Origin of the sequence: Pseudomonas sp. B23(2017), assembly GCF_002113725.1 — a bacterium.
Taxonomy (GTDB): domain Bacteria; phylum Pseudomonadota; class Gammaproteobacteria; order Pseudomonadales; family Pseudomonadaceae; genus Aquipseudomonas; species Aquipseudomonas putida_Z.
Window position 1 is genome coordinate 284,937 of record NZ_NEJM01000003.1, and the last position, 113,797, is coordinate 398,733.

Sequence of the window (113,797 nt, forward strand, 5' to 3'; positions counted from 1 at the left end):
TCGATAATTTGCGCGTGCGTGGTTTGCCCTGCGACTGACGCGACCCTTTCAACCGGATATGGACATTGCCTAGCCCATGACCTTGCGCCAACGCCTGGAAAACCTCCCGGTCGGGCAGAAGCTGCTGGCGGCCCTGCTGGTGTTGCTGGTGACCATCCTGCTGGTGGCCAACCTCACCTTCATCAGCGCCGCCTACTGGATCACCCAGGAAAGCATGGCGCCACAGGCGCTGCACACCATCGGCCGGCTGGTGGCCAACCCGCAACTGGCGGCCCGCGCCGGCGACAGCCCGGACACCGCCAGCGCCCTGCTCAAGGAACTGGACAGCTACACGCCGCTGCGCGCCGCCGCTGTCTACGGTGGCGATGGCCGCATACTGGCGCAACTGCAGCACGGCGAGCCGCTGGCGTTGCCCAGGCGTTTTCGCGACATCGACGGCTGGCGCCTGATGGAGTTTCGCAGCACCCAGCTGATCCGCATGCCACGTGACGCCAACCCGCCCGCGCACCTGCTGCTGGTAGCCAGCAGCGAACTGCCCACGGCTTTCTACACCGGCACCCTCAGCGCCAGCCTGGGCATCCTGGTGTTCAGCATCCTGCTGTGGATCGTCATCGCCCGGCAGATCAAGCGCCTGATCACCCAGCCGATCAACCAGCTCGAAGAGCTCAGCCGCCAGGTCACCCGCGAAGAAAGCTATGCCCTGCGTGCGCATCGCGGCAACGACGACGAAATCGGCAGCCTGGCCGAAGCGTTCAACACCATGCTTTCGCGCATCGAGGCCCGCGAACAGCAGCTCAAGCGCACCCGCGACGAGTTCCAGGAGGCCTATGACCAGGCCCAGGGCCTGGCCGAGGAAACCCGCCATACCAACCGCAAGCTGGAGCTGGAAGTCCAGGTGCGCAGCAAGATCGAGAAGAAACTCACCGGCTTCCAGAATTACCTCAACAGCATCATCGACTCGATGCCTTCGGCGCTGATCGCCCTCGACGAACAGCTCTACGTGACCCAGTGGAATCACGAAGCCACGGTGCTTTCCGGCACGCCATTGGACGAAGCGCTGAACCAGCCGATCTTCATCGCCTTCGAACCGCTCAAGCCGTTCCTGCCACAGCTGAAGGAAACCGTGGAAAAGCACCGGGTGGCGAAGATCGAGCGAGTCACCTGGCCCAAGGGCGACGACCTGCGCCACTACGCCCTGACCTTCTACCCGCTGACCGGTGGCGGCGGCCGTGGCGTAGTCATCCGTATCGACGACATCACCCAGCGCCTGTCGCTGGAGGAAATGATGGTGCAATCGGAGAAGATGCTTTCGGTCGGCGGCCTGGCCGCCGGCATGGCCCACGAGATCAACAACCCGCTAGGCGCGATCCTGCATAACGTGCAGAACATCCGCCGGCGCCTGTCACCCGAGCTGCCGCGCAACCAGGAGCAGGCCGAGGAACTGGGCATCGACCTGCCCACGGTCAACCGTTACCTGGAGAGCCGCGAAGTGCCGCTATTGCTCGACGGCATCCAGCAGGCCGGTGCGCGGGCGGCGAAGATCGTCACCCACATGCTCAGTTTCAGCCGCCGCAGCAACCGCCAGTTGGCGCCGTGCGACCTGCCGGCGCTGATCGATCAGGCGGTGGAGATTGCCGGCAACGACTTCGACCTGGCGATCGGCTTCGACTTCAAGGGCCAGGCCATCGTGCGCCAGTTCGACCCCGAACTGGGGCAGGTGCCGTGCACCGCCAACGAATTGGAACAGGTGCTGCTGAACCTGCTGAAAAACGCCGCCCAGGCCATCCACCAGCGGCCGCAGCCGAGCGAGCCCGGGCGCATCACCCTGCGCACCCGCTTGAGCCCGCCATGGGCGGAAATCCAGGTCGAGGACAACGGCGTCGGCATGCCCGAGGGGGTGCGCAAACGCACCTTCGAGCCGTTCTTCACCACCAAGGAAATCGGCCAGGGCACCGGGCTGGGCCTGTCGGTCTCGTACTTCATCATCACCAACAACCACAAGGGGCAGATGGAAGTGCAATCCACGCCCGGCCAGGGTACCTGCTTCACCCTGCGCCTGCCCCTCGGCCAGCCGGCAGCGGCGGCGCCGGCCAAAACGGAGAAATGACATGGGTTACCGCCTGTCGAAGATCTACACCCGCACCGGCGACAAAGGCGAAACCGGCCTGGGCGACGGGCGCCGGGTGCCCAAGGACCACCCACGGATCGAAGCGATTGGCGAGGTGGACAGCCTGAACAGCCAACTGGGTTTGCTGCTGGCGGGGCTGGCCGAACAAGGGTTGGATGAAGTGAGCGCGGTGTTGGCGCCATGTCAGCACCGCCTGTTCGACCTGGGCGGTGAGTTGGCGATGCCCAGTTATCAGGCGTTGAACCTGGCGGAAGTGGAACGCCTGGAGGCGGCGATCGATGTGTGGAATGAAGAGCTGGGGCCGTTGAAGAACTTCATCTTGCCCAGTGGCTCGGCGCTGGTGGCGCAGGCGCATGTGTGCCGGAGCCTGGCGCGCAGTGCGGAGCGGCGGTGCCAGCAGCTGAATGCGCTGGAGCCGTTGGCGGGGGTTGGGTTGGCGTATATCAACCGGCTTTCGGATCTGCTGTTCGTGGCGGCGCGGATCATTGGGCGGCGGCAGGGGGTGGCTGAGGTTTTGTGGCAGCCTGCTGAAAAGCCGCAGGGCTGATATTTTTGGGGCTGCTGCGCAGCCCATCGCGACACAAGGCCGCTCCCACATGGGGCGGTGTACGCAGATCCTTGTGGGAGCGGCCTTGTGTCGCGATGGGCCGCAAAGCGGCCCCAATTACAGGCGACTCAGATCTCAGGCCAGAACGCCCGGATCCCGGCCACACCCTGTGCCCCCGCTTCCCAGGCCTGCTCACGCTCACCCGGCCCTACCCCACCCAGCAGGTAGACCGGCTTGTTGAACCCGGCAATCAACCGCTGTGCCTCGTCCCAGCCCAGCGGCACCGCCTCAGGGTGTGTCCGGGTTGCCTGCACCGGCGACAAGGTGACGAAGTCCACGCCCATCTGCTCTGCCAGCGCCAGCTCTTCGGCACTGTGGCAGGACGCCGCCAGCCAGCGCTCCTTGGGGAACGGCCGGCCGTTGGCGGCATACTTGCGCAGTTGTGCAGCCGTCAGGTGCCAACCCGCGGCTGGGAAGTCACCCAGCCACTCCAGCGGCCCCTTGAGCATCAACTGCGCCTTGCCCGCGCACAGGCCGACCGCATCCACCGCCACATCGCGGTACTTGGGGTCGTACATGTCCGGGGCACGCAACTGGATCAGGCGAATGCCGCTGGCCACCGCCTTCTGGATGCCCTTGAGCATCTGCGGCACTTCCAGGCCATCGGGGGTGATCAGGTACTGGTCCGGCAGGCGCGCGGCTGCAACGATCGGTTTATTGGCCTCGGGGAATTCGTACTGGGGCAAATCACGTGGGGCAACCCATTCCAGCGGCTGACCCTCGGCGCCATGCGGCTCGCCGGTGAACGCCTCGACTTCGCGCACGTCCAGCAGCACCTGCTTGTCCGGGTAGTCGTGGCTGACCTTGATCAGCGCGCGCGAACGGCTTACCTCGATGCCCAGCTCCTCGCGCAGCTCGCGGGCCAGCGCCGCCTCGACGCCCTCACCCTCTTCCACCTTGCCGCCCGGGAATTCCCACAGGCCGCCCTGGTGCTGGGTATCGGCACGCCGTGCGATCAGAATGCGGCCGTCAGTACCACGAATGACAGCGGCTACAACATGAATCCGTTTCACCCTTCACGCTCCGCCAGGCCAGCCTGCTGCCAGGCCTGGAAGGCCGGCCACTGGTAAATGGTTTCGATATAGGCCGCCGCCTCCGCAGGCACTTCCACGCGGTAGGTGCGCAGGCGTACGGCCACCGGGGCGAAGAAGGCATCGGCCAGGCTCGGCTTGCCGAACAGGAACGGGCCGCTGTCCTTGGCCACCAGGCGGCATTCGGACCACAGTGCAACGATACGGTCGATATCGATTTGAACCTCCAGCGGCACGCTGTCCAGCGCCTGGTCGCGCGACAGGTCGAACGGCATGGCACCGCGCAGGGCGAAGAAGCCGCTGTGCATCTGCGCGCAGGCCGAACGGGCCTGGGCCCGGGCCGCCACGTCGGCAGGCCACAGCTGGGCGTCGGGGTGGCGTTCGTTGAGGTATTCGGCAATGGCCAGCGAGTCGGCGATGACACCGTGCTCGGTCTTGAGCAGCGGAACCTTGCCGGTAGCAGAGAAGGCGAGGATGCGCTGACGGGTGTCAGGCTGGTTGAGTTTGATCAGTGTTTCTTCGTAAGGCACGCCAGCCAGCTCGAGGGCCAGGGCGCCACGCAGCGACCAGGAGGAATACAGCTTGTCGCCGATGATCAGGTGATAGCTCATGGTTCGGCTCCATCGTTTGGGAATTTTGGGGCTGCTCTGCAGCCCTTTCGCGACACAAGGCCGCTCCCACATGGGGCGGTGTACGCAGGTCCTTGTGGGAGCGGCCTTGTGTCGCGATGGGCCGCAACGCGGCCCCAACTACATCAGGTACGGTACTCGGCGTTGATCTTCACGTACTCGTGGGACAGGTCGGTGGTCCAGATGGTTTCGCTGCACTGGCCACGGCCCAGCTCGATGCGGATGGTGATCTCTTCCTGGGCCATTACCTTGGCGCCCTGGTCTTCGGTGTAGCTCGGGCTGCGGCCGCCTTTGCTGGCAATGCACACGCTGTCCAGGTACACATCGATCAGGCTCACATCCAGCTCCGGTACACCGGCACGGCCAACGGCAGCGAGGATACGGCCCCAGTTGGGGTCGGAAGCGAACAGCGCAGTCTTGATCAGCGGCGAGTGGGCCACGGCGTAGCCGACGTCCAGGCACTCCTGGTGGTTGCCACCGCCGTTGACCTGCACGGTAACGAACTTGGTGGCGCCTTCGCCGTCACGGACGATGGCCTGGGCCACTTCCATGCACACTTCGAACACCGCCTTCTTCAGCGCTTCGAACAATGCGCCGCTGGCTTCGGTGACTTCCGGCAGGTTGGCCTTGCCGGTGGCGATCAGCATGCAGCAGTCGTTGGTCGAGGTGTCGCCATCGATGGTGATGCGGTTGAACGACTTGTTGGCGCCGTCCAGCATCAGGTCCTTTAGTACCGCCGGGGCAACCTTGGCGTCGGTGGCGATGTAGCCGAGCATGGTGGCCATGTTCGGGCGAATCATGCCTGCCCCCTTGCTGATGCCGGTGACGGTAACGGTCACGCCATCGTGCTGGAACTGGCGGCTGGCACCCTTGGGCAGGGTGTCGGTGGTCATGATGCCGGTGGCGGCTTCGGCCCAGTGGTTTTCCGACAGGTTGTCGAGGGCAGCCTGCAGCGCGCCTTCGATCTTCTCGACCGGCAGCGGCTCGCCGATTACGCCGGTGGAGAACGGCAGTACCGACTCGGCCGGTACGCCGGCCAGCTCGGCCAGCTTGGCGCAGGTGCGTTCGGCGGCGGCCAGGCCTGGCGCGCCGGTGCCGGCGTTGGCGTTACCGGTGTTGGTCAGCAGGTAGCGCACGGTGCCCTGCACACGCTGCTTGGACAGGATCACCGGCGCTGCGCAGAAGGCGTTGAGGGTGAACACGCCAGCCACGCTGGAGCCTTCGGCGCAGCGCATGACCACCACATCCTTGCGCCCCGGGCGCTTGATGCCGGCAGAAGCGATGCCGAGTTCAAAACCCGGAACCGGGTGCAGGGTGGGCAAAGGACCAAGACCAACAGCCATTAGAGCGCTCCTAGAAAATACGGTTGATATCGAAAAACGGGGCCGCTTCGCGCCCCATCGCGACACAAGGCCGCTCCCACATAGGACGGCGCAGCGTTGCGGCTGTGCGCTATCCCTGTGGGAGCGGCCTTGTGTCGCGATAGGGCCGCACCGCGGCCCCAATTCAGGTCAGATCACTCGATCTGCCCGTGGCAATGCTTGAACTTCTTGCCCGAACCACACCAGCACGGCTCGTTGCGGCCCAGCTTCTGCTCGTTGCGCACCGGTGCCGAGGCAACGGCCACTTCGGCGCCCTCCTCGTTCAGTTGCTCGCTTTCCAGGCCCGGGGCAGCGGCATGCTGGAACTGCATGCGGCTGGCCAGTTCCTCGGCCTCGCGGCGCAGGCGGGCTTCCTCTTCGACCGGGTCTTCGCGGCGTACCTGAACGTGCGACAGCACACGGATGGTGTCGCGCTTGATCGACTCGAGCAGCTCCTGGAACAGGCTGAAGGATTCGCGCTTGTACTCCTGCTTCGGGTTCTTCTGCGCATAACCACGAAGGTGAATACCGTGACGCAGGTGGTCCATGGTCGACAGGTGGTCTTTCCACAGGTCATCCAGCACGCGCAGCAGGATCTGCTTCTCGAAGGTACGCAGGGCTTCCATACCGGCCTGGTCTTCCTTCTCGGTGTACGCGGTGGTGATTTCGTTCAGCAGCTTCTCGCGCAGGGTCTCTTCGTAGAGGTGATCGTCCTCGTCGAGCCACTGCTGGATCGGCAGCTTCATGGCGAAATCGCTGGCAAGCGAAGCTTCCAGACCGGCCACGTCCCACTGCTCTGGCAGCGACTGCGGCGGAATGTGCTGGCTGATGGTAGCGTCCAGTACTTCCTTGCGGAATTCGACGATGGTGTCGCCAATGTTCTCGGCGGCCAGCAGGCTGTTGCGCATGTGGTAGATCACCTTGCGCTGCTCGTTGGCCACGTCGTCGTATTCCAGCAACTGCTTGCGGATGTCGAAGTTGCGGCCTTCGACCTTGCGCTGGGCCTTCTCGATGGCGTTGGTGACCATGCGGTGCTCGATGGCCTCGCCGGACTGCATGCCCAGCGCCTTCATGAAGTTCTTCACCCGGTCAGAGGCGAAGATACGCATCAGGCTGTCTTCCAACGACAGGTAGAAGCGGCTGGAGCCCGGGTCGCCCTGACGGCCGGAACGGCCACGCAGCTGGTTGTCGATACGGCGCGATTCGTGGCGCTCGGAAGCGATCACGTGCAGGCCACCCGTCTCGATCACCTGCTGGTGACGCTTCTGCCAGTCGGCCTTGATCTGGGCGATCTGCTCGGCGGTCGGGTTTTCCAGGGCAGCCACTTCGGCTTCCCAGTTACCGCCCAGCAGGATGTCGGTACCACGGCCGGCCATGTTGGTGGCGATGGTCAGGGCACCTGGCGCACCTGCTTGCGCGATGATCTCGGCTTCCTTCTCGTGGTACTTGGCGTTGAGCACCTTGTGGTCGATACCTTCCTTCTTCAGGAGGTTGGACATGTGCTCGGAGGTTTCGATGGTCGCAGTACCCACCAGCACCGGGCGGCCCTGCTTCATGCTTTCCTTGATGTCGGCGATGATCGCGGCGTATTTCTCGTCGGCGGTCAGGTACACCAGGTCGTTGAAGTCTTTACGCGCCAACGGCTTGTTCGGCGGAATGACCATCACGTTGAGCCCGTAGATCGACTGGAACTCGAACGCTTCGGTGTCGGCGGTACCGGTCATGCCGGACAGCTTGGTGTAGAGGCGGAAGTAGTTCTGGAAGGTGGTCGAAGCCAGGGTCTGGCTCTCGGCCTGGATGTTCAGGTTCTCTTTGGCTTCGATGGCCTGGTGCAGGCCTTCGGACAGACGACGGCCCGGCATGGTACGGCCGGTGTGCTCGTCGATCAGCAGGACCTGGCCGTCCTGGACGATGTATTCGATGTTGCGGTGGAACAGCTTGTGCGCACGCAGGCCGGCGTAGACGTGGGTCAGCAGGCTCAGGTTATGCGCCGAGTACAGGCTCTCGCCCTCGGCCAGCAGGCCGGACTGGGTGAGCATCTCTTCGATGAACTGGTGACCGGCTTCGTTCAGCTCGACCTGACGGCTCTTCTCGTCGATGGTGAAGTGGCCTTCCTGGGTGACCTGGCCTTCGACCTCTTCGATGTGCTGGGTAAGGCGCGGGATCAGACGGTTGATCTCGATGTACAGCTTGGAGCTGTCCTCGGCCTGACCGGAGATGATCAGCGGGGTACGCGCTTCGTCGATGAGGATGGAGTCGACTTCGTCGATAACGGCGAAGTTCAGTTCACGCTGGAACTTCTCGTCCTGGCTGAACGCCATGTTGTCGCGCAGGTAGTCGAAACCGAATTCGTTGTTGGTGCCGTAGGTGATGTCGGACGCGTAGGCGGCGCGCTTTTCTTCCGGCGGCTGGAAGGCCGAGACGATGCCGACCGACAGGCCGAGGAACTCGTACAGCGGGCGCATCCAGTTGGCGTCGCGGCGGGCCAGGTAGTCGTTGACGGTGACCACGTGCACGCCCTTGCCGGACAATGCGTTGAGGTACACGGCCAGGGTACCGACCAAGGTCTTGCCTTCACCGGTACGCATTTCTGCGATCATGCCCTCGTGCAGGGTCATGCCACCGATCAGCTGCACGTCGAAGTGGCGCATGCCCATCACGCGCTTGCCGGCCTCACGGGCCACGGCGAAGGCTTCAGGCAGCAACTGGTCCAGTGTCTCGCCTTTGGCCAGGCGCTCCTTGAACTCTGCGGTCTTGCCCCGCAGTTGCTCGTCGGAGAGGGCCACCATCTTCTCTTCGAGAGCATTGACGATGTTCACCGTCTTGAGCATGCGTTTGACTTCACGCTCGTTCTTGCTTCCAAAAAGTTTCTTTAACAAAGGCGCAAACATATCGGCAGGATCTTCCACACGTAGGGATGGAGGGCGGCCCCATGAGTCGCCCGTGCAGCCCTGAGGCCGCATGCGAACGAGCATTCTACCCGGAAACGATGGTGAGGAAAGTGGTGGATTTCCACGATGCTTGTACAGCGTTTTGGCGGGGGCTTGTTTTAGATAGGGGCATTTTCCCTGAGTTCAAGGTTCGGGAAGATGAAACGTATCGAGAATGAGTCTTGTCCTTGGTTGCCTGCACGGGCCTCTTCGCGGGCTTGCCCGCTCCCACAGGTATTTCGCAACACTTGAGACCTGTGGTGATCCTGTGGGAGCGGGCAAGCCCGCGAAGAGGCCGGTGCAGGCTACAAGAGGTGTTAAACTGCCGATCTTGTAACCTCATGCACATACCCATGGCCTACAAACCCTCCCCCGCCCAGCCGCCCTCGGCCCTGCTCCGCCAGGTCCGCCCGCTACGCCTGCTGCTGAACCAGGCCGAACGCCTGGAGCACCTGCAGCGCCTGCTGGAAAGCCAGCTGCAACCAGCCGCCCGTGAGCATTGCCATGTGGCGTCGTGGCGCGATGGCACATTGTTGCTGGTGGTAACCGACGGCCACTGGGCAACCCGCCTGCGCTATCAGCAGAAACGCCTGATGTCGGCATTACAGGCCATGGAGGCGTTCGCCAACCTCAGGCGCATCCTGTACAAGGTCCAGCCCCCGCTGGTGCCAGCCAAGCGTGGTGGCCATGCTGCGGAACTGTCCAATAACGCAGCCGAGAGCCTGCGCGATACCGCCGAGGGCATCACTGACCCCAAGCTGCGCGCAGCACTGGAAAGGCTGGCAGCTCACGCCCAGGACAAGCGCTGACACCTTCGGGACTGCTACGCAGTCCATTCGCGGGCACGCCCGCTCCCACAGGTACTGCGCCGCTCCAGAGGCAGTGAGCACCTTGTGGGAGCGGGCGTGCCCGCGAATGGCCGGACCTGCCCGGCAAAATGCGTCAGCCATAAAAAAGGCCACCCGAAGGTGGCCTTAATGAACTAGAGAGTGTTCGAACTTACACGGCCGCAACAGGGCGCATGTACGAGATCGGTGCCGTGCTGGCATCTTCGAAGGTGACCACTTCCCAGGCATCGGTTTCGGCAATCAGCTTGCGCAACAGCTGGTTGTTCAGCGCGTGGCCGGACTTGTAGCCCTTGAACTCGCCGATCAGGCTGTTGCCCAGCAGGTAAAGGTCGCCAATGGCGTCGAGGATCTTGTGCTTGACGAATTCGTCATCGGAACGAAGGCCGTCTTCGTTGAGCACACCGGTCTCGTCGACCACGATGGCGTTCTCGACACTGCCACCCAGCGCAAGGTTGTGCTTGCGCAGGTACTCGATGTCACGCATGAAACCGAAGGTACGGGCGCGGCTGACTTCCTTCACGAACGAGGTGCTGGAGAAGTCGACGACCGCACTCTGGGTCTGGCCCTTGAGGACCGGATGATCGAAGTCGATCTCGAAGCTCACCTTGAAACCGTCGAAAGGCAGGAAAGTGGCGCGCTTGTCGCCCTCTTCCACGGTTACCTCACGCAGGATGCGGATGAACTTCTTGGCTGCGTCCTGTTCTTCCAGGCCGGCAGACTGAATCAGAAATACAAAGGGTCCGGCGCTGCCATCCATGATCGGCACTTCCGAGGCGGAGAGCTCGACGTAGGCGTTATCGATGCCCAGGCCCGCCATGGCGGAGAGCAGGTGCTCGACCGTATCGACCTTGACGTCACCGTTGACCAGCGTCGTCGACATGGTTGTCTCGCCGACGTTGGCCGCGCGCGCCGGGATTTCGACCACAGGGTCGAGGTCGGCGCGGCGGAAGACGATGCCGGTGTCAACAGGTGCAGGCTTGAGGGTCAGGTAAACCTTCTCCCCGGAGTGCAGACCGACACCTGTGGCACGGATGGTATTCTTCAGGGTGCGTTGTTTAATCATGGCATTGGCCGCTTCAGCGCAAATTGCGAACAGGTATCAACAAAGGCTGGGGATGATAACAGACCCAACCTTTGATGAATACCAATCACCTTTATACCCCTGATAAATTCCATTAATCAGCCTGACGACGCAGGAATGCCGGGATATCGAGGTAGTCCAGGTCATCCTGAGGGTTCAGTTTAGCGGCTGCAGCAGCACCTGCATGGGCCTGGTTGCGCATTACGGTCGGGCGCTCCAGGTCACGGTAGTTGACCGCAGGCTGCTCCTGGCGAACCGGCGCCGGGTTGGAAGCCTCGTACACCTGCTGGGCAGTCTGCAGGGTGTTGTCGACCACCTTCACAGGCTTCTCGATGCGCGCGCCCAGGCCGGTGGCCACTACGGTCACGTGCAGTTCGTCGCGCATGTCCGGGTCGATCACGGTGCCAACCTTGACCATGGCGTGGTCGGAGGCGAAGGCTTCGATGATGCTACCCACGTCGGAGTACTCGCCCAGCGACAGGTCAGGGCCTGCGGTGATGTTCACCAGGATGCCGCGGGCGCCCTGCAGGTTGACGTCTTCCAGCAGCGGGTTGCGGATCGCTGCCTCGGTGGCTTCACGCGCACGGTTCGGGCCGCTGGCGCAGCCAGTACCCATCATGGCCATGCCCATTTCACCCATCACGGTACGCACGTCGGCGAAGTCGACGTTGATCATGCCCGGGCGCTTGATGATATCGGAGATACCGCGCACGGCACCGGCCAGTACGTCGTCAGCCTTGGCGAAGGCGGACAGCAGGCTGGCATCCTTGCCCAGGATGGTCAGCAGCTTCTCGTTGGGGATGGTGATCAACGAGTCGACGCTTTCGGCCAGCATGCGGATGCCTTCATCGGCGATCTGCATGCGCTTGCGGCCTTCGAACGGGAACGGACGGGTCACCACGGCAACGGTGAGAATGCCCATTTCCTTGGCCACTTCGGCGATGATCGGCGCTGCACCGGTACCGGTACCGCCGCCCATGCCAGTGGTGATGAACACCATGTTGGTGCCCTGCAGCACTTCAGCGATGCGCTCACGGTCTTCCAGCGCGGCCTGGCGGCCGACTTCCGGATTGGCACCGGCACCCAGGCCCTTGGTCACGCCAGTGCCCAATTGCAGGATGGTGCGCGCGCCGATGTTCTTCAGCGCCTGAGCATCGGTGTTGGCGCAGATGAACTCCACGCCTTCGATGCTGCTCTTGACCATGTGGTTGACGGCGTTGCCGCCACCACCGCCAACACCGATCACTTTGATGACCGGGCTTTGCGGGACGTTGTCTACGAGCTCGAACATTTTCCCTCTCCTTACAGTTCTCTAGTTGTCGCGCCTACCACTACTGCTTTGAAACTTAGAAATTGCCCTGGACCCAGCGCTTGAAGCGTTCAAGCACTGGAGCCTTCGGTTCATCGCCATAGCTGTTGTTGCTGCTGTTACCGGTCAGGGGCAGGTCTTCGGTCTGCTTCTGCAGGCCGTAGGTGAGCAAGCCCACGCCGGTGGAATAGATCGGGTTGCGAACCACGTCGCTAAGCCCCCGAACGCTGTGCGGCACGCCCAGGCGTACCGGCATGTGGAAGATTTCCTCGGCCAGTTCCACGGCGCCTTCCATCTTCGCGGTGCCGCCGGTGAGGACGATGCCGGCCGGCACCAGGTCCTCGTAGCCGCTGCGGCGCAGTTCGGCCTGGATCAGGGTGAAGAGCTCGTCGTAACGTGGCTCCACCACCTCGGCCAGGGCCTGGCGCGACAGCTCGCGCGGTGGGCGATCACCCACGCTTGGCACCTTGATGGTCTCGCCAGCGCCAGCCAGTTTGGCCAGGGCGCAGGCGTAGCGGATCTTGATTTCTTCGGCGTACTGGGTCGGGGTACGCAGGGCCATGGCGATGTCGTTGGTCACCTGGTCGCCGGCAATCGGGATCACCGCAGTGTGACGGATCGCGCCCTCGGTGAAGATGGCGATGTCGGTGGTGCCACCACCGATGTCCACCAGGCACACGCCCAGCTCTTTTTCATCGTCGGTCAGCACCGAGTAGGCCGAGGCCAACTGCTCGAGGATGATGTCGTCGATTTCCAGGCCGCAGCGGCGTACGCATTTTTCGATGTTCTGCGCCGCGTTGACCGCGCAGGTGACCACGTGGACCTTGGCTTCCAGACGTACGCCAGACATGCCCAGCGGCTCGCGCACGCCTTCCTGGTTGTCGATCACGTAGTCCTGCGGCAGGGTGTGCAGCACGCGCTGGTCGGCCGGGATGGCAACGGCCTGGGCGGCGTCGAGTACGCGCTCCAGGTCGGCCAGGCTGACCTCGCGGTCGCGGATGGCGACGATGCCGTGGGAATTCAGGCTGCGGATGTGGTTGCCGGCCACGCCGACGAAGGCCGAGTGGATGCGGCAGCCGGCCATCAGCTGCGCTTCTTCCACGGCGCGCTGGATCGACTGCACGGTGGACTCGATGTTCACCACCACGCCTTTTTTCAGGCCGCGGGACGGATGGGTACCGATCCCGACGATTTCCAGGGTGCCGTCCTCGCCCACTTCACCCACCAGCGCCACCACCTTGGAGGTGCCGATGTCCAGCCCGACGATCATTTTGCCGCTATGCGCGTTTGCCATGGTCCTGCCTCTCTCTAATTCTTCGCAACGGCGGGTTGGGCCGTCGTCGGTGCAATCGGTTCCCGCCAACCAACGGCAAGTCCGTTGGAGTAACGCAGATCAATGCGGGCGATAGTGCTGATCTGGTCTTTGAGTGTCTTGTCGTAAATGGCAATGAAACGGCGCATCTTCTCCACCAGATGGTCGCGCCCCAACAGCAGCTCGATGCCCGGCCCGGCGCTGCTCGCGCCCGTGGTCAGGAACCAGCTGCCTCGCTCGCGCAGCTCCAGGCGAGCGATGGAAAAGCCCAGGGGGCGCAGCATCTGGCTCAATACCTGATACTGCTGCATCACTTGTTGCTGAGCACGCTGCGGCCCGGCCAGCTGCGGCAGGTGCTCGTAGTTGGCCAGTTCGCGCGGGGTGAAGGCCTGGCCCTGGTTGTTGAGCAAGGCTTCGTCACCCCAGCGCGCCACCGGCAACTGTTCTTCCAGGCGGATCACCACCTCGTCGGGCCACACCCGGCGCACTTCGGCGTGGGCGATCCACGGCATCTGCTCGAGCTCTGCGCGCATCGCCGGCAGGTCGACGCTGAAGAAGCTCGCTGCCACGTAGGGCGCGATACGCTGCTGCACCGACTGCTGGCTGATGTAGCTGAGGTCGCCCTGCACGTCGATCTTGGTGATCGGCCGGTCGGCGTACGGCATCAGGCGAATGGCGCCCTCGTAGGCGCCAAAACCGGCCGCCACAAGCAGCACCGGCCACAGCAGGCGCTTGAGACCACCCAGGCTTGGCCGAGGCAGGCGCGCCGATACGGGCTCGTCGGCCACCAGCCGGCTGGCACCACGCGGCACCGGCTTGCTACGGCCGGTAACGGGTTGCTGCTGACGTATCATCGCGCCTTGCATGGTTGTTAACCTCGCGTCGCCACGCTTTCGGCCAGGATCGCCAGCACCAGTTGCTGGAAGTCCAGGCCGGCCGCGCGGGCCGCCATGGGCACCAGGCTATGGTCGGTCATGCCGGGTGCGGTGTTGACTTCGAGCAGCCAGAACCGGCCCTGCTCGTCCTGCATCACGTCCAGCCGCCCCCAGCCTTCGATGCCGATGGCATCGCAGGCACGTGCGGTCAGGTCGATCAGTTCCTGTTCCTTGACGCTGTCCAGGCCGCACGGAATGCGGTACTGGGTATCGTTGGCGATGTACTTGGCGTCGTAGTCGTAGAACACGTGCGGCGTACCCAGGGCGATCGGCGGCAGCACCTGGCCGCGCAATACCGCAACGGTGAACTCCGGCCCGTGGATCCACTGCTCCACCAGTACCTGGGAATCGTATCGGGCGGCATCCTGCCAGGCGGCGACCAGTTCCTGGGCGCTGTTCACCTTGGCCATGCCGATGCTGGAACCTTCATGGGCGGGTTTGACGATAAGCGGGAAGCCCAGTTCCGTGCTGGCCTGCAAACAATCGCTTTCGCTCGCCAGCACCGCATGGCGCGGGGTCGGAATACCCAGGCTCTGCCACACCTGCTTGGTGCGCAGCTTGTCCATCGCCAGTGCCGAGGCAAGGATGCCACTACCGGTGTAGGGGATGCCCAGGCACTCGAGCAGGCCTTGCATGCTGCCGTCTTCACCGCCACGACCGTGGAGGATGATGAAGGCGCGGTCGATCTTCTCGCTTTGCAGGCGGTCGAGCAGGTCGTCACCCACGTCGATGGCGACCACGTCGACACCGGCAGTGGTCAGCGCGTCGATCACTGCGGCACCGGACTTGAGCGACACTTCGCGCTCGGCGCTCTTGCCACCGTACAGCACCGCGACGCGGCCGAACGCCTTGACGTCCAGGGTCGAGTGCAGCTTGTCGTAGGCGCTGGTCATTTCGACTTCTCCTGCTTGGCGCCAGCGAACAGCGGGCTTTTCATCAATTGAGGGGCCAGGCCGCCGACATCACCGGCACCCTGGCAGATCAGGATGTCGCCAGCGCGCAGCAGTGGCTTGACCAGCGGCGCCAGGTCGACGCCACGCTCGATGTAGATCGGGTCCAGCTTGCCGCGCTGGCGGATGCTGTGGCACAGCTGGCGGCTGTCAGCGCCGGGGATCGGCTCTTCGCCGGCCGGGTAGACCTCCATCAGCAGCAGCACGTTGGCATCGCCCAGCACCTGGACGAAATCGTCGTACAGGTCGCGGGTACGGCTGTAGCGGTGCGGCTGGTAGACGATCACCAGGCGACGGCTTGGCCAACCGCCGCGCACGGCCTGGATCACCGCAGCCACTTCGGTCGGGTGGTGGCCGTAGTCGTCGACCAGCATCACGCTGCCGCCTTCGACCGGCAGTTCGCCGTACACCTGGAAGCGGCGGCCGACGCCCTGGAAGCCGGACAGGCCCTGGACGATGGCTTCGTCGGTGATGCCTTCGTCGGTGGCGATGGCGATGGTGGCCAAGGCGTTGAGCACGTTGTGGTTGCCGGGCATGTTCACCGACACCTCCAGCGGCTCGCGGTCGCGGCGCAGCACGGTGAAGTGGGTCTGCATGCCCATCTGGCGCACGTTGATGGCGCGGATGTCGGCCTCGTCGCTGAAGCCATAGGTCACGGTCGGGCGCTTGACCTGTGGCAGGATCTCGCGCACTACCGGGTCGTCCAGGCACATCACGGCCAGGCCGTAGAACGGCAGGTTGTGCAGGAACTCGACGAAGGTTTTCTTCAGTTTGTTGAAGTCACCTTCGTAGGTCGCCATGTGGTCGGCGTCGATGTTGGTGACCACGGCAACCATTGGCTGCAGGTGCAGGAAGCTGGCATCGCTCTCGTCAGCTTCGGCAATCAGGTAGCGGCTGGTACCCAGCTGGGCATTGGTGCCGGCCGCGGTCAGGCGGCCACCGATGACGAAGGTCGGGTCCAGGCCGCCAGCGGCGAACACCGAGGCCAGCAGGCTGGTAGTGGTGGTCTTGCCGTGGGTGCCGGCAACGGCCACGCCATGGCGATAGCGCATCAGCTCGGCGAGCATCTCGGCACGCGGCACCACCGGAATGCGCCGCTCGAGGGCGGTGGCGACTTCCGGGTTGGCCGGGTTGATGGCGCTGGACACCACCAGCACATCGGCGGTGGCGGCGTTCTCGGCGCGGTGGCCGACGAAGATCTCGGCGCCGAACGATTCCAGGCGTTCGGTGACCGGCGAGGCCTTCAGGTCGGAACCGGACACTTCATAGCCCAGGTTCAGCAACACTTCGGCAATGCCGCACATGCCCACGCCGCCGATACCGACGAAGTGGATACGGCGGATACGGCCCATCTTCGGCTGGGGCATGGCTTTCTGGCTCTCAACCATGGGCCACCTCCAGGCAGATATCGACCACGGTGCTGGTTGCGGCAGGTTTGGCCAGGCGCCGTGCGGTGCCTGCCATGACGTTGAGTTTCTCGGGTTGCATCAGCACCTCGTTCAGGCGTTCAGCGAGCTGCGCTGCGCCAGTTGTCGCTTGTGGCATCAGGAAGGCTGCGCCTTCCCGGGCCAGATATTGGGCGTTGTGGGTCTGGTGGTCGTCGATCGCATGGGGCAATGGCACCAGCATCGAAGGCAGGCCCGCTGCCGCCAGCTCGCTGACGGTCAGGGCGCCGGCCCGGCACACCACAATGTCGGCCCAGCCATAGGCTTGGGCCATGTCCTTGATGAAGGGCTCTACCTGAGCCTCGACACCCGCCTCGTGATAACGCTCGGCGGTGGCCGGCGCGTGTTGCTTGCCGGCCTGGTGGAATACCTCTGGCCGCAGTGCAGCGGGCACTTCGGACAGGGCCTTAGGCAACAATTTGTTCAATGGTTCCGCACCCAGGCTGCCGCCCATCACCAGCAGGCGCGCACGGCGCTCGGTCAGGGGCGCGCGCAGGGCGTCCATGAACAGTTCCGGGCGCACCGGGTTGCCGGTGGTGCGCAGTTTGTCGCTGGCCGCGAAGGTGGCCGGGAAGGCTTCGCAAACACGCGCAGCCAGCGGCAGCAGCAGGCGGTTGGTGGTACCGGCGCGGGCGTTCTGCTCGTGGATCACCAGCGGTACGCCGCACAGGCGTGCGGCCACGCCGCCGGGGCCAGTCACATAACCACCGAAGCCGACCACGCATACCGGCTTGAGCTCGCGCACGATACGCCGCGCCTGCAGCACGGCCTTGACCAGGGTGAACGGCGCCTTGAGCAACGACAGCTTGCTCTTGCCGCGCAGGCCACTGACCTGGATCAGGTGCAGCGGCAGGCCGGCCTGGGGCACCAGTTCGTTCTCGATGCCACGCGGGGTGCCCAGCCAGTGCACGCTGTAGCCGCGCGCCTGGAATTCACGGGCGCAGGCCAGGGCCGGGAACACGTGGCCCCCGGTGCCGCCCGCCATGATCAGTACGTTCTTGCCGTCAGCGGCCATGATTGGTCTCCTCGGCAAAATCGCTTTCGCTGAATTCGTGTTCCTCACTGCCCAGGTGCGTGCGGCTTTCCCACTCGATACGCAGCAACAGGCCCACACAGGCACAGCAGATCACCAGCGAACTGCCCCCGTAACTGAGGAACGGCAGGGTCAGGCCCTTGGTCGGCAGCAGGCCGACGTTCACACCGATGTTGATCAGGAACTGGCCGATCCACAGGAAGGCCAGGCCGAAGGCAACATAAGCGGCAAAGAACTGCTTGGCTTTTTCCGCCCACAGGCCGATATACAGGGCACGCACAGTCACGAATACGAACAGCGCGATAGTCAGCAGCGAGCCGACCACGCCGAGTTCTTCGGCCAGTACCGAGAACACGAAGTCGGTGTGCGCTTCAGGCAGGTAGAACTGCTTCTGCACGCTGTTGCCCAGGCCAACGCCCAGCCACTCGCCACGGCCGAAGGCAATCAGCGCCTGGGTCAGCTGGTAGCCCGAGCCGAACTGGTCGGACCACGGGTCGGTAAAGGTAATCAGGCGCGCCATCCGGTAAGGCTGCGCCTGTACCAGTACGAACACCGCGACCACCGCCAACACCACCATCAGGCTGAAGCGGAACAGCCCCACCCCGCCGAGGAACAGCATGGCCGCCGCCGCGCCCATCATCACCACGGTGGCGCCGAAGTCCGGCTCCATCAGCAGCAGGGCAGCCATGGGCAGCAGCACGATGAACGGCTTGAAGAAGCCCATCCAGGTTTCGCGTACCTCGGTCTGCCGGCGCACCAGGTAGCCGGCCAGATAGACGACCACGAACACCTTGGCAATTTCCGAAGGCTGCACGTTGAAGAAGCTGAAGCCGATCCAGCGCATGGAGCCGTTCACTTCGCGGCCGATACCCGGCACCAGCACCAGTACCAGCAGGCCGAAGGCACCCAGCAGCATCAGGAAGCCCATGCGTTGCCAGGTGGCGATCGGTACCAGCATGGTGGCGCCACAGGCGACCAGGCCGAGGAACACGTACACCAGGTGGCGGAACATGTGGTAAAGCGGGTTGCCCGACTGCACCGCAGCCACTTCCGAGGACGCCGAGGTGATCATCACCAGGCCCAGGCCCAGCAATGCCAGGCAGCCGGCGAGCATCGCGAAGTCCAGGTCGATGCCACGGCCGCTGATCAGCGGCGACGGATAGGGCTTGAGGATGCCGAAGATCATGCAAGGCCTCCCGCTGCCTGGGCGAACAGGCGCCCGCGTTCTTCGAAGTTCTTGAACATGTCGAGGCTGGCGCACGCCGGCGACAGCAGCACGGCATCACCCGCCTGGGCCAGTTCGGCGCATTGCTGCACGGCGTCGTCGAGGGTCTTGACGCGGACCAGTTGCACGCCATCGCCCAGGGCTTCGGCCAGCCGCTCGGCATCACGGCCAAGCAGTACCACGGCACGGCAGAAGCGCTTGACCGGCTCGCGCAGCGCGGCGAAGTCGGCGCCCTTGCCATCGCCACCGGCGATCAGCACCAGCTTGCCTTCGATGTCGGCACCCAGGCCTTCGATGGCGGCCAGGGCAGCACCGACGTTGGTGGCCTTGGAATCGTCGTACCAGTTAACGCCGTTGCGCTCGCGCACCCACTGGCAACGGTGGGCCAGGCCGCCGAACTCGCGCAGTGCCTCGAGCATCGGTTCGAACGGCAGGCCGGCAGCATGCCCCAGGGCCAGTGCCGCCAGGGCGTTGCTCTGGTTGTGGGCGCCGCGAATCTTCAGCTCACGCGCCGGCATCAGTGCCTGGAATTCGAAAGCCAGGTATTTCTCGCCGTCCACTTCGCGCAGGCCGAAGGCCTTGAAATCCGGCTGGTTGAGGCCGAAGGTCCAGCATGGGCGGCCTTCCACCGGCAGCGGCCGGCTCAGGGCGTCCTGGCGGTTGACCACGACCTGGCGGGCACCACGGAAGATCCGGTGCTTGGCCAGGTGATAGGCCGGCAGGCCGCTGTAGCGGTCCATGTGGTCTTCGCTGATGTTCAGCACGGTGGCCACTTCGGCGTTGAGCTGGTCGGTGGTTTCCAGCTGGAAGCTGGACAGTTCCAGCACGTACAGCTCGACGTCATCGGCCAGCAGGTCCAGCGCCGGGGTACCGAGGTTGCCGCCCACCGCCACGCGCTTGCCCGCCTTGGCGGCCATTTCGCCGACCAGGGTGGTGACGGTGCTCTTGGCGTTGGAGCCGCTGATGGCAATGATCGGGGCCTTGGCGTGGCGGGCGAACAGTTCGATGTCACCGGACAGCTTCACGCCACGCGCGGCCGCCTGCTGCAGGGCCGGGGTGGCCAGGGCCAGGCCGGGGCTGACGTACAGCTCGTTGGCGCGGCACAGGAAGTCCACGTCCAGCTCACCACAGCGCACTTCCACCTGCGGGTAATCACGGCGCAGGGTGTCCAGTTCCGGCGGTTGCTCGCGGGTGTCGGCGACCGCAAAGGCAATGCCCCGGCTCGCCAGGAAGCGAACCAGGGACATGCCGCTCTTGCCGAGGCCGACAACGATGCGGAATTGGTCGGAAGCGATCAGGGACACGCTCATCTACCTCAGTTTCAGGGTTGCAAGGCCGACCAGCACCAGGATCACGGTGATGATCCAGAAGCGGACGATCACCCGTGGCTCTGGCCAGCCCTTGAGTTCAAAGTGGTGGTGGATCGGCGCCATGCGGAACACGCGCTTGCCGGTCAGCTTGAAGGAGGCAACCTGGATCACCACCGACAGGGTTTCCATGACGAACACGCCGCCCATGATGAACAGCACGATTTCCTGGCGGACGATCACGGCGATGGTGCCCAGCGCGGCGCCCAGCGCCAGCGCGCCGACGTCACCCATGAAGACCTGCGCCGGGTAGGTGTTGAACCACAGGAAGCCCAGGCCGGCACCGATCAGCGCGCCGCAGAACACGATCAGCTCGCCCGAGCCCGGCACGTAGGGGATCAGCAGGTATTCGGCGAACTTCACGTTGCCCGACAGGTAGCAGAAGATGCCCAGGGCACCGCCGACCATCACCGTCGGCATGATCGCCAGGCCGTCGAGGCCGTCGGTGAGGTTGACCGCGTTGCTCGAACCGACAATGACGAAGTAGGTCAGCACGACGAAGCCGATGCCCAGCGGAATGGTGACATCCTTGATGAACGGCAGGATCAGCGTGGTTTCGACGCTGGTCGGCGCGGTCTTGTACAGGAAGATGGCGGCAGCCAGGCCGAACACCGACTGCCAGAAGTACTTCCAGCGGCTTGGCAGGCCACGCGAGTTCTTTTCGATCACCTTGCGGTAGTCGTCGACCCAGCCGATGGCACCGAATGCCAGGGTAACGATCAGCACCACCCACACGTAGCGGTTGGTCAGGTCGGCCCACAGCAGGGTGCTGACGGCGATGGCGGACAGGATCAGCGCCCCACCCATGGTCGGGGTGCCGGACTTGGACAGGTGCGATTGCGGGCCGTCGTTACGCACGGCCTGGCCGATCTGGCGGATTTGCAGGGTACGGATCATCCACGGCCCCAGCCACAGCGCCAGGGACAACGCGGTCAGCACACCCAGAATCCCGCGCAGGGACAGGTACTGGAAGACCGCGAAGCCTTTGTGGAACTGTTGCAGATACTCGGCCAACAGCAGCAGCATTAATGTTTCTCCCCGCTGGCACCGCACAATGCCGCCACGACGTTTTCCATCGCAGCGCTGCGCGAGCCCTTGATCAAGATAGTGGTGTCGCTGGCATTCTCGGCGCCAACCGCGTCGATCAGCTCAGCTTGAGTAGCGAAATGGCGGCCATTGGCGCCGAACGCCTTGACCGCGTGTGTCATGTTGGAACCCACTGCGTACAGGGCGTTGACCTTGCCACGCGCGTAGTCACCCACCTGACGGTGGCCTTCTTCCGCCCATTGCCCCAGTTCGCCGATATCTCCAAGCACCAGGACGGTGCGTCCGGAAAAGCCGGCGAGTATATCAATGGCCGCGCACATGGAGGTGGGATTTGCGTTGTAACTGTCGTCGATCACGCGCACACCGTTCGGCGCGATCTGCGCCACGGTACGGCCCTTGACCGGCTGCACGGCAGCCAGGCCGGCGGCGATGCCGCTCAGGCTCAGACCAACGGCATGGGCAGCGGCGGCGGCGGCCAGGGCGTTGCTGACGTTGTGCTCACCAAGCACATTGAGTTGCACGTCTACCACGTCACCAGCGCCGTGCAGCTTGAACGACGGGCAACCACGGGCATCACGACCGATGTCCGTGGCATGGAAATCGGCCTTTGCATTGCTGCGGGCGAAGCTGAAGACCTTGTGCGCGCCGGCGCGTGCCTTCCAGATATCAAAGGCCTTGTCGTCCAGGTTGAGGATGGCGATACCGCCCTCGCCCAGGCCTTCGAGGATCTCGCCCTTGGCTTCGACGATCTTTTCCGGGCCGCCGAACTCGCCAACGTGGGCGGTACCGGCGTTGTTGATGATGACCACCTGGGGCTGGGTCAGGCCGACGGTGTAGCGGATCTCGCCAATGCGCGAGGCGCCCAGTTCGATTACCGCGGCACTGTGCTCGGGGGCGATCTCCAGCAGGGTCAGCGGCGCGCCGAGGTCGTTGTTCAGGTTGCCGCGGGTGGCGTGCACCAGGCCACGGGTGCGCAGGATGCTGGCCAGCATCTCCTTGACCGTGGTCTTGCCGCTGGAACCGGTGATGGCCACCACCGGTTTGTCGAAGGGAGCACGGTTCAGCGCGCCAAGCTGGCCGAGGGCCAGGCGGCAATCGGCGACCAGCAGCTGCGGCAGGTCGACATCGGCTACTTCACGCTCGACCAGGGCCGCGACAGCGCCTTTGGCCTTCACATCGGCCAGGTAGTCGTGGCCATCGAAGCGCGGGCCGGCCAGGGCGACGAACAGTTGCCCGGCGCCAACACTGCGGCTGTCGATGCTGACGCCGGTGAAGGTGGCGTCGGCACCGATTTGTTGACCACTCAGTGCTGTGGTCAGCTGGCTGAGTGACATCGGCTTAAGCATGTGGAGCCTCCCAGGCTGCAAGTGCCTTTTCGGCCTCGGTCAAATCGGAGAAATCATGGCGCTCGCCATTGATCTCCTGGTAATCCTCGTGCCCCTTGCCGGCCAGCACGATCACATCGTCGGCAGCGGCAGTGGCGATCAGGTGTGCGATGGCTTCGCCACGACCGGCAACGAACTCGACCTCGGCAGCACTGGCGAAACCGGGGCGGATGTCATCGAAAATGCGCAGCGGGTCTTCAGTACGCGGGTTGTCGTCGGTGACCAGCACGCGGTCTGCCAGGCGTTCGGCCACTTCGGCCATCAGCGGACGCTTGCCGCGGTCTCGGTCGCCGCCGCAGCCGAACAGGCACAGCAGCTTGCCGTGCGCGTGCGGGCGCAGGGCTTCGAGCACTTTCTCCAGGGCGTCCGGGGTGTGTGCGTAGTCGACCACCACCAGCGGCTTGTCGCCCCCGCCCAGGCGCTGCATGCGGCCGATCGGCCCCTGCAGCTGCGGGGTGACCTCGAGGATTTCGTCCAGCGCATAGTCCAGCGCCAACAGGGTCGCCACGGCGGCGAGCATGTTGCTCAGGTTGAAGCGGCCCAGCAACTGGCTGCGCAGGGTACGTTCGCCCTGGGCGGTGACCAGGGTGGCGCGCACGCCATCGTCATTGAACACGGCTTCGCGGCAGAACAGCGAGGCCTCCGGCTTCTCCAGGCTGTAGCTGAGCAACCGGGTCTCGATATGGTCGACACTCGGGCGGCGGGCAAAATCGGCGGCCAGGCGACGGCCGAAGTCGTCATCCAGGTTGACCACCTGGCAGCGCAGGCTCGGCCAGGCGAACAGCTTGGCCTTGGCGGCCTCGTAGGCCTCCATGCTGCCGTGATAGTCCAGGTGGTCGCGGGACAGGTTGGTCATGACCGCGATGTCGAATTCCAGCGCGGCGACCCGGCCCTGCTCCAGGGCGTGGGAGGAAACCTCCATGGCCACGGCCTTGGCGCCACCTTTCTTGAGGTCGTTGAGGGTCGACTGCACGGCGATCGGGTCGGGCGTGGTCAGGCGGCCACTCTGCAGCTCACCATAGAAGCCGGTACCCAGGGTGCCGATCAGGCCGCAACGCTGGCCAAGCAAGTCCAGCGCCTGGGCCACCAGCTGGGTGACGCTGGTCTTGCCGTTGGTACCGGTCACACCCACCAGGTTCAGCTGGCGGCTCGGTTCGCCATAGAAGCGCCCTGCGATATCCGAAAGCTGGGCGATCAGGCCCTTGACCGGGATGAGTGGCGCGTCGGTGATTGGCAGGACGTTCGCGCCCTGCTCTTCATAGGCCACGGCGGCAGCGCCACGCGCCAGGGCATCGGCGATATGCTCGCGGCCATCGACCTTGGCGCCCGGCACGGCCAGGAACAGATCGCCCGGGCGCACATTGCGGCTGTCCAGGGTCAGTTCACGGATCAGCGGGTCACGGCTGGCGTGAGCGAAAAGCTTGCTCAATGGCATTGTCATCATCCACGCCCTCCCTTGGCGGTTGCTGCTGCATTGACTTGCGATTGTTCGACGGGTGCTGGCGGCGGCAGGTTGTCTGGCGGCACGTTCATCAGGCGCAGGGTGCCGGACATGACCTTGCTGAACACCGGCGCCGAAACCAGGCCGCCGAAGTAGCCGCCCTTGCCTGGTTCGTCGATGACCACGACGATGGCGTAGCGCGGGTCGCTCATCGGACCGAAGCCAGCGAACAGCGAGCGGTAGGCGTTTTCGGTGTAGCCCTTGGAGCCCACGGTGGCTTTACGCGCGGTACCGGACTTGCCGGCCACGTGGTAGAACGGCACCTGGGCGCGGAACACGCCGCGCGGTGCTTCAATCACCTGCTGCAGCATGCCCTGAACGGTTTCGGCGGTTTCCTTCGGAATGGCCTGCACGGCTTCCGGGGCCTTGTCGACCTTGAGGATCGACAGCGGCACCATCTTGCCGTCGTTGGCCAGCGCCGCGTAGGCATGCACCAGTTGCAGGGCGGTGACCGACACGCCATAGCCATAGGACAGGGTCGCGGTCTCTGCCTTGCGCCACTCGCGGTGGTTGGGCAGGTTGCCGACGCGCTCGCCGGGGAAGCCAAGGCCGGTGTACTGGCCCAGGCCGACCTGGGACATGACCCGGTAGATGGCCTCGCCGCCGATGTCGAAGGCGATCTTGCTCATGCCGACGTTACTGGAGTTGATCAGGATGCCGGTCAGGTCGAGGATCGGGCCCTCGCTCCTGGACACGTCCTTGATGGTGTAGCGGCCGATCTGCAGGCTGCCCGGGTACACCTCGACCTTGTCGGTCGGCTTCCAGCGGCCACTTTCCAGTGCCGCGCTCATGGAGATCGGCTTGACCGTGGAGCCCGGCTCGAACACGTCGATGATCGCGCGGTTACGCATGGCGGCCGGGAACATGCTGCGGCGGTTGTTGGGGTTGTAGGTCGGCTGGTTGACCATGGCCAGGACCTCACCGGTCTTGACGTCCATGATCACCAGGCTGCCGGCCTTGGCGTCCTGTTCGGCAATGGCGTTGCGCAGCTCGCGGGTAGCCAGGTACTGCAGGCGCAGGTCTATCGACAACGCCAAGGTCTTCCCGGCCTTGGCGTTTTTGGTTACCTGAATGTCCTTGATCAGCCGGCCGCGCCGGTCCTTGATCACCTGCCGTTTGCCGGGTACGCCGGCCAGCCACTCGTCATAGGCCAGTTCCACCCCTTCGCGACCGTGGTCGTCGAGGTCGGTGAAGCCGACCATGTGCGCGGTGACATCACCGGCCGGGTAGAAGCGGCGGAATTCTTCCAGGCCGTAAACGCCCGGCACTTTCAGGTCGAGTACATGCTGGCCCTGCTCCGGGGTAAGGCCGCGGACCAGATAGATGAACTCTTTGCTGGCCTGCTGGGTCAGGCGCTCAGTCAGTTGCTGCGGGTTCTGCCCCAGCGCTGCCGCCAGCTGTGGCCAGCGGTCCTTGGAGGCCTGCATTTCCTTGGGGTTGGCCCACAGGGTGGTGACCGGGGTACTGACCGCCAGCGGTTCACCGTTACGGTCGGTGATCAGGCCGCGGTGAGCCGGGATAGGGATGTGACGCAGGCTGCGCGCATCGCCCTGGCCCTTGAGGAAGTCACGGTCGACCACCTGCAGGTCGATGATGCGCCAGCAGATGGCACCGACCATCAGCGCCAGCAAGCCGATCACCACGCGGAAGCGCCATGGGTAGAGTGCGCCTTCGAGCTTCATCATGGCGCCACCATCCGTACTTCGTCAGCCGAAGGTACGCGCATCTTCAGTTGCTCGGAAGCCAGGTTTTCGATGCGGCTGGCGGCGGTCCAGGTGCTTTGCTCGAGGATCAGCCGGCCCCACTCGGCCTGGGCCTTGTCGCGTTCGTTCAACTCGCCGTACAGGGTGTTGAGCAACTGACGGTTCCAGTGCGCGCTGTAGGACACGGCGATGGCCGAAATCAGCACGGCAACGAACAGCAGAAGCATCAGGAAGCTTCCGCCTGGCAAGGGTTTGGCAAACAGCCTGCTCACCGCAGCTTCTCCGCCACCCGCATCACGGCGCTGCGCGCCCGCGGGTTGGCCTTGAGCTCGGCTTCGGAGGCGAACTGGGCCTTGCCGATGAGCTTGATTTTCGGCTCGAAGGCCTTGTGCTGAACCGGCAGGTTGCGTGGCAGGTTGTCGGCCTCGCCCTTGACCAGCTTGCGCATGAACAGCTTGACGATACGGTCTTCCAGCGAGTGGAAACTGATGACTGCCAGGCGACCGCCGACTTCAAGCGCTTCGAGCGCTGCCTCCAGACCGCTCTCTAGGTCGCCCAGTTCGTTGTTGACGTGGATGCGCAGGCCCTGGAAGGCACGGGTAGCCGGGTTCTTGCCCTTTTCCCAAGCCGGGTTGGCCACCTTGAGCACTTCCGCCAGATCGGCGGTACGGGTGAACGGCTGCTTTTCGCGGCGCTCCACCACAGCACGCGCCATGCGCCCGGCAAAGCGCTCCTCGCCGTATTCCTTGAATACGCGGGCGATCTCTTCCACCGGCGCAGTGGCGATGAACTCGGCGGCGCTGATGCCCTGGTCCGGGTTCATGCGCATGTCCAGCGGGCCATCATTGAGGAAGCTGAAGCCACGCTCGGGGTCATCCAGCTGCGGCGAGGAAACGCCCAGGTCCAGCAATACGCCGCTGACCTTGCCATCCAGGCCGCGCTCGGCCACTTCCGCGCCCAGCTCGGCAAAGCTGCGCTGCACAATGACAAAGCGGCCGTCTTCGGCCGCCAGCGCTTGCCCCGTGGCAATCGCCTGTGGATCTTTGTCGAAACCCAGCAGCCGCCCTTGCGGCCCGAGCTTGCTGAGAATCAGCCGGCTGTGCCCGCCACGGCCGAAAGTGCCGTCCAGATAGCAACCGTCGGCGCGCAAGGCCAATGCCTCGACAGCTTCGTCGAGCAGGACGGTAATGTGGTTGAAGCCGCTATCTATGGTCACAGGATCAGGTCACGCAATTCGTCGGGCATGGCGCCCGGTTGTTGAATAGCTGCAAGGTCGGCTGCCGAAACCGCGTTCCAGGCATCTTCATCCCACAGCTGGAATTTGTTCAGTTGCCCCACCAGCATCGCCTTCTTGTCGAGCTTGGCGTACTCACGCAGACGGGGCGGTACCAGGAAACGCCCGCTGCCATCGAGCTCCAGGTCAACCGCATTACCGATCAGCAAACGCTGCAGGCGGCGGTTTTCCTCACGCAACGATGGCAAGGCACGCAACTTGGCTTCTATCTGTTCCCACTCATCGAGGGGATAAACACACAAGCAGGGGTCAACGGCGTCGATGGTCACGATCAGTTGACCATTGCAACGCGAATCGAGCTCGTCACGGTACCGGCTCGGCATGGCGAGACGGCCCTTGGCATCGAGGCTGACGGCGTTGGCTCCGCGGAACACGGCTGCGATTCCCCACAATGTTAGCTTTTTTGTGCCAGAAAACCCACTTCATCCCACTTTCTGCCACTTGCGCACACTATAGGAATCCGCCCGCAGCACCGTCAAGGCACGTTCGGAAGGAAAAGCCTTACAGGACCGAGATTTAGCGCAATAAAGGAATGCGGAAGGACTACCGAGGAGAAAAAAACACGAGAAAAATCAAACCCACGCAGGCGAATGGAGTTCGAAGTTAAAGTGATTTATTAAGAGTAAGATTTTTTCGGTATTACCAGAGGGCATCTGCTATCGAATAAAGCAGGGAGGGAAAGGTGGAGAGTCGATCTGTAAGCCGGGTTTTGTCGAGGACAGTCATTCCTCTACGACGGCCATCGCTGGACGCCTCTAGCAACCTACCCGGTTCCGACGCGGGCCACGCCTGATGGAACCCTATTTGGTCTTGCTCCGAGTGGGGTTTACCTAGCCACGAACTGTTGCCAGCCGTGCGGTGCGCTCTTACCGCACCTTTTCACCCTTACCGGCACCGAAGTGCTTAGGCGGTTATTTTCTGTGGCACTTTCCGTAGGCTCGCGCCTCCCAGGCGTTACCTGGCACTCTGCCCTATGGAGCCCGGACTTTCCTCCCCCTGCTGTTGCGGAACAAAAGCAGGCAGCGACTGTCCGATCGACTCTCCGCCGCCAAGATTAACGGCACGCGCGCCCGAGAACAAGCAATACCGACATCTATATCAATTTGCCACTACTCGGCTTTCTGCTTTTCCAGGGCCAGTTGGTACAGCAGGTTCTTGCGCACCCCGGTAATTTCCGCGGCCAGCGCCGCCGCCCGCTTGAGTGGCAACTCGGCCAGCAGCAGGTCGAGCACCCGCTGCGCCTCGGCACTGATCGCCTGCTCGCCCTCCGGCGCACTCCAGCCACCGACCAGCACCACGCACTCACCGCGCTGCTGGTTGCTGTCGCCGGCAACGAACGCGCGCAGCTCGGCCAGGGGCAGGCCCTTGAGGGTCTCGAAGGTCTTGGTCAGCTCGCGCGCCAAAAGCGCCGGGCGCTCGCCACCGAACACCGCCTCCATGTCCTCGAGGCATTCCAGGATACGGTGCGGGGCCTCATAGAAGATCAGCGTGCGCGGCTCTTCCTTTACCTGCTCCAGGCGCGCCCGGCGCCCCGCTGCCTTGGCCGGCAGGAAGCCTTCGAAGATGAAGCGGTCCGAAGGCAGGCCGGCCGCCGACAGCGCGGCGATCAGAGCGCAGGCGCCCGGCACCGGCACCACGTTCACACCCGCAGCCCGCGCCTGGCGCACCAGGTGGTACCCCGGGTCGGAAATCAGCGGCGTGCCGGCATCGGAGACCAACGCCACATTCTCACCCGCCAGCAGCTTGGTGAGAAAACGCCCGCCCTCGTCACGCTCGTTGTGCTCATGGCAGGCCGCCAGCGGCGTGTCGATGCCGAAGTGCTGCAGCAGGCGGATCGAATGACGGGTATCTTCCGCCGCGATCAGGGCCACGTCCGCCAGCACCTTCAGCGCCCGGGCGCTCATGTCGTCGAGGTTGCCGATGGGGGTTGCGACCACATACAGCGTCCCCACGGTGGATTTCGAAGCCCCTGCCACATCAGTCACTGCGCACACCTGTCGTTCGGATCAAAGGCGCCATTGTAGCCCGAGCGCCTGCAACAGGGCGCAAAGAACTTCGCCGACGACCGATGGCAGGCCTCCTATAGTGAAGGATCGATACGGCAACATCGCGCCCCGGCCAGCGCTTGGGTACAATTGCCGGCCACCTTGATCGAGTAACAGGACCTTTACATGATCGCTTGCCTGCGGCTGTTCACAGCCCTCTGCCTTGCTGCCTTGCTGGCAGCCTGCGCCAGCTCGCCCTCATCCAGCCTGGGCGAACTGCCACGCACCCCGGACGCCAGCATCGAGCAACTGCTCGAGAAGGCTGCTTCCAGCAAGTCCGCGGAAGACGCCGCCCTGCTGCGCCTGAGCGCAGCCGACCTGGCCTACAAGCAGAAGGATTTCCCACGCGCCGCACGCATCCTCGAGCAGGTGCCGCTGGACACCCTCAAGCCGGCGCAGCAAGTGTTCGCCAGCACCCTCGGTGCCGAGCTGGCCATGAGCCGCAACCAGCCCAAGGCTGCCCTGACCGCCCTGGCCCACCCGAGCCTGCAGCGCGTCGCCGAACTGCCGGAAGAACAGCAAGCGCGCACCTACAGCGTGCACGCGGCCGCCCTCGAAGCCGATGGCCAGGCCCTGGCCGCCGCGCAACAGCGCGTGCTGCTGACCCCGCTGCTCAGCGGCCAGGCCGCCAGCGCCAACAATGACGCCATCTGGGCACTGGTCGCCTCGCTGCCGGCAGAGCAACTGCAGCAGCCTGGCAACGACCAGACCCTGGCCGGCTGGACCAGCCTGGCCTTCGCGGTAAAAAGCGCCGGCACCCTGGAACAGCAGCAAGCGGCTATCGACGCCTGGGTCAAGCAGCACCCGGACCACCCGGCTGCCCAGCAACTGCCGCTGGCACTGACCAAGCTCAAGGAGCTGGCCAGCCAGCCGCTGACCAAGATTGCCCTGCTGCTGCCTCAGGAAGGCCCGCTGGCCGGTGTTGCCCGCGCCCTGCGTGACGGCTTCATGGCTGCGCACTTCCAGGCCCAGCAAGCCGGCCAGCAGGCGCCAGCCGTGCAGGTATTCGACAGCTCGCGCATCGGTTCGCTCGACGACTTCTATCGTCAGGCCCAGGCCGCAGGCGTACAGCTGGTCATCGGCCCGCTGGAAAAACCGCTGGTCAAGCAACTGGCTGCCAAGCCACAACTGCCGATCACCACCCTGGCCCTGAACTACGCCGACGCCGGCCAGAAATCGCCGCCGCAGCTGTTCCAGTTCGGCCTGGCTGCCGAAGACGAAGCCCGTGAAGTGGCCCGCCGCGCCCGCGCCGATGGCATGGTCCGCGCCGTGGCCCTGGTGCCGAGCGGCGAATGGGGCGACCGCGTGCTTGCCGCCTTCCGCCAGGACTGGGAAGGCAACGGTGGCACCCTGCTCGCCGCCGAGCGCATCGCCCAGCCGGTCGCACTGGCCCAGCAGATTGCCGACCTGTTCCAGCTGCGCCAGAGCGAAGGCCGCGCCAAGAGCCTGCAGAGCACGGTAGGTGGCAGCATCGCCGCGCAGCCGTCGCGCCGCCAGGACATCGACTTCATCTTCCTCGCCTCGACCCCGCAACAGGCCCAGCAGATCAAGCCGACCCTGAACTTCCAGTACGCCGGTGACGTACCGGTCTACGCCACCTCGAACCTGTACAGCGCCAGTGGTGACGTCAACCAGTACAACGACATGAACGGTATCCGCTTCTGCGAAACCCCGTGGCTGCTCGATACCAGCAACAGCCTGCGCCAGCAGGTCGTGCAGCAGTGGCCGCAAGCCGCCGGCAGCCTGGGCCGCCTGTATGCCATGGGCGTCGACGCCTACAGCCTGGCGCCGCGCCTGGGCCAACTGAAAGCGCTGCCGGACAACCGCGTACTGGGCCTTTCGGGCAGCCTGAGCATGAACGCCAACCAGCGTGTCGAGCGCCAGCTGCCTTGGGCCGAGTTCGTCGGCGGCCAGGTCCAGCGCCTGCCTGACACCGCCCGCTGATGGCAGCAGCGTCACCCACCAGCGCCGGGCAGGCAGCGGAAACCCAGGCCCTTGAATACCTTCAAGGGCAGGGCCTGCAACTGCTGGCGCGCAACTGGCGATGCAAAGGCGGTGAGCTTGATCTGGTCATGCTCGACGCCGATACAGTAGTATTCGTCGAAGTCCGCTACCGGTTGCACGCGGGCTTCGGTGGCGCCCTCGGCAGTATCGACGGGCGCAAGCAGAAACGGTTGGTGCTCGCCGCCAGCCTGTTCCTGCAGAAGGAGCCCCGCTGGGGCAACCACCCCTGCCGCTTCGACGTAGTCGCCCTGCAGGGCAGCCACCATGCAGGCAGACCGCTTCAATGGCTGAAAAACGCCTTCGAATGCTGAACCCACTCCGATTTTTTTGCTCTATGTTTCGCGGGCTGGTCGTTGTTGCGCGTAGCAAAGGCCACCGCCCCACTTAAGGTCACCAGATGGACATGCAATCCCGAATTCGCCGGCTGTTCCAGGCCAGCATCGATACCAAGCAACAGGCAATGGACATCCTGGCACCGCACATCGAGCAGGCCAGCCTGGTCATGGTCAATGCACTGCTCAACGAGGGCAAGATGCTCGCCTGCGGCAACGGCGGCTCGGCCGGCGATGCCCAGCACTTTTCCTCGGAGCTGCTCAACCGCTTCGAGCGCGAACGCCCGAGCCTGCCGGCCATCGCGCTGACCACCGACAGCTCGACCCTGACCTCGATCGCCAACGACTACAGCTACAACGAAGTCTTTTCCAAGCAGATCCGCGCGCTGGGCCAGCCCGGTGACGTTCTGCTGGCGATCTCCACCAGCGGCAACTCGGCCAACGTGATCCAGGCGATCCAGGCCGCACATGACCGCGAAATGATTGTCGTAGCATTGACGGGTCGCGATGGCGGCGGCATGGCTTCGTTGCTGCTGCCCGAAGACGTGGAAATCCGCGTACCTTCGACGGTTACCGCGCGCATCCAGGAAGTCCACCTGCTGGCGATCCACTGCCTGTGTGATCTGATCGACAGCCAACTGTTCGGGAGTGAAGAATGACCCCTATGCGCCTCGGCCTTATGGCCCTGACCCTGTGCCTGAGCGTCACTGGTTGCAGCTCGGTACTGACCTCTACCCGCAATTCGCCGATCGAGGACGATCGCGGCACGCGCACCATCGGCAGCAAGATCGACGATTCGCTGATCGAAACCAAGGCCTCGGTCAACATTGCCAAGGCCAGCCCTGACCTGGACAAAGGTTCGCACATCGTTGTCAGCAGCTACAACGGCATCGTCCTGCTGGCCGGCCAGACCCCGCGCGCCGACCTCAAGAGCCTTGCCGAGCAGACTGCCAGCCAGGTACAGCGGGTCAAGAAAGTGCACAACGAGCTGCAGGTGATGCAGCCCTCCTCCATCCTGGCGCGCAACAACGACGCCTGGCTGACCACCAAGATCAAGACCCAGATGCTGACCGACAATGCCGTGCCCAGCTCGCGCATCAAGGTGATTACCGAGAACGGCATCGTCTACCTGCTCGGCCTGGTGACCCAGCAGGAGGCCAACTCGGCCACTGCCGTGGTACAGGGCGTTTCGGGTGTGCAGAAGATCGTCAAACTGTTCGAGTACATCGACTGATTCACTGATTGTCTGCGCCGGCCTCTTCGCGGGTAAACCCGCTCCCACAGGGATCTCACAGCCTTCGAGGCTTGTTGTGTTCCTGTGGGAGCGGGTTTACCCGCGAAAAGGCCAGCACAGGCGACAACACTGCCCCACCTTTCAGAAATCCAGGAAACACCGCATGAAAAAGCTTCTGCTGCCTGCCCTGCTGTTCGGCACTTTCGCCACCTTGGCCGGCTGCTCCACACCAAGCCTGATCACCCTAAACGATGGTCGTGAAATCCAGGCAGTCGACGCACCGGAATTCGACCGCGACGCCGGCTTCTACGAGTTCCAGCAACTCGACGGCAAGCGTACCCGCATCAACAAGGACCAGGTACGCACCATCAGCGACCTGTAAGCCAGGGCTGGTAAAGAAAAAGGCGATCCGGTTGGATCGCCTTTTTTGTTACTTGACCACTTTCAGGCTTGGCCGGCCAGTCGGGCGTGGCGGCTGGCCACCACCTTCTGGTGGGCCATTGTCATCCGGCTGTACATCATCATCTTCCGGCTCATCGTCATCCATCACGGGCGGCTCCAGCTCGAAGACCATACCCTGGCCATTTTCGCGGGCATAGATACCCAGGATGGCGCCAACCGGCACGTACAGCGAGTGAGCCACGCCACCGAAGCGGCCCTCGAAGCTGACCGCGTCGTTGTCCATGTGCAGGCTGCGCACGGCACTTGGCGAGATGTTCAACACGATCTGGCCATCACTGGCGAAACCATCCGGCACCTGGACCTTCGGAAATTCGGCATTGACCAGCATATGGGGCGTGCAATCGTTGTCGACGATCCACTCGTACAGTGCTCGAACCAGATAGGGGCGACTGGAGTTCATCAACGGCTCCTTAAAGCTTGCGCATTTCACGTTCTACAGAGGACAGGCTCGCCTGGAAAGGCTCGCGGGCGAACTGCCGCTCCATGTAATCCAGCAGCGGCTTGGCTTGCCGCGGCAACTCGATACCCAACACCGGCAGACGCCAGAGTATGGGCAGTAGACAACAATCGACCAGGCTTTGCTCCTCACTCATGAAGCAGGCGAACTCGCCGAACAACGGCGAGACTCCGGTCAGGCTTTCACGCAACGCCTTGCGCGCTTCGGCTCGGGCAGCCTCGCTGCTGCGCGGGTCGAGCACGGTATCGGCCAGGGAGCACCAGTCGCGCTGGATGCGATGCATCAGCAAGCGGCTGTTGCCCCGCGCAACCGGGTACACCGGCATCAGCGGCGGATGCGGATAACGCTCCTCGAGGTATTCCATCACCACGGTCGATTCATACAGCGCCAGGTCACGGTCGACCAGGGTCGGCACGCTGCCGTAAGGGTTCACCTCGACCAGCTTGGGCGGCAGGCGGCCGGGGTCGACATCGATGACCTGCACGCTGATACCCTTCTCGGCCAGCACGAGGCGTACCCGATGAGAATAGTGATCAGCGGGGTCGGAATAGCAGGCTAACCTGTTGGTTGCGCCCATGTAGCGCCTCCTCGCACGGGATGCTTGTGAAACTGTAAATGAAAACGCGCCCGTGGTGACCTGGCAGATCTGCCAGGCCACCACGGGCGCGTTCAACAACCAGAAACTACTGCGTGATCAGTGCACGTCCTTCCAGTATTCACGCTTGAGCAAGTAGGCGAATACGAAGAAGAAAGCCAGGTACAGCAACACGTAGGTACCGATGCGCTGGCTTTCCAGTTTGACCGGGTTGGCCGAATAGGCCAGGAAGGTCACCAGGTTCTTGACCTTCTCGTCGAACTGCTCGGTCGTCAGGGTACCGGAATTCGGCGTAATGGTCAGCTGGTCGCAGGCTTCATGGGTGATCGGGGCGCCGGTCAACGGGTCGAATTGCTTCTTGCCATCGGTCACGGTCTGCACCTGTTTGCAGCCGACGTACTGGTTGCCCTGCAGGCCAACCAGCACGTTTGGCATGCCAACGTTCGGGAACACCTTGTTGTTCACCCCATAAGGCCGCGACGGGTCTTCATAGAAGCTGCGCAGGTAGGTGTACAGCCAGTCGGTGCCACGCACCCGCGCCACCAGGGTCAGGTCTGGCGGTGCGGCGCCGAACCAGGTCTTGGCGTCACTGGGCTTCATGCCGATCTGCATGTGGTCACCGATCTTGGCACCGGTGAACACCAGCTTCTCGAGCATCAGCTCGTGGGGGATGCCAAGGTCATCGGCCACCCGCTCGTAACGCTGGAACTTGGCACTGTGGCAACCCATGCAATAGTTGGCAAAGGTACGCGCACCGTCCTGCATGGCGGCCTTGTCGCCCAGGTCGATGTCGACCTTGTCCAGCTCCAGGCCCGTTTCGGCCGCGAAGGAAAAGGCAGGCATCACTGCCAGCAAAAATACTGCAATCAACTTTTTCATCAGCCAGTCACCCTTTCCGGAACCGGTTTGGTCTTCTCGAGCCTTGTGTAGAACGGCATCAGCAGGAAGTAGGCGAAGTACAACACCGTGCACACCTGCGACAGCAAGGTACGCCCAGGTGTCGGCGCCAGTACGCCCAGCACGCCGAGGATGACGAAGGCCACGCAGAACACCAGCAGGAAGAGCTTGCTGATCCAGCCCTTGTAGCGCATGGAGCGCACCGGGCTGCGGTCGAGCCAGGGCAGCACGAACAGCACGGCAATGGCCGCACCCATGGCGATGACGCCCATCAGTTTGTCAGGCACCGCACGCAGGATCGCGTAGAACGGCGTGAAGTACCACACAGGCGCAATGTGCTCGGGGGTCTTGAAGGCGTTCGCCTGCTCGAAGTTAGGTTTCTCCAGGAAGTAACCGCCCATTTCCGGGAAGAAGAACACCACGGCGCAGAACACGAACAGGAACACCACCACGCCGACAATGTCCTTGACGGTGTAGTACGGGTGGAACGGGATACCATCCAGCGGGATACCGTTCTCGTCCTTTTTCTTCTTGATGTCGACGCCATCGGGGTTGTTCGAACCCACTTCGTGAAGGGCGAGGATGTGCAGCACCACCAGGCCGAGAATCACGATCGGCAGGGCGACCACGTGCAGGGCGAAGAAGCGGTTCAGGGTGATACCCGAGATCAGGTAGTCACCGCGGATCCACTGGGTGAGGTCGCCACCGATCACCGGAATGGCACCGAACAGCGAGATGATCACCTGGGCACCCCAGTACGACATCTGACCCCACGGCAGCAGATAGCCCATGAAGGCTTCGGCCATCAGCGCCAGGTAGATCAGCATGCCGAACAGCCACACCAGTTCACGCGGCTTCTGGTAGGAGCCGTAGAGCAGGCCGCGGAACATGTGCAGGTAGACCACGATGAAGAACGCCGATGCACCGGTGGAGTGCAGATAGCGCAGGATCCAGCCGTATTCCACGTCACGCATGATGTACTCGACCGAGGCGAACGCCTCTTCCGCCGAGGGCGTGAAGCTCATGGTCAGCCACACACCGGTGACGATCTGGTTGACCAGCACCAGCAGCGCCAGGGAGCCGAAGAAGTACAGGAAGTTGAAGTTCTTGGGCGCGTAATACTTGCTCAGGTGGTCTTCCCACATCTTGGTGGCGGGGAAGCGAGCATCAATCCAGTCCATGAACTTGCTCATCATGCGTTCTCCTGGTCAACGCCGATGACGACGATCTCGTCCGACTCGTAAGAGTGCGGTGGCACGGGCAGGTTGAGAGGTGCCGGCTGCGACTTGTAGACACGGCCGGCCAGGTCGTAGTGGGAGCCGTGGCACGGGCAGAAATAGCCACCGACCCATTTCGGGCCAAGGTCGGCGGGCGCGACTTCCGGACGGAAGGTGGGCGAGCAGCCCAGGTGTGTGCACAGGCCGACAAGGATGAGGATTTCCGGCTTGATCGAACGAACCTGCGGGTCGACGTAGGTGGGCTGTACCGAGGCCTTGGACTCGGGGTCAGCCAGGTCACCGACGACCTTTTTCAGGTTACCGAGGATCTCGTCCGTTCGCCGCACGATGAACACCGGCTGGCCACGCCACTCGGCCACCATCTGCTGCCCGGCCTCGACCTTGGCGATATTGACCTTCACCGGTGCACCCGCGGCTTTCGCCTTGGCACTGGGAAACCATGACCCCACGAACGGTACCGCAGCCCCCACTGCCCCCGCTGCCCCGACTACAGATGTCGCGGCTACGAGGAAGCGGCGCCGGCCTGCGTTGACGCCGTCATTGCTCATTCAGTCCTCTCCCATCAGCTTGCTTGGCCAGTTGGACCTGGCCTGTACTTAGGTAATGTCTGTGGCACTAAAAATTGGCCGCCATGGTAAGAAACAAATCCACACACTGACAAGGTGATTACCCGGGGAACGGGCTACAACCCTCGCTTTGCTTGATCTGCGTCTATGCGGCAAGTCGTCACCGACATGCTGACAGGTTAGTTCAAGACATAAAAAAAGCCCGGTTCCAAGGAACCGGGCTTTTTCGACTGCCGAAGCGGTATTAACGCTTGGAGTACTGAGGACGCTTACGCGCTTTACGCAGACCCACTTTCTTACGCTCAACTTCACGAGCGTCGCGGGTGACGTAGCCAGCACGACGCAGAGCGCCACGCAGGGTTTCGTCGTATTCCATCAGAGCGCGGGTGATACCGTGACGGATCGCACCGGCTTGACCGCTGACACCACCACCGGAAACGGTGACGTAGATGTCGAACTTCTCGACGGTTTCGGTCAGCTCGAGCGGCTGACGAACAACCATGCGAGCGGTTTCGCGACCGAAGAACACGTCCAGAGAACGGTTGTTGATGGAAATGTTACCAGTACCCGGACGCAGGAATACGCGAGCGGTTGCGGTCTTGCGACGGCCAGTGCCGTAGTTTTGAGTCGCCGACATAATGAACTATCCCGTTAGATCTTCAGTTCTTGAGGCTGCTGAGCAGTGTGTGGGTGAGCAGCACCCGCGTACACTTTCAGCTTGCGGTACATGTCGCGACCCAGCGGGTTCTTCGGCAGCATGCCTTTGACCGCAGTTTCGATAACACGCTCAGGGGCCTTGGCGATCAACTTCTCGAAGTTGATTTCCTTGATACCGCCCGGGAAACCGGAGTGGGAGTAGTACATCTTGTCGGAAGACTTGGCACCAGTCACACGAACCTGCTCGGCGTTGATGACGACGATGTAGTCGCCGGTGTCAACGTGAGGGGTGTATTCTGGTTTGTGTTTGCCACGCAGACGGCTAGCGATTTCGGTAGCCAGACGACCCAGGGTCTGGCCAGCGGCGTCGACTACGAACCACTCGCGCTTTACTGTTTCCGGTTTAGCAGTAAAAGTTTTCATTCTCTAAAGCCTCAGAGGCCGCCCAGCGAAAAATAGACGGCGAATCTTACTGGATAGTGCACAGCTTGCCAAGGGCAAGCGCGCAGCCGAACGCTGACGCTTTTGGGGGCTCGGGTCAGGCACGCCAATGTTCGACGGGGTTCTTCCTGCGTGGTGGTGCATCACTTCCGCCACACGGAGAGGGGCCGAATTATCCAGATTGCGCGAAAAATTTCAACCTGCTTTGATGGGCTTCTTTGTCAAGGAGTGTCTACCCGATGGAATACCGCCAGCTCGGCCGTACCGACCTCAATGTCAGCGCCCTGTGCCTGGGCACCATGACCTGGGGCGAGCAGAACGTCCAGGCCGAGGCCTTCGAGCAGATTGCCCGGGCCAAGGCCGCCGGGGTCAACTTCATCGACACCGCCGAGATGTACCCGGTGCCGCCCCGCCCCGAAACCTACGCCGCCACCGAGCGCATCATCGGCAACTGGTTCCGCGCCAATGGCGATCGCGACGACTGGGTGCTGGCCAGCAAGGTCGCCGGCCCCGGCAACGGCATCAGCCACATCCGCGACGGCCAGCTCAAGCACAACCGCCAGCACATCGTCGCCGCGCTGGACGAGAGCCTCAAGCGCCTGCAGACCGACCGCATCGACCTGTACCAGCTGCACTGGCCCGAGCGCAGCACCAACTTCTTCGGCAAGCTGGGCTACCAGCACCTGCCACAGGACCACTTCACCCCGCTGGAAGAAACCCTCGAAGTGCTCGACGAGCAGGTGCGCGCGGGCAAGATCCGCCACGTCGGCCTGTCCAACGAAACGCCGTGGGGCACCATGAAGTTCCTGCAACTGGCCGAAAGCCGCGGCTGGCCGCGAGCGGTGTCGATCCAGAACCCGTACAACCTGCTCAACCGCAGCTTCGAGGTGGGCCTGGCGGAAGTGGCCATCCGCGAGCAGTGCGGCCTGCTGGCCTATTCGCCGCTGGCGTTCGGCATGCTTTCCGGCAAATACGAGAACGGCGCACGCCCGGAAAACGCACGCCTGACCCTGTTCAGCCGCTTTGCCCGCTACTCCAACCCACAGACCGTGGCGGCCTGCAGCCGCTATGTGCAGCTGGCCCGCGAGCACGGCCTGGACCCCGCGCAGATGGCCCTGGCATTCGTCACTCGGCAGCCGTTCGTGACCAGCAACATCATTGGCGCGACCAGCCTCGAGCAGCTGGACAGCAACCTTGCCAGCCTCGAGCTGAGCCTGAGTGATGAACTGCTGGCGGCGATCGAGGCGATTCACCAGGAGCAACCGAACCCGGCGCCTTGAGCCGAGAGGGGCCGCTTCGCGACCCAATCGCCGGCAAGCCAGCTCCCACAAGGTCCGGCGCGAGCCTGAGGCCTGTGGAGTGCCTGTGGGAGCTGGCTTGCCGGCGATTGGGCTGCAAAGCAGCCCCTGCTTCACGGGCTAGACACAATCGCCAAAAAATAAGACGATCCAGCCGGTGATTGACCACTCTACCCTATAAGAACAATGACAATGATGTTTACCCAACCCTCCGCGTCGCTGCGGCGCGTCAGCATCCTGGCCATTGACAAGGTGTTCGCTTCGACCTTGATGCAGGCCAAGGATTTCTTCCACCTCGCCAGCTTGCGCTACAGCAAGCAGCTGGGCCTGGGCCTTCAGCCCATGTTCGAGATCCGCCTGGTGAGCCCGGACGGCCAGCCCGTGGACAGCTTCAGCAATGTGCAGCTGCCGGTCGAAGGCGGCCTGGACGACGCCGATGTGATCATCCTCCCGGCCTTCTGGGACGACTTCGACAACCTGCTGCAACGTTATCCACAGGTGCTGCCGTGGCTGCGTGAACAGCATGCCCGTGGCGCTGTGCTGTGCGCCGAGGCCAGTGGCGTGTTCTGGCTGGCCGAGTCCGGCCTGCTCGACGGCAAGGAAGCGACCACCTACTGGCGCTTCTTCAACAGCTTTGCCGAACGCTTCCCGAAGATCCGGCTGAACCAGGACAAGCACCTGACCGACGCCGACAACCTGTACTGCGCCGGCGGCACCACCTCGGCCTGCGACCTGTACATCTACCTGATCGAACGCTTCTGTGGCGCCAACGTGGCCCGCGCCGTGTCCCGCGACATCCTCTACGAGGTGCAGCGCAACTACACCCCCGGGCGCATGGGCTTTGGCGGGCAGAAGCTGCACCAGGACCTGATCATCCTGCAGATCCAGCACTGGCTGGAAGAACACTTCGCCGACAAGTTCCGCTTCGAGGACGTGGCCCGCAACCACGGCATGAGCATTCGCAATTTCATGCGCCGCTTCCAGGGCGCGACGGGTGACAAGCCGCTGCACTACCTGCAACGGCTACGGATCGAGACGGCCAAGGGGTTGTTGTCGAGTACGCGCAAGAGCATCAAGACCATCAGCTATGAGGTCGGATATGACGATGCCAGTTTCTTTGCGCGGCTGTTCCGTCAGCACACCGAGTTGTCGCCGAACCAGTATCGGCAACAGTTCATGCAGGAGGCTTGAGGCCAATGGGGCTGCCTTGCAGCCCATCGCGACACAAGGCCGCTCCTACAGGGAATCGTGTAATCCTGTAGGAGCGGCCTTGTGTCGCGAAAGGGCCGCAAAGCGGCCCCGGATTCTCAGGGCTTGTGCGCCCGCGCCAGAAACTCGTGCGACTGCATCTCCAGCAAGCGGCTCAGGGTACGCTGGAACTCGAAGGCCAAGCGCCCACCGGTATACAAGTCCTTCAGCTCCACCTCGGCCGAGATGATCAGCTTGACGTTGCGGTCGTAGAACTCGTCCACCATGTTGATGAAGCGGCGGGCGATGTCGTCGGTGGTGACACCCATCTGCTCCACGTTGCTCAACAGCACGGCATGGAAGATCTTGCCCAGTTCGATGTAGTCGTTCTGGCTGCGGGGGCCGTCGCACAGGGCGCGGAAGTCGAACCAGGCCACGTCGTCACAGGTAAGCAGGGCATTGATCGGGCGATTCTCGATCATCAGCACGTCGTTCTCGACCGCCTGGGTGCATTCAGGGGTCAGCGCCTTGAAGCTGGCGCGCAGGCTCTGGTGCGCCGCCTCATCGAGCGGGTAGTGGTACAGCTCGGCCTGCTCCAGGTGACGCAGGCGGTAGTCGACCCCGCTGTCGACGTTCACCACCTCGGTGTACTGCTTGATCATGGCGATGGCGGGCAGGAAGCGCGCGCGCTGCAGGCCGTCCTTGTACAGGCCGTCCGGCACGATGTTGGAAGTAGCCACCAGCGATACGCCGTTCTTGAACAACTCTTCCATCAGGGTGCCGAGGATCATCGCGTCGGTAATGTCCGATACGAAGAACTCGTCGAAACAGATGACCTTGGCTTCTTCGCTGAAGCGCTTGGCAATGATGGTCAGCGGGTTCTTCTCGCCCTTGAGGGTTTTCATTTCCTCGTGCACACGCTTCATGAAGCGGTGGAAGTGCGTGCGCATCTTCTGCTTGAACGGCAGCGCCTCGAAGAAGGTATCGACCAGGTAGGTCTTGCCGCGCCCTACCCCACCCCAGAAGTACAGGCCCTTGACCGGGGTCTGCTCCTTCTTGCCGAACAGCTTGCCGAACACGCCCGGCTTGTTGTTCTGCGCGTGCACCAGGTCGTCGTACAGGCGCTGCAGGTGACGCACCGCAGTTTCCTGCGCCGCGTCATGGAAGAAGTCGGGACGTTTCAGATCTGCTTGATATCGTTCTAGGGGCGTCATGATTCGTTAGCGAGGCAACAAAAAACGGGCCGTCACTGTAGCGACAGGCCCGCTTAATGGCAATGCGACTTGCGTCAATATGCCTCATCCAGACCAACTAAGTGCTGGATGGCACCGGCTTTGCCGGTGTTCGCGGGTAAACCCGCTCCTACAGGCGAAATGCCTCAGTCCGGTTGAGGCGCAAGCGCTGCACGCAGGCTTTCAATGGCCGAATCACGGGCTTCGGCGCTGTCGAACTGCGGCCCGTCGGCAACCTGTTCGCCGTTCAGCCACAGGCCGAAGCCCAGGCCTTCGACGCGCACATCCGCCTCGCCACCTTGCTGCAGCTGCTTACTCACGGCGCCGGCGCTCTTGCCGTCGGCAAAGCTGCGCGACAGCAGCAGTTGTTCGCCGTCAGCGGCCAGCAGGCGGAAGCGGAAGCTGCCGTCTTCATCGCGGAAGCTGAGGAAACGCGCGCTCTTGGCGGCCTTCTTCTTCACTTCGGTGCTGGCCTGCACGCTGCTGCGGAACGAACGCAGGCCAACGGCCTCGCGCAGTTGCTCGAGGAATGGCGTGGCGATCTTGCGAGCCTTGGCGGCACCGGCCAACAGGATGTCTTCCAGGTCCGCCGGGCGGGCGATCAGCTGGTGGTAGTACTCGCGCTTCTCGGCCAACTGGCCGTCCAGCAGCTGGAACAGGCGCTGCTTGGCCTCGCCCCAGCCCAGGCCCTGCAGCAGCTCTTCACGGAACTCGGCGCACTGCGCCGGCGTCGAGAAGGCCTGGAACAGGGTGAACAGGTGAGCGTTGTCCGGGTCTTTCGCTTCGCCAGGCGCACGCGAGTCGGTGACGATGCGCGAGATGGCGTCTTTCATCTCCTTGGCGCTGGTGAACAGCGGGATGGTGTTGTCGTAGCTCTTGGACATCTTGCGCCCGTCCAGGCCCGGCAGGGTCGCCACGCTCTCTTCGATCACCGCTTCCGGCAGGGCGAAGAAGTCCTTGCCCTGGCCGAACAGGTGGTTGAAGCGTTGGCCGATGTCGCGGGCCATTTCCACGTGCTGGATCTGGTCACGGCCGACCGGCACCTTGTTGGCGTTGAACATCAGGATGTCCGCGGCCATCAGCACCGGGTAGCTGTACAGGCCCATGGTCACGCCGGCATCCGGGTCTTCGCCGTTTTCCAGGTTCTTGTCCACCGAGGCCTTGTAGGCGTGCGCGCGGTTGAGCAGGCCCTTGGCGCTGACGCAGGTCAGCAGCCAGGTCAGCTCGGGGATTTCCGGGATATCGGACTGGCGGTAGAAGGTCACCTTGTCCGGATCGAGGCCACCGGCCAGCCAGGTGGCGGCGATTTCCAGGCGCGAACGCTGGATACGCAGCGGGTCGTCGCACTTGATCAGAGCGTGGTAGTCGGCCAGGAAATAGAACGAGTCGACACCGGGCTGCTGGCTGGCACGGATCGCCGGGCGGATGGCGCCGGCGTAGTTGCCCAGGTGCGGAGTGCCGGTGGTGGTGATACCGGTAAGAATGCGCGTGGTCATGGGTGTTCGCTTATTCAGGCTTGGCTCAGTTCGAAAGGCGCGGCAGCAGCAGATCCTTCAGATCGGTCAGCTTGCCATGGAAGAAGTGTCCGCATTCTGCCACTTTCAGCAGCTCATGGGGGCGCGACAGGCTGTCGGACCATTCGTAAACCAGCTGCGGGGCGACGACTTCGTCGGCGTCCGGCTGCACCACGGTGATCGGGCAGCGCTGCGGCAGCGGGAAATCCGCCGTCAGGCGCATGACCGCTGGGGCGATCATGAACAACTGCTGCAGCTCTACCCCGGCGGCCTCCAGGCGGCCGGCCAGGCTGGTGGCGACGAAGCCACCGAACGAGAAGCCCATCAGCACCAGCGGCAGGCCCAGATGCTTCTCGCGCAGCCAGGCCGCAGCGGCCTCGGCATCGGCTACCTCGCCAGCGCCCATGTCATGGGTGCCGGCGCTCTGCCCGACGCCACGGTAGTTGAACCGCAAGGTCACGTAGCCGGCGTCGCGGGCGGTGCGTTGCAGGGTCGAGACCACCTTGTTGAGCATGGTGCCACCCTGGACCGGGTTGGGGTGGCAGATCAGCACCGCGCCACGTGCATTGGCCACGTCCAGGTACAAGGCTTCCAGCTGGCCGCTGGGGCCATCGATGAACAAGGGGGTTTCGCGGACAAGCAAGGCACTACTCCGTGACCTCGGGAGGGGTCGATTCGTCTAGGTGAGGAATTCTGTTCTGATTTGCGATCGCTCGCGGTATACAGCGCAGGTCTGAGCCGTTAACGTAAAGCAAAGCCGTTTATAGAGGAAGGACTCGTGGAACTCTCGCTCCTTGTTTGGTTGTTGCCGACCCTGGCCCTGGTCATCGGCGTGGTGGTTGGTTTCGTCGTCGCTCGCCTGCTGCCCAATGCCGCGCCGAGCAGCACCCAGCGTCAGCTGGATGACATCCAGAAGCGTTTCGACAGCTACCAGAACGAAGTGGTCACCCACTTCAACAGCACCGCCGTGCTGGTCAAGAAACTGACCCAGAGCTATCAGGACGTCCAGGATCACCTGGCCGACGGCGCCAATACCCTGGCCCTCGACGACGTGACCCGTCAGCGCCTGCTGGCCGCCCTGCATTCCGAAGGCAGCCAGGGCCCACGTGACCGCCTGACCCCGCCGAAGGACACTGCCGAAGTACCGCGCGACTACGCGCCGAAAGCGCCGAACTCGCCGGGCATGCTTGACGAGAGCTACGGGCTCAAGCGCTGATCTGCCGAACATGAAAAAGGCCTCGCAAGAGGCCTTTTTTGTGGGCTGGATTCACTGGCCTCTTCGCGGGTGAACCCGCTCCCACAGGGTCGGCGCAGGTTTCAAACACTGCGCCTGACCTGTGGGAGCGGGTTTACCCGCGAAGAGGCCGGCCCAGGCAACCTAGCTGCAAGCCTGCAATGCCTGCTCGACATCCGCCAGCAGGTCCTCCACATCCTCCAGCCCCACCGACAGGCGCACCAGCCCCTCCGATATCCCGTGATGCGCCCGCTCCTTCGCGGTATAGCTGGAGTGCGTCATGCTCGCCGGATGCTGCGCCAGCGACTCGGTATCGCCCAGGCTCACCGCACGGGCAAACAGTTGCAGGGCATTCATGAACCTGCGCCCGGCCTCGATACCACCCTTGAGCTCGAAGGCGATCATCCCGCCCGGCAAACGCATCTGCCGCTGCGCCAGCTCGTACTGGGCAAACGACGGCAACCCCGGGTAGTGAATCAGCTCCACCTGCGGCTGCCGGGCCAGAAACTCCGCCACCTGCAGGGCATTGGCGCAATGGCGGTCCATGCGCAGGGCGAGGGTCTTGATCCCGCGCATCAGCAGCGCCGCATCGTGGGGCGACAGCACCGCCCCGGTCATGTCCTTCAGCCCTTCCAGGCGAATGCGGTCGACGAGCGCCTTGCGCCCCACCACCAGCCCGGCAGTGATATCACCGTGGCCACTGAGGTACTTGGTCGCCGAATGCACCACCAGGTCCGCCCCCAGCTCCAGCGGCCGCTGCAGGTAGGGCGTGCAGTAGGTGTTGTCGACCACCACATGCACATCATGCCCGCGCACCGCCTCGGCCACCGCGGCGATATCCACCAGCTGCATGTTGGGGTTGGCCGGCGTTTCGAAGTAGATCATCCGCGTTTTGCTGTTGATCGCCGCTTTCAGGGCCTTGGCGTCGTTCAGGTCGACATGGCGGATCTTCACCCCGAATTCGCCAATGCCATGGTGCAGGAAAGCAAAGGTGCAGCCGTACAAAGTACGCCCGACGATCAGCTCATCGCCGGGGCGCAGCAGGGTCCAGATCGTCGAGGTGATGGCCCCCATGCCCGACGCCAATGCCAACCCCGCCTCGCCGCCCTCCAGCGAGGCCATGCGCTGTTCCAGCAGGGCCAGGGTAGGGTTGGAGATGCGGCTGTAGAAATGCCCCGGCTCCTCCCCGGCGAAGCAGGCAGCGCCGTATTCCACGGTGGGGAAGGCATAGGTAGCGGTCTGGTACACCGGCGGCACCAGGGCGCCACCGTGGGAAAGCGGGTCGTAGCCATGGTGAATGGCCCGCGTGGAAAAACCGGTGTTGTTATGGGAGTCGCGCATGGCAACAGCCTCTTGTGGTTTGCTATAAGCTTATGCCACCGAGCTGCCCGATTTTTTCCAAAATAGCCCACGCATCCAAGTGCTTGCTGGAACAAAAACAATAATTACCGGACCAGGAGGGCAAAACATGCCTTCAAGCCTCGACCGCACCGACCGCGCCCTGCTCGCTGCCCTGCAGGACAACGCCCGCCTCACCGTTGCCGAACTTGCCGACCAGGTAGCCCTGACCACTTCGCCGTGCTGGCGGCGGGTCAAGTTGCTGGAGGACAACGGCTACATCACCGGCTACCAGGCCATCCTCTCGCCCAAGTCGCTGGGGTTTGGCGTGACCGCGTTCGTCAGCATCATGATGGACTCGCACACCAAGGACATGGCGCTGGCGTTCGAGCAGCGGCTGATGGAAATTCCCGAGATTGTCGCCTGCCACAACATCTCCGGGCGCTACGACTTCTTGCTGGAGATTCTGGCGCGGGATCTGGAGTCGTTTGGCGAGTTCACCCGGGAAGTGCTGCAGCGGTTGCCGGGGGTGAAGGAGATCTACTCGAGTTTTTCCTACAAGGCAGTGAAGGAGCGGCGGGTGATACCGGTGTCGGAAAAACACATCTGAACGACATGCACAGTCGATGCGGGAACAACTGCCTTGCTCAAAATCCAAAGCTCGCGCAATCCTTTGTGGGAGCGGCCTTGTGTCGCGAAAGGGCTGCGCAGCAGCCCCAGCAATTTGTGCATCAGTGCTGAGACCCGGGGGCTGCTGTGCAGCCCTTTCGCGACACAAGGCCGCTCCCACAGGAGACACGCGCATGTATGGCGGGCATAGAAACGAAAAACCCCGCCGAAGCGGGGTTTTTCTTGCAGGCAGCCTGGCGCTTAGATCGCACCACGCTGACGCAGCACGTCCAGCACCTGTTTCACACCCTCGTCCACGCTGGTGGCCTGGGTGTCGATCACAAGGTCGGCGTCCAGCGGCACATCGTACGGGAAGCTTTCGCCCGGGATGTTATCGCCACCAGCAGCGTACAAGCCTTGCGGGTCACGCTCACGGCAGGCCAGCGGCGAGGCCTGGACGTAAACGGTCACCAGGCGCTCCTTGCCGATCAACGCCTTGGCCTGTTCACGGCCTTCGGCATCCGGGGCCACGAACGCAGCCAGGGTCAGCAGGCCGGCTTCGTTGAACTGGCGCGCCACGTGGGCGGCGCGGCGCCAGTTTTCGGTACGGCCAGCGCGGTCCTGTGGCAGGCCCTTGTTCAGGTCGTGGCGCAGGTTCTGGCCGTCGAGCACGTACACCGCACGGCCCATATCGAACAGCTTGCGCTCCACGGCGTAGGCCAGGGTGCTCTTGCCAGCGCCGGACAGGCCGCTGAACAGCACGGTCGCAGGCTGCTGGCCGAAGCGCAGGGCGCGCTCTTCGGTGGCCACATGGCACAGCTTGCCATGATGGCCGGTGCTGCCGTGCGGCAGGACTGGCGGGGCGATGATCATGCCGGCGCCGACGGTGCCGTTGGTCAGGCGGTCGATGACGATGAACGCACCGGTGGTGCGGTTGCTGTCGTAACCGTCCAGGGCGATCGAGGCGTCCAGGGACACCTTGACGCGGCCGATCTCGTTCAGCTGCAGCGCGCTGGCAGCGCCCTGCTCCAGGGTGTTCACATCGACCTTGTGGGTGATGCTGGCAATCGAGCCCGGCACGTAGCTCGTGGCGCGCTTGATGTCGTATTTCTTGCCCGGGAGCATCGGCTCCTCGGCCATCCACACCAGCATGGCGTCGAACTGGTCGGTGACCGGCGGGACGTTGTCGGCATGCACCAGCAGGTCGCCACGGGAGATGTCGATCTCGTCTTCCATGGTCAGGGTCACGGCCTGGCCAGGGCCTGCGTTTTCCAGCTCGCCTTCGTAGGTGACGATGGACTTGACGCGGCTGCTCTTGCCCGACGGCAGCACGACGATTTCGTCGCCCTTGTGCACTACGCCGCTGGCGATGGTGCCGGCGAAGCCACGGAAGTTCAGGTTCGGACGGTTGACGTACTGCACCGGGAAGCGCAGGTCGGTGAAGTTGCGGTCGGCCGACACTTCGACGGTTTCGAGGATTTCCATCAGCGTCGGGCCGGCGTACCACGGCGAACGCTCGCTGTGGTTGACCACGTTGTCGCCCTTGAGCGCCGACATCGGCACGAAGTGCAGGCTGCTCGGGGTCAGGTTGATGGCTTCGGCGAACTTCAGGTAGTCGGCCTTGATCGACTCGAAGACGTCCTGATCGAAGCCCTTGAGGTCCATCTTGTTGACCGCGACGACGATGTGCTTGATGCCCAGCAACGAGGCAATGTAGCTGTGGCGGCGGGTCTGGGTCTGCACGCCGTAGCGGGCGTCGACCAGGATGATCGCCAGGTCGCAGGTGGACGCGCCGGTAGCCATGTTGCGGGTGTACTGCTCGTGGCCCGGGGTGTCGGCAATGATGAACTTGCGCTTGGCGGTGGAGAAGTAGCGGTAGGCGACATCGATGGTGATGCCCTGCTCGCGCTCGGCCTGCAGGCCGTCGACCAGCAGTGCCAGGTCGACTTCCTCGCCGGTGGTGCCGACTTTCTTCGAATCACGGGTGATGGCCTCGAGGTGGTCCTCGTAGATCATCTTCGAGTCGTGCAGCAGGCGCCCGATCAGGGTGCTCTTGCCGTCGTCGACGTTGCCGCAGGTCAGAAAGCGCAGCAGTTCCTTGCGCTCGTGCTGGGCCAGGTAGGCGAGGATGTCCTCGCTGATCAGATCAGATTGGTGCGACATGGAGTAACCCTGAAATTAGAAGTAGCCTTGGCGTTTCTTGTCTTCCATGGAACCGGCGCCATCGTGGTCGATGACACGGCCCTGGCGTTCGGACGTACGGGTCAGGAGCATTTCCTGGATGATGTCCGTCAGGGTCTCGGCTTCCGACTCGACAGCACCCGTCAACGGGTAGCAGCCAAGGGTACGGAAACGCACCTTCTTCTTGACGATGCGCGCTTTCTCTTCATCGGTGAGATGTTCGAGGATGCGTTCGTCGTCGATCATGATCAGGGTGCCGTTCTTCTCGATGACTTCACGCTCGGCGGCGAAGTACAGCGGCACGATCGGGATGCCTTCGAGGTAGATGTACTGCCAGATGTCCAGCTCGGTCCAGTTCGACAGCGGGAAGACGCGGATCGACTCGCCCTTGTTGACCTTGCCGTTGTACACGTTCCACAGTTCCGGGCGCTGGTTCTTCGGGTCCCAGCGGTGCTTGCTGTCACGGAACGAGTACACGCGCTCCTTGGCCCGCGATTTCTCTTCGTCGCGGCGCGCACCACCGAAGGCGGCGTCGAAACCATGCTTGTCCAGCGCCTGCTTCAGGCCCTGGGTCTTCATGATGTCGGTGTGCTTGGAGCTGCCATGGGTGAACGGGTTGATGCCCTGCGCCACACCCTCGGGGTTGACGTGGGTGATCAGCTCCAGGCCCATTTCCTCGACCATCTTGTCGCGGAAGCTGTACATCTCCTGGAATTTCCACTGGGTGTCGACGTGCATCACCGGGAACGGCAGCTTGCCCGGGAAGAAGGCCTTGCGCGCCAGGTGCAGCATCACGGCGGAATCCTTGCCGATCGAGTACAGCATCACCGGGTTGTCGAACTCGGCGGCCACCTCGCGGATGATGTGGATGCTCTCCGCCTCCAGCTGTTTCAAGTGCGTCAGTTTGTCGACCATGGCTACTCACGAAAAACGATCTTATGGACGGCCTGCGGGCCGTGTTCGAGCGAGCCACTTTATCACAGCGGCTGCTTCTATTTAGGAGGCAGGCTAGATCGAAAAAGTCTAACGATATGACTGCGGGTTTGGGCCAGCAGGCCTGGCCTATTCGCGGGTAAACCCGCTCCCACAGGGATCCCGCAGGCCTGGGATCAACACTGTCCCTGTGGGAGCGGGTTTACCCGCGAAGAAGGCGACGCCAATGTCAGATCGGGTTCGGGCAATCGATGAACAGGTGCTCCACGGCAAAGCGCCGCGCCAGGTAATCACCCAGCGCCTGTACCCCATACCGCTCTGTGGCATGGTGCCCGGCGGCAATGAAGCTGACGCCATTCTCGCGGGCACTATGGTAGGTCTGCTCCGACGCCTCGCCGGTCAGGTACAGGTCCACCCCGGCCGCGATCGCCGTGTCGATGTAGCCCTGCCCGCCCCCGGTGCACCAGCCGACCCGGCGGATCATCTGCTCACCTTCGACCAGCAAAGGCTCACGCCCCAGCACCTCCCGCACCCGCCGGGCGAAGTCGCGGGCGGTCATCGGCTCGGCCAGCGAGCCGACCATGCCGACTACCTTGGGGTTCTCAGGGTCCAGCGGCCCTTCGACAGTAATGTCCAGCTGCCGCGCCAGTTGCACGTTGTTGCCCACGTCCGGGTGCACATCCAGCGGCAGGTGGAACGCCAGCAGGCTGATGTCGTTGTTCAACAGGGTCTTCAGCCGGCGCTGCCGGATACCGGTGACGCACGGGTTCTCACCCTTCCAGAAGTAGCCATGGTGCACCAGCACCAGGTCGGCCTCGGCCTCGACCGCCGCATCCAGCAGCGCCTGGCTGGCGGTAACGCCGCTGACGATGCGGCTGACCTGCGGCCGGCCTTCGACCTGCAGGCCGTTGGGGCAATAATCCTGGATCTTCGCGCTGCCCAGGTAACGCTCGGCTTCCTCGACCAGGGTGTTCAGAGCGACGGCCATGAAAATCTCCTCGAAATCTGCGTTTTTCTCGGGCACAACGCCCATGCAACGCCCGTATAATGCCGGCCATTATGGGCCGTCGCCGGCACTGGGGGAACCGGTGTATGATCGCGCGCGCTCATGCCCCACCGCACGGTCACCGTCCCCCGGCTCTTTCCAGGATTCATTCATGTTCAAGGCTTTGCGTTATTTTGGCTGGCCCCTGCTTACCGGCGTACTGATCGCCATGCTGATCATCCAGCGCTTCCCGGAATGGGTCGGCCTGCCCAGTCAGGACGTCAACCTGCAACAGGCGCCGCAGACCTCGCGGATCATGCAGGGCCCGGTTTCCTACGCCGACGCCGTGACCCTGGCCGCCCCGACGGTGGTCAACCTGTACACCACCAAGGTGGTGAACAAGAGCGCCCACCCGTTGTTCGAAGACCCGCAGTTCCGCCGTTTCTTCGGCGACAACCTGCCCAAGCAGCGCCGCTGGGAGTCGAGCCTGGGCTCGGCGGTGATCATGAGCCCCGAGGGCTACCTGCTGACCAACAACCACGTCACCAGCGGTGCCGACCAGATCGTCGTGGCCCTGAAGGATGGCCGCGAGACCCTGGCCCGGGTCATCGGCAGCGACCCGGAAACCGACCTGGCGGTGCTGAAGATCGACCTGAAGAGCCTGCCGGCGATCACCATCGGCCGCTCCGACAACATTCACATCGGCGACGTTTCGCTGGCCATCGGTAACCCGTTCGGGGTCGGCCAGACCGTGACCATGGGCATCATCAGCGCCACTGGCCGCAACCAGCTGGGCCTGAACAACTACGAAGACTTCATCCAGACCGACGCCGCGATCAACCCGGGCAACTCCGGCGGTGCGCTGGTGGATGCCAACGGCAACCTGATCGGCATCAACACGGCGATCTTCTCCAAATCCGGCGGTTCGCAGGGCATCGGCTTCGCCATCCCGGTGAAACTGGCGCTGGAGGTGATGAAGTCGATCATCGAGCACGGCCAGGTGATCCGTGGCTGGCTGGGTATCGAAGTACAGCCGCTGAGCCAGGAGCTGGCCGAATCGTACGGCATGAAGGACCGCCCGGGCATCGTGGTGGCGGGTATCTTCCGCGAAGGGCCGGCGGCAAAGGCCGGTTTGCAGCTGGGTGACGTGATCCTGAGCATCAACGGCGAGCCGGCCGGTGACGGGCGCAAGTCGATGAACCAGGTGGCGCGGATCAAGCCCAACGAGAAGATCACCATCGAGGTGATGCGCAATGGGCAGCAGCTGAAGCTGATCGCCGAGGTGGGGCTGCGGCCGCCACCGGCGCCGGCAGTCGCCAAGGAAGAGAAGTAAGGCTTCGATCTGGGGCTGCTTTGCAGCCCATCGCCGGCAAACCAGCTCCCACAGGTATTGCACAGGGCTTGAGGCTGATGTGATAACTGTGGGAGCTGGCTTGCCGGCGATGGGCCGCAAAGCGGCCCCTTTTGCATCAATGCAGGATCTGGCTAAGGAACAACTTGGTCCGGTCACTGCGTGGCCGGTCGAAGAAGTCATCCGGCGCCGCCTGCTCGACGATCTCGCCCTTGTCCATGAAGATCACCCGGTTCGCCACGGTCCGGGCAAAGCCCATCTCGTGGGTCACGCAGAGCATGGTCATGCCATCCTCGGCCAGGCCCACCATGGTATCGAGCACCTCCTTGACCATTTCAGGGTCCAGCGCCGAGGTCGGTTCGTCGAACAGCATGATCTTCGGCTTCATGCACAACGCGCGAGCAATCGCCACACGCTGCTGCTGGCCACCGGACAACTGCCCCGGGTACTTGTGCGCCTGCTCCGGAATACGCACCCGCTCCAGGTAGTGCATGGCGATTTCCTCGGCCTTGCGCCGCGGCATCTTGCGCACCCACATCGGCGCCAGGGTGCAGTTTTCCAGGATGCTCAGGTGCGGGAACAGGTTGAAGTGCTGGAACACCATGCCCACTTCGCGGCGGATGGCCTCGATCTGCTTGAGATCGTTGGTCAGCTCCACACCATCGACCACGATGCGCCCCTGCTGGTGCTCCTCCAGGCGGTTGAGGCAACGGATGGTAGTGGACTTGCCCGAGCCGGACGGCCCGCACAGCACGATGCGCTCGCCCTGGCGCACGTTCAGGTTGATGTCCTTGAGCACATGGAACTGGCCGTACCACTTGTTCACGCCCTGCATCTGGATGATGCCTTCGGGGCCGGCAGGCTGCTTGATCGCTTCACTCATTTCGAAACTCCTAACGCTTGTGGCCAGTGTCCAGCTTGCGCTCCAGATGCATGGAGTAGCGGGACATACCGAAACAGAAAATCCAGAACACCAGGGCGGCGAACACGTAGCCCTCGGTAGCCATGCCCAGCCAGGCCGGGTCGGCGGCGGCTTGCTTGACGCTGTTCAGCAGGTCGAACAGGCCGATGATGATCACCAGGCTGGTGTCCTTGAACAGGGCAATGAAGGTGTTGACGATGCCGGGGATCACCAGCTTGAGCGCCTGCGGCAGAATCACCAGGCCCATCGCCCGCCAGTAGCCCAGGCCCATGGCAGCGGCAGCTTCGTACTGGCCCTTTGGGATGGCCTGCAGGCCACCACGCACCACCTCGGCGATGTACGCCGACTGGAACAGGATCACGCCGATCATCGCCCGCAGCAGCTTGTCGAAGCTCATGCCCTCAGGCAGGAACAACGGCAGCATCACCGATGACATGAACAGCACGGTGATCAGTGGCACGCCGCGCCAGAACTCGATGAAGGTCACGCACACCACCTTCACCGCCGGCATCTTCGAGCGCCGGCCCAGGGCCAGCAGGATGCCCAGCGGCAATGCGCCGACAATGCCCACGGTGGCGATCACCAGGGTCAGCATCAGCCCGCCCCACTGGCTGGTCGGTACGTTTTCCAGGCCCAGCACGCCCCCGTGCAGCAGGGCATAGGCCAGCAGCGGGTACAGCACCAGGAAGCCCAGGCCGTAGAAGGCCTTGCGCGGGAAACGCTTGATGAACAGCGGCGCGGCGCCGAGCACGGCAAGCCACACGGTCAGGTCCACGCGCCAGCGCAACTCGGCCGGGTAGTAGCCATACATGAACTGGCCAAAGCGCTGCTGCACGAACACCCAGCAGGCGCCCTCCTTGGTGCAGTCGGCGCGGGTGGTGCCGACCCAGTTGGCGTCAAGCAACGCCCACTGCAGCAACGGTGGCACGATCAGCCACACCAGGTAGATGGCGAACAGGGTCAGCAGCGTGTTGAGCCAGCTGGAGAACAGATTGGCACGCATCCATGCGAGCACGCCGACGGTTTTCACCGGTGGCGGCATGTCGGGTTTGAAAACATGGGCATTCACGGGCGTATCCTCACCGCTCGATCAGCGCAATGCGCTTGTTGTACCAGTTCATCAGCAGCGAAATGCTGATGCTGATGGCGAGATAGACACTCATGGTGATGGCGATCACCTCGATTGCCTGGCCGGTCTGGTTGAGCACGGTACCGGCGAACAGCGAGACCATCTCCGGGTAGCCGATACCGGCCGCCAGCGACGAGTTCTTCGCCAGGTTCAGGTACTGGCTGGTCAGCGGCGGAATGATCACCCGCAGGGCCTGGGGGATGATCACCTTGCGCAGGGTCGGCCCCTCGCGCAGGCCCAGCGAGCGCGCGGCCTCGGTCTGGCCATGGCTGACCGAACGGATACCGGAGCGCACGATTTCGGCGATGAACGCAGCGGTGTAGATGGTCAACGCCAGGGTCAGCGCCAGCAGCTCGGGGATCAGTACCCAGCCACCGACGAAGTTGAATCCTTTCAATTGCGGCACTTCCCAGTGCACCGGGCTGCCGAACAGCAGTGCACAAACACCCGGAATGGCGATGAACAGCGCCAGCCCCACCCAGAACTTGTGGAACGGCACGCCGGTCTCGTCGAAGCGCTTGTTGGCAAAGCGCACCATCGCCACGATGGCCAGCAGCGCCAGGACCAGGGCCACGACAAACGGCCAGAAGCCTTCGGCCATGGACGCGCCGGGCATGTTCAGGCCACGGTTGCTGATGAAGAAGGTGTCGTCGATATTGATGCTGCCCCGCGGTCCCGGCAGGGTCAGGAACACGGCAAAGTACCAGAACAGGATCTGCAACAACGGCGGGATGTTGCGGAAGGTTTCCACATACACGGTCGCCAGCTTGTTGATCATCCAGTTCGGCGACAACCGCGCCACACCGATGATGAAGCCGAGGATTGTCGCCAGCACCACGCCGATGAAGGTCACCAGCAGGGTGTTGAGCAGGCCGATGACGAACACTCGCGCATAGCTGTCGGATTCCACGTAGGGGATCAGATGCTGGGCGATGCCGAAGCCGGCACTGCGGTCGAGGAAGTCGAAGCCCGAGGTGATGCCCCGGTGTTGCAGGTTGGTTTGCGTGTTGTGGAACAGATACCAGCCCAGACCGACCACGAAGACTATCGTGAGAATCTGGAACAGCCACGCGCGCACACGCGGATCGTTAAGGGACAAGCCCTTGGGTGCGCCGATTTGATTTTGCATGAAGTGCCCCGGACAGTAGGGATTCGAACAGCCTGCGGCGGCGGGATGCCGCCGCAGGGTGCAGCCATCAGCGCACAGGTGGCGCGTACTGGATGCCGCCGTTGTTCCACAGGGCGTTCATGCCACGGTCGATCTTCAGGTCGGTGCCCTGGCCCAGGTTCTTCTCGAACACTTCGCCATAGTTGCCGACTTGCTTGACGATCTGCACTACCCAGTCCTTGGGCAGCTTGAGGTCCTTGCCGTACTCGCCGTCCGCACCCAGCAGGCGGGCGACGTCCGGGTTCTTGGTGCCTTTGGCCTCGGCCTCGACGTTCTTCGAGGTGATGCCCGCCTCTTCGGCGTTGAGCATGGCGAACAGGGTCCACTTGACGATGCTGAACCACTCCTCGTCGCCTTTGCGCACCACCGGGCCCAGCGGTTCCTTGGAGATGGTTTCCGGCAGTACCACGTAGTCGGTCGGCGCGGCCAGCTTGGAGCGCTGGGCGAACAGCTGCGACTTGTCCGAGGTCAGCACGTCGCAACGGCCGGACTCCAGCGACTTGGCGCTTTCGTCGGAAGTGTCGAAGGTGATCGGGGTATATTTCAGGCCATTGGCGCGGAAGAAGTCCGACACGTTCAGCTCGGTGGTGGTACCCGCCTGGATGCAGATGGTCGCGCCATCGAGCTCCTTGGCGCTGGAAACACCCAGCTTCTTGTTGACCAGGAAGCCGACGCCGTCATAGTAGGTAACACCGGCGAATACCAAGCCCATGCCAGCATCACGCGAGCTGGTCCAGGTGGTGTTGCGCGACAGCACATCGACTTCGCCCGACTGCAGGGCGGTGAAGCGTTCCTTGGCGTTGAGCTGGCTGAACTTGACCTTGCTGGCGTCGCCAAACACGGCGGCGGCCACGGCGCGGCACACGTCGGCGTCGATACCAACGATCTTGCCCTGCGCATCAGGTACCGAGAAGCCTGGAAGACCGTCGCTCACGCCACACTGGACGAAGCCCTTCTTCTTTACCGCATCGAGGGTGGCGCCGGCCTGGGCGTTGCTCACGGCGCCCAGCGCGGCGGCAGCGGTCAGGACTGCCAGGGTGGTTTTCAACATCTTCATTCACAACCTCCAAATCGCTCTTGTTGTATCGAGCCGGAATTGCACCGCACCCTTTTGAGGCGTATCCGACCCGTATTGGCTTGTTATTGGGTCAATGGCGCAATGGACTGTTCTGTGACAGCCTTCGCGTGCAAAGGGTGTTACCGTCACGGCCTGCCCTTTGCATCATTGGTTGAATTGCAAAGCGCGTACCAGAATTTACGGCTGTAGCGTTTAAGCGCTCGTCAAGTAGGGAAAGTTGTATCGTTGCGACATTCTTTTTCCGACAATCATTTCCAGCGCCTTCTTTTCACGCACGCCATAACAAGACCCGCACACTTTCGGAGCAGTCATGACCAACCCGCTGATTCTCGAACCGCAGAAAACCGCCGATGCCTGTGTGATCTGGTTGCACGGCCTGGGTGCCGACCGTTACGACTTCCTACCAGTGGCCGAATTCATGCAGGAGCGCCTGCTCAGCACCCGTTTCGTCATGCCCCAGGCTCCAACCCGCCCGGTAACCATCAACGGCGGCTACGCCATGCCCAGCTGGTACGACATCAAGGCCATGACCCCGGCCCGTGCCATCGACGAGGCGCAGCTGGAAGAATCGGCCGAGCAGCTCATTGCCCTGATCAAGGCCGAGCAGGCCAAAGGCATCAGCCTGTCGCGGATCTTCCTGGCCGGTTTCTCCCAGGGCGGCGCGGTGGTGCTGCACACTGCCTATATAAAGTGGCAAGAAGCGCTGGGTGGCGTGATCGCCCTGTCCACCTACGCCCCCACCTTCAACGACCAGCATCAGTTGAGCGCCTGCCAGCAACGCACCCCGGCCCTGTGCCTGCACGGCGTGCACGACCCGGTGGTGATCCCTTCCATGGGCCGCACCGCCTTCGAGTACCTGAATACCTGGGGGGTCGCCGCCCGCTGGCACGAATACCCGATGGAACATGAAGTGGTGGTGGAAGAGTTGAGCGACATCCACGACTGGCTGAGCAAGCAATTGCAATAAGCCAGGGCCGCCTGTAGTTGTAAGGCTATTCCACTACGCCGCGCCTGAATCTTGCTTTACACTGCCCGGCGTACATTCCTTAACCAGTTGACGAGACGATCGTGCTCAAGGCACTCAAGAAAATTTTCGGCAAGGGAGACGCCGCGCCACAGGCCGTCGCTCCTGCTGCCAGCGGGACGCTGCCTGCGCCCGCACCCGCCAGCGAGGCCCAGCCTGCGGCAAAACCGGCCGCCCCACGCGCCACCCCAGCGCCACAGGCAGAACAGCCTGCCGCCGTTACGCCAGCCGCCGACAAGCCGGCCAAGGACAAACCGCGTCGCGAGCGCAAGCCCAAGCCGCAGGCCAGCCTGTGGAAACCGGAAGACTTCGTGGTCGAGCCGCAGGAAGGCAAGACCCGCTTCCACGACTTCAAGCTGTCCAACGAGGTGATGCACGCCATCCACGACCTGGGCTTCCCGTACTGCACGCCGATCCAGGCACAGGTGCTGGGTTACACCCTGCGTGGCCAGGACGCCATCGGCCGGGCCCAGACCGGTACCGGCAAGACTGCGGCGTTCCTGATCTCGATCATTTCCCAGCTGCAGCAGACGCCGCCGCCGAAGGAACGCTACATGGGCGAGCCACGCGCGCTGATCATCGCGCCCACCCGCGAGCTGGTGGTGCAGATCGCCAAGGATGCCATCGCCCTGACCAAGTACACCGGCCTGAACGTGATGAGCTTCGTCGGCGGCATGGACTTCGACAAGCAGCTCAAGGCCCTGGAAGCGCGCCATTGCGACATCCTGGTGGCCACTCCGGGCCGCCTGCTGGACTTCAACCAGCGCGGCGAGGTGCACCTGGACATGGTCGAGGTGATGGTGCTGGACGAAGCCGACCGCATGCTCGACATGGGTTTCATCCCCCAGGTGCGCCAGATCATTCGCCAGACGCCGCCGAAAAGCGAGCGCCAGACCCTGCTGTTCTCCGCCACCTTCACCGACGACGTGATGAACCTGGCCAAGCAATGGACCACCAACCCGGCCATCGTCGAGATCGAGCCGGAGAACGTTGCCAGCGAAACGGTGGAGCAGCACGTCTATGCGGTGGCCGGCAGCGACAAGTACAAGCTGCTGTACAACCTGGTGACCCAGAACAAGTGGGAACGGGTGATGGTGTTCGCCAACCGCAAGGACGAAGTGCGGCGCATCGAGGAAAAACTCGTGCGCGACGGCATCAATGCCGCGCAGTTGTCGGGCGACGTGCCGCAGCACAAGCGTATCCGTACCCTGGAGAACTTCCGCGAAGGGCGCATCACCGTGCTGGTGGCCACCGACGTGGCGGGGCGTGGCATTCACATCGATGGCATCAGCCACGTGATCAACTTCACCCTGCCGGAAGACCCGGACGACTACGTGCACCGCATTGGCCGGACAGGCCGTGCGGGCACCAGTGGTGTGTCGATCAGCTTTGCCGGTGAGGATGACTCGTACCAGCTGCCCGCGATCGAAGAGCTGCTGGGGCGCAAGATCAAGTGTGAAATGCCGCCGGATGAGCTGCTGAAGCCAGTGCCGCGCAAGCACCATTGACCTGTGCCGGCCTCTTCGCGGGTAAACCCGCTCCCACAGGTACTGCACAGCTTCCGAAACCTGTGCAGTACCTGTGGGAGCGGGTTCACCCGCGAACCGGGGCTCCGCCCCGGCCATCAAACAAGGATCTACCAGCGCCCAGCGGCATCCTGGTCACTCTGCTTCCCTTCCACCCACCGTACCCCTTCCTGGGTATTTTCCTTCTTCCAGAACGGCGCCCGGGTCTTCAGGTAGTCCATGATGAAGTTGCAGGCATCGAACGCCGCCTGCCGATGGGCACTGGCCACACCGACGAACACGATCGGCTCGCCCGGTTCCAGCGCACCGATGCGGTGCAGCACCTCCACCTTGAGCAACGGCCAGCGCTGCTCGGCCTCGACCACGATCTTGGCCAGGGCCTTTTCGGTCATGCCCGGATAGTGCTCGAGGAACATCCCCGCCACTTCGCGGCCATCGTTGAAATCCCGCACGTAGCCGACAAAACCGACCACCGCGCCCACGCCGACATTCGCCGCGTGCATGGCATTGGTCTCGGCCCCCGGGTCGAACGCGCCTACCTGTACTCGCACAGCCATGTTCAGCCTCCGGTCACCGGCGGGAAGAATGCCACTTCATCGCCCTCTTCCAGCGGCTCATCGAGCTTGCACAGTTCTTCGTTGCGCGCACACATCAGGTTCTGCTCGGCCAGCACTTCGTACTGCCCGCCCTTGGCCACCAAGGCCTGGCGCACATCGTCGAGCACCTTGAACGCACCCTCCACCCGCTCGGCATCCACGCCCAGCAGTTCGCGGTAACGGGCGAAGTACATCACCTTGACCTTCATCACGCCTCCACCTTGTAGTGGCCGCTCTTGCCGCCGAGTTTTTCCAGCAGGCGCACCTGCTCGATGACCATACCTTTATCCACAGCCTTGCACATGTCATAGATCGTCAGCGCGGCAACGCTGGCGGCGGTCAGCGCCTCCATCTCCACGCCGGTCTGCCCGGCCAGCTTGCAGCGGGCGACGATACGCACGGCGTCCTGCCCCTCGGCGCTGAGCTCGACCTTGACGCTGGTCAGCATCAACGGGTGGCACAGCGGGATCAGGTCGCTGGTCTTCTTCGCCGCCTGGATCCCGGCAATGCGCGCCACGGCGAACACGTCGCCCTTGGGGTGTTCACCGTCGACGATCATCTGCAAGGTCTGCGGCAACATGCGCACCCGCGCCTCGGCGGTGGCCTCGCGCTCGGTCACGGCCTTTTCAGTGACGTCGACCATGTTGGCCCGCCCCTGGGAATCAAGATGTGTCAGCACTGCTCTGCTCCTGTGAAGGGAACTTGCAGTGTAAACCTGTGAGTCAGGTTTGAGCAGAGGGGTGCGTCAACCGTGCCCGCGAGAAGGCCGGGCGGCGAACCGCCCGGCGAAGAGGGTTACAGATGCGACTCGGCGTACTCGGCCAGCACCGAGCGTGGCACGCCCTGCAGGGTGATGTGCACGCCATGGGGGAAGTCCTTGAAGCGCTCGGTCAGGTAGGTCAGGCCCGAGCTGGTCGCGGACAGGTAGGGAGTATCGATCTGCGCCAGGTTGCCCAGGCAGACCACCTTGGACCCCGAGCCGGCACGGGTGATGATGGTTTTCATCTGGTGCGGCGTCAGGTTCTGGCACTCGTCGATCAGGATCAGGCTCTGCTGGAAGCTACGGCCACGGATGTAGTTCAGCGACTTGAACTGCAACGGCACGCGCTCGAGGATGTACTCGACGCTGCCATGGGTGCTCTCGTCATCCATGTGCAAGGCTTCGAGGTTGTCGGTGATGGCGCCCAGCCAGGGTTCCATCTTCTCGGCCTCGGTGCCCGGCAGGAAGCCGATCTCCTGGTCCAGCCCCTGCACGCTGCGGGTGGCGATGATGCGCCGGTAGCGCTTGCTGACCATGGTCTGTTCGATGGCCGCGGCCAGGGCCAGGATGGTCTTGCCGGAACCGGCGGCGCCGGTCAGGTTGACCAGGTGGATATCCGGGTCGAGCAGGGCGAACAGCGCCAGGCTCTGGTGGATGTCACGCGGCTTCAGGCCCCAGGCTTCCTGGTGCAGCAGCGGTTCCTGGTGCAGGTCGAGCAACAGCAGCTCATCGTTGCGGATACCCTTGATCCAGCCGACGAAGCCCTGTTCATCGATGATGAACTCATTGACGTGAACCGCCGGCAGGTTGTCGATCAATTGCACGCGGTGCCAGGTGCGGCCACGCTCCTGGCGGGTATCGACCTTGCTCACCCGGTCCCAGAACGAGCCGGTGACCGAATGGTAGCCCTTGGACAGCAAGGACACGTCATCGACCAGCTGGTCGGTGCTGTAGTCCTCGGCCGCGATGCCACAGGCACGCGCCTTCAGGCGCATGTTGATGTCTTTGGTGACCAGCACAACGTCCAGGTCGGTGCGCCGGGCCCGTACTTCGAGCAACTGGTTGATGATGATGTTGTCGTTGAGGTTTTCCGGCAGCAGCTTGTTCGGCTCGTTGCGCGGAGTCATCAGGATGGACAGGAAGCCCTTGGGCCCGCTCTTGCCACGCTGGATCGGCACGCCCTGCTCGACATCGCTGGGCGAGGCGTCACCAAGGGTCTGGTCGATCAGCCGAATGGCCTGGCGGCATTCGGCGGCGATGGTCTGTTTGCCGGTCTTGAGCTTGTCGAGTTCCTCCAGCACCGTCATCGGGATGGCGACATGGTGCTCCTCGAAGTTCAGTAACGCGTTGGGGTCGTGAATCAGGACGTTGGTATCGAGCACATACAGGATAGGCTTGCTGGAGGAAGGGTTGCGTCCTTGGTCATCCATACTCGGTCACCTTATGTCGAAGCCACACGGCGTGGTCTGTTACGCCGCAGAGTGACTGCCGCTGTCCCCGTATCCGCGTTGTTACGGGCGGGAAGCGAACCTGGCTAGGTGGGCCTGGATGACGCCACCTGTGCTGCAGGTATCGGCTGTCTGGTTTCTTCATACCGCAAAAATGATGACTAAAAAAAGTCTTTTTACGTGCAGGTGAAGTTTATTTTTCCAAATGACGAACAGGGGTTGGCGAGGGGGCGCGTGAGGACTACAGTCAAAAATCAGGCTGGCATTGCTGAGGGGCGCTTCGCACCCCGATCGCGACACAAGGCCGCTCCTACAGGCATCGCGTGACCTTGTAGGAGCGGCCTTGCGTCGCGATGGGCCGCAAAGCGGCCCCCCTACCCCCTCAAGCCATAAGCTTGGCAATCTTCCCAACCAATCCCGCTCTGCGCCGTATTGCGCAACAACCACTCCACCGCCGGCTGCGCCTTGGGCAGGCTGTCATGGAACTGGATCACCCCCTTGCGCCACAGCAGCATCAAGGTCAGCACCCGCTGGGCAGAGGCCTCGGCGCTCAGTGCGCCATCATCCTGGGCATCGATGTCCCACAACGATACCTGCAACTGCTGGCTGGCCATGAACGCCTCGCCATCGGCCCGACGCTGCCCGTAAGGCGGCCGGAACAACGGCACATACTGCTCCGGCAGGTCGGCCTGCACCCGCGCCTGGCTACGCCGCAGCGAGTCCTGCCAGCCTGTCCACTGCGCATGGGAGCGGTACTCCCAACCCTGTATTCCCACGCACTGCCCGCCATAGAGCTGGCGCAAGGCATCTGCCGCCCCGGCGTCGCGCCGTTGCTGCAGGCGGTTGCCGAGCACGAAGAACGTGCCTTCAAGCTTTTGCCGGCGCAGGTAATCAGCCAGCAGGTCGGTACTGCCGCCATCCGGCCCGGGCCCGCCGACGAAGGTCAGCAGGAACATGCGGTCGTTCAGTTCATCCCCATTGCGCTCGCGTGAGGACAGCCGCTCCACCTCGCTGCTGGTCTGCGGCAGCAACGCCGCCTTGCGCAGCTGTTCGTCCAGGTAGCGCACATGGAACTGGTGGCTCGGCTCGATCCAATCGGTGTAGAAAGTGCCGACATCGGCAGCGAACGTCGCCGCTTGCGTACGCAACTCCGCCATCGACGTCACCGGGTAGCAGAACGACGCATCCTGCTCGCAACTGCGCTGCGCCTGTTGATAACCTTCCCACAACCGCTGCCACATGCGCGCCCGCACCAGGCGCACCTTCTGCAGGTTGACCTGCCGTAGCCCCAAGCGTGCCGCCAGCGCCGCGTCGTCCAGCAGTTCGCTTTCGTGCAGCACCTGGGCGAACGAGAGGATCTCGGCCCGCGAGGCCACATCGAACAACGCCGGGCTGTCCAGCTGTTCGGGCCACAGGCTGCGATCCAGGCTCACCTGGGGTGAAGGGGCGGCTTGCACGGCCAGGCTCAGCAGAGCGGCCAGCAAGGCAGAGGCAATACGCACGGTTGAAGGCTCCGCAACGGCGAAACGCGCACTATAGCCTCTGCACCGGCCATGGTCTGTGACTATCGTCGCCATAGTTTGGACTTGCACCGTCCAGCCCGTAGAATTCCCGGCCAACGATGCCAGGAGCCGACCCGATGCTGACGGTGATTTCCCCCGCCAAGACCCTCGACTACGACACCCCGCCGGTGACCGAGCGTTTCACCCTGCCCCAGTACCTGGACGACTCCCAGGAGCTGATCCAGCAGCTGCGCGACCTGTCGCCGGCGCAGATCAGCGAACTGATGCACCTGTCCGACAAGCTCGCCGGCCTGAATGCCGCGCGCTTCGGCAGCTGGACCCCGGACTTCACCCCGGCCAATGCCAAGCAGGCGCTGCTGGCGTTCAAGGGTGACGTGTATACCGGCCTCGACGCCGAAAGCCTGGGCGAGGACGATTTCAGCTACGCCCAGCAGCACTTGCGCATGCTTTCGGGCCTGTATGGCCTGCTGCGCCCGCTCGACCTGATGCAACCCTACCGCCTGGAAATGGGCACCAAGCTGGCCAACGCCCGCGGCAAGGACCTGTACGCCTTCTGGGGCACGCGCATCAGCGAATGGCTGAACCAGGCCCTGGCCGAACAGGGCGATGACGTGCTGCTGAACCTGGCCAGCAACGAGTATTTCAGCGCGGTGAAACGCAGCGCGCTGAAGGCCCGGGTGATCAACGTCGACTTCAAGGACCTGAAGAACGGCCAGTACAAGATCATCAGCTTCTACGCCAAGAAAGCCCGCGGCATGATGAGCCGCTTCGTCATCCAGCAGCGCATCAGCGACCCGGAGCAGCTCAAGCAGTTCGATGTGCAGGGGTACTACTACAGTGCCGAACAGTCGAAGCCGGACCACCTGGTGTTCCTGCGGGATCATCCTTCCGAGTGATCCTGTCACGCCCCCTTCGCGGCTAAAGCCGCTCCCACAGGTACCCCACTGAACTCAAGATCAGTGCAAAACCTGTGGGAGCGGCTTTAGCCGCGAAGAGGCCAGCAGCCATTATGCACTCCCCTGCCCTGCAACAGGGCACACTTCATATCGCCATCACGCCACAAATCCGACGCCAAAAAATCGACAGGCCGCGACTTATAGCCAAACGCCATAAGACCGTTCGTAGCTTTTTTGACGAATTTTTCAAAATATTTTTCGATGCTGGCATAAAAATATCTCGCAACAGTTTCGCCCTTTATATATAGGGGCAAAACACCCGCGTGCTATCAGATTGAAATTGTCTGCCACTGAAAAAATATTTAGAAATCTTTCATCCACGCCGAACCCACCCCGGAACTTCTGCTACGACGAATCGCTCATAGTGCCGTAACGATTTTCCTGCCCCCGGGCTGTGAGAGATGACTTACAGATGACAACGGCAGGTATCCACTACCAGCCCCAACAACTTCGACAGGTATGACGGGCAACCCCCGAAGACCCTGTCCATGCAGGAGAGACGCGTCCCTTTCAATTCGTCCTAGTGGTTGATTTCAAAGGATTTTTCCACTTGAAAAAACAAGCACAGCAAAGCGCCATGTAGCGCCTTGCAGTAAAGACGGCTGCATTCCAGGGCACGTTTTTTAATTAATGGCTTTTTACTGCCACATTTGAGTGCATAACTTTTTGCGCTCCGGATTTATTTTGCCTGCGCTCGGCGAAGTGTGCATTTCGCCATGGATCCGTGCGCCCGAAAACTGTTGTTAATCAACCCAGTCCGGCTCTCTCCGGAGGCGCCGGCGTGATAAACACATGAGGTGATAGCGATGCGTATCAGCATCTTTGGTTTGGGTTATGTGGGTGCAGTCTGTGCAGGCTGCCTGACGGCGCGAGGCCATGAAGTGATCGGTGTGGACGTGTCCAGCACCAAGATCGACCTGATCAATCAGGGCAAGTCGCCCATCGTCGAGCCTGGCCTGGAAGCACTGCTGCAACAGGGCATCGCCAACGGCCGCCTGCGCGGTACTACCGATTTCGCCGAAGCCATCCGTGCCAGCGACGTATCGATGATCTGCGTGGGTACCCCAAGCAAGAAGAACGGCGACCTGGGCCTCGAGTACATCGAGTCGGTGTGCCGCGAAATCGGCTACGTGCTGCGTGACAGCGAGCGCCGCCACACCATCGTGGTACGCAGCACAGTGCTGCCGGGTACCGTGAAGAACGTGGTGATCCCGATCCTCGAAGACTGCTCGGGCAAGAAAGCCGGCGTCGACTTCGGCGTCGCGGTCAACCCCGAATTCCTGCGTGAAAGCACCGCGATCAAGGACTACGACCAGCCACCGATGACCGTCATCGGCGAATTGGACACCGCCAGCGGCGACATCCTGCAGGCCCTGTACGAAGAGCTCGACGCACCGATCATCCGCAAGCCGATCGAAGTGGCCGAGATGATCAAGTACACCTGCAACGTGTGGCACGCCACCAAGGTCACCTTCGCCAACGAGATCGGCAACATTGCCAAGGCCGTAGGCGTGGATGGCCGTGACGTGATGGACGTGGTCTGCCAGGACAAAGTGCTGAACCTGTCCCAGTACTACATGCGCCCTGGCTTCGCCTTCGGCGGCTCGTGCCTGCCCAAGGACGTACGCGCCCTCACCTATCGCGCCGCCAGCCTCGATGTACGCGCACCGCTGCTCGACTCGCTGATGCGCAGCAACGAATCGCAGGTGCAGAACGCCTTCGAACTGATCGAAGCCCACGACAAGCGCAAGGTCGCCCTGCTCGGCCTGAGCTTCAAGGCCGGCACCGACGACCTGCGTGAAAGCCCGCTGGTGGAACTGGCCGAACGCCTGATCGGCAAGGGCTACCAGCTGGACATCTACGACGAGAACGTCCAGTACGCCCGCGTCCACGGCGCCAACAAGGACTACATCGAGTCGAAGATCCCGCACGTGTCGTCGCTGCTCAACGCCGACTTCCAGAAGGTGATCGACAACGCCGACATCATCGTCCTGGGCAACCGTGACGAGCAGTTCCGTGCACTGGCGCAGCAAGCGCCGGCCGGCAAGCACGTGATCGACCTGGTCGGCTTCATGAGCAAACCGACCTGCGCCACCAGCCGTACCGAAGGCATCTGCTGGTAAGTGCTGGCCGGGCAGCGGGGGCCTCCCCACCCCCGCTGCCCACCTTTTCCCGAATTCTCGACGGATGCTGAACATGCAAAGGATCCAGACAGTGCTGTTGCAGTGCGCCGGTTGGCTGCTCTACATGAGTCTGCTCATGCTGATCGCCCTGGCCCTGCCAGCCGATATCTTCGACTCGCAGTCGAAGCACTTCATCTTCCTGGTCGGCGCAGTCGGCATCTGGCGCTATTCCATGGGCGCCACCCATTTCATCCGCGGCATGATCTTCCTCTACGGCGTGTACCCGTACCTGCGCCGCAAGGTGCAGAAGATGGGCAAGGACGCCGACCCGTCCCACGTGTACCTGATGGTGACCAGCTTTCGCATCGAAGCACTCACCACCGCCCAGGTGTACAGCTCGGTGATCCGCGAGGCGATCAACTGTGGCTTCCCCACCACCGTGGTCTGCTCGCTGGTGGAGATGTCGGACGAACTGCTGGTGAAAAGCCTGTGGGCCAAATACAACCCGCCAGCCCACGTGAAACTGGACATCGTGCGCATCGCCGGTACCGGCAAGCGTGACGGCCTGGCCTACGGTTTCCGTGCGATCTCGCGCATGCTGCCGGACGAGAACGCCGTGGTGGCGGTGATCGACGGCGACACCGTGCTGGGCGATGGCGTGGTACGCAAGACCGTGCCGTGGTTCAAGCTGTTCCCCAACGTCGGCGGCCTGACCACCAACGAGTTCTGCGAAGTGCGTGGCGGCTACATCATGAGCGAGTGGCACAAGCTGCGCTTTGCCCAGCGCCACATCAACATGTGCTCGATGGCCCTGTCCAAACGCGTGCTGACCATGACCGGGCGCATGTCGATGTTCCGCGCCAGCGTGGTGACCAACCCCGAGTTCATCGCCGACGTCGAAAGCGACTCGCTGATGCACTGGCGCCTGGGCCGCTTCAAGTTCCTCACCGGTGACGACAAGTCCAGCTGGTTCAGCCTGATGCGCCTGGGCTACGACACCTTCTACGTGCCGGACGCCGCCATCAACACGGTCGAGCACCCGCCGGAGAAGAGTTTCCTCAAGGCCAGCCGCAAGCTGATGTACCGCTGGTACGGCAACAACCTGCGGCAGAACTCCCGCGCGCTTGGCCTGGGCCTGCGCCGCCTGGGGCTGTTCACCAGCATCGTGCTGTTCGACCAGCGCGTGTCGATGTGGACCAGCCTGCTGGGCCTGACCGTGGCGGTGATCGCCAGCCTCAAGTTCGGCCTGGGCTTCCTGCTGGTGTACCTGCTGTGGATCGGCATCACCCGCCTGATCCTCACCATCATGCTGCTGTGCTCCGGCCACAACGTCGGCCCGGCCTACCCGCTGATTCTCTATTACAACCAGATCGTCGGCGCGCTGATGAAGATCTACGTGTTCTTCCGCCTCGACAAGCAGTCCTGGACGCGTCAGCCCACTGCCCTCAAGCGTGACCTCGCCAGCTTTCAACAATGGTTCAACACCTGGTCCTCGCGGACCATGACCTTCTCGGCTGCCAGCATCTTCGTTGCTGTGCTGTTCATGGTCGTGTGAGCCCAACCCGGATCGGAACTAACAGGAACAAACCACATGAATACCGCCGTGAACGTCAACGTCGTGCATGAGTCCGAAGCCCAGCGCCAGCATGCCCGGGTACGCATCCCCGCCAAGCTGCGGTTCCTCGACCCTCAGCGCCAGGCCCACGATGTGAAGGTCGACGACCTCTCCGCCGGTGGCCTGAGCTTCCACACCAAGCAACCACTGTCGGTTGGCGACGTGCTCCGCGGGCGGCTGCAGTTCACGGTCGACAACCTCGGCCTGTCGATGGACATCGAGTTCCAGGTGCGCTCCTACAACCCGGGCAGTGGCCGTACCGGCGCCCAGTTCCAGAACCTCGAGCCCCGCGATATCGCCACGCTGCGCCACATCATCACCTCGCACCTGTCGGGTGAGCTGATCACTGCCGGCGATGTGCTCAGCACCTTGCAGCGCGACAACTTCACCAAGGCGCGCAAGCAGAAGGACGGCGGTGCCGGCCTGAGCGCCTTCGGCCGCCTCAAGGCGGTTACCGTCACCCTCGGCGTGTTCGTGGTCGGTGTCGCCGCCTTCGGTTTCATCGCCAAGTCGCTGTACGGCATGTACTTCGTCAGCCATGCCGAAGCCGGCGTGGTCGCGGTACCCACCACCAACGTCACCATGCCGCGTGACGGCACCGTGAACAGCCTGGTCGAAAGCGGTGGGCAGATCGCCAAGGGCGCGCCACTGGCCAGCTTCACCACCAGCATGCTGGACATGCTCAAGGGCAACCTGGAAGACGCACAGCTGGAGCCGGCGAAGATCGAGGAACTGTTCGGCAAGCAGCTGTCCGGCACCCTCACCAGCCCGTGTGATTGCGTGGTTGCCCGCCAGCTCGTGGACAACGGCCAGTACGCCGCCAAGGGCCAGCCGATCTTCCAGCTGATCCCGCGCACCACCAACCCGATGATCGAGGCGCGCTTCACCTACCGCCAGTTCGACGAGGTCAAGCCAGGTACCCGGGTCAACTTCCAGGTAGCCGGCGAAGACGAAGTACGCACCGGCCAGATCGTCAGCAGCGCCAGCCTCAATAGCGAAGACCTGGCCGCCGACATCCGCGTGCAGATCAAGCCCGACAGCGCCCTGCCCGCCGAACTCGCCGGTCGCCCGGCTTCGGTCAACAGCGACCGTGGCCCATCGCTGAACTGGCTGATCGACAAAGCCATGGCCCGTGGGCTGTAAGAGGATCACGACATGATTCCCCACAAGAAAAGCGCCAGCCTGGGCCTGTGTGCCCTGGCTGCTGCCATCACCCTGGCCGGCTGTGCGGGCCTGCCCGACCAGCGCCTGGCCAACGAAGCCATGAAGCGCGGTGACACGGCACTGGCCGAGCGCAACTACAAGGCGCTGGCCGACCTGGGCTACAGCGAAGCGCAAGTGGGCCTGGCCGATATCAAGGTCGCCACCCGCGACCCGGCGAAAATCAAGGAAGCCGAGGCCACCTACCGTGCCGCGGCCGCCATCTCGCCGCGTGCCCAGGCGCGCCTTGGCCGCCTGCTGGTGGCCAAGCCCGACAGCACCCAGGCCGAGCGCGAAGAAGCCGAAACCTTGCTCAAGCAAGCCGCCAAGCAGGGCGAAAGCAACACCCTGATCCCGCTGGCGATGCTCTACCTGAGCTACCCGCAGAGCTTCCCCAAGGTCAACGCGCAGCAGCAGATCGACCAGTGGCGCGCCGCCGGCAACCCGGAAGCGGGCCTGGCCCAGGTGCTGCTGTACCGCACCCAGGGCACCTACGACCAGCACCTGGGCGAAGTGGAGAAAATCTGCAAGGCCGCGCTGAACACCACCGACATCTGCTACGTCGAACTGGCCACCGTGTACCAGAAGCGCGGCCAGGCGGACCAGCAGGCTGCCCTGCTCGGCCAGCTCAAGGCTGCCTACGCCCGCGGCGCAGTACCGGCCACCCGGGTCGACAGCGTTGCCCGGGTACTGGCTGACCGCAGCCTCGGCCAGACCGACGAGAAAACCGCCAAGGACCTGCTCGAGCAGGTAGCCCCAGCCAACCCGGCGTCCTGGGTCAGCCTGGCGCAACTGATGTACGACTTCCCCGAGCTGGGCGATACCGACCAGCTGATGGCCTACATCGACAAGGGCCGCGAAGCCGAACAGCCACGCGCCGAACTGTTGCTGGGCCGCCTGTACTACGAAGGCAAGACCGTGCCTGCGGACGCGGCCAAAGCCGAACAACACCTGCAGGCTGCCGCCGACGCCGGCGAAGTCAGCGCCCATTACTACCTGGGCCAGCTGTACCGCCGCGGCTACCTGGGCAATGTCGAGCCACAAAAGGCCGTCGACCACCTGCTGGCCGCCGCCCGTGGTGGGCAGAACAGCGCCGACTATGCCCTGGCCCAGCTGTTCAGCGAAGGCCACGGCATTCGCCCGCAACCGGGCAACGCCTGGGTATTCGCCCAGCTGGCCCAGGCCAACCCGTCGCCGCAGTCCGCTGAATTGCTGCAGCAACTCGACCAGCAACTTACGCCTGACCAGCGCAGCCAGGCCCAGCAACTGCTGGCACAAGAAAAGCAGGCGCGCGGCAGCATGAGCCAGGGCGCCAACAGCACCCTGGCCATCGAAGCCCTGCAAGACGACGAAAAAGAAGTAACCGGTGAGGACTCGCTATGACGCTCAATCCCTTCGTGAAAGCTGGCATCGGCCTGAGCTTCGCCCTGCTGTGGTCCTGCCCGACCCTGGCGGAAATGACCGCTGAAAAGAACTTCGGCCTGGATGTGAAAATCACCGGCCAGTCGGAAGACGACCGTGACCTGGGCACCCGCTCCGGCGGCGACGTCAACGGCCTCGGTCTTGATCTGCGCCCTTGGGTATATGGAGAGCGTGGCAACTGGAGCGCCTATGCCATGGGCCAGGCCGTCACCGCGACCGACACCATCGAAACCGACACCCTGCGCCAGAACGACGACGGCACCAGCACCGACACCGCTGCCGACGGCCGTGAACAGGACAAGAGCTACCTGGCCATGCGCGAATTCTGGGTCGGCTACAGCGGCCTCACCGCCTACCCTGGCGAACAGCTGCGTTTCGGTCGCCAGCGCCTGCGCAGCGACGATGGCATGTGGCGTGACACCAACATCGAAGCGCTGAACTGGACCTTCGACACCACCCTGCTCAAGGCCGACCTGGGCGTGGCCCAGCGCTTCAGCGAATACCGCACCGACCTCACAGAGCTGGCCCCGGAAGACAAGGACCGCACGCACCTCTACGGCAACGTCGCCACGCAGTGGACCCCTGGCCACTGGGTCGGCGTACGCGCCCACCACACCCACGACGGCGGCAGCCTGAAGAACCCGGGCGAAGCCGTCGATGCGCTGGACAAGACCCGCACCGGCGACCTCACCTGGCTGGGCCTGGAAGCCAACAGCGACGCCTACAACTGGCGCAACGACCACACCGTCAACTACTGGGGCAGCGTCACCTGGCTGACCGGTGATCGCGACACCCTCAGCAGCCAGGTCGTCGGTGACGAAACCGTGGCCACCGGCAAGCAGAGCGGTGATGTCAACGCCTGGGCCACCGACCTCGGCATCCGCCTGCGCCTCGACCCGCAATGGCAGGTCGGTGCGGCCTACGCCCGTGGCAGCGGCGGTGGTGGCGACGACGGTTCGAGCAACTACGAGCAGACCGGCCTCGAGAGCAACCGCTCCAACTACACCGGTACCCGTTCGCGCGTGCACCGCTTCGGTGAAGCCTTCCGTGGCGAGCTGGGCAACCTGCAGGCGGCCACCCTGTTCGCCTCCTGGCAGCTGCGCGACGACTACGACGCCAGCTTCATCTACCACAAGTTCTGGCGTGTCGATGGCAACCAGAACATCGGTTCCAGCGGCATCAACGCAGTGGTCAACGACAACGGTGTGAACCGCCCGCTGGTCGACGGCGAAAAAGACCTTGGCCAGGAAATGGACGTGGTCGTGACCAAGTACTTCAAGCAAGGCCTGCTGCCGGCTTCGATGAGCCAGGCAATCGACGAGCCATCTGCCCTGGTGCGCCTGCGTGCCGGCGTGTTCAAACCGGGCGATGCCTACGGCAAGGAAGCGGACTCGTACATGCACCGCGCCTTCGTCGATGTGATCTGGCGCTTCTGAGGCCGGTAGAGGACTTACCGTTATGAACCTTCACCCGCACTTACGTCACAGCCTGTTGGCCAGCGCCTTGCTGCTGGCCAGCGGCCTGGTGGCTGCCGCAGAGCCCCAGGTGATCGCCAAGGAACTGCAGCAGGCCAAGACCTACACGGTCTCCAGCGCGCCGATCGAGCCGCTGCACATGGACCCGCCGAAGCTGCCCGACCTGACCGGCTACACCGCCGAAGCGGTGCAGAAGAAAATCGACCGCCGCCACAAGGGCAAGGTCAGCCTGCGCCGCATGTTCCAGGAGGATACCCTCAAGGAATTCGTCGGCGGCGACAACAAGGCGGCCGAGTGGGTCCAGCGCCAGCATGGCATTCCGCAGGCGATCTTCGTCGATGACGGCCATGTCGACCTGGTCGAGCTGAGCAAGAAGGTACCCAAGCAGTACCTCAGCGAAGTCGAGCCGGGTGTGTACCTGGCGCGCCTGCCGATCGTGGTCGGGCAGAAGGGCATCCTCGAGATCGACGGCAAGGTCAAGCAGCTGCGCCTGTCCCAGGAAGGCGGTTCGTTCCTGGTCAACGACGGCAAGCTGTTCGTCACCGACACCCAGGTGACCGGCTGGCGGGAAAAGGAAAACGGCCCGGCGACCTTCCGCTCGCCCAAGGAATTCCGCCCGTTCCTGCTGTCGTGGGGCGGCACCGAGACCTACATCGTCAATACGAAAATGGCCAGCTTCGGCTACGCCAAGTCCAAGTCGTACGGCGTGAGCATCTCGCAGTACACGCCGAACATGGCCAAGCGCATGGGCCGCCCGGAACCCACCGGCTGGATCATCGGCTCCGAGTTCAGCGACATGTGGTACGGCTTCTACTGCTACGAGACCCAGGACTTCGTGGTCAAGGACAGCACCTACCGCGACAACATCGTCTACGGCATCGACCCGCACGACCGCTCGCACCGGCTGATCATCGCCGGCAACACGGTGTACGGCACCAAGAAGAAGCACGGCATCATCGTTTCGCGTGAGGTAAACGACAGCTGGATCATCAACAACAAGAGCTTCGACAACAAGCTCTCGGGCGTAGTGATCGACCGTAACAGCGTCAACAACCTGATCGCCTACAACGAGATCTACCGCAACCACACCGACGGCATCACCCTGTACGAAAGTGGCGACAACCTGATCTGGGGCAACAAGCTGATCAACAACCGCCGCCACGGCATCCGCGTGCGTAACAGCGTGAACATCCGCCTATACGAAAACGTGGCCATGGCCAACGGCCTGGTCGGCGTATACGGCCACATCAAGGACCTGTCCAACACCGACCGCGACATCGCCCTCGACCCGTTCGACACCAAGGTGTCGCTGATCCTGGTCGGTGGCGAACTGGCGGCCAACGGCTCCGGGCCACTGTCGATCGACTCGCCGCTGTCGGTCGAGCTGTACAAGGTGTCCATGCTCGCCCCGCGCAAGGCCAGCGGCATCAGCCTCAACGGCGTACTGGGCGAACGCCAGGACGAAATCCTCGACCTGCTGGTACGCCAGCAAAAGGCTGTGCTGATCGACCCGGTCGAACGCCAGACCGAAATGATCGATTAAGGAAGCCCAGACCATGACTCCACATCTGATGAAACTGCTGGGCCTGTCCGCTGCCCTCCTGGCGATCAGCCAGGGCGTGCGCGCCGAAGACGTCAAGGCCCCTACCTTCAGCGCCGAGCCTTGCTGCCAGCTGTGCCCTGAAGCGCATGACGCCAGCCGCTACACCACCCGTTACCAGCAGAACTTCACCACGCTGGTGCAGGCCCAGGGCGACTGGCTGTTCCGTACCCGCGAAGACCTGCGCACCGAGTTCAATACCACCCCGGCCGGCTACAAGCGCCTGCAGCAAGTGCACGACGCGTTCAAGAAGCGCGGCGTGGAACTGGTGGTGGTGTATCAACCGACCCGTGGCCTGGTGAACCGCAACATGCTCAACCCGGCGGAAAAGGCTGCCTTCGACTACCAGAAGGCCCTGGGCAACTACCAGGCCATGCTCAAGCGCTTTGCCAGCATGGGCTACAACGTGCCCGACCTGTCGCCGCTGACCAACGAACAGCTGGCCGCTGCCGACCAGGGCAAGGACTTCTACTTCCGCGGCGACCAGCACTGGACGCCTTACGGCGCCGAGCGCGCGGCCAAGATCGTGGCCGATACCGTGCACAAGATGCCGGCCTTCGAAGGCATCCCGCGCAAGGAATTCGAAACGAAAAAGTCCGGGCGCATGGGCAAGACCGGCACCCTGCATAACGTGGCCGGCCAGCTGTGCGGCACCAGCTACGCCGTCCAGTACATGGACCAGTTCGCCACCGAGCCGAAAGGCTCCACCGGCGGCGGCGACGACCTGTTCGGTGACGGCGGCAACGCGCAGATCACCCTGGTCGGCACCAGCCACAGTGGCAAGAACTACAACTTCTCCGGCTTCCTCGAGCAGTACATCGGCGCCGACGTGCTCAACGTGGCCTTCCCTGGCGGTGGCCTGGAAGGTTCGATGATCCAGTACCTGGGTAGCGAGGAATTCCAGAAGAACCCGCCGAAGATCCTGATTTGGGAATTCTCCCCGCTGTATCGCCTGGACCAGGAAACCATCTGGCGGCAAATCCTTGGCCTGCTCGACGACGGCTGCGATGACCGCCCGGCCCTGATGAGCGCCAGCGCCACCCTCAAGCCCGGCAAGAACGAGCTGATGGTCAACGGCAAGGGCGGCGTGATCAAAGACCTGATCAACCGCAACATGCAGATGGACGTCAAGTTCGAAGACCCGTCGGTGAAGGTGCTGCAGGCCACCCTCTGGTACCTCAACGGCCGCCACGAGGACATCAAGCTGGAAAAACCGGAAACCTCCGACACCGACGGCCGCTTCGTCTTCCAGATGCGCGAAGACGAGGACTGGGCCAGCCAGAGCCTGCTGGCGTTCGAGGTGCAGGGGCCGGAAAGCGGTACCCAGAAGGTCGAAGCCAAGCTCTGCAAACGCAACAACTTCGCCGTGCCCGCGCAGACCGCGCAGGCCGGCCAGTGAGGCGACCATGATCCCGTTCAAGCGAATTTCCCGCCCCGCCCTGCTTGCCCTGGCGTTGTGCGGCGGTGCCGCGCACGCCGCGCTGGTACCGCCCCAGGGTTACTACGAGGGGATCGAAAAGCTCAAGACCGGCGACGGCAACTTCCGCTGCGAGGCTGCCCCCAAGCCATACACCGGTGCCCTGCAGTTCCGCAGCAAGTACGAAGGCTCGGACAAGGCGCGGGCAACGCTCAATGCCGACTCGGAAAAGGCCTTTCGCAAGTCCACCGAAGACATCACCACCCTTGAGAAAGGCGTGAGCAAGATGATCGGCCAGTACATGCGTGACGGCCGCCCGGCGCAGCTCGACTGCACCTTGGCCTGGCTGGGCGAATGGGCCCGCGCCGATGCGCTGATGTCCACCGACTACAACCACACCGGCAAGTCGATGCGCAAATGGGCGCTGGGCAGCATGAGCGGTTCGTGGCTGCGCCTGAAATTCTCCAATTCGCAGCCGCTGGCCGCGCACCAGGCCGAGGCCGAGCTGATCGAAAAATGGTTCGCCCGCATGGCCGAGCAGACCGTGCGCGACTGGAGCGACCTGCCACTGGAGAAGATCAACAACCACAGCTACTGGGCAGCCTGGGCGGTAATGGCCAGCGCCGTGGCCACCGACCGTCGCGACCTGTTCGACTGGGCCGTGAAGGAATACCGGGTTGGCGCCAACCAGGTCGACGAGCAGGGCTTCCTGCCCAACGAACTGAAGCGCAAGCAACGCGCCCTGGCTTACCACAACTACGCCCTGCCGCCGCTGGCGATGATCGCCAGCTTCGCTCAGGTCAATGGCGTGGATGTGCGCGGCGAGAACAACAACGCCCTGCAGCGCCTGGCGCAGCGGGTGTTGAACGGGTCGAAGGACCCCAGCGAGTTCAAGGCCCGCAATGGCGAGAAACAGGACATGAAAGACCTGAAGATCGACAGCAAGTACTCATGGATGGAGCCCTACTGCAGCCTGTATGCGTGCAGTGGCGACACCCTGCAACGCAAGCGCGGTATGCAGCCGTTCAACAGCTTCCGGCTGGGCGGCGACCTGACCCGGGTCTACGACCCGAGCGCAGAGAGCAAGAAGTAACACACCCCAATGTGGGGGTGGCACCTGTGGGAGCCGGCTTGCCGGCGATGGGCTGCGTAGCAGCCCCTGTCTACCGCTGGGCAAGGCTTCGCCTTGCATCGCCGGCAAGCCAGCTCCCACAGAGGTACTAGGTTGCCTTCCAGTCTTGCACTGGGGGGTTTGGGGGGCGCTTTGCCCCGGATGCTGTGAACAAAAAGGAGAACCGGGATGGTCTTCTCGTCCAACGTGTTCCTGTTCCTGTTCTTGCCGATCTTCCTCGGCCTGTACTACTTGAGCGGGCAACGTTATCGCAACCTGCTGCTGCTGGTCGCCAGCTACATCTTCTACGCCTGGTGGCGGGTGGACTTCCTGGCCCTGTTCGCCGGGGTCACCCTGTGGAACTACTGGATCGGCCTGAAAGTCGGCGCCGCCGGTGTGCGCACCAAGCCCGCGCAGCGCTGGCTGCTGCTCGGCGTCGGTGTCGACCTGGCGATCCTCGGCTACTTCAAGTACGCCAACTTCGGCGTCGACAGCCTCAACGCGATCATCTCCTCGTTCGGCCTGGAGCCGTTCATCCTCACCCACGTGCTGCTGCCGATCGGTATCTCGTTCTACATCTTCGAGTCGATCAGCTACATCATCGACGTGTACCGCGGCGACACCCCGGCCACCCGCAACCTGATCGACTTCGCGGCGTTCGTGGCGATCTTCCCGCACCTGATCGCCGGCCCCGTGCTGCGCTTCAAGGACCTGGTCGACCAGTTCAACAACCGCACCCACACCCTGGACAAGTTCTCCGAAGGCTGCACCCGCTTCATGCAGGGCTTCATCAAGAAAGTGTTCATCGCCGATACCCTGGCGGTAGTGGCCGACCACTGCTTCGCCCTGCAGAACCCGACCACCGGCGATGCCTGGCTCGGCGCCCTGGCCTACACCGCGCAGCTGTATTTCGACTTCAGCGGCTACAGCGACATGGCCATCGGCCTGGGCCTGATGATGGGCTTCCGCTTCATGGAGAACTTCAAGCAGCCGTACATCAGCCAGTCGATCACCGAGTTCTGGCGGCGCTGGCACATCAGCCTGTCGACCTGGCTGCGCGACTACCTGTACATCACCCTGGGCGGTAACCGCAAAGGCACGTTCAACACCTACCGCAACCTGTTCCTGACCATGCTGCTGGGCGGCCTGTGGCATGGCGCCAACTTCACCTACATCATCTGGGGCGCCTGGCACGGCATGTGGCTGGCCATCGAGCGCGCGCTGGGCATCGACACCAACCCGCAGCGTTTCAACCCGGTGAAGTGGGCATTCACCTTCCTGCTGGTGGTGGTCGGCTGGGTGATCTTCCGTGCCGAGAACCTGGAAGTGGCCGGTCGCATGTACGGCGCCATGTTCAGCTTCGGCGACTGGCAGCTGTCGGAACTCAACCGTGCCCAGCTCACCGGCCTGCAGGTAGCCACCCTGGTGGTCGCCTACATCACCCTGGCGTTCTTCGGCCTGCGCGACTTCTACCGCAACGCCAGGCCAACGCCCAAGGCCACCCCGGTGGAGGTCAACAGCGACGGTTCGATCGGCCTGGACTGGACCCGGGTGATGACCCGCGCCCTGGTGCTGCTGCTGTTCGTGGCCTCGATCCTCAAGCTTTCGGCGCAGAGCTACTCGCCGTTCCTTTACTTCCAGTTCTGAGGTTGATGACATGACCCGGACATTACGCATTACCTATTCGCTGTCGTTCCTCGGCCTGCTGGTGGGCATGGGCGTCTGGTCCACCAGTGGCCTGCAAAGCTTCCAGCGTACCGAGCAGATGACCCTGCTCAACGGCAAGCTGGCGAAGGCCGCCGAGACCCACTACGACGAGCAGTTCCCGATCAAGCGCCTGGGTACCAACCTGTGGGCGGCGATGGACTTCAAGCTGTTCAACGAAGGCCGCCCCGGCGTGGTGCTGGGCCGCGACCAGTGGCTGTTCAGTGACGAAGAGTTCAAGCCCACCGCCGGTGCCGAGCAGCTGATGCAGGAAAACCTGGCGCTGATCCGTGGCGTGCGCGACACCCTGCAGCAGCACGGCAGCCAGCTGGTGCTGGCGATCGTGCCGGCCAAGGCGCGGGTGTACGCCGAGTACCTGGGCAAGGAACTGCCGACCAGCCTGCATGACGACCTGTACAACCAGTTCCATGCCCAGGCACGCCAGGCCAACGTGTTCGCCCCGGACCTGATGGCACCCATGGAGCAGGCCAAGGCCCGCGGCCAGGTGTTCCTGCGCACCGACACCCACTGGACGCCGATGGGCGCCGAAGTGGCGGCGCAGGCACTGGCCGAAGCGGTCAACCGCCAGAGCCTGCTCAACGGCGACCCGCAGGCGTTCATCACCGAAGCCGGCAGCACCGCGCCATACAAGGGCGACCTGACCAACTTCCTGCCACTGGACCCGCTGTTCAGCAACCTGCTGCCAGCCCCGGACAACCTGCAGCAACGCACCACTCGCCCGGTCGAGGCCGAAGGTGAAGCCGGTGACGCACTGTTCGCCGACACGCAGATCCCGGTTGCGCTGGTGGGTACCAGCTACAGCGCCAACCCGCACTGGAACTTCCTCGGTGCGCTGCAGCAGGCCCTGCGCAGCGACGTGGCCAACTACGCCGAAGACGGCCATGGCCCACTACTGCCGATGCTCAAGTACCTGCAAAGCGATGCCTTCAAGAACGCCGCACCCCAGGTGGTGGTGTGGGAATTCCCCGAACGTTATCTGCCAATGAAGAACGACCTCAGCAGCTTCGATCCACAGTGGATCGCCCAGCTGAAGAACACCCGTAAATCCGAAGAAAACCTGGCTTTGTCGTCCACCCGGACAACCCACTGATCAGAGGAAACATACACATGACTACCAAGACTTCCATTGCCAAAGCCCTCACCCTCGCAGCCGGCCTGTCCCTGGCCTCCATGCAGGCCTTCGCCGGTGCCGACGCCGCGCTGTATGGCCCTAGCGCACCGAAAGGCTCGACCTTCGTGCGCCTGTACAACGCCTCCGGCGCACCGGCTGCAGCCTCGGTCGGCAACACCCAGATCAAGCAGGTTGGCGCCCAGGCCAGCAGCGACTTCAGCTTCCTGCCAGGGGGTGACTACACCGCCCAGGTCGGCGGCAAGAGCGTGCCGGTCAAGCTGGCTGCGGACAAGTACTACACCCTGGTCAACAGCGCCAGCGGCAACCCGCAGCTGATCGAAGAGCCGCCGTTCAAGAACAAGCAGAAAGCCCTGGTTCGCGTGCAGAACCTGAGTGACCAGCAACTGACCCTGAAGACCGCCGACGGCAAGACCGAAGTGGTCAAGCCGGTGGCCGCCAACGGCCGTGGCGAACGCGAAATCAACCCGGTCAAGGTCAACCTGGCGCTGTACCAAGGAGACAAGAAAGTGGGTGACGTCAAACCCGTCGCCCTGGAGCGCGGCGAAGCCGCAGTGCTGTACGTAACGGGTTCCGGCAACGCCTTGTCGCCGGTGTGGGTAACTCGCCCCGTGGCTAGCAACTGATTCCCCTGCCTCTCAACGACTATTGGAGAAACATGATGATCCCGGTAATTCTTTCTGGTGGTAGCGGTTCCCGTCTGTGGCCTCTGTCGCGCAAGCAGTTCCCCAAGCAGTTCCTGGCCCTGACCAGTGAACACACCCTGTTCCAGCAAACCCTCGAGCGCCTGGTGTTCGAAGGCATGGACACACCGATCGTGGTCTGCAACAAGGACCACAAGTTCATCGTCCAGGAGCAACTGGCCGCGCTGAAGCTGGAAACCCAAGGCATCCTGATGGAACCGTTCGGCCGCAACACCGCGCCGGCCGTGGCCATGGCTGCCATGAAACTGGTCAACGAAGGCCGCGACGAGCTGATGCTGGTGCTGCCCGCCGACCACGTGATCGAGGACCAGAAGGCCCTGCAACGCGCCCTGGCCCTGGCCACCGTGGCTGCCGAGCGTGGCGAGATGGTGCTGTTCGGCGTGCCGGCGACCAAGCCGGAAACCGGCTACGGCTACATCCGTTCCAGCCAGGACGCCCTGCTGCCTGAAGGCGTGGCGCGCGTGGCGCAGTTCGTCGAGAAGCCCGACGAAAAACGCGCCGCCGAGTTCGTCCAGGCCGGCGGCTACTTCTGGAACAGCGGCATGTTCCTGTTCCGTGCCAGCCGCTTCCTCGAAGAGCTGAAAAAGCACGACGGCGACATCTACGACACCTGCGTGCTGGCCCTGGAGCGCAGCCAGGAAGACGGTGATGTACTGAGCATCGACGAAGCCACCTTCGCCTGCTGCCCGGACAACTCCATCGACTACGCGGTGATGGAAAAGACCCAGCGCGCCTGCGTGGTGCCGATGTCGGCCGGCTGGAGCGACGTGGGCTGCTGGTCGTCGCTGTGGGAGGTGCACGAGAAGGACGACAACGGCAACGTCACCAAGGGCGACGTGGTGGTGCAGGACAGCCACAACTGCATGATTCATGGCAACGGCAAGCTGGTGTCGGTGATCGGCCTGGAAAACATCGTGGTGGTCGAGACCAAGGACGCCATGATGATTGCCCACAAGGACAAGGTCCAGGGCGTCAAGCAGATGGTCAAGACCCTCGACGAGCAGGGCCGCAGCGAAACCCAGAACCACCTGGAAGTGTATCGCCCGTGGGGCTCGTACGACTCGGTGGACATGGGCGGCCGCTTCCAGGTCAAGCACATCACCGTCAAGCCGGGCGCCAGCTTGTCGCTGCAGATGCACCACCACCGTGCCGAGCACTGGATCGTGGTGTCCGGCACCGCCGAGGTGACCTGTGACGAGAACGTGTTCCTGCTGACCGAGAACCAGTCCACCTACATCCCGATCGCCTCGGTGCACCGCCTGCGCAACCCGGGCAAGATCCCGCTGGAGATCATCGAAGTGCAGTCCGGCAGCTACCTGGGCGAGGATGACATCGAGCGCTTCGAGGATGTGTACGGGCGTACCTCTACACCCATCGAGCGTGGTGTTTCGGTGAAGACCATCGCGCAGTAATGCAACCCCTGGGGCCGCTTTGCGGCCCCGCTTTTTGAGCCACTCCCCATTTCGGGCTACGATGGTCAGACTCCGCGCAACCAAGGTCTGCCCGCCCCATGATCATCGGTGCCTTCCTCATCCTCACCTGGCTAGTGCTGCTGTTGCGCTACCCGGCCAAGGCCCTGCCGATCTCGCTGGCTGCCGTTTGTGGCCTGGGCCTGGTGGCCCTGTTCGTCGTCTGGCAGGACACCCGCGAAACCTCGCAACTGGCCCGCCTGGACCTGCGCCTGACCTACGCCCCCGAACACTGCCCCGCCGACCGCGCCCTGCAGGTGCGCATGAAGAACGGCAACGACGTGCCGCTGACCGAGCTGCGCTGGCGAGTGGCTGCTTACGCTCCGGGCGATACCGTGAACCTGGCGGAGAACACCTACAACGCCCCGCGCTACCGTGGGCCGGGTGAACTGCAGCCAGGGGCCGAGTGGAAAGACTGCCTGCCACTGCCGCCACTGCGTTCCGGGTACAGGCCGCAGACCCTGGAGTTTCGGGCAGAGCATCTGCAAGGTACGTTTGCCAACTAATGTATCGCCTGTGCCGGCCTCTTCGCGGGTAAACCCGCTCCCACAGGGACTACACAGGTCTCAAATTCTGTGGGGTACCTGTGGGAGCGGGTTTACCCGCGAAGAGGCCGGCACAGGAAAAACCAATCCTCCCTGACAACAGGCCCCAACCATGCCCACCGTCCTGATCACCGGTTGTTCCAGCGGCATCGGCCGCGCCCTGGCCGACGCCTTCCGCGATGCCGGCCACCACGTCTGGGCTACCGCCCGCAAACCTGAGGATGTCGAGCAACTGAACGCCGCCGGTTTCACCGCCCGGCAACTTGATGTGAACGACAGCGAGGCGCTGGCCCGCCTGGCCGAGGAACTGGTAAACCTCGATATCCTGATCAACAACGCCGGCTACGGCGCCATGGGCCCGCTGCTCGATGGCGGTGTGGATGCCCTGCGCCAGCAGTTCGAAACCAACGTATTCGCCGTGGTCGGCGTTACCCGCGCATTGTTCCCACAGCTACGCCGCTCACGGGGCCTGGTGGTGAACATCGGCAGCGTATCAGGCGTGCTGGTCACGCCGTTCGCCGGCGCCTACTGCGCCTCGAAAGCAGCCGTGCATGCCCTGAGCGATGCCTTGCGCCTGGAACTGGCGCCGTTTGGTGTGCAGGTAATGGAAGTGCAGCCAGGAGCGATTGCCTCGCAGTTCGCCAGCAATGCCCAGCGCCAGGCCGAGCAGGTGCTGGCGACGGATTCGGCGTGGTGGCCGTTGCGCGAGCATGTGCAGGCACGGGCGCGAGCTTCGCAGGACAAACCGACCTCGGCGGCGGTGTTTGCCCAGGGCGTGTTGGCAGCAGTCGGGAAGTCGCCGGTGCCAGCGGTGGTGCGGTTGGGGAACGGCAGTACGGCGTTGCCGTTGATGGCCCGGTTACTGCCGCGGCGGGTGCTGGATTGGGCGTTGCGCAAGCGGTTTGGCCTGCTGCGCCCGCTCTGATTGATTGGTTGTCTGTGCTGGCCTCTTCGCGGGTAAACCCGCTCCCACAGGTACCCACAGAATTTGAGTCCTGTGCGATCCCTGTGGGAGCGGGTTTACCCGCGAAGAGGCCGGTACAGGCAGTAACGAATCAGGCAATGGAACGCAGCACCCCGCCATCCACCCGCAAGGCAGCCCCGGTAGTGGCACTGGCCTGCATCGATGCCAGGTACACCACCATGTTCGCCACCTCCTCCACCGTCGCCAGCCGCTTGATCAGCGAGGTCGGCCGGTGCTCGGCCAGGAAGTTGGCTTCCAGCTCTTCAGTCGACACCCCCTGCTCCTCGGCCAGCTTGGCAAAGAAGTCGCCCACACCTTCCGAACGCGTAGGCCCAGGCAGCACCGAATTCACCGTCACCCCGGTGCCGGCCAGGGTCTCGGCCAGCCCGCGCGACACCGCCAGCAACGCAGTCTTGGTCATGCCGTAATGAATCATCTCGGTCGGGATCTGCAGCGCCGACTCACTGGACAGGAACACCACCCGCCCCCATTTGCGCTCGGCCATGCCTTGGGCATAGTGGCGCGACAGGCGAACGGCGCTGAGCACATTGACGTCGAAGAAACGCTGCCAGTCCTCATCCCCGATCTCGAAGAACGGCTTGGGCTCGAAGATGCCCAGGTTGTTGACCAGGATGTCGGTGTGCGGTACTTGGTTGAACAACTTCTGCGCACCGGCCTGGGTGCCCAGGTCGGCAGCGATGCCGATGATGCGCGCCTGCGGCAGGCGTTCGCGCACAACTTTGAGAGCTTCGTCGACCCGGGCCTGGGTGCGACCGTTGAGGACCACTTCGGCCCCCGCCTCGGCCAGGCCGATGGCGATGGCCAGGCCGATGCCGGCGGTGGAGCCGCTGACGATGGCGCGCTTGCCGTTCAGGGAAATGTGCATCTGTGCCTCCTCGGTAATCAGGACAATTGCCGGGGCTGCTTTGCAGCCCATCGCGACACAAGGCCGCTCCTACATGCGGACGCGATCTCCTGTAGGAGCGGCCTTGTGTCGCGATGGGCCGCAAAGCGGCCCCAAAAAATCACACTTTCTTCACAGGCTGCTCATCAAACGCCTGCCAGCCACCACCCAGGGCCTTGTAAAGCCCCACCAACGCCTGCGACACCGCCGCCGAACTGTCGATCCACTGCTCCTCGCTGGCCAGCAGGGCACCCTGCACAGTCAGCACATTGAGAAAGTCCACCGCCCCTTCCACATACTGGCGCTGGGCAGTTTCCAGGGCGATGCGGTTCTGCCGCACCGCCTCGGCCAGGTGGTCGCGGCGCAGCTGGCTGGCGTTGTACAGGCGTAGCACATCGTCGATTTCATGCCAGGCACCCAGCACCACCTTGCGGTAGTTCAGCGCCGCTTCCTGCTGCTGCGCCTCGCGCAGTTCCAGGGTGCCCTTGAGCCGGCCACCCTCGAAGATCGGCAGCGACAGCTGTGGCCCGAAGGCGAACCGGCGTGAATCCCAGGCGCCGAAATCGGACAGCTGCATGGCCTGGAACCCGACACTGCCCGACAGCCGGATGCTGGGGTAGAAGTCGGCCTTGGCCACGCCGATGCTGGCAGTGGCAGCATGCAGGCGGGCCTCGGCCTGGCGAATGTCCGGGCGGCGCTCGGCCAGTTCGGACGGCAGGCCAATGGCGAACTTCTGCTGCGGCGCAGGCAGTTCGCCGCCCTGCAGCAACTCGGCCTGCAGGCTGCGCGGCGGTTCGGCGGCGAGCAGGCTGAGGGCGTTGATCAGGTCATCGCGCCGCGCTTCCAGGCTTGGCAGGCGCGACTCGATGGAGGCGACCTGGGCACTGGCCTGGGCCACGTCCAGGCGCGTGGCGACACCTTCGGCCTGGCGGTTTTCGGACAACTTCAGACTGTGCTGGGCGACCTTGAGGTTGTCGCGGGTCACATCGATGGTGTGCTGCACGGCGCGCAGCTGGATGTAGTTGCCGGCGGTTTCCGAAAGCAATGCCAGCAGCACGCCCCGGCGGTCGTTCTCGGCCACTTCGACCGTGGCATCGGCAGCCTCGACCTGGCGCCGCACACGGCCCCACAGGTCCAGCTCCCAACCGGCCACCAGGTCGCCCTGCCAGAGGTTGAAGGCTTCCTTGCCCGCCTTGCCGGACGGGTCACTCAGGCCTTCGGCACTGTTGCGCGAGCGGCTGTAGCCAGCGTTCACGTCCACCGACGGTACTTGGTCGGCAGCCACGGTGCTGCGCAGGGCGCGGCTTTGCAGCAGGCGGGCACTGGCCATCTGCAGGTCGAGGTTGCGCTCGGCAACGCGCTGGATCAAGGCACTCAGGCGGGCATCGTGGAAGCTCTCCCACCAGCGCAGTTCCAGCGGTTCGGCCTGCGGCTGGCTGGCCGCCGCCTCACCTTGCAGCGGCGCCCACTGTTGCGGTGCCTGGCTGTCAGGGCGCTGGAAGTCCGGCCCAAGGGTGCAGCCAGCCATCAATACAGCCAGCAGCAACGGGCTCAAGCGTAATGCCGGTTTCATCGTGCGCTTACCTCTTTGCCGTCCAGCTTGTCGCCACGGGTGTCGATGGTCGCTTCCACCGACATGCCCACGCGCAGGCGGGCAAGCAGCGGCTGGCCGTCATCGAAAACGATCTTCACCGGGATGCGCTGCACCACCTTGGTGAAGTTGCCGGTAGCGTTGTCCGGCTTGACCGCGGCGAAGGTCACGCCGGTGGCCGGGGCGATGCTTTCCACATGGCCTTGCAGCTTCTCACCGGCAAAGGTGTCGACGCTGATGCTCACGGCCTGGCCAGGCTGTACGTGGGTCAGCTGGGTTTCCTGGAAGTTGCCGACCACGTAGGCCTGCTGCAACGGCACCACCGACAGCAGGCGGGCGCCCGGGTTGACGTAGGCACCGACACGCAAGGCGCGCTCGCCGACCATGCCGTCCACCGGCGCGGTGATGCGGGTGTAGGACAGATCGAGCTGGGCCTTTTCCAGCCCTGCCTCGGCCCGCTTCAGCTGGCCGTCGGCACTGGCCACCTGGGCGGTAAGGATATCCACCTGCTTGCGTGCCGCTACCAGCGCCGCCTGGGCATTGGCCAGGCGTGCGCGGGCCTGGTCGACACCGCTGCGCGCCTGCTGGGCGTTCTGCACGGTGCCGGCGCCCTGCTCGGCCAGGCGGCTGTAGCGGTTGACCTCATGGTCGGCGAACGCAGCTTCGGCCTGGGCAGCTTTCACTGCGGCCTCGGCCTGGGCAATCAGCGACGCCTGGCGCTCGAGGGTGGCACGGGCATCGGCGCTTTGCGCCTGGGCCACCAGCAACTGCGCCTGCGCGGCATCCAGCGCGGCCTGGTAGTCACGGGCATCGATGGTCGCCAGCAACTGGCCGGCCTTGACCTCCTGGTTGTCCTCCACCAGCACCTCCTTGATGAAGCCGGCGATCTTGGGCGCGACCACGGTGTAGTCGGCGATCACATAGGCGTCATTGGTGCTCTGGCGGTGGTCACTGCCGAACATCCAGGGGCCAGCGATGCCGGCCAGGACGGCCACGGCAAGCACCGAGCCGATGAACAGGGTTTTGCGGTTGTTGGTCATTTCAGTGGTTCTCGAATTCATCCAGGGTTCAGGCCACCGCGCGCGGCGGATAGACCCGGGTAGGCACGAAAGGAATCAGGCAGATCAGGGCCACGGCAATGCAGGCCATGACCAGGTAGAGGTCGGCCGAGGTCAGCACCAGCGCCTGGTCGTGGATGCGCCTGGCCAGGCCGGCTGCGTTACCGTCGACCAGCGGGGCGTTGCCCAGGCTGTCCACCAGGTGGTTGGAATGGAAGTGCCGGCGCAGGGTGCCAAGGGCGTCCAGCAGGCCACCGGCGATCACCGCGGCCAGGCCCTTGACGGTGTTGAACCAGCTGGAGGCGAACGGGCCTTCCTGCGGGGTCATGCCGTTGGTGGACAGCATCAGCAGCGGCAGCACTGCCATTGGCTGGCCGAACACCTGCAGCAGGTAGAACGGGTAGAAGTCGCCACGGATCCACTCGCTGGTCAGCAGGCTGCTGCCGACGCAGGACACCGCCAGCATCGCCAGGCCGATGCCCAGCACCCAACGGCAGTCCACCGCGCGGATGTTGCACAGCGCCGCCGTCAGCGGCAGGGCGATCAGCTGCGGCATGGCCACCAGCATCATCAGCGGGCTGGTCTGCGCCGGGCGGTAGCCCTGGATCTGCGCCAGGTAGGCCGACGGAATGCTGCCAACACCCGAGAGCACGATCAGCACACCGGCCAGGGTCACCAGGGCGAAACTCAGGTTGCGCCGTGACAGCATGCGCAACTGGAAGAACGGCAGCGGCTCGGACCATTCGTTGTACATGAACAGCACCAGCAACAGCAGGCCACCGCCGAGCAACCAGCAGATCAGCGGCGAATCGAACCAGCCCCAGCGGTCACCCAGCGACAGGCCCAGCACGATGCAGCTGATGGCGGGCAGGCCGAGCAGCACGCCGCGCCAGTCGAACTGCTTGAAGCGCTCCAGGCGCAGCGGGTCCTGCGGCAGGCCCCAACCGACGCAGAACATGGCCAGCGCCGAGGGCAGGATGATCTGCCAGAACGCCCACTGCCAACCGACGTATTCGGTCCACAGCCCTGCCAGCGGCGTGCCGAGGTTGGGGCCGAAGGTGGCGGTGAGGGCATAGCAGGCCAGGCCATAGACCTTGATGCCCGGTGGCAGGAAGCGCAGGGCCACGCTCATCAACATCGGCGGCAAGGCGCCAGAGGCGAAGCCCTGGAGCACACGCAGCAGCATCAGGCTGTGCAGGTTGGGGGCGAACGGTTGCAGCAGGCCGAGCATGGCGAACAGGCCGATGGCGCTCATGGTGAAGCGCCGCAGCGAGAACGTGGTGGCCAGCCATGGCGCGAAGGCCATGGCCGAGACCGAGGCGGCGCTGTAGACCGCCAGCAGCCAGGCGCCTTCGTCGGCACCGATGCCCATGGCCCCACGGATATCGGCCAGGGAGATCTTGGTCACCGACTCGTTGAGGCCCGCGCACAACACGGCCAGCAGCACACCGAACAGCCCGACCACTACCTGCAGGCCGAACGCAGTCTGCGCAGGCGCGGCCGGCGCGGGGGCGGCAATCGCGGCAGACGGGGCGGACAGGGAACTCATGGGCAGACATCTCCAGCAACAAATTTGCGACTGGAGCAAGTCTAAGAAGGTCGAATGCTGACGAAAACTGACTTATCGGTAGGTTTATGTTGCGCTGGACGCAATCCACCTTTTGCAGGTCTGGCCCTATCGCCGGCAAGCCAGCTCCCACAGGTACTGCGCAGGTCTCGAAATGTGCACAAATTCTGTGGGAGCTGGCTTACCGGCGATGAGGCCCTTACAGGCAATCAAGGGTCGACACTGCAGCAAGCCTTCAGGGTCTGCCGCAACCACCGATGTGCCGGGTCATTGTGAAACCGTGGGTGCCATGCCTGCAGCACGGTCACTCGCTCCAGCGGCACCGGGATCTCGAACGAGCGCAGCGGCAGCCCGAGCTTGTGCACGCTGTTGAGGATGTTGGCCGGCATCGGCAGGATCAGGTCGGAATCCGGCAGCGAGAACAGCGCCGAGTGAAAACTCGGGGTAATCAGCGCCACCCGCCGCTGCACCTTGAAGTTGGCCAGTTCCACATCGATCGGTCCATTGGCACGGCCACGGCGGGACACGCTGATCTGTGGATAACTGGCAAAACTGTGCGCCGTGATCGGCTGCTCGAAAATCGGGTGGTCGCGCCGCGCCAGGCCCACGTAGTAGGTCTGGAACAGGCTCTGCACCTTGATCTCCGGCCCCAGGTCCACGGTCGAGCTGATGATCAGGTCGGTACGCCCGTCGCGCAGCACGCTGTCATCATCGCCGCCGGGGCTTTCCGGCACGAAGCGCAGCACCGTGCGCGGTGCCTGCTCGTGCATGCGCCGCAGCAACTGGGCACCGTACAGGGCGATGAACAGGTCGTTGGTGCGGATGTTGAAGGCCCGGTCAAGCTTGGGCAGGTCGACCTCGTCGCCACTGCGGAACACTTCGCCGGCCTGCTCCACCAACGCCGCCACCTGATCGCGCAGGGCCAGCGCCCGCGGCGTCGGCACCAGGCCGCGACCGGCGCGCACCAGGATCGGGTCACCCAACGCATCGCGGATACGCCCCAAGGTCCGGCTCATCGCCGCCGGGCTCAGGTTCATGCGCTGCGCTGCGCCGACCACGCTGCCCTCGTCGAGCAGGGCATCGAGGGCGACGAGCAGGTTCATGTCCGGGAGTTGCATGGCCGTTTTCCGTTACAGCTGTGGGGGATGGCGATGGTAGCAGGTTGCTGGATTGCACCAGACGCAATGCGCTCGTGCGTGGTGGGGCATTTATCCTGAGGGTGGATTGAGCCAAGAATGAGGAATGGCAGGTTCGGCCTCTTCGCGGGTGAACCCGCTCCCACAGTGACTGCACAGGCTTTGAATACTGTGGCGCACCTGTGGGAGCGGGTTTACCCGCGAAGAGGCCAGAACAGACAACCCCTTAGCCAGCCTGAAACAAGGATTCCACATGCCCAGCCCTGTCCTGATCGCCATCGACGCCTCCCCTGCATCCACCGCCCTGCTCACCCTCGCCCGCCGCTACTGCCGCCCCGGCGAACACGAACTGCACGTGCTGCTGGCCATCGACTCTACCTTCGCCGTCCACGACCAACCCGCGCCTTACACCGCAGAAGAACTGGAAGAATACCCCGCCGCCTGCGAAGAGCAGCACCAGGCCGACCAGGCCGTGGCCGAGGCGGTGCGCGAGTTGCAGCAAGCCGGCTTCGCCAGCCGGGGCTGCATGGTGGCCGGGCAGCCGGTCGAGGCGATCGTGGCCAAGGCGCAGGAACTGAACTGTGAACTGATCATCATGGGCCACCGCCACCTGTCGCGGCTGGGGCGGATGCTGGACCCGTCGATCAGCGCGAAGGTAATTGATCGGGTGAAGGTACCAGTATTGGTGGGGGCTGCTGGTTAGCAGTCATAGGCGGTGCAGCAAACCCAGTTTGACCATGCTTCGGAAAAACCATCATAGCGGGTAAGCCAAGGCTTCAACTCCGGGCTTACCCAACCAATAACTTCCAGGCAGAGCAGATGCCGTTGCCGAATATCGGGTTCCAACCAGAGCAAGGCATCGTGGTGAGCTGCTCGATTGCGTAGATCCCGAATCAGATTCAATACCTTTGAAATTTCATTTCTTTGGCGCCTTTTCTTCGGGCACCGGGGGAAGGCAAGGCGTAACTCCTTCCAGAGCGCCTGCTCGTGCCTGGTGTTCAGCAGGGAGACCCAAAAACCAAAGCTAAGATCAGAAATGATTTTGTCAGGTGTTGCGGCATGGCGCTTCACCTTGATCGATGCCTTGGCCTTCTCGATTTCCGACCTGTCGACAGCAGTGAGTGACTCCGCCACCTCCCACCAATCGGCTCGCCCGTACTTGAGCCGCAAAGCCTGATGCATGGCGTTGCGCAGGCTGACTTCCAGTACGTGCAGGCACGGGTAGATTGCTTGCCCAAGCAGCATGTTATGGGCATACGCAGTAGCGGCGGCGGTTTTACGAGGGTTGATGGCGTATCGAGCAAGGCGAGGCTTGGAAAAAGCCTGCTCAAGAAATTGGCTCCAGTCCTGGTTTGTCAAACTCGTCCTTCCTGTATTAGCATTCGCGATGCAGCCCTATGTCGCCCTCTCCCAGAAGACCTGATGGTCATGCTGGTGATGACGCTAGGTACGTATCAATGGCCCCGCATTGCGGGGCCATTCCTTTTCCGACTCACTGCCAGAGCAAGCTGCAGGCGACTCGAAAACGGCATTGTGCAGCGCGAGCTACAGGCGACTCATGACATCCGCTTCCTACCCTCGTGTAGTCCTTTTCCTGAAGACGCCAAAAAGTCCAACCTAAGCTGTGATCATCCCTCGCTCGGCTTCACCACCACCGTACAAGTCGTCCCCGCCGCCAGCAAAAACCCGTCCGGCACTTCATCGATATGAATGCGCACCGGCACCCGCTGCGCCAGCCGCACCCAGTTGAAGGTCGGGTTCACATCGGCGATCAATTCGCGGCTCTGTGGGTTGTCGCGGTCGTAGATGCCGCGGGCGATGCTCTCCACATGGCCCTTGATGCGCTCGCCGCTCATCATCTGCAGCTCGGCCTGGTCACCCACCTTCACATGCGGCAGCTTGGTCTCCTCGAAGAACCCGTATACCCAGAACGAGTTCTCGTCGACCACCGCCATCACCGCTTCACCGGTACGCGCATAGTCACCCTTGTGGATATTCAGGTTGGTCACGTAGCCGTCCACCGTGGCCACGATATGCGTGCGCTTGAGGTTCAGTTCGGCGGCGGCCAGTTCGGCAAGGGCCTGCTGGTAGTCCGCCTGGGCGGAGTTGGCGATGTTGCTGGCGTCGTCGCGGTTTTCCTTGGAGATCACCAGGTTGTCCATGTCGGCACGGCGCTTGGCGTTGACCTTGCGCATCTCCCAGGTGGCCTTGCGCGAAGCGACCAGCGCCTTGGCCTGGTCGACCGCCAGCTGGTAATGCTCGGGGTCGATCTGGATCAGCAGGTCGCCCTTCTTCACCCGCTGGTTGTCCTTGACCGGCACGTCCACCACATAGCCAGGCACGTCGGCAGCGACGTTGATGATGTCGGCACGCACACGGCCGTCGCGGGTCCATGGCGTGGTCATGTAGTGCAGCCACAACTGGCGACCGATCACCACGGCAGCGGCAAGCACCAACAAGGTGGCGATCAGGCTGAAGAACTTTTTCATCGAAGGATTCTCACCAGTAGAGCGACAGCGCCAAAGCGCCGAACAGGCAGACGAACAGGCTCAGGCGCAGCAGCGCCGGGTGCCAGAAGAAGCGGTAGCCATCATGGCTGGCAATGAACCGGTCCAGGCCCCAGGCCAGGCCCAGGGCGAACAGGAACATCAAGGTCATGGTGGGCATGTACACGCCATGGAAGGCGATTTCACGGGGCATGGTTTCACGGAGCATCGTGCAGTCCTTTCGCCGGTGCCAACGGCGACTGTGGGTCGAGCAGGGAAGAACGGATGAAGTGCAGGTAGCTTTGCGCGCGGCGCAGCACCGAAGTGTCGAAGTGGCGGGCGAAGGGCTCGTCGGTGGCCTGCACGCGGGCGATGGCGTGGTCCACCGCCACCAGCGCGCGTTCGTGGTTGCTGGCGCTGGGCTGCAGGAACAGCCGGGCCAGGGCACGGCCCATCACGCGGATCGCCTGGCGCCAGGGCTGCGACTCGGCGTAGGCCGGGTGCACCGGCGCACGGGCCTGTTCCTTGCGCAGCTCGATGATGGCGTGGCCGATTTCCAGCACGGTGAACATCCAGCCCATCAACTGGCTCTGTACCTGCGGCTTGCCGGCTGCCAGGCCATAGGCCTGGTGCAGCAGGTCACGGGTGCGGCTTTCGAAGGCGGTGCCGATGCCGCGCAGGCGGCCGCTGATGGCGAACAGCACCTGCTCGCGCAGTTCCTGCTCCAGGCGGCTCCACAGCCAGCGGCTGTTGGGCGGCAGGATGATCGCACCGGCAGCGGCACAGACGAACATGCCGATGACCATGCCGATGTAGTCGTTGATGAAGGTGTATGGGTCATACACGGTGAGGTTGTTCGGCACCGAACCGATGGCGAAGAACACCAGCAGGCCGATGCCGTAGCCGGCATAGGCCGGCCGTGACGAGAGGAACGCGCCCAGCACGAACACCGGTGCCAGGACCATGCACAGCAGCGGGAAACCGTCGATCCAGGGGAACACGAAGAAGGTTTCGAAGAAGCCGACGAAGGCACCAATCGCCGTGCCGCAGGCCATCTGGAACGACATGCGCTTGGGGTTCGGCGAGGCTGCCGACAGGCCCACGGTGACGGTGGCGATCAGGGTCATCATGGCGCCGCTGGGCCAGTCGCTGAACAGCCAGTAGCTGCCCAGCAGCAACAGCACCGCCGAGGCGCGCACACCGGCGGCCAACGATACCAGCCAGCTGGTCTGCGCCACGTAGGGCTCATCCCACTGCTCGCGTTCATGCCGGTGCGCGGCCAGCGAGGCGTGGGTTTCGGCGTAGCCGTACATCTCGTCGACGAAGCGGTAGAGCAGCTCGAAGGCGGTGTGGAAGTCGAGCAGGTCGGACTCGCTCGGCTCAGTTGCCAGGTACTCGGCGCGCAGGCCGCGCACCTGTGCCTGCAAGCCTTCCTTGTAGGCGGCCAGCTCCAGGGTCAGGCGCAGCGCATCGGCGTCGGTCAGCGCCCGGCCCACGTAGGGCTGCAACAGCTCCACCAGGGTGTTCAGGCCTGGCTCGATGGCGCCGACGATCTGCAGCGGGCCGCGGGCGCGCAGGCGCTCCAGCAATCGGTGCAGGGCATTGAAGCGTGTGGTGATGGCCATGAACTCGCTGTTCATGCGCACCAGGCGACCAGAGCGCCGGCGCATGTGCGGGTCTTCGAAGGCGGTAACGTTGCGCAGGCTCTCGAGGCCCACTGCTTCAGCGACGAAGCGCACGTTACTGCTCTCGAAGCGGTCCCGCTGGCTTTCGCCGCGCAGGGCCTCGACCACCACCCCGGCGAACACGCCAAAGCGCTGGTACAGGGCGTTGCGCATGGCGGCACTGGCCGACTGCGGCAGGATCGCGGCGCTGACGAAGGTCGACACCAGAATGCCCAGGGCGATTTCCAGCACCCGCCATACCGCCGCCATGAACGCCTGGTCAGGGTGCTCCAGCACCGGCAGGCCGATCATCGCCGCGGTGTAGCCGGCCAGCACGAAACCATAGGCGCGGAAGGTGCGGTAGCGCATTGCACCGGCCGAGCACAGGCCTACCCACAGGGCCAGGCTGGGCAGGAACAGCTCGGTGTTCTGCGGGAATATGGCGATCAGCGCCACCATCATCGCCGAGCCGGCCAGGGTGCCGAGCACTCGGTAGAAGCTCTTGGCGAACACATGCCCGCTTTGCGGCTGCATGACGATGAACACGGTGATCATCGCCGTGCGCGGTTGCGGCAACTCCAGGCGCATGGCCAGCCACAGGGTGATGAACGCAGCGGCCAGCACCTTGAAGATGTACACCCAGGTCACCCCGTCGGTGCGCGCCCAGGCAAAGAAGCCCCGGCGCCATTCCAGGCTCTGCAGCCAGCGCACGGGCAAACTGGAAGTGCTCATTCGGCGTTATCCGGCTTCTTGTCGAAAATGGCCAGGGTGGCCGGGGTTTTCGGTGCGGCCTGGCGCTCCTCTTTCGGCACATCCTGACCAGCCTGCAAGCCACCGCCCAGGGCGGTGACCAACTCGGCATGGGCAATCAGGCGGGCAGCCTGCACCTGCTGTTGCACCTGCTGCTGGCGGAACAGCAAAGTCTGGGCGTTGAGCACGTTGAGGTAGTCGGTAAGGCCACGCTGGAAGGCGACCATGGCGATGTCGTAGGTTTTCTGCGCGGCCGCGACCGACTCGGCGGCGAAGTGCGACTGCTCCTTCATCGACTCACGGCGGATCAGCTGGTCGGAGATGTTCTTCAGCGCACCGACCACGGTCTGGTTGTAGCGCGCCACGGCCACGTCATAGCCCGCCGAGGCCACGCCCAGCTGCGAGCGCAGGCGGCCACCGTCGAAGATCGGCAGGCTGATGGCCGGGCCGACGTTGTAGTTGAACTTGCGCCCGGTGAGGAATTCCAGCGGGCCACCACCGGTTGCCATGAAGCCAAGGCTGCCGACCAGGTCGACGTTGGGGAAGAAGCCGGCATGGGCGACATCGATGCCCCGCGCCTGGGCGGCCACCTGCCAACGGCTGGCGACCACGTCAGGGCGCTGGCCGACCAGTTCGGCCGGCAGGTTCGACGGCAGCTTCAGCGGCGCGGCCAGGGCCAGGCTCGGGCGCTGCAACTGTGCGCCCTCCCCCGGGCCCTTGCCGGCCAGGGCGGCCAGCTGGTTGCGGGCCAGGGCAATTTCTTCGTCCAGGCTGTCGAGCTGGCGGTGGGTTTCCGGCAACGGCGCTTCGGCCTGGCTGACTTCGAAGTGAGTGCCGATGCCGGCATCCAGGCGGCGCTTGGCCAGGGCCAGGATCTGCTCCTGCTGTTCCAGCTCGGCCTTGACGATATCGCGCTGGGCGAAGTGCAGGCTCAGCTGGATGTAGGCGCGCACCACGTTGTTCTGCAGTTCCAGTTGCGCCTGGCGGGCTTCGGCCACGCTCATGTGCGCCTGGTCCACGGCCTGCTCGCTGGCGTTGCGTTCGCGGCCCCACAGGTCAAGTGCATAGCTGAAGCCAATGGCGGCGTTGTTGTCCCAGGTATTGGCGCCGGACAGCGCGCCCGGGCCGTAGAACTGGTCTTCAGGCCAGTTGTGGCGCTTGAGCGTGGCCTGGCCGTTGCCCTGGAGTTTTTCCGCCGACTCGACCACGCCAGCCATGGCCTTGGCTTCGCGTACCCGCGCCGCAGCCATGGCCAGGCCCGGGCTGCCGGCCACGGCCAGGGCAACCCAGCGGTCCAGCTGTGGGTCGCCATAGGCGTGCCACCACTGCTGGTCGGGCCAGTGGGCGTCGGTCGCGGCTTCGCGTATGGCCGCGTCGGTGGTCAGGTTGTTGGCTTGCAGCGTCTTGCTTTGCGGGGCAATGCCCCAGGTTCCGATACAGCCGCTCAAGGTGAGGGCAAGGGCACAGGCACTGAACGCATTGAGCGTTCTGATGATGCGACGCGGCACAGCTGCGATTTCCCGAGGAAGAGGTAAAGGGGCCGGGCAATTCTAGGGGGCGGCAGCACTGGCGATAAGCGTGGATTCCTGCGAATCTTTGTTACCAAAACAGCGATAATCCGCCTTTGGTCGAAGGCAACTTTTCATCTCTTTTACGTTACTTCGTGACACAATTTTGTCCTCTACATCGAGAGTGACCCATGGACACCCTGCAAAACATGCGTGCTTTCAGTTGCGTAGCCCAACTCGGCAGCTTTACCGCTGCCGCCGGGCAACTGGATACGACCACCGCGAACGTGTCGCGGGCGGTCTCCAACCTGGAAGCCCATCTGCAAACAAGGCTGCTCAACCGCACCACCCGCCGCATTGCGCTGACCGAAGCCGGCAAGCGCTACCTGATGCGTTGCGAACAGATTCTTACCTATGTCGAAGAAGCCGAGGCCGAGGCCAGCGACGCCCATGCCCGCCCGGCCGGGCAGTTGAAGGTGCACTCGATGACCGGGGTCGGTCAGCACTTCGTGGTCGACGCCATCGCCCGCTACCGCGAATCGCACCCGGACGTGACCTTCGACCTGACCATGGCCAACCGCGTGCCAGACCTGCTCGACGAGGGCTATGACGTGTCCATCGTGCTGGCCACCGAACTGCCCGACTCGGGGTTCGTGTCCCAGCGCCTGGGCATCACCTACAGCATCGTCTGCGCCTCGCCCGCCTACATCGCCCGCCACGGCGTTGCGCACAAGCCTGCCGACCTGCTCAAGCACGCCTGCCTGCGCATGGTCAGCCCGGTGATCCCGTTGGAGAAATGGCTGTTCGACGGGCCGGAAGGCCAGGAGATGGTCAACATCACCAGCTCGCCGTTCATGGTCAATACTGCCGATGCCATGAAGACCGCCATCCGCAGCGGCATGGGCGTGGGCGTGCTGCCGATCTATTCGGCCATCGACGGCCTGCGCGATGGCAGCCTGGTACGGGTGCTGCCCGAGTACCGGCTGCAGGAGCTGAACCTGTACGCCATCTACCCGTCGCGGCAGTACCTGGATGCCAAGATCAAGACCTGGGTGGAGTACCTGCGCAACTCGCTGCCGGAGATTCTGGCAGCCCATGAGGCGGACCTGAAAACCCATCAGGTGATGATCGCCAACTAAAAAGCTGCTGCATTGCGAGGGCGGACAATGGTAGGTTGCTAACCATTGCCGGCCTCTTCGCGGGTAAACCCGCTCCCACAGGTACACCACTGCCTTCCAGGCCTGTGCAATACCTGTGGGAGCGGGTTCACCCGCGAAGAAACCACCACCGCCCCACCGCCTTGCAGAGAAGTTGCCCGATGAAAAAGACCGTCCTGGCCTTCAGCCGTATCACCCCGGCCATGGCCGAACGCCTGCAGCAAGACTTCAACGTGATCGTGCCGAACCCCAAGCTCGGCGACATCAATGCCCAGTTCAACGAAGCCCTGCCCGAGGCCCATGGCCTGATCGGCGTTGGCCGCAAGCTCGGCCGGGCGCAACTCGAAGGGGCGGCCAGGCTGGAGGTGGTATCCAGCGTGTCGGTCGGCTACGACAACTACGACCTGGACTACTTCAACGAACGCGGCATCGCCTTGACCAACACCCCAGATGTGCTGACCGAAAGCACCGCCGACCTGGGCTTTTCGCTGATCATGGGCTGCGCCCGCCGCACCGCCGAGCTGGATGCCTGGACCAAGGCCGGCAACTGGCAAGCCACCGTAGGCCCGGCCCACTTCGGCAGCGATGTGCACGGCAAGACCTTGGGCATCGTCGGCATGGGCAACATCGGTGCCGCCATTGCCCGCCGCGGCCGGTTCGGTTTCAACATGCCGGTCATCTATTCCGGCAACAGCCGCAAGAACGCGCTGGAGCAAGAGCTGGGCGCGCAGTTCCGCAGCCTGGAGCAACTGCTGGCCGAAGCCGACTTTGTCTGCATCGTGGTGCCGTTGTCCGATGCCACCCGCAAGCTGATCGGTGCGCGTGAGTTGCGACTGATGAAGCCGAGCGCGTTCCTGATCAACATCGCCCGCGGGCCGGTGGTGGACGAGGCGGCGCTGATCGAGGCACTGCAGAACGGCACCATTCGCGGTGCGGGCCTGGACGTGTACGAGAAAGAGCCGCTGAGCGATTCGCCGCTGTTCAAGCAGCCCAATGCCCTGACCTTGCCGCACGTTGGCTCGGCCACTGCCGAAACCCGCGAGGCCATGGCCAACCGGGCAATCGACAACCTGCGCGCGGCGCTGCTGGGTGAGCGGCCGCGGGATCTGGTGAATCCACAGGTGTGGAAGGGCTGATAGGCCTCTACTGCCTGCACCGGCCCTTTCGCGGGTAAACCCGCTCCCACAGGTATTGCACAGGCTCTGAGGGCTGTGGGGTACCTGTGGGAGCGGGTTTACCCGCGAAGAGGCCGGCACAGGCAACCCATCACCTATTTGGCAACCACAACACCCTCAGCCACCCTGGCCTTGGGCTTGCGAAACACCAGCACATTCCCCGCCATCACCGCCACCAGCCCCAACAAGGCCGGCGCTGTCCACTGATACCCCTCGGCCACCGCCGACACGTTCAACGCCACCAACGGGAACAGCACCGTGCAGTACGCTGCCCGCTCCGGCCCCATGCGCCCGACCAGGGTCAGGTAGGCGGTAAAGGCGATCACCGAGCCCGGCACCACCAGGTACAGCAACGAGCCGATGTACCGCACGTTCCACTCCATGCTGAATGGCACGCCGCTGACCACGCAGAACACCGCCAGCATCACCGCCCCGTAGACCATGCCCCAGGCATTGGTATTCATGGGTTTGAGCCCGGCTTTCTGCTGCATGCTCGACAGCATGTTGCCGGCCGAGAAGCACAGCGTGCCGAGCAGCGCCAGGCCAAGGCCGTACAGGGTTTCGCGGCTGGCCGAGTGGTGGGACAGCTCGGGCCAGAACAGCAGCCCCAGGCCAAGTAGCCCCAAGGCGCCACCGCCGAGCACGTTGCTGGCGATCTTCTGGCCGAAGAAGATCCGCGCGTTGAGTGCGTTCCACAGGGTGGCGGTGGAGAACACCACGGCGATCAGGCCGCTGGCAATCCACTGGCTGGCGCTGAGGAAGCAGATGAAGTTGACGCAGAACAGGCACAGGCCCTGGGCCAGACAGATCTGGTGACCACGCCGGTTCATTGGCTGCAGGCGGCGGGTGAGCAGCAGGAAGGCGAACAGGATCAGCCCGGCCAGGGCGAAGCGGTAGACGATCGAGACCGGAATGGCGACCACACCCAGCTGGAGTTTAAGGGCGATCCAGGTGGTGCCCCAGATCAGGACGGTTAGCAGGTAGAGTGACAGGTTCATGGCGGCGGTTCCTTGGGCCTTTCAGGATCGGTGCCCGGCGCTTCGCGGCTAAAGCCGCTCCCACAAGGACCGCGCTGCTCTCGAGGCTGGCGCGGTCCCTGTGGGAGCGGGTTCACCCGCGAATCGAGGGCGCAGCCCTCGCCGAGGCATTTCAGTGTTCTCCTGTCGAACACCCACGCGCTTGCACAAACTTGCGCATTTGTCCCGCGGGTAGCTGTAAGCCTGGCCAAGGCGCAGTAGGATGGCTGGCAAGAGGAACCGCCCATGACGCCACTCACCCAGCTGCAAGTGTTCAACGCCATGCACGCTTCGCCCCACGCCCGGCTGGAGCTGAGCGCGCACCTGGGCGACGGGCTGGCGGCGGCGTTGTGGAGCAACCGCGACGATGCCCGCGACTACCAGGCACCGAGCCATCACACCCTGTCGTGCTACATCGCCGACGGCACCGGCACCTTTCGCCGCCAGCGCCCCGGCGACAAAGGGGCGCCCGACAAGCTGTGCGTGATGCCGGCCGGGCAGGAATCGAACTGGGTGGTCAATGGCGCGATCCGCCTGGCGCACCTGTATGTCAGCGAGGCGCAATTCGCCCTGGGCTGCGTGCGCCTGCTCGACCGTGAACCGCGTGAGCTGCAACTGCAGGAAGCGACCTTTCTCGATGACCCGCAGCAGGCCAAGCGCTTTCGCCAACTGATAACCCTGGACTGGGATGAACCTGGCGAACGCTTGCTGGCCAGCAGCCTGGCGCACGAGATCGTCGACCATGCGCTGCTCAACCAGGTCGGGCTGCGCCAGGGCCTGCGCCTGAAAGGCGGGCTGGCACCGAGCCTGCGCCGGCAAATGGTCGACTACATCGAAGCGCATCTCGACCAGCCCATCACCCTGGGTGAACTGGCCTTGCGCTGCAACCTGTCCGAATACCACTTTGCGCGCATGTTCCGCGCCAGTTTCGGGCTGCCGCCGCACCAGTACCTGCTGGCCCGGCGGCTGCACCGGGCCTGCCAGCTGTTGCGGCTGGGGTTGATGCCTTTGGGGGAGATTGCCCTGTTGTGCGGGTTTGCCAGTGCCAGCCATTTCAGCAACCGGTTCCGCCAGGCGGTCGGTGCAACACCGGGCGAGTACCGTAGTGCTTTCTGTTCGTGATATTGGGGCCGCTTTGCGGCCCTTCGCGGGCACGCCCGCTCCCACAAGTATGGGCAGCGCCGCGGTCACTGTGGGAGCGGGCGTGCCCGCGAAGGGCTGCAAAGCAGCCCCAAATGCCTAGAACTCGAAGGTACTGGACAAGCTCACCTGCCGCGCATCGCCAATGGCCACAAAGTACTGGTTCACCGCCGAGCTGTAGTAAACCTTGTCGAACAGGTTCTTCACGTTCAGTTGCAACAGCACCTTGTGCTCGTCGAGCCTGGTCTCGTAGCTGGCAAAGGCATCGGCCACGGTATAGGACGGCAGGTCGAAGGTGTTGGTCGGGTTGCCAGCGCGCTCGCCCACGTACCGCGCCCCCGCGCCAATGCGCAGGCGATCGCCGCCGAACAGGCTGCCATACTCATACACCGCCGACAGCGAACCACTGTGGCGGGCCACGTTCTGCAGGCGGTTGCCCTTGAGGTCCGGGTCCTTGGTCACTTGCGCATCGGTGAAGGCGTAGCTGCCGATCAGGCTCCAGCGCTCACTCAACTGGCCGGTCAGGTCCAGCTCGACACCCCGTGAGCTGACCTCTCCAGCATTGCTGTACACCGTTTCGCGCGTACTGGTATCAAAGTTGGAAACCAGCACGTTGCGCTTGGTGATGTCGAACAACGCCAGGGTTCCGGTAAGGCGGCCTGGCATGTCGAGCTTGGCGCCCAGCTCCCACGATTTGCCCTCCTCCGGCGCCACCGACGAGTCAAGCACCACATTGCCGACCAGCGGCGCGATGGTGGAGTTGGGCTTGAACGACTCGCTATAGCTGCCATAAAACGACAGCTGCTCGTCCACCTTGTAGACGATACCTGCATGCGGCACCCACGTCTGGCCATTGATGTCGGTGTTGGCCTTGAACGGACGGCCGCGGCCGGCGTATTGGTCGAACTGCTGGAAGCGCGCACCGGCCACCAGGATCCAGTGATCATCCAGGTGCAGCGCGTCCTGCACGAACAACGCGTCGGTGCGTAGCTTGTCGGTCTGGTCGCTGTCACTGGCTTTGACGGTGGTGCCCTCCACTTCCTGCCCGTAGATCGGGTTCATGTAGCTGAAGGTAGATTGGGCGCTCTGCCGGATCAGGTCCCCACGAAAGACCTTGCGGTCTTCATGATCGACACCGAACAGCAGGTCGTTCTGCATCCCGGCCAGTTCCACATTGCCGGCCAGGCTCAGGGTGGCGAACTGGTCACGGCTCATGGCGTTGTGGGTGCCGTCGATGCTGCGCGACAGCGTGCTGCTTTTTTCATTCACGCCGGTCACCCGCACCTGGCTGGCATCATAGGTTTCGCGGTTGAAGCTGTAGCCGAAGTGCAGCTTCCAGTCATCGGCCAGTTGGTGGTCGACTTCCAGTCGGTACAGGTCGGAACGCCCCTCCATGTCGTTGAAGGGCTCGTCCAGACGCCGCGTGGCAGGGATGTCCAGCGGGTGGCCGTTGTTGCCGAACGCCGTGCCACGGTCGAAGGGGTAGAGAAATTCGCGGTGCTCGTAGGCCAGTACCACCTGGGTGTCTTCGCCCAGCCAGGCCAGCGACGGTGCTACCAGCGATTCGCGGTGCACGCCGTAGTTGCGCCAGTAGTCTTCATCTTCGTGGTCGACGATCAGGCGATAGGCGAAGTTGCTGTCGCCCAGCGCGCCGGTGCTGTCGAACCCGCCACCGCTGCCGTTCTTGCCGCTGCCGTAGGTCGACCCGCGCACGGTCAGGGCGTTGTACTGCTCGAGTTGCGGGCGCTTGCTGACCACGTTGATGACCCCGCCCGGGTCCTGGATGCCGTACAGCAGCGAGGCCGGGCCCTTGAGCACTTCGACCCGCTCGGTGCTGGCGTTGAGGCTGCGGCCCTGCACGATGGGCATGCCATCGCGCATGATCGAGCCGTCGCGGTTGTCGCCGAAGCCGCGCTTCATCACCGTGTCGGAGGTGCCACCGAAATTGTTGCCCTGGGTGATGCCGCTGACATTGGCCAGGGCGTCATCGAGGTTGCGTGGGGCCTGGTCACGGATGACCTGGGCCGGCACCACGTTGATGGCTTGGGGGATGTCCTGGCTAGGGCCCTGCCCGCGCATGATCGAAGCGGTAGCCGGGGGCTGGTAGCTGTAGTCGTCCAGTTGCGAGGTCACGGTGATGGCCTGCAGGTTGAGGGCGCCGGAGGTGTCCACTGCTTCGAGGGTGAGCGTGCGTGCATCGACGCGGCGCCAGGCCAGCCCGGTAGAGCCCAGCAGCTGTTGCAGGGCCTGTTCGGCGCTGAACCTGCCGTTCAGCGCCGGCGCCTGCACGCCAGGCAGTTCCAGGGTGTAGACCACGCTCTGGCCGGTGGTGCGGCTGAAGGCGCCAAGTGCCTGGGCAAGGGGTTGCGCTGGCTGGGCGAAGGCATACGCCTGCTGCTGCTCGGCGGCACAGGCCAGGGGGGCGACAGCGAATGCCGGGAGCGCGGAAAGGCCGAGCCAGAGAGGGACGCAACGCGAGGTGAACTTCATGGACGCTGACCTGTGAGAGGGATATGACTGCGAATGAATCGCACTTCCACTCATTACACGGATGCCACGTCCTGTTACCTCACCCGCTATCTGAAAATATTTTTGCCTGTGCCGGCCTCTTCGCGGGCACGCCCGCTCCCACAGGTACTGCACAGGATTTGAAACTTGCGCCCTTCCTGTGGGAGCGGGTTCACCCGCGAAGAGGCCCGCACAGGCGACTACCGGATCAGGGTCAACCGCCCCAGCACAGTCTGCCGCGAAAAGCCCATCACCTTGCCCAGCGAATCCAGCGCCAGCACCGGCTCGGCCACGGGGAAACTGCCACTGACCTTGCGTTGCCCCAACTCATCATCGAGCAGCAGGATGCGCCCCGGGTAATAACGCCCCAGGTCCTCGACCACCTGGGCCAGCGGCACCTGGTAGTAATTCAGCCAGCCCTGGCGCCAGGCCAGGCGGTTGTCGCTGTCCACCGCCAGGGTGTCGCCGACTCGGCCGGCAGCGTAGGCCGCCTGCTGGTTGGCCGTCAGTTCACGCGCTGCTGCGCCCGGTGCCGGGCTCACCGCCACGCGCCCACTGCGTACCGTGACCTGGGCGCCCTCGCCCTGCTCGCGCACTTCGAACTGAGTGCCAAGCACGCGCACCTCGCCGCCGGCAGCTTCCACCACGAACGGCGCGCCGGTATGCGTGACCTGGAAGAACGCCGCGCCATGCAACAACCGCACGCGGCGCTCGCCCTGCACAAAATCGACTGCAATCGCGCTCCCCGCATCCAGTGTCACCTGCGACTGGTCGGCCAAGGTCACCTGGCGAACTTGACCAGCACTGCTGTAGTCGGCCTGCAGGTCCTGCAGCCACAGGCCCGGGTGCCAACCACCGGCAACGCCCACGGCCAGTACCAGGCAGGCAGCCACTGCCAGCGCCGCGACCCGCTGCCGCCAGGGGTGCCTGGCCGGTGGCCTGGCCATAGCATCCAGGTAACGTTGCAGGCTTGCCTGTTCTTCAGCGGCCAGGCGCGCCGCCGGGGCGGCGCTGTTCTGCCACAGCGCCTGGGCCTGGGCGTAGGCCTCACGGTGCCCAGGGTCGGCCAGCAGCCAGCGCTTGAACGCCGCGCCCTCGGCTTGCGCAGGCTGCTCGTTGATGCGGCTGAGCCATTGCAGTGCAGCCCGGGACTGCGCCTCGGTGATCGGCGGTAAACGGCTCATCGACGGGCACTCCCTGGCCGGCGTGGGGTGGACGCGGGCTCGGCAACACTCGCCTTGCACGCTTCGAGGGCGCGCATCATATGCTTTTCCACAGCACTCTGGGACAGTTGCATGGCCTTGGCGATCTCGCCGTACTTGCAGCCGTGGATACGGTTGAGCAGGAAGATCTGCCGGGTGCGCTCGGGCAAGGCGCGCAAGGCAGCGTCGATGCGCTGCAAGTCGTGATCGACCTCCACGGCCTGTTCCGGGGCCTGGGCCATGGCCGCTTCATCCAGCGGCAGCACAGCTTCGGCCACGCGCTCGCGGCAGCCTTCGCTGCGCAGGTGGTCGATGGCCAGGTTGCCGGCACAACGCAACAGATAGGTGTCCAGCGCCTCGACCTTGACCTCGGGGCGACGCCAGAAGCGCAGGAACAGCTCCTGGACCAGGTCCGATGCCGTGGCCCGGCAGCCGACCCGGCGGCTCACCAGGGCCTCCATGCGCGCCCGCTGGGCCTGGAACACCTGGACGAAGCGCGCACGCCCGCCGCCGCTTTCGGCATCCGCCTCGATCATGTCGCCCGGCTCGCTCACCTGATCACTCGGCGAACACGGCCAGCAACGGCCCCAGCACCACACTGGCGGCGGCCAGACCCAGCAACAGGCGGGGCTGGTATGGCAGGCCGAACACCCACAGGGTCACCCCGGCCATCATCACTGCGGTCCACTCCACCAGGCCATGGGCCCAGCCACGCAGGTGCACGCTGAGCACCAGCGACAGCACCAGCAACAGCCAGCCGGTGCTGCGCAACAGCCGCAACTGGCCGGGGCGCGGCTTACACCCGAGCAGGTCGACGAAGTGCTTCTCCATGGCCAGGCACAGGGCAACGAAGCCGGCGTAAGCGATCAGTGCATTACCCAGCATCAGCTCGCCTCCGCCGTTTCAGTGCTCGGCTTCTTTGCTGCACGCGGGGCACGCTTGGCCACAGGTTTCGGGCTGTGCAACATCTTGCCGGCCAACCAGGCCAGGAACAGGCCGGTGCCCAGCGCTGTCAGGTCGAAGCCGGCCATGGCCCAGTCACCCGCCGGCAGCGAATGGTTCAGGCCCTGGCCGGTGGTCAGGCCGTTGAGCAGCGGCAGCAAGGCGAAGGCCAGCGCGCCCAGCGCCAGTTGCTCGCCCCATGCCCGGCGCCCGCTGCGCAGCACAGCGTGCACCAGCGACAGGCCCCAGGCGCTGAAGAAGGCGTTGACCTCCCAGTCGGCCCGGCCTTCGACACCCATCGGGATCAGGCGGTTGGCCCAGAAGAAGCCCGCCACGGCCAGCAACAGGCCGCTCATGCTGGCGATATTGAGCACCTCGACCAGGCGCAGTTCGCCCGGCAGGCGTTCGCTCCTGGCATGCTTGAGCTGACGCTTGCCCAGCCACATCACCAGCCCGGTGCCGATCACCGCGGTACCGGCCACGCCAAAGAAGAAGTACAGCCAGCGCAGCCAGGGCCCGGCGAAATTGCCCATGTGCAGGCCGGCAAAGCTGAAGGCGGTCATCATCGCCCCGCTCTCCGGCTTGCCCTGGCTCAACAGCACACCGCTGGCGCCATCGAAGGTCCAGTTGGCGCTACGCCGGTAAGCCACGTGGTCCGCAGCCGATTGCGTGAAGGTAACGCGGGCATTGCTGTCGCCGGCATTTTCCACCTGGATACGGCCGATACGCGCGCCCGGTTGCAGGTCCTGCACCTTGGCGTACAGGCTCGGCAACGGTACCAGCGGCGCGGCCACATGGGCCGCCTTGGGCGCATCGTTACGGCCGAACAGGTCGTTGAAGTACTTGCCGGTGTCATTGCCGTAGCTGGCCATGATGCCCGCCGGCATCACCATGTACATGAACAGCACCAGGCTGCTGTAGCTGATCATCAGGTGGAACGGCAGCACCAGCACGCCAATGGCGTTGTGCCCGTCCAGCCAGGAACGCTGGCCCTTGCCAGGGCGGAAGGTGAAGAACTCCTTGAAGATCTTCTTGTGGGTGATGATGCCGGTGACCAGCCCCAACAGCATGATGAAGGCGCAGAACGTCGACAGCCAGCGGCCGAAGGGGTATGGCATCTGCAGCTGGAAGTGAAAGCGGTAGAAGAACTCGCCACCGCGACTGTCGCGTGCCTCCACCGGCTGGCCGGTCTGGGTATCGAGGGTCTTGGTGACGAAGCCGCGTGGCCCGCCATTGGGGTCGCGATAACCCACGCTCAAGGCGGCCTCGCGTGCGTTGGGCATGCGGATCAGCCAGGTGCCCGAATGCCCGGCGTTGTCCTGCAGGTACCGCTGGGCCACCTCCAGGCTATGGGTCGGGTCCAGTGCATGGCTGCGCACTTCCGGCTGCGACCAGTGGGTGATTTCTTCCTTGAAATACGACAGCGTGCCGGTAAGGAAGATGGCGAACAACAGCCAGCCGAAGATCAGGCCGGTCCAGGTGTGCAGCCAGGCCATGGCTTGGCGGAAGCCTTCTTTCATGGGGTTTTCATCCAGTAGGCCAACCCGCTGATCACCCCCAGCAGCACGCTTGGCGCCAGCACGCCCAGCCAGGCGCGCAAAGCGCTGCGGCAGGCGAAGCACCAGATGAACGCCAGCAGGTAGAAGACGAATGACAGCAGCAGGCCGGTGAGCGTGGCATCGACTTGTGGCAGCGGCGCTAGCAGAGTAATGCAGACGCTGGTCACGGACGCCAGCAGGTAGCCGCCCAGCAGCGCGGCCAGGCTGCGTGAAGTCACGGCCAGGCGATAGCTGAGCGAGAGACCGGCGGTTTTGCGCGTCATGGCGAAGGTCCGGGCGTTTTCGGGCCTGCAATAATAATGATTTCAATTCTCATAAGCAAAGGCCGAGCGATGAGCCGCCTGCCGCCTTGAATGCAACAAGAAATTTATTTTCGAAAAGGGCTTGAATTCGTTTCGCCGTTGCCTGACCTTAGAGTCAAGAGGCGCAGAAATTCCAAGGGTCTCAAAGGCCTAGGCGCGTCTCCATGCGAGCAAGCTGAATAAGGATTGAATCATGCAAATCCAGGTCAACAGCAGCAACCATTTCGAAGGCAACGCCCGGCTCGACCAGTGGGTCCGCAGCACACTGCAGAACTCGCTGGAACGTTACGAAGACGACCTCACCCGCATCGAGGTTCACCTGCGCGACGAGAACGGCGCCAAGCCCGGACCGCATGACAAACGCTGCCAGATGGAGGCTCGCCCCAAAGGCCACCAACCGATTTCCGTGACCCACACCGCCACTTCGCTGGACCAGGCGGTCGATGGTGCCGCCACCAAGCTCAACCACGCGCTGGAACACTTCTACGGCAAGCTGCGCAGCAAGCGCGGAGCCCTGGAACTGAGTGACCCGGACGCCTGATCGGCAATGCAAACGCCCGGCCTGATGCCGGGCGTTTTCGTTTGTATCGATCGATGGCGCTGAACCAACAGGTAATTTCCCCGGTCAACTTCTGCACTCATTCACCGCAGAAGCATGACCATGAACAACCCATTCGAACGAATCAGTGCTGCATTCGCCCCCGAATACCGGGTCAACCTGAGCATTGCAAACCTCGACGGCAGCATCATGCTGACCCTGTCCGACGACGCTGGCGTGGTCGCCAAGCGCCTCATCACCCAGGCCCAGCGCAATGACCCAGTACGCCTGCAGCGGGTGATCGACAGCATCCGCCTGGGCCTGGCCATCGAACACAGCCAGAACCCTCTGCAGGTGCTGGCCGCGCTGACCCGTGACGCCCGCCACGAGCCGCGCCATTTCATCGCCAACTGAGGGCTACTTGCCCTCCTCCACTTCCTTGCCGTTGGCATCCAGCGCCTTGGTCGAGGGGTAGCGGTACGAAGCGTAACGCACCACCAGGATCGCGAACGCCAGCAACAGGATGCCACCGCACACGTACAACAGCCCGACGTCCGGCGCCTTGTGGTGCGAGACGTCGCCGATCAGCAGGCGGGTCAGCGCGGTGATGGCCACGTACAGCAGGAAGCGGATCGGCATGTGGTTGGTCTTGAAGTAGATACCGACCATCGCCCCCAGCTCCAGGTAGATGAACAGCAGCAGGATGTCATCGACACTGACCCCGCCCTTGCCGAGCATGTCCAGGAACGTCATCACCGCCGCATAGGCGGTGATCGCGCCAATGCCGAACAGCGCCAGGTAATGGAATGCCTCGACGCACAGGTTGCCCAGCGAGTCGGCCGAGCCGTGCAGGCCCTTGCGCAGCTTTTCTGCCCATTTGATGTTCACGATGTTCCATTCCCCGATACGTCTTGAAGGATGATGCGTCACCGGCGTGACGCTTGTGCCATGCAGTTAAAAGGCCAGGCCCCTGCCTTGGAAGGCGACCGATTGCCGCAAGGCACCTTCAGGCGTGGCAAGTTGCCAGAAGCGAGCAGCCACCGTGGTGCATCAGGCCTTGCTACTGCAGCCCAAATCGCCGGCTTCGATCCTGATGATGACCTCAATGCATGAGCTGGAGACGTTGCGGGCTTTGCTTGAGTCGGCACTGGTTCAGGTGCAGATGCCCGCTGAGCCTCGGACTTTGCACTGAGGTTTGAGTGTTGCGTTGTCTGGGCTGGCCTCTTCGCGGGTAAACCCGCTCCCACAGGATCTCCACAGGCCTTGAGGTAGATGCCGTACCTGTGGGAGCGGGTTCACCCGCGAAAGGGCCCGGATGGCCAAGGCGCTGATGGATGATGCTGAGTTGGGCATGAAGCAGTAAGCCCTCTGCACCACGCTACAATTTCTGCTTGCGAAGCAATCAACATTGCCATTACTGTATATAGATACAGTAAATCGAAACGCAACCAGCAAAAGGCATAGAGGTGATGAATGGCCGTCGAAGTGGTGTACCGCAGCAGCCGCGACCCGGAGCGCTTGTTCATGGATAAGGCCGAAGCAGACCGTCACGACAAGATGCTCGAACTGGCCGAGCGCCTGGCCGAAGTACTGCACAAGGCAGTGCCCTCGCTGAGCGAGAAACAGGTCGAGGAAGCCGGTATCTACATGGCCAAGAACCGCGATGTGTTCGCCCGGGCGTTCAAGAACCAGCCGGATGCGCTGGCCGAGTTGCTCGAAGGGCCAGCGGCCGAGTAATTGCCTGCACTGGCCGCTTCGGCAAGGATTGCGCATGGCTTGAGGTTTCGTGCGGTCAAGGTGGATGGCACGGGCTGCGCCCGTGTTCGCGGGCACGCCCGCTCCCACAGGGACCGCGCAAGTTTTCAGGGTTTTGGGTATTCCTGTGGGAGCGGGCATGCCCGCGAAGAGGCCCGCAAAGCCGGTATCGCCCCTCAGCCGTAGAGCAACCGCTCCGCCAGCATCTGCGCCACCCGCGCCGGCGAGCGCTTCTCTGCCTGGGCATGGCCAAACACTTCGGTCAGCCGTGAAGGTATCCGCGCCAGGTGCGCAGTGATGGTGCCCAGGTCTTCGCCACGATGGGTAAGTGCCACGTAGATCAACCCACCGGCATTGATCACGTAATCGGGCGCATACAGTATCCCGCGCGACTCCAGCTGGTCGGCTACCTGCAAGGTGGTCAGCTGGTTGTTCGCCGCCCCCGCCACTGCCGCGCAACGCAACTGCATCACGCTCTGCCCGTTCAACACAGGGCCCACGCCGCAAGGGGCAAAGATGTCGCAAGGGGTGTTGATCAAGGCATCATTGGTCACCGGCTTGGCATCGAACTGATCCATCGCCAGCCGCACGCGTCCCGGGTCCAGGTCGCTGACCAACAGTTCTGCGCCCACCGCATGCAATTGCTCCGCTAGTGCATAACCGACATTGCCCAGCCCTTGCACCGCCACCCGTAAGCCTTTCAAATCGTCGCTACCCAGCCGAAACGAGGTAGTGGCCCGGATGCCAGCGAACACCCCCATAGCCGCATGCGGTGAGGGGTCACCCGAGGCCGTGGTGCTGGTCACATGGGGTGTGCTCTGGGCAATGCAGTCCATGTCCAGGGTCGAGGTGCCGCTGTCCACGGCGATGATGAAGCGCCCTTGCAAGGTGTCGATGAAGCGGCCAAAGGCCTCGAACAGCGCGGCACGGTTTTCCACATGCGGGTTGCGCATGATCACCGCCTTCCCGCCCCCCAGTGGCAGGCCAGCCAGCGCAGCCTTGTAGCTCATGCCCTGGGCCAGGCGGATGGCGTCGGTCATGGCGCTTTCATCATCGGCATAAGGCAGGTAGCGGCAACCGCCCATGGCCGGGCCCAACTGCTCGCTGTGGATAGCCACCACGGCCTTCAGGCCGGTGGGCGGGTGGGTGAACAAGTGCAGCGACTGGGTACGGGTGCTTTGCATCAGCGCGAACATCGACAGGCTCCCCTACGAGGTGCTCTCTCCAGTATAGGCATGGCCCTTGGGCTGGCACCGCCGCCGGACCACTGGACGAAACCGCGCGCCGCAGCTAATACTCAAGCGTGTGTGGAGAAGCCCCATGAAGCCACGTCAAGCCTGCCTGGCCTGCCTGGAACGCGAGCCCGTCGCCCTGCTGGAAGCCGCATTATGGATTGCCGCCGAGCACGACCGCAGCGTCGAGCCCGCGGCCAGCCTTGCCAAGCTGCATGACCTGCAGCGCGAGATCAGCGCCAACCTGCCGATGCTGCCGCTGTGCGAACTGGCCCAGCCACTGCTGCGCCAACTCAATGCCCTGGGCTTCCAGCAGGATGAATACCACCCGCTGCGCCCGCATGCCGCGATGATGGACAAGGTGCTGCAGCGCCGCCGTGGCCAACCGCTGGCCCTGGCCATCCTTGCCCTGGAACTGGCCCGGCGCCTGTCCATCCCTCTTGAGGGCGTAGGCTTCCCTGGCCATTTCCTGCTGCGCGTGCCAGGTGCGGATCACCTGCTCGACCCCTGTGGTGGCCGCCGCCTGTACCCCAACGATTGCCGTGAGCTGCTGGCTCGCCAGTTTGGCCCGCATGTAGCGCTGACCGCCGAGCACATGCGCAGTGCCAGCCCGCTGCAGATGCTGCAACGCCTGTCACGCAACCTGCGCCAGTTGCACATCAGCAACGACGACCACCTGGCGGCGCTGATCGATGCCGAGCGGGTCATGCAACTGGGCCCGGTGCAGGTCAGCGACTATGTGACCCGCGCCTCGCTCTACCAGCACCTGGATTGCCCGCAGGCCGAGCGCTTCGACCTGGAGCATGCGTTACTGCTGACGGAGGACCCGGTCCAGCGCCTGAAACTGTCCGAGCGTATCGGCAAGCTTCCGGCGGCGAACCGTTCCATTCACTGAGCCGGGCTGTCCGCCTGCTGTGCTGGGTGGGCCTGGGCGAACGCCTGGTGCTCCGCCGCCAGGGCGGCAACCCGCAGAATGCGCGGGAAGCTGTCGAGGTCGATGTTGAAGCGTTCGGCCGCGTACAACTGCGGGATCAGGTAGACATCCGCCAGGCCCGGCTCATCACCGAAGCAGAAGCCGTGATCGCCTATCAGCTGCTCCACTGCCGCCAGCCCCTGGCTGATCCAGTGGCCGATCCACTGGTTGACCTGGCTTTCGTCCTGGCCAGCCTGGCGCAGCCGGTTGAGCACGCTGACGTTGTGCAGCGGGTGGATGTCGCAGCCGATGATCGCCGCCACGCCCCGTACCTTGGCGCGCGCCTCGGCCGCAGCAGGCAGCAGCGCGGGCTGTGGATAAACCTCTTCCAGATACTCGATGATCGCCGGCGACTGCACCAGCAGCTCACCGCCATCGGTGCGCAAGGCCGGCACGCGGCCCTGCGGGTTGACCGCGACATAGCCCGCACCGCGCTGCTCACCCTGCAACAGGTTGACCGGCAGGGACTGGTAGGCCAGCCCCTTCAGTGCCAGGGCAATGCGCACCCGGTAGGACGAGGTGGAACGGTAATAGGTGTACAGCTCCATGCCCGTGCCTCCTCAGTTGGCCGCGATGACCGTGCCGCGGCATTCGCCGAAACCGATGCTGGCCACGCCATCACGCACGCAGCGGGCACGCAGGATGATCTCGTCGCCGTCTTCGAGGAACTTGCGCACCTCGCCACTGGCCAGTTCCACCGGGTGCTTGCCGCCTTCGGTGATCTCCAGCAGGCTGCCGAACGAGCCTGGCGTGGCGCCCGACAGCGTGCCCGAACCGAACAGGTCGCCCGGTTGCAACTGGCAGCCGTTGACGCTGTGGTGCGCGACCAGCTGTGCCACGGTCCAGTACATGCTGCGGGTGTTGCTCAGGGTCAGGCGGTGCGGGGCAAGACCCTGCTCGCGCATGCCCTCGGTCAGCAGCAGCACCTCGAGCTCGATATCGAATGCACCGGCGGCCTGGTCGCGCTTGTCCAGAAGGTACGACAGTGGCTGTGGGTCACCTTCCGGGCGTGCCGGCTGGGCACAGCGGAACGGTTCCAGCGCTTCGGCGGTAACCACCCATGGCGAGATGGTGGTGATGAAGCTCTTGGACAGGAACGGCCCCAGCGGCTGGTATTCCCAGGCCTGGATATCGCGCGCCGACCAGTCGTTGAGCAGGCACAGACCGGCCACGTGCTCGGCGGCATCGCCTACCGGGATCGCCTGGCCCATGTCGTTGCCCTGGCCGATCCAGATACCCAGCTCCAGCTCGTAGTCCAGGCGCGCGCAGGGGCCGAAGCTTGGCTCGGTGTGCCCGGCCGGCAGGGTCTGGCCCTTGGGCCGGCGCACATCGGTGCCGGACGGGCGGATGGTCGAGGCGCGGCCGTGATAACCGATCGGCACGTACTTGTAGTTGGGCAGCAGCGGGTTGTCGGGGCGGAACAGCTTGCCGACGTTCTTGGCGTGCTCGATGCCCACGTAGAAGTCGGTGTAGTCACCGATCTGCGCCGGTACATGCAGCTGGCAGGCGTTGGCCGGGTACAGGGCGGCCTGCAGTGCCGCCTGGTGTTCGCTATGTTCGCCCAGCAGCACCAGCAGGCGCTCGCGCAGGGCGACGCGGGCATTGCGGCCGAGGGCGAAGAATGCGTTCAAGGCCCCACCACGGGTGGCCTCGACAGCGGCCTTGGCGGCACCGTCGAACAGGCCGGCGGCCAGCACCGCCTCCAGGTCAAGGATGGCGTCGCCGATGGCCACGCCACAGCGCTTGGCTTCACCCGGCCGGCTGAAGATGCCCAATGGCAGGTTCTGCAGCGGGAAGTCGCTGTGCCCGTTGGCGTGCTCGACCCAGCTACGGGCAATGGCGGTCTGGTTCATGGGTTATCTCCGGTTCGGGTTGAAGGTGCTCGGCAAGGTGGCCCAGCAACTATCGTAGTCGGCCTGCAACTGCGGGCATTCAAGGGCTTGCAGGCTCGGGCGCAGCACCTGGCTGGTCTCGAACATGAAGGCCATGGTGTTGTCGATCTTGTGCGGCGCCAGGTCGGCGGCAATAGCCTTTTCGCAGGTTTCGGCGTCGGGGCCGTGAGCGCTCATCACTCCGTGCAGCGAGGCACCGCCCGGCAGGAAGCCCTCGGCCTTGGCGTCGTAGGCACCGTTGATCAGGCCCATGAACTCATTCATCAGGTTGCGGTGGAACCATGGTGGACGGAAGGTGTTCTCGGCCACCATCCAGCGTGGCGGGAAGATCACGAAGTCCATGTTGGCCAGGCCATGCACGCTGGTCGGCGAGGTAAGCACGGTGAAAATCGACGGGTCCGGGTGGTCGAAGCTGACCGTACCGATGGTGTTGAAGCGGCGCAGGTCGTACTTGTACGGCACGTTGCTGCCGTGCCAGGCGACCACGTCCAGTGGCGAGTGCTGCAGTTCGCAGGCCCAATGTTCGCCCAGGAACTTCTGCACCAGCTGCACCGGGCCATCGGCCTCTTCGTAGTGCGCCACCGGGGTGAGGAAGTCGCGCGGGTTGGCCAGGCCGTTGCTGCCGATCGGGCCCAGGTCCGGGATGCGCAGCGGCGCGCCGTGGTTTTCGGCGATGTAGCCGCGGGCCTCGCCGTCGAGCAGTTCGACGCGGAACTTCATGCCACGCGGGATTACCGCGATTTCCAGCGGCTCGACTTCCATCACCCCCAGTTCGGTGGCAATGCGCAGGCGGCCCTGTTGCGGCACCAGCAGCAGTTCACCGTCGGCGTTGAAGAACACCCGCTCCATGGACCGGTTGGCGCGGTAGATGTAGATGCTCACGCCGGCCGGTTTTTCCGCAGCGGCGTTGGCCACCATGGGCAGCCAGCCTTCGATGAAGTCGGTCGGTTCGACGGGGATCGGCTGGGGGTTCCAGCGCAGGCGGTTGGGGGTAATGGCCCCCAGCGGGCCGGTCAGCGGCTGACGCGCCAGGCGTTCGAAACGCGGGTGCAAGGCAGACGGACGAATACGATACAGCCAGGTGCGGCGCAGCTCGCTGCGGGTCATGGTGAACGCCGTGCCCGAGAGCAGCTCGGCATACAGCCCATAGGGCGCCTTCTGCGGCGAGTTCTGCCCGACCGGCAAGGCCCCTGGCAGCGCT

At 63.8% G+C, this 113,797-nt stretch carries 105 protein-coding genes and 1 other RNA gene (2 of these 106 only partly in view); 39 read left to right on the forward strand and 67 right to left on the reverse strand.

The window, feature by feature from the left end; all coding sequences use genetic code 11:
* The 3 genes in view from CAG46_RS07015 to CAG46_RS07025 are tightly spaced (at most 38 nt apart) and all read left to right on the forward strand, a layout consistent with a single transcriptional unit that may run on beyond the window.
* A protein-coding gene (locus CAG46_RS07015; RefSeq protein ID WP_085614291.1) for a putative 2-dehydropantoate 2-reductase crosses the window boundary here: on the forward strand, positions 1 to 38 show its final stretch. Its footprint begins 880 nt before the window's first position; only the last 38 of its 918 coding nucleotides appear in the window; the start codon falls outside the window, past its left edge; the stop codon is at positions 36 to 38.
* Positions 39 to 76: 38 nt separating this feature from the next.
* Positions 77 to 2,107 (forward strand): ATP-binding protein, encoded by a 2,031-nt coding sequence (locus CAG46_RS07020; RefSeq protein ID WP_075046254.1) that lies wholly within the window; start codon positions 77 to 79, stop codon positions 2,105 to 2,107.
* A 1-nt stretch (position 2,108) separates the two neighbouring features.
* Complete coding sequence (locus CAG46_RS07025; RefSeq protein ID WP_085614292.1) at positions 2,109 to 2,675, forward strand: cob(I)yrinic acid a,c-diamide adenosyltransferase; 567 nt, start codon at positions 2,109 to 2,111, stop codon at positions 2,673 to 2,675.
* A 128-nt stretch (positions 2,676 to 2,803) separates the two neighbouring features.
* Here CAG46_RS07025 and CAG46_RS07030 read toward each other — a convergent pair whose 3' ends face one another.
* The 4 genes from CAG46_RS07030 to secA form a co-directional block, all read right to left on the reverse strand.
* Entirely contained in the window at positions 2,804 to 3,748 is a 945-nt protein-coding gene (locus CAG46_RS07030; RefSeq protein WP_061303700.1) for a Nudix family hydrolase, read from the reverse strand.
* Positions 3,745 to 4,377, reverse strand: coding sequence for a glutathione S-transferase family protein (locus CAG46_RS07035; RefSeq protein WP_075046257.1), 633 nt, complete (start codon positions 4,375 to 4,377; stop codon positions 3,745 to 3,747). The genes CAG46_RS07030 and CAG46_RS07035 overlap by 4 nt, the downstream gene beginning before the upstream one ends.
* 143 nt (positions 4,378 to 4,520) lie before the next feature.
* On the reverse strand, positions 4,521 to 5,738 hold the full coding sequence (gene argJ, locus CAG46_RS07040) for a bifunctional glutamate N-acetyltransferase/amino-acid acetyltransferase ArgJ (protein WP_023662147.1): 1,218 nt from the start codon (positions 5,736 to 5,738) through the stop codon (positions 4,521 to 4,523).
* 173 nt (positions 5,739 to 5,911) lie between these two features.
* On the reverse strand, positions 5,912 to 8,647 hold the full coding sequence (secA, locus tag CAG46_RS07045; protein WP_025340542.1) for a preprotein translocase subunit SecA: 2,736 nt from the start codon (positions 8,645 to 8,647) through the stop codon (positions 5,912 to 5,914).
* A gap of 392 nt (positions 8,648 to 9,039) precedes the next feature.
* On the opposite strand from secA, the gene CAG46_RS07055 reads away from it, so the two are divergent.
* Entirely contained in the window at positions 9,040 to 9,495 is a 456-nt protein-coding gene (locus tag CAG46_RS07055; protein ID WP_085614293.1) for a DUF721 domain-containing protein, read from the forward strand.
* Between the two features lie 190 nt (positions 9,496 to 9,685).
* Here the strand turns inward: CAG46_RS07055 and lpxC are convergent, their stop codons facing one another.
* From lpxC to rsmI, 18 genes are all read right to left on the reverse strand, one after another.
* Positions 9,686 to 10,597: a UDP-3-O-acyl-N-acetylglucosamine deacetylase gene (gene lpxC / locus CAG46_RS07060; protein WP_003260771.1), complete on the reverse strand. Its 912-nt coding sequence runs from the start codon at positions 10,595 to 10,597 to the stop codon at positions 9,686 to 9,688.
* A 112-nt stretch (positions 10,598 to 10,709) separates the two neighbouring features.
* A complete protein-coding gene (ftsZ, locus tag CAG46_RS07065) occupies positions 10,710 to 11,906 on the reverse strand; it encodes a cell division protein FtsZ (RefSeq protein WP_003260772.1) in 1,197 nt (398 codons plus the stop codon).
* Between the two features lie 55 nt (positions 11,907 to 11,961).
* Positions 11,962 to 13,218, reverse strand: a complete 1,257-nt coding sequence (gene ftsA, locus CAG46_RS07070) for a cell division protein FtsA (RefSeq protein WP_015271706.1) — start codon at positions 13,216 to 13,218, stop codon at positions 11,962 to 11,964.
* A gap of 14 nt (positions 13,219 to 13,232) precedes the next feature.
* Complete coding sequence (locus CAG46_RS07075) at positions 13,233 to 14,102, reverse strand: cell division protein FtsQ/DivIB (RefSeq protein ID WP_025340544.1); 870 nt, start codon at positions 14,100 to 14,102, stop codon at positions 13,233 to 13,235.
* A gap of 5 nt (positions 14,103 to 14,107) precedes the next feature.
* On the reverse strand, positions 14,108 to 15,064 hold the full coding sequence (locus tag CAG46_RS07080) for a D-alanine--D-alanine ligase (protein ID WP_015271707.1): 957 nt from the start codon (positions 15,062 to 15,064) through the stop codon (positions 14,108 to 14,110).
* Positions 15,061 to 16,509, reverse strand: a complete 1,449-nt coding sequence (gene murC / locus CAG46_RS07085; protein WP_013974110.1) for a UDP-N-acetylmuramate--L-alanine ligase — start codon at positions 16,507 to 16,509, stop codon at positions 15,061 to 15,063. Before murC ends, CAG46_RS07080 begins: the two co-directional genes overlap by 4 nt.
* Positions 16,502 to 17,581, reverse strand: a complete 1,080-nt coding sequence (murG, locus tag CAG46_RS07090) for an undecaprenyldiphospho-muramoylpentapeptide beta-N-acetylglucosaminyltransferase (RefSeq protein ID WP_085614294.1) — start codon at positions 17,579 to 17,581, stop codon at positions 16,502 to 16,504. The genes murC and murG overlap by 8 nt, the downstream gene beginning before the upstream one ends.
* Positions 17,571 to 18,785, reverse strand: a complete 1,215-nt coding sequence (ftsW, locus tag CAG46_RS07095) for a putative lipid II flippase FtsW (RefSeq protein WP_075046263.1) — start codon at positions 18,783 to 18,785, stop codon at positions 17,571 to 17,573. Before ftsW ends, murG begins: the two co-directional genes overlap by 11 nt.
* Positions 18,782 to 20,128 carry a UDP-N-acetylmuramoyl-L-alanine--D-glutamate ligase gene (gene murD, locus CAG46_RS07100; protein WP_039613069.1) on the reverse strand — a complete coding sequence of 449 codons (1,347 nt, stop codon included), beginning with the start codon at positions 20,126 to 20,128 and terminating at the stop codon, positions 18,782 to 18,784. The genes ftsW and murD overlap by 4 nt, the downstream gene beginning before the upstream one ends.
* A 6-nt stretch (positions 20,129 to 20,134) precedes the next feature.
* Complete coding sequence (mraY, locus tag CAG46_RS07105) at positions 20,135 to 21,217, reverse strand: phospho-N-acetylmuramoyl-pentapeptide-transferase (protein WP_025340548.1); 1,083 nt, start codon at positions 21,215 to 21,217, stop codon at positions 20,135 to 20,137.
* The gene (gene murF / locus CAG46_RS07110; protein WP_085614295.1) at positions 21,217 to 22,584 is read right to left on the reverse strand and encodes a UDP-N-acetylmuramoyl-tripeptide--D-alanyl-D-alanine ligase; all 1,368 of its coding nucleotides are present in this window, start codon (positions 22,582 to 22,584) and stop codon (positions 21,217 to 21,219) included. Before murF ends, mraY begins: the two co-directional genes overlap by 1 nt.
* Complete coding sequence (locus CAG46_RS07115) at positions 22,577 to 24,064, reverse strand: UDP-N-acetylmuramoyl-L-alanyl-D-glutamate--2,6-diaminopimelate ligase (protein ID WP_085614375.1); 1,488 nt, start codon at positions 24,062 to 24,064, stop codon at positions 22,577 to 22,579. The genes murF and CAG46_RS07115 overlap by 8 nt, the downstream gene beginning before the upstream one ends.
* Complete coding sequence (locus CAG46_RS07120; protein ID WP_162276789.1) at positions 24,064 to 25,806, reverse strand: penicillin-binding protein 2; 1,743 nt, start codon at positions 25,804 to 25,806, stop codon at positions 24,064 to 24,066. The genes CAG46_RS07115 and CAG46_RS07120 overlap by 1 nt, the downstream gene beginning before the upstream one ends.
* Positions 25,806 to 26,099, reverse strand: a complete 294-nt coding sequence (gene ftsL / locus CAG46_RS07125; protein WP_025340552.1) for a cell division protein FtsL — start codon at positions 26,097 to 26,099, stop codon at positions 25,806 to 25,808. The genes CAG46_RS07120 and ftsL overlap by 1 nt, the downstream gene beginning before the upstream one ends.
* A complete protein-coding gene (gene rsmH / locus CAG46_RS07130) occupies positions 26,096 to 27,043 on the reverse strand; it encodes a 16S rRNA (cytosine(1402)-N(4))-methyltransferase RsmH (protein ID WP_085614296.1) in 948 nt (315 codons plus the stop codon). The genes ftsL and rsmH overlap by 4 nt, the downstream gene beginning before the upstream one ends.
* Complete coding sequence (gene mraZ, locus CAG46_RS07135) at positions 27,040 to 27,495, reverse strand: division/cell wall cluster transcriptional repressor MraZ (protein ID WP_004575120.1); 456 nt, start codon at positions 27,493 to 27,495, stop codon at positions 27,040 to 27,042. The genes rsmH and mraZ overlap by 4 nt, the downstream gene beginning before the upstream one ends.
* 308 nt (positions 27,496 to 27,803) lie before the next feature.
* Positions 27,804 to 28,163: RNase P RNA component class A (rnpB, locus tag CAG46_RS07140), an RNA gene on the reverse strand.
* Between the two features lie 67 nt (positions 28,164 to 28,230).
* Positions 28,231 to 29,106 carry a 16S rRNA (cytidine(1402)-2'-O)-methyltransferase gene (gene rsmI / locus CAG46_RS07145; protein ID WP_043935900.1) on the reverse strand — a complete coding sequence of 292 codons (876 nt, stop codon included), beginning with the start codon at positions 29,104 to 29,106 and terminating at the stop codon, positions 28,231 to 28,233.
* Between the two features lie 186 nt (positions 29,107 to 29,292).
* On the opposite strand from rsmI, the gene CAG46_RS07150 reads away from it, so the two are divergent.
* The 5 genes from CAG46_RS07150 to CAG46_RS07170 all read left to right on the forward strand — a co-directional run bounded on the left by CAG46_RS07150 (position 29,293) and on the right by CAG46_RS07170 (position 33,118).
* Positions 29,293 to 31,110 carry a penicillin-binding protein activator gene (locus CAG46_RS07150; RefSeq protein ID WP_085614297.1) on the forward strand — a complete coding sequence of 606 codons (1,818 nt, stop codon included), beginning with the start codon at positions 29,293 to 29,295 and terminating at the stop codon, positions 31,108 to 31,110.
* Positions 31,110 to 31,481, forward strand: coding sequence for a YraN family protein (locus CAG46_RS07155; protein ID WP_085614298.1), 372 nt, complete (start codon positions 31,110 to 31,112; stop codon positions 31,479 to 31,481). The genes CAG46_RS07150 and CAG46_RS07155 overlap by 1 nt, the downstream gene beginning before the upstream one ends.
* An 86-nt stretch (positions 31,482 to 31,567) precedes the next feature.
* The gene (locus tag CAG46_RS07160; RefSeq protein WP_012274070.1) at positions 31,568 to 32,161 is read left to right on the forward strand and encodes a phosphoheptose isomerase; all 594 of its coding nucleotides are present in this window, start codon (positions 31,568 to 31,570) and stop codon (positions 32,159 to 32,161) included.
* Positions 32,158 to 32,736, forward strand: coding sequence for a BON domain-containing protein (locus CAG46_RS07165; RefSeq protein ID WP_015271720.1), 579 nt, complete (start codon positions 32,158 to 32,160; stop codon positions 32,734 to 32,736). Before CAG46_RS07160 ends, CAG46_RS07165 begins: the two co-directional genes overlap by 4 nt.
* Positions 32,737 to 32,899: 163 nt before the next feature.
* Positions 32,900 to 33,118: a YgdI/YgdR family lipoprotein gene (locus CAG46_RS07170; protein ID WP_085614299.1), complete on the forward strand. Its 219-nt coding sequence runs from the start codon at positions 32,900 to 32,902 to the stop codon at positions 33,116 to 33,118.
* A gap of 48 nt (positions 33,119 to 33,166) precedes the next feature.
* Here the strand turns inward: CAG46_RS07170 and CAG46_RS07175 are convergent, their stop codons facing one another.
* The 7 genes from CAG46_RS07175 to rplM all read right to left on the reverse strand — a co-directional run bounded on the left by CAG46_RS07175 (position 33,167) and on the right by rplM (position 38,031).
* Positions 33,167 to 33,598, reverse strand: coding sequence for a ClpXP protease specificity-enhancing factor (locus CAG46_RS07175; protein WP_025340557.1), 432 nt, complete (start codon positions 33,596 to 33,598; stop codon positions 33,167 to 33,169).
* 10 nt (positions 33,599 to 33,608) lie between these two features.
* Positions 33,609 to 34,232: a glutathione S-transferase N-terminal domain-containing protein gene (locus CAG46_RS07180; protein ID WP_075046271.1), complete on the reverse strand. Its 624-nt coding sequence runs from the start codon at positions 34,230 to 34,232 to the stop codon at positions 33,609 to 33,611.
* 117 nt (positions 34,233 to 34,349) lie between these two features.
* The gene (locus CAG46_RS07185; RefSeq protein WP_085614300.1) at positions 34,350 to 35,129 is read right to left on the reverse strand and encodes a cytochrome c1; all 780 of its coding nucleotides are present in this window, start codon (positions 35,127 to 35,129) and stop codon (positions 34,350 to 34,352) included.
* Positions 35,129 to 36,340: a cytochrome bc complex cytochrome b subunit gene (locus CAG46_RS07190; RefSeq protein ID WP_025340560.1), complete on the reverse strand. Its 1,212-nt coding sequence runs from the start codon at positions 36,338 to 36,340 to the stop codon at positions 35,129 to 35,131. Before CAG46_RS07190 ends, CAG46_RS07185 begins: the two co-directional genes overlap by 1 nt.
* Positions 36,340 to 36,933: a ubiquinol-cytochrome c reductase iron-sulfur subunit gene (petA, locus tag CAG46_RS07195; RefSeq protein WP_015271723.1), complete on the reverse strand. Its 594-nt coding sequence runs from the start codon at positions 36,931 to 36,933 to the stop codon at positions 36,340 to 36,342. The genes CAG46_RS07190 and petA overlap by 1 nt, the downstream gene beginning before the upstream one ends.
* Positions 36,934 to 37,195: 262 nt before the next feature.
* A complete protein-coding gene (gene rpsI, locus CAG46_RS07200) occupies positions 37,196 to 37,588 on the reverse strand; it encodes a 30S ribosomal protein S9 (protein ID WP_003260797.1) in 393 nt (130 codons plus the stop codon).
* Between the two features lie 14 nt (positions 37,589 to 37,602).
* Positions 37,603 to 38,031, reverse strand: coding sequence for a 50S ribosomal protein L13 (gene rplM / locus CAG46_RS07205; protein ID WP_003260798.1), 429 nt, complete (start codon positions 38,029 to 38,031; stop codon positions 37,603 to 37,605).
* A 257-nt stretch (positions 38,032 to 38,288) separates the two neighbouring features.
* On the opposite strand from rplM, the gene CAG46_RS07210 reads away from it, so the two are divergent.
* Positions 38,289 to 39,329 carry an NADP(H)-dependent aldo-keto reductase gene (locus tag CAG46_RS07210; RefSeq protein WP_023662822.1) on the forward strand — a complete coding sequence of 347 codons (1,041 nt, stop codon included), beginning with the start codon at positions 38,289 to 38,291 and terminating at the stop codon, positions 39,327 to 39,329.
* A 288-nt stretch (positions 39,330 to 39,617) separates the two neighbouring features.
* A complete protein-coding gene (locus CAG46_RS07215; protein WP_075047039.1) occupies positions 39,618 to 40,538 on the forward strand; it encodes a GlxA family transcriptional regulator in 921 nt (306 codons plus the stop codon).
* 116 nt (positions 40,539 to 40,654) lie between these two features.
* On the opposite strand, the gene zapE is transcribed toward CAG46_RS07215, so the two are convergent.
* From zapE to CAG46_RS07230, 3 genes are all read right to left on the reverse strand, one after another.
* Positions 40,655 to 41,749 (reverse strand): cell division protein ZapE, encoded by a 1,095-nt coding sequence (zapE, locus tag CAG46_RS07220; protein ID WP_025340562.1) that lies wholly within the window; start codon positions 41,747 to 41,749, stop codon positions 40,655 to 40,657.
* 164 nt (positions 41,750 to 41,913) lie between these two features.
* Positions 41,914 to 43,263 carry a tryptophan--tRNA ligase gene (locus CAG46_RS07225; RefSeq protein WP_085614301.1) on the reverse strand — a complete coding sequence of 450 codons (1,350 nt, stop codon included), beginning with the start codon at positions 43,261 to 43,263 and terminating at the stop codon, positions 41,914 to 41,916.
* 25 nt (positions 43,264 to 43,288) lie between these two features.
* Positions 43,289 to 43,924: an alpha/beta hydrolase gene (locus CAG46_RS07230; RefSeq protein ID WP_085614302.1), complete on the reverse strand. Its 636-nt coding sequence runs from the start codon at positions 43,922 to 43,924 to the stop codon at positions 43,289 to 43,291.
* A 135-nt stretch (positions 43,925 to 44,059) separates the two neighbouring features.
* Here CAG46_RS07230 and CAG46_RS07235 point away from each other — a divergent pair, with 135 nt between their 5' ends.
* Entirely contained in the window at positions 44,060 to 44,497 is a 438-nt protein-coding gene (locus CAG46_RS07235) for a YhcB family protein (RefSeq protein WP_025340565.1), read from the forward strand.
* A 162-nt stretch (positions 44,498 to 44,659) separates the two neighbouring features.
* On the opposite strand, the gene CAG46_RS07240 is transcribed toward CAG46_RS07235, so the two are convergent.
* On the reverse strand, positions 44,660 to 45,856 hold the full coding sequence (locus CAG46_RS07240; protein WP_085614303.1) for a methionine gamma-lyase: 1,197 nt from the start codon (positions 45,854 to 45,856) through the stop codon (positions 44,660 to 44,662).
* 127 nt (positions 45,857 to 45,983) lie between these two features.
* On the opposite strand from CAG46_RS07240, the gene CAG46_RS07245 reads away from it, so the two are divergent.
* Positions 45,984 to 46,463, forward strand: coding sequence for an Lrp/AsnC family transcriptional regulator (locus CAG46_RS07245; protein ID WP_016498026.1), 480 nt, complete (start codon positions 45,984 to 45,986; stop codon positions 46,461 to 46,463).
* 260 nt (positions 46,464 to 46,723) lie between these two features.
* Here the strand turns inward: CAG46_RS07245 and cysN are convergent, their stop codons facing one another.
* The 3 genes from cysN to CAG46_RS07260 all read right to left on the reverse strand — a co-directional run bounded on the left by cysN (position 46,724) and on the right by CAG46_RS07260 (position 50,564).
* The gene (cysN, locus tag CAG46_RS07250; RefSeq protein WP_085592155.1) at positions 46,724 to 48,625 is read right to left on the reverse strand and encodes a sulfate adenylyltransferase subunit CysN; all 1,902 of its coding nucleotides are present in this window, start codon (positions 48,623 to 48,625) and stop codon (positions 46,724 to 46,726) included.
* Positions 48,626 to 48,640: 15 nt separating this feature from the next.
* Positions 48,641 to 49,558: a sulfate adenylyltransferase subunit CysD gene (gene cysD / locus CAG46_RS07255; RefSeq protein WP_013974136.1), complete on the reverse strand. Its 918-nt coding sequence runs from the start codon at positions 49,556 to 49,558 to the stop codon at positions 48,641 to 48,643.
* 247 nt (positions 49,559 to 49,805) lie between these two features.
* Positions 49,806 to 50,564: a Nif3-like dinuclear metal center hexameric protein gene (locus CAG46_RS07260; RefSeq protein WP_075046277.1), complete on the reverse strand. Its 759-nt coding sequence runs from the start codon at positions 50,562 to 50,564 to the stop codon at positions 49,806 to 49,808.
* Between the two features lie 169 nt (positions 50,565 to 50,733).
* Between CAG46_RS07260 and algW the strand changes: the two genes are divergently transcribed.
* A complete protein-coding gene (gene algW, locus CAG46_RS07265; protein ID WP_025340570.1) occupies positions 50,734 to 51,894 on the forward strand; it encodes a Do family serine endopeptidase AlgW in 1,161 nt (386 codons plus the stop codon).
* Positions 51,895 to 52,030: 136 nt separating this feature from the next.
* Here algW and CAG46_RS07270 read toward each other — a convergent pair whose 3' ends face one another.
* From CAG46_RS07270 to CAG46_RS07285, 4 genes are all read right to left on the reverse strand, one after another.
* Positions 52,031 to 52,795, reverse strand: a complete 765-nt coding sequence (locus tag CAG46_RS07270; protein ID WP_003251792.1) for an amino acid ABC transporter ATP-binding protein — start codon at positions 52,793 to 52,795, stop codon at positions 52,031 to 52,033.
* A gap of 10 nt (positions 52,796 to 52,805) precedes the next feature.
* Positions 52,806 to 53,903 (reverse strand): amino acid ABC transporter permease, encoded by a 1,098-nt coding sequence (locus CAG46_RS07275; RefSeq protein ID WP_025340571.1) that lies wholly within the window; start codon positions 53,901 to 53,903, stop codon positions 52,806 to 52,808.
* 10 nt (positions 53,904 to 53,913) lie between these two features.
* Positions 53,914 to 55,092, reverse strand: coding sequence for an amino acid ABC transporter permease (locus CAG46_RS07280; protein WP_025340572.1), 1,179 nt, complete (start codon positions 55,090 to 55,092; stop codon positions 53,914 to 53,916).
* Positions 55,093 to 55,159: 67 nt separating this feature from the next.
* Positions 55,160 to 56,188 (reverse strand): amino acid ABC transporter substrate-binding protein, encoded by a 1,029-nt coding sequence (locus CAG46_RS07285; RefSeq protein WP_085614304.1) that lies wholly within the window; start codon positions 56,186 to 56,188, stop codon positions 55,160 to 55,162.
* A 331-nt stretch (positions 56,189 to 56,519) separates the two neighbouring features.
* Here CAG46_RS07285 and CAG46_RS07290 point away from each other — a divergent pair, with 331 nt between their 5' ends.
* Entirely contained in the window at positions 56,520 to 57,176 is a 657-nt protein-coding gene (locus CAG46_RS07290; protein ID WP_025340573.1) for an alpha/beta hydrolase, read from the forward strand.
* 101 nt (positions 57,177 to 57,277) lie between these two features.
* Complete coding sequence (rhlB, locus tag CAG46_RS07295) at positions 57,278 to 58,741, forward strand: ATP-dependent RNA helicase RhlB (RefSeq protein ID WP_085614305.1); 1,464 nt, start codon at positions 57,278 to 57,280, stop codon at positions 58,739 to 58,741.
* Positions 58,742 to 58,869: 128 nt separating this feature from the next.
* Here rhlB and moaE read toward each other — a convergent pair whose 3' ends face one another.
* The 5 genes from moaE to CAG46_RS07320 all read right to left on the reverse strand — a co-directional run bounded on the left by moaE (position 58,870) and on the right by CAG46_RS07320 (position 63,065).
* A complete protein-coding gene (gene moaE / locus CAG46_RS07300) occupies positions 58,870 to 59,316 on the reverse strand; it encodes a molybdopterin synthase catalytic subunit MoaE (protein ID WP_085614306.1) in 447 nt (148 codons plus the stop codon).
* Between the two features lie 2 nt (positions 59,317 to 59,318).
* A complete protein-coding gene (moaD, locus tag CAG46_RS07305; protein WP_003251777.1) occupies positions 59,319 to 59,564 on the reverse strand; it encodes a molybdopterin converting factor subunit 1 in 246 nt (81 codons plus the stop codon).
* Complete coding sequence (gene moaC, locus CAG46_RS07310) at positions 59,564 to 60,034, reverse strand: cyclic pyranopterin monophosphate synthase MoaC (protein WP_003251775.1); 471 nt, start codon at positions 60,032 to 60,034, stop codon at positions 59,564 to 59,566. Before moaC ends, moaD begins: the two co-directional genes overlap by 1 nt.
* A 116-nt stretch (positions 60,035 to 60,150) precedes the next feature.
* Positions 60,151 to 61,545 carry a PhoH family protein gene (locus tag CAG46_RS07315; RefSeq protein ID WP_013974146.1) on the reverse strand — a complete coding sequence of 465 codons (1,395 nt, stop codon included), beginning with the start codon at positions 61,543 to 61,545 and terminating at the stop codon, positions 60,151 to 60,153.
* A gap of 392 nt (positions 61,546 to 61,937) precedes the next feature.
* Positions 61,938 to 63,065: a polysaccharide deacetylase family protein gene (locus CAG46_RS07320; protein WP_085614307.1), complete on the reverse strand. Its 1,128-nt coding sequence runs from the start codon at positions 63,063 to 63,065 to the stop codon at positions 61,938 to 61,940.
* 137 nt (positions 63,066 to 63,202) lie between these two features.
* Here CAG46_RS07320 and yaaA point away from each other — a divergent pair, with 137 nt between their 5' ends.
* From yaaA to CAG46_RS07395, 15 genes are all read left to right on the forward strand, one after another.
* A complete protein-coding gene (gene yaaA, locus CAG46_RS07325) occupies positions 63,203 to 63,982 on the forward strand; it encodes a peroxide stress protein YaaA (RefSeq protein ID WP_061552453.1) in 780 nt (259 codons plus the stop codon).
* 866 nt (positions 63,983 to 64,848) lie between these two features.
* On the forward strand, positions 64,849 to 66,165 hold the full coding sequence (locus tag CAG46_RS07330) for a nucleotide sugar dehydrogenase (protein WP_085592165.1): 1,317 nt from the start codon (positions 64,849 to 64,851) through the stop codon (positions 66,163 to 66,165).
* Between the two features lie 73 nt (positions 66,166 to 66,238).
* Entirely contained in the window at positions 66,239 to 67,720 is a 1,482-nt protein-coding gene (locus CAG46_RS07335; RefSeq protein WP_085614376.1) for a glycosyltransferase family 2 protein, read from the forward strand.
* A 36-nt stretch (positions 67,721 to 67,756) separates the two neighbouring features.
* Positions 67,757 to 68,923 carry an alginate biosynthesis protein Alg44 gene (locus CAG46_RS07340; protein ID WP_025340581.1) on the forward strand — a complete coding sequence of 389 codons (1,167 nt, stop codon included), beginning with the start codon at positions 67,757 to 67,759 and terminating at the stop codon, positions 68,921 to 68,923.
* Positions 68,924 to 68,935: 12 nt separating this feature from the next.
* The gene (gene algK, locus CAG46_RS07345; protein WP_075046285.1) at positions 68,936 to 70,363 is read left to right on the forward strand and encodes an alginate biosynthesis TPR repeat lipoprotein AlgK; all 1,428 of its coding nucleotides are present in this window, start codon (positions 68,936 to 68,938) and stop codon (positions 70,361 to 70,363) included.
* Positions 70,360 to 71,838 carry an alginate export family protein gene (locus CAG46_RS07350; protein WP_085614308.1) on the forward strand — a complete coding sequence of 493 codons (1,479 nt, stop codon included), beginning with the start codon at positions 70,360 to 70,362 and terminating at the stop codon, positions 71,836 to 71,838. The genes algK and CAG46_RS07350 overlap by 4 nt, the downstream gene beginning before the upstream one ends.
* A gap of 22 nt (positions 71,839 to 71,860) precedes the next feature.
* A complete protein-coding gene (gene algG, locus CAG46_RS07355; protein ID WP_085614309.1) occupies positions 71,861 to 73,420 on the forward strand; it encodes a mannuronan 5-epimerase AlgG in 1,560 nt (519 codons plus the stop codon).
* Between the two features lie 13 nt (positions 73,421 to 73,433).
* A complete protein-coding gene (locus tag CAG46_RS07360) occupies positions 73,434 to 74,876 on the forward strand; it encodes an alginate O-acetyltransferase (RefSeq protein ID WP_025340584.1) in 1,443 nt (480 codons plus the stop codon).
* A 7-nt stretch (positions 74,877 to 74,883) separates the two neighbouring features.
* Positions 74,884 to 75,987 (forward strand): mannuronate-specific alginate lyase, encoded by a 1,104-nt coding sequence (locus CAG46_RS07365; protein ID WP_085614310.1) that lies wholly within the window; start codon positions 74,884 to 74,886, stop codon positions 75,985 to 75,987.
* Between the two features lie 207 nt (positions 75,988 to 76,194).
* Positions 76,195 to 77,652, forward strand: coding sequence for an MBOAT family protein (locus tag CAG46_RS07370; RefSeq protein ID WP_013974157.1), 1,458 nt, complete (start codon positions 76,195 to 76,197; stop codon positions 77,650 to 77,652).
* Between the two features lie 10 nt (positions 77,653 to 77,662).
* A complete protein-coding gene (locus tag CAG46_RS07375) occupies positions 77,663 to 78,820 on the forward strand; it encodes an alginate O-acetyltransferase (protein WP_085614311.1) in 1,158 nt (385 codons plus the stop codon).
* Between the two features lie 17 nt (positions 78,821 to 78,837).
* A complete protein-coding gene (locus CAG46_RS07380; RefSeq protein WP_075046290.1) occupies positions 78,838 to 79,485 on the forward strand; it encodes an alginate O-acetyltransferase AlgF in 648 nt (215 codons plus the stop codon).
* A 35-nt stretch (positions 79,486 to 79,520) separates the two neighbouring features.
* Positions 79,521 to 80,975, forward strand: coding sequence for a mannose-1-phosphate guanylyltransferase/mannose-6-phosphate isomerase (locus CAG46_RS07385; RefSeq protein WP_025340588.1), 1,455 nt, complete (start codon positions 79,521 to 79,523; stop codon positions 80,973 to 80,975).
* Between the two features lie 98 nt (positions 80,976 to 81,073).
* Entirely contained in the window at positions 81,074 to 81,538 is a 465-nt protein-coding gene (locus tag CAG46_RS07390) for a hypothetical protein (protein ID WP_015271749.1), read from the forward strand.
* 151 nt (positions 81,539 to 81,689) lie between these two features.
* Positions 81,690 to 82,502 carry an SDR family oxidoreductase gene (locus CAG46_RS07395; protein ID WP_061552458.1) on the forward strand — a complete coding sequence of 271 codons (813 nt, stop codon included), beginning with the start codon at positions 81,690 to 81,692 and terminating at the stop codon, positions 82,500 to 82,502.
* A 130-nt stretch (positions 82,503 to 82,632) separates the two neighbouring features.
* Here the strand turns inward: CAG46_RS07395 and CAG46_RS07400 are convergent, their stop codons facing one another.
* The 5 genes from CAG46_RS07400 to CAG46_RS07420 all read right to left on the reverse strand — a co-directional run bounded on the left by CAG46_RS07400 (position 82,633) and on the right by CAG46_RS07420 (position 88,779).
* The gene (locus tag CAG46_RS07400) at positions 82,633 to 83,427 is read right to left on the reverse strand and encodes an SDR family NAD(P)-dependent oxidoreductase (protein ID WP_025340590.1); all 795 of its coding nucleotides are present in this window, start codon (positions 83,425 to 83,427) and stop codon (positions 82,633 to 82,635) included.
* A 139-nt stretch (positions 83,428 to 83,566) separates the two neighbouring features.
* The gene (locus CAG46_RS07405; RefSeq protein ID WP_085614312.1) at positions 83,567 to 85,018 is read right to left on the reverse strand and encodes an efflux transporter outer membrane subunit; all 1,452 of its coding nucleotides are present in this window, start codon (positions 85,016 to 85,018) and stop codon (positions 83,567 to 83,569) included.
* On the reverse strand, positions 85,015 to 86,076 hold the full coding sequence (locus CAG46_RS07410) for an HlyD family secretion protein (protein WP_085614313.1): 1,062 nt from the start codon (positions 86,074 to 86,076) through the stop codon (positions 85,015 to 85,017). Before CAG46_RS07410 ends, CAG46_RS07405 begins: the two co-directional genes overlap by 4 nt.
* Positions 86,077 to 86,104: 28 nt before the next feature.
* Complete coding sequence (locus CAG46_RS07415; protein WP_085614314.1) at positions 86,105 to 87,643, reverse strand: MFS transporter; 1,539 nt, start codon at positions 87,641 to 87,643, stop codon at positions 86,105 to 86,107.
* Positions 87,644 to 87,870: 227 nt separating this feature from the next.
* Positions 87,871 to 88,779, reverse strand: coding sequence for a LysR family transcriptional regulator (locus CAG46_RS07420; protein WP_085614315.1), 909 nt, complete (start codon positions 88,777 to 88,779; stop codon positions 87,871 to 87,873).
* Between the two features lie 271 nt (positions 88,780 to 89,050).
* Here CAG46_RS07420 and CAG46_RS07425 point away from each other — a divergent pair, with 271 nt between their 5' ends.
* A complete protein-coding gene (locus tag CAG46_RS07425) occupies positions 89,051 to 89,500 on the forward strand; it encodes a universal stress protein (protein WP_085592181.1) in 450 nt (149 codons plus the stop codon).
* Here the strand turns inward: CAG46_RS07425 and CAG46_RS07430 are convergent.
* From CAG46_RS07430 to CAG46_RS07450, 5 genes are all read right to left on the reverse strand, one after another.
* Entirely contained in the window at positions 89,497 to 90,156 is a 660-nt protein-coding gene (locus CAG46_RS07430) for an Abi family protein (protein WP_085614316.1), read from the reverse strand. The two genes, CAG46_RS07425 and CAG46_RS07430, sit on opposite strands and share 4 nt — an antisense overlap.
* A 269-nt stretch (positions 90,157 to 90,425) precedes the next feature.
* Positions 90,426 to 91,286 carry an HlyD family secretion protein gene (locus tag CAG46_RS07435; protein ID WP_025340596.1) on the reverse strand — a complete coding sequence of 287 codons (861 nt, stop codon included), beginning with the start codon at positions 91,284 to 91,286 and terminating at the stop codon, positions 90,426 to 90,428.
* Positions 91,287 to 91,296: 10 nt separating this feature from the next.
* Positions 91,297 to 91,497: a DUF1656 domain-containing protein gene (locus CAG46_RS07440; protein WP_008097766.1), complete on the reverse strand. Its 201-nt coding sequence runs from the start codon at positions 91,495 to 91,497 to the stop codon at positions 91,297 to 91,299.
* Positions 91,498 to 91,501: 4 nt separating this feature from the next.
* Positions 91,502 to 93,679 carry an FUSC family protein gene (locus CAG46_RS07445; RefSeq protein ID WP_025340597.1) on the reverse strand — a complete coding sequence of 726 codons (2,178 nt, stop codon included), beginning with the start codon at positions 93,677 to 93,679 and terminating at the stop codon, positions 91,502 to 91,504.
* Positions 93,676 to 95,205, reverse strand: a complete 1,530-nt coding sequence (locus CAG46_RS07450) for an efflux transporter outer membrane subunit (protein ID WP_085614317.1) — start codon at positions 95,203 to 95,205, stop codon at positions 93,676 to 93,678. Before CAG46_RS07450 ends, CAG46_RS07445 begins: the two co-directional genes overlap by 4 nt.
* 191 nt (positions 95,206 to 95,396) lie before the next feature.
* On the opposite strand from CAG46_RS07450, the gene CAG46_RS07455 reads away from it, so the two are divergent.
* Positions 95,397 to 96,344 carry a LysR family transcriptional regulator gene (locus CAG46_RS07455; protein ID WP_013974172.1) on the forward strand — a complete coding sequence of 316 codons (948 nt, stop codon included), beginning with the start codon at positions 95,397 to 95,399 and terminating at the stop codon, positions 96,342 to 96,344.
* Between the two features lie 179 nt (positions 96,345 to 96,523).
* Positions 96,524 to 97,498 (forward strand): D-glycerate dehydrogenase, encoded by a 975-nt coding sequence (locus CAG46_RS07460; RefSeq protein ID WP_085614318.1) that lies wholly within the window; start codon positions 96,524 to 96,526, stop codon positions 97,496 to 97,498.
* A gap of 134 nt (positions 97,499 to 97,632) precedes the next feature.
* Here the strand turns inward: CAG46_RS07460 and CAG46_RS07465 are convergent, their stop codons facing one another.
* Positions 97,633 to 98,535 (reverse strand): DMT family transporter, encoded by a 903-nt coding sequence (locus CAG46_RS07465; RefSeq protein ID WP_085614319.1) that lies wholly within the window; start codon positions 98,533 to 98,535, stop codon positions 97,633 to 97,635.
* A gap of 264 nt (positions 98,536 to 98,799) precedes the next feature.
* Here CAG46_RS07465 and CAG46_RS07470 point away from each other — a divergent pair, with 264 nt between their 5' ends.
* Positions 98,800 to 99,675 carry a helix-turn-helix domain-containing protein gene (locus CAG46_RS07470; RefSeq protein ID WP_085614320.1) on the forward strand — a complete coding sequence of 292 codons (876 nt, stop codon included), beginning with the start codon at positions 98,800 to 98,802 and terminating at the stop codon, positions 99,673 to 99,675.
* A 117-nt stretch (positions 99,676 to 99,792) separates the two neighbouring features.
* Here CAG46_RS07470 and CAG46_RS07475 read toward each other — a convergent pair whose 3' ends face one another.
* From CAG46_RS07475 to CAG46_RS07505, 6 genes are all read right to left on the reverse strand, one after another.
* The gene (locus CAG46_RS07475; protein ID WP_085614321.1) at positions 99,793 to 102,183 is read right to left on the reverse strand and encodes a TonB-dependent receptor; all 2,391 of its coding nucleotides are present in this window, start codon (positions 102,181 to 102,183) and stop codon (positions 99,793 to 99,795) included.
* Positions 102,184 to 102,401: 218 nt separating this feature from the next.
* Complete coding sequence (locus CAG46_RS07485; RefSeq protein WP_085614322.1) at positions 102,402 to 103,385, reverse strand: FecR domain-containing protein; 984 nt, start codon at positions 103,383 to 103,385, stop codon at positions 102,402 to 102,404.
* Positions 103,382 to 103,939: an RNA polymerase sigma factor gene (locus tag CAG46_RS07490; RefSeq protein ID WP_178080686.1), complete on the reverse strand. Its 558-nt coding sequence runs from the start codon at positions 103,937 to 103,939 to the stop codon at positions 103,382 to 103,384. The genes CAG46_RS07485 and CAG46_RS07490 overlap by 4 nt, the downstream gene beginning before the upstream one ends.
* A gap of 22 nt (positions 103,940 to 103,961) precedes the next feature.
* Positions 103,962 to 104,288 carry a DUF3325 domain-containing protein gene (locus tag CAG46_RS07495; RefSeq protein WP_085614324.1) on the reverse strand — a complete coding sequence of 109 codons (327 nt, stop codon included), beginning with the start codon at positions 104,286 to 104,288 and terminating at the stop codon, positions 103,962 to 103,964.
* Positions 104,288 to 105,865, reverse strand: a complete 1,578-nt coding sequence (locus CAG46_RS07500) for a PepSY domain-containing protein (protein WP_085614325.1) — start codon at positions 105,863 to 105,865, stop codon at positions 104,288 to 104,290. Before CAG46_RS07500 ends, CAG46_RS07495 begins: the two co-directional genes overlap by 1 nt.
* On the reverse strand, positions 105,862 to 106,167 hold the full coding sequence (locus CAG46_RS07505) for a DUF3649 domain-containing protein (protein ID WP_085614326.1): 306 nt from the start codon (positions 106,165 to 106,167) through the stop codon (positions 105,862 to 105,864). The genes CAG46_RS07500 and CAG46_RS07505 overlap by 4 nt, the downstream gene beginning before the upstream one ends.
* 232 nt (positions 106,168 to 106,399) lie before the next feature.
* Between CAG46_RS07505 and CAG46_RS07510 the strand changes: the two genes are divergently transcribed.
* Both CAG46_RS07510 and CAG46_RS07515 read left to right on the forward strand, forming a co-directional pair.
* Complete coding sequence (locus CAG46_RS07510; RefSeq protein WP_003260689.1) at positions 106,400 to 106,747, forward strand: HPF/RaiA family ribosome-associated protein; 348 nt, start codon at positions 106,400 to 106,402, stop codon at positions 106,745 to 106,747.
* Between the two features lie 120 nt (positions 106,748 to 106,867).
* Positions 106,868 to 107,158 carry a DUF3509 domain-containing protein gene (locus CAG46_RS07515; RefSeq protein WP_025340607.1) on the forward strand — a complete coding sequence of 97 codons (291 nt, stop codon included), beginning with the start codon at positions 106,868 to 106,870 and terminating at the stop codon, positions 107,156 to 107,158.
* 3 nt (positions 107,159 to 107,161) lie between these two features.
* Here CAG46_RS07515 and CAG46_RS07520 read toward each other — a convergent pair whose 3' ends face one another.
* Entirely contained in the window at positions 107,162 to 107,632 is a 471-nt protein-coding gene (locus CAG46_RS07520; protein ID WP_085614327.1) for a phosphate-starvation-inducible protein PsiE, read from the reverse strand.
* Positions 107,633 to 108,217: 585 nt separating this feature from the next.
* Between CAG46_RS07520 and CAG46_RS07535 the strand changes: the two genes are divergently transcribed.
* Positions 108,218 to 108,481 carry a YebG family protein gene (locus CAG46_RS07535; protein ID WP_085614330.1) on the forward strand — a complete coding sequence of 88 codons (264 nt, stop codon included), beginning with the start codon at positions 108,218 to 108,220 and terminating at the stop codon, positions 108,479 to 108,481.
* Between the two features lie 194 nt (positions 108,482 to 108,675).
* Here the strand turns inward: CAG46_RS07535 and CAG46_RS07540 are convergent, their stop codons facing one another.
* Complete coding sequence (locus tag CAG46_RS07540) at positions 108,676 to 109,695, reverse strand: Glu/Leu/Phe/Val dehydrogenase dimerization domain-containing protein (protein WP_085614331.1); 1,020 nt, start codon at positions 109,693 to 109,695, stop codon at positions 108,676 to 108,678.
* Positions 109,696 to 109,819: 124 nt separating this feature from the next.
* Here CAG46_RS07540 and CAG46_RS07545 point away from each other — a divergent pair, with 124 nt between their 5' ends.
* On the forward strand, positions 109,820 to 110,626 hold the full coding sequence (locus CAG46_RS07545; RefSeq protein WP_085593040.1) for a SirB1 family protein: 807 nt from the start codon (positions 109,820 to 109,822) through the stop codon (positions 110,624 to 110,626).
* Here CAG46_RS07545 and maiA read toward each other — a convergent pair.
* The 3 genes in view from maiA to hmgA are tightly spaced (at most 12 nt apart) and all read right to left on the reverse strand, a layout consistent with a single transcriptional unit that may run on beyond the window.
* A complete protein-coding gene (gene maiA, locus CAG46_RS07550; RefSeq protein ID WP_085614332.1) occupies positions 110,620 to 111,252 on the reverse strand; it encodes a maleylacetoacetate isomerase in 633 nt (210 codons plus the stop codon). The two genes, CAG46_RS07545 and maiA, sit on opposite strands and share 7 nt — an antisense overlap.
* A gap of 12 nt (positions 111,253 to 111,264) precedes the next feature.
* Positions 111,265 to 112,557 (reverse strand): fumarylacetoacetase, encoded by a 1,293-nt coding sequence (fahA, locus tag CAG46_RS07555; protein WP_085614333.1) that lies wholly within the window; start codon positions 112,555 to 112,557, stop codon positions 111,265 to 111,267.
* 3 nt (positions 112,558 to 112,560) lie between these two features.
* Positions 112,561 to 113,797, reverse strand: partial view of a homogentisate 1,2-dioxygenase gene (gene hmgA / locus CAG46_RS07560; RefSeq protein ID WP_075046350.1) — the 3' portion only. The gene runs 65 nt beyond the window's last position; the window shows 1,237 of its 1,302 coding nt (coding positions 66–1,302); the start codon falls outside the window, past its right edge — the gene reads right to left on this strand; it ends in the stop codon at positions 112,561 to 112,563.

Coding starts and splice junctions, on each gene's coding strand:
- CAG46_RS07020 (WP_075046254.1), top strand. CDS start 77: ATGACCTTGCGCCAACGCCTGGAAAACCTCCCGGTCGGGCAGAAGCTG.
- CAG46_RS07025 (WP_085614292.1), top strand. CDS start 2,109: ATGGGTTACCGCCTGTCGAAGATCTACACCCGCACCGGCGACAAAGGC.
- CAG46_RS07035 (WP_075046257.1), bottom strand. CDS start 4,377: ATGAGCTATCACCTGATCATCGGCGACAAGCTGTATTCCTCCTGGTCG.
- argJ (WP_023662147.1), bottom strand. CDS start 5,738: ATGGCTGTTGGTCTTGGTCCTTTGCCCACCCTGCACCCGGTTCCGGGT.
- secA (WP_025340542.1), bottom strand. CDS start 8,647: ATGTTTGCGCCTTTGTTAAAGAAACTTTTTGGAAGCAAGAACGAGCGT.
- CAG46_RS07055 (WP_085614293.1), top strand. CDS start 9,040: ATGGCCTACAAACCCTCCCCCGCCCAGCCGCCCTCGGCCCTGCTCCGC.
- lpxC (WP_003260771.1), bottom strand. CDS start 10,597: ATGATTAAACAACGCACCCTGAAGAATACCATCCGTGCCACAGGTGTC.
- ftsZ (WP_003260772.1), bottom strand. CDS start 11,906: ATGTTCGAGCTCGTAGACAACGTCCCGCAAAGCCCGGTCATCAAAGTG.
- ftsA (WP_015271706.1), bottom strand. CDS start 13,218: ATGGCAAACGCGCATAGCGGCAAAATGATCGTCGGGCTGGACATCGGC.
- CAG46_RS07075 (WP_025340544.1), bottom strand. CDS start 14,102: ATGCAAGGCGCGATGATACGTCAGCAGCAACCCGTTACCGGCCGTAGC.
- CAG46_RS07080 (WP_015271707.1), bottom strand. CDS start 15,064: ATGACCAGCGCCTACGACAAGCTGCACTCGACCCTGGACGTCAAGGCG.
- murC (WP_013974110.1), bottom strand. CDS start 16,509: ATGGTTGAGAGCCAGAAAGCCATGCCCCAGCCGAAGATGGGCCGTATC.
- murG (WP_085614294.1), bottom strand. CDS start 17,581: ATGGCCGCTGACGGCAAGAACGTACTGATCATGGCGGGCGGCACCGGG.
- ftsW (WP_075046263.1), bottom strand. CDS start 18,785: ATGATCTTCGGCATCCTCAAGCCCTATCCGTCGCCGCTGATCAGCGGC.
- mraY (WP_025340548.1), bottom strand. CDS start 21,217: ATGCTGCTGCTGTTGGCCGAGTATCTGCAACAGTTCCACAAAGGCTTC.
- murF (WP_085614295.1), bottom strand. CDS start 22,584: ATGCTTAAGCCGATGTCACTCAGCCAGCTGACCACAGCACTGAGTGGT.
- CAG46_RS07115 (WP_085614375.1), bottom strand. CDS start 24,064: ATGACAATGCCATTGAGCAAGCTTTTCGCTCACGCCAGCCGTGACCCG.
- CAG46_RS07120 (WP_162276789.1), bottom strand. CDS start 25,806: ATGAAGCTCGAAGGCGCACTCTACCCATGGCGCTTCCGCGTGGTGATC.
- CAG46_RS07150 (WP_085614297.1), top strand. CDS start 29,293: ATGATCGCTTGCCTGCGGCTGTTCACAGCCCTCTGCCTTGCTGCCTTG.
- CAG46_RS07155 (WP_085614298.1), top strand. CDS start 31,110: ATGGCAGCAGCGTCACCCACCAGCGCCGGGCAGGCAGCGGAAACCCAG.
- CAG46_RS07160 (WP_012274070.1), top strand. CDS start 31,568: ATGGACATGCAATCCCGAATTCGCCGGCTGTTCCAGGCCAGCATCGAT.
- CAG46_RS07165 (WP_015271720.1), top strand. CDS start 32,158: ATGACCCCTATGCGCCTCGGCCTTATGGCCCTGACCCTGTGCCTGAGC.
- CAG46_RS07170 (WP_085614299.1), top strand. CDS start 32,900: ATGAAAAAGCTTCTGCTGCCTGCCCTGCTGTTCGGCACTTTCGCCACC.
- CAG46_RS07175 (WP_025340557.1), bottom strand. CDS start 33,598: ATGAACTCCAGTCGCCCCTATCTGGTTCGAGCACTGTACGAGTGGATC.
- CAG46_RS07180 (WP_075046271.1), bottom strand. CDS start 34,232: ATGGGCGCAACCAACAGGTTAGCCTGCTATTCCGACCCCGCTGATCAC.
- CAG46_RS07185 (WP_085614300.1), bottom strand. CDS start 35,129: ATGAAAAAGTTGATTGCAGTATTTTTGCTGGCAGTGATGCCTGCCTTT.
- CAG46_RS07190 (WP_025340560.1), bottom strand. CDS start 36,340: ATGAGCAAGTTCATGGACTGGATTGATGCTCGCTTCCCCGCCACCAAG.
- petA (WP_015271723.1), bottom strand. CDS start 36,933: ATGAGCAATGACGGCGTCAACGCAGGCCGGCGCCGCTTCCTCGTAGCC.
- rpsI (WP_003260797.1), bottom strand. CDS start 37,588: ATGTCGGCGACTCAAAACTACGGCACTGGCCGTCGCAAGACCGCAACC.
- rplM (WP_003260798.1), bottom strand. CDS start 38,031: ATGAAAACTTTTACTGCTAAACCGGAAACAGTAAAGCGCGAGTGGTTC.
- CAG46_RS07210 (WP_023662822.1), top strand. CDS start 38,289: ATGGAATACCGCCAGCTCGGCCGTACCGACCTCAATGTCAGCGCCCTG.
- CAG46_RS07215 (WP_075047039.1), top strand. CDS start 39,618: ATGCAGGCCAAGGATTTCTTCCACCTCGCCAGCTTGCGCTACAGCAAG.
- zapE (WP_025340562.1), bottom strand. CDS start 41,749: ATGACGCCCCTAGAACGATATCAAGCAGATCTGAAACGTCCCGACTTC.
- CAG46_RS07225 (WP_085614301.1), bottom strand. CDS start 43,263: ATGACCACGCGCATTCTTACCGGTATCACCACCACCGGCACTCCGCAC.
- CAG46_RS07240 (WP_085614303.1), bottom strand. CDS start 45,856: ATGCGCGACTCCCATAACAACACCGGTTTTTCCACGCGGGCCATTCAC.
- CAG46_RS07245 (WP_016498026.1), top strand. CDS start 45,984: ATGCCTTCAAGCCTCGACCGCACCGACCGCGCCCTGCTCGCTGCCCTG.
- cysN (WP_085592155.1), bottom strand. CDS start 48,625: ATGTCGCACCAATCTGATCTGATCAGCGAGGACATCCTCGCCTACCTG.
- cysD (WP_013974136.1), bottom strand. CDS start 49,558: ATGGTCGACAAACTGACGCACTTGAAACAGCTGGAGGCGGAGAGCATC.
- CAG46_RS07260 (WP_075046277.1), bottom strand. CDS start 50,564: ATGGCCGTCGCTCTGAACACCCTGGTCGAGGAAGCCGAGCGTTACCTG.
- algW (WP_025340570.1), top strand. CDS start 50,734: ATGTTCAAGGCTTTGCGTTATTTTGGCTGGCCCCTGCTTACCGGCGTA.
- CAG46_RS07270 (WP_003251792.1), bottom strand. CDS start 52,795: ATGAGTGAAGCGATCAAGCAGCCTGCCGGCCCCGAAGGCATCATCCAG.
- CAG46_RS07280 (WP_025340572.1), bottom strand. CDS start 55,092: ATGCAAAATCAAATCGGCGCACCCAAGGGCTTGTCCCTTAACGATCCG.
- CAG46_RS07285 (WP_085614304.1), bottom strand. CDS start 56,188: ATGAAGATGTTGAAAACCACCCTGGCAGTCCTGACCGCTGCCGCCGCG.
- CAG46_RS07290 (WP_025340573.1), top strand. CDS start 56,520: ATGACCAACCCGCTGATTCTCGAACCGCAGAAAACCGCCGATGCCTGT.
- moaE (WP_085614306.1), bottom strand. CDS start 59,316: ATGGCTGTGCGAGTACAGGTAGGCGCGTTCGACCCGGGGGCCGAGACC.
- moaD (WP_003251777.1), bottom strand. CDS start 59,564: ATGAAGGTCAAGGTGATGTACTTCGCCCGTTACCGCGAACTGCTGGGC.
- CAG46_RS07315 (WP_013974146.1), bottom strand. CDS start 61,545: ATGGATGACCAAGGACGCAACCCTTCCTCCAGCAAGCCTATCCTGTAT.
- yaaA (WP_061552453.1), top strand. CDS start 63,203: ATGCTGACGGTGATTTCCCCCGCCAAGACCCTCGACTACGACACCCCG.
- CAG46_RS07330 (WP_085592165.1), top strand. CDS start 64,849: ATGCGTATCAGCATCTTTGGTTTGGGTTATGTGGGTGCAGTCTGTGCA.
- CAG46_RS07335 (WP_085614376.1), top strand. CDS start 66,239: ATGCAAAGGATCCAGACAGTGCTGTTGCAGTGCGCCGGTTGGCTGCTC.
- CAG46_RS07340 (WP_025340581.1), top strand. CDS start 67,757: ATGAATACCGCCGTGAACGTCAACGTCGTGCATGAGTCCGAAGCCCAG.
- algK (WP_075046285.1), top strand. CDS start 68,936: ATGATTCCCCACAAGAAAAGCGCCAGCCTGGGCCTGTGTGCCCTGGCT.
- CAG46_RS07350 (WP_085614308.1), top strand. CDS start 70,360: ATGACGCTCAATCCCTTCGTGAAAGCTGGCATCGGCCTGAGCTTCGCC.
- algG (WP_085614309.1), top strand. CDS start 71,861: ATGAACCTTCACCCGCACTTACGTCACAGCCTGTTGGCCAGCGCCTTG.
- CAG46_RS07360 (WP_025340584.1), top strand. CDS start 73,434: ATGACTCCACATCTGATGAAACTGCTGGGCCTGTCCGCTGCCCTCCTG.
- CAG46_RS07365 (WP_085614310.1), top strand. CDS start 74,884: ATGATCCCGTTCAAGCGAATTTCCCGCCCCGCCCTGCTTGCCCTGGCG.
- CAG46_RS07370 (WP_013974157.1), top strand. CDS start 76,195: ATGGTCTTCTCGTCCAACGTGTTCCTGTTCCTGTTCTTGCCGATCTTC.
- CAG46_RS07375 (WP_085614311.1), top strand. CDS start 77,663: ATGACCCGGACATTACGCATTACCTATTCGCTGTCGTTCCTCGGCCTG.
- CAG46_RS07380 (WP_075046290.1), top strand. CDS start 78,838: ATGACTACCAAGACTTCCATTGCCAAAGCCCTCACCCTCGCAGCCGGC.
- CAG46_RS07385 (WP_025340588.1), top strand. CDS start 79,521: ATGATCCCGGTAATTCTTTCTGGTGGTAGCGGTTCCCGTCTGTGGCCT.
- CAG46_RS07390 (WP_015271749.1), top strand. CDS start 81,074: ATGATCATCGGTGCCTTCCTCATCCTCACCTGGCTAGTGCTGCTGTTG.
- CAG46_RS07395 (WP_061552458.1), top strand. CDS start 81,690: ATGCCCACCGTCCTGATCACCGGTTGTTCCAGCGGCATCGGCCGCGCC.
- CAG46_RS07400 (WP_025340590.1), bottom strand. CDS start 83,427: ATGCACATTTCCCTGAACGGCAAGCGCGCCATCGTCAGCGGCTCCACC.
- CAG46_RS07405 (WP_085614312.1), bottom strand. CDS start 85,018: ATGAAACCGGCATTACGCTTGAGCCCGTTGCTGCTGGCTGTATTGATG.
- CAG46_RS07410 (WP_085614313.1), bottom strand. CDS start 86,076: ATGACCAACAACCGCAAAACCCTGTTCATCGGCTCGGTGCTTGCCGTG.
- CAG46_RS07415 (WP_085614314.1), bottom strand. CDS start 87,643: ATGAGTTCCCTGTCCGCCCCGTCTGCCGCGATTGCCGCCCCCGCGCCG.
- CAG46_RS07420 (WP_085614315.1), bottom strand. CDS start 88,779: ATGCAACTCCCGGACATGAACCTGCTCGTCGCCCTCGATGCCCTGCTC.
- CAG46_RS07425 (WP_085592181.1), top strand. CDS start 89,051: ATGCCCAGCCCTGTCCTGATCGCCATCGACGCCTCCCCTGCATCCACC.
- CAG46_RS07435 (WP_025340596.1), bottom strand. CDS start 91,286: ATGAAAAAGTTCTTCAGCCTGATCGCCACCTTGTTGGTGCTTGCCGCT.
- CAG46_RS07440 (WP_008097766.1), bottom strand. CDS start 91,497: ATGCCCCGTGAAATCGCCTTCCATGGCGTGTACATGCCCACCATGACC.
- CAG46_RS07445 (WP_025340597.1), bottom strand. CDS start 93,679: ATGAGCACTTCCAGTTTGCCCGTGCGCTGGCTGCAGAGCCTGGAATGG.
- CAG46_RS07455 (WP_013974172.1), top strand. CDS start 95,397: ATGGACACCCTGCAAAACATGCGTGCTTTCAGTTGCGTAGCCCAACTC.
- CAG46_RS07460 (WP_085614318.1), top strand. CDS start 96,524: ATGAAAAAGACCGTCCTGGCCTTCAGCCGTATCACCCCGGCCATGGCC.
- CAG46_RS07465 (WP_085614319.1), bottom strand. CDS start 98,535: ATGAACCTGTCACTCTACCTGCTAACCGTCCTGATCTGGGGCACCACC.
- CAG46_RS07470 (WP_085614320.1), top strand. CDS start 98,800: ATGACGCCACTCACCCAGCTGCAAGTGTTCAACGCCATGCACGCTTCG.
- CAG46_RS07475 (WP_085614321.1), bottom strand. CDS start 102,183: ATGAAGTTCACCTCGCGTTGCGTCCCTCTCTGGCTCGGCCTTTCCGCG.
- CAG46_RS07485 (WP_085614322.1), bottom strand. CDS start 103,385: ATGAGCCGTTTACCGCCGATCACCGAGGCGCAGTCCCGGGCTGCACTG.
- CAG46_RS07490 (WP_178080686.1), bottom strand. CDS start 103,939: ATGATCGAGGCGGATGCCGAAAGCGGCGGCGGGCGTGCGCGCTTCGTC.
- CAG46_RS07495 (WP_085614324.1), bottom strand. CDS start 104,288: ATGCTGGGTAATGCACTGATCGCTTACGCCGGCTTCGTTGCCCTGTGC.
- CAG46_RS07500 (WP_085614325.1), bottom strand. CDS start 105,865: ATGAAAGAAGGCTTCCGCCAAGCCATGGCCTGGCTGCACACCTGGACC.
- CAG46_RS07505 (WP_085614326.1), bottom strand. CDS start 106,167: ATGACGCGCAAAACCGCCGGTCTCTCGCTCAGCTATCGCCTGGCCGTG.
- CAG46_RS07510 (WP_003260689.1), top strand. CDS start 106,400: ATGCAAATCCAGGTCAACAGCAGCAACCATTTCGAAGGCAACGCCCGG.
- CAG46_RS07515 (WP_025340607.1), top strand. CDS start 106,868: ATGAACAACCCATTCGAACGAATCAGTGCTGCATTCGCCCCCGAATAC.
- CAG46_RS07535 (WP_085614330.1), top strand. CDS start 108,218: ATGGCCGTCGAAGTGGTGTACCGCAGCAGCCGCGACCCGGAGCGCTTG.
- CAG46_RS07540 (WP_085614331.1), bottom strand. CDS start 109,695: ATGTTCGCGCTGATGCAAAGCACCCGTACCCAGTCGCTGCACTTGTTC.
- CAG46_RS07545 (WP_085593040.1), top strand. CDS start 109,820: ATGAAGCCACGTCAAGCCTGCCTGGCCTGCCTGGAACGCGAGCCCGTC.
- maiA (WP_085614332.1), bottom strand. CDS start 111,252: ATGGAGCTGTACACCTATTACCGTTCCACCTCGTCCTACCGGGTGCGC.
- fahA (WP_085614333.1), bottom strand. CDS start 112,557: ATGAACCAGACCGCCATTGCCCGTAGCTGGGTCGAGCACGCCAACGGG.